Below are 83,252 nucleotides of genomic sequence, written 5' to 3'. Positions count from 1 at the left end.
GATCACGTTCTGATGGACGTGTCAGCAGCAATCGTCGCGAAGTCTGATCAGCTCAACGCGATCGACCTCGTAGGCCGTGATGTCACGGTCACCATCGTTGACGTGAAACCGGGGCCAGCAGATCAACCCGTGCACATCATCACCGATGCGTACGGACCATCACGCCCCTGGAAGCCATCGAAGACAGCACTCAGGGACATCGTTCAGGTGTGGGGGACAGAGGCGACCGTGTGGGTTGGTCGCCGGCTCACACTGTTCAACGATCCCGAGGTGCTGTGGGCTGGGCAACCAGTCGGAGGGATCAGGATTCGCGCCATGAGTCACATCGAGAAAGCATTCGAAGCGAAACACGTCATCACCCGCGGCAAGACCAAAAAGGTGATGATCCAACCACTCGGAGACGCACCTGCGCCGACACCATCGAACGGTGACGACATCACGCGTGCTCTCAACGCCATCGATACCGCGGCCGATGTCACCAAGCTCGACGCGATCGAGAAGCACGCAGCATCACTCGGCATCGACCAGACACCCGAGATTCAGGGTGCGCTCATCACCAAGCGTGCCGAACTCGAAGGCCCACTATGAGAGGGGGATCGACGTGCCGAAAGAATACGGCCAGCTCAGACACGACATCTGGTCCGACGACGACTGGCTGAACCTCACCGTACCCGCACAACACCTCTACATGGTGTTGCTGTCCGACCCCACGCTGAACTACTGCGGGGTCGCATCCTGGCATGTCGGAAGGATGGCACAAAGGTCGGCGGAGAACACGCCACAAGCGACCCTCCTCGCTGCTTCCGAACTCTCAGACGCCCACTTCATTGTGATCGACGAGATGACCGAAGAGGTGATGATCCGCTCCTACCTGAAGCACGACCCGATCCTCAAAAACCCTCGACTGTCGGTGACGATGGCGAAGGAATACGGGGTAATCGGGTCGCGAAAGATCAGGGCGGCACTCGTCTACGAACTCCAACGACTGCAGAAGTCTAACGACGACTGGCCGGCATGGGAGAAGCCGCAAGTGAAGACGATCCTGAAGCAGAACGCGATCAGCGCGAAGACGATGGAAACCGATCTTCCAATGGCGGGACAGGCGTACTTCCTCACCGATTTACCCAGTGGTTTACCCAGCGATTAACCCAGCGGTTTCGCCGAACCTACCCCAGCGGTTTACCAGCCGCCTACAACTAGCAACGTGCAACAAGCAACACGCAACCCGCTACGAATCTAAAGATTCTCTGCTCTTCGGAGCAAAGAGTTATCCACAGGCCACTACCTCCAAGCAGAACGGGTAGTGGCCTTTCCCATTAACGGAGACACCCATGAACGGACAATCCATGTGCAGGGAGGCCATGCCCAACGGTCACCGTTGCGGACTCCTGCACGGACACCACGGCCCCCACCAGTGCTGCAGCATCCACACGCCCCGGGGCCAGCGATGAGCCTCGACGCGTACATCCAGGCGTGTGAAGAACGATTCGCGGCCGACACGAAGTACCGGCGCCGGCTTCAACGGGAACTGTTCAACACCGACGCCCACCAGTCCATCCAACGCACGCTCGAGGCCGCACGCTTCGACGCCGCAATCAGGAGAACGGCATGAACGCTGACATCATCACCGACACCACCTACCCGCACGGGACGATCGAGGGCTTCAAGGGCGGGTGCACAACGAACCACTGCCCATCCGAAGTGTCCTGCGCCACCGTCCACACCCGATATGTGGGCGACTACGCATTCAACCGGCAGATGAAAGCCGGGATGACACCACTCGAGATCGTCACCATCGAACAGGAACGGGCACGGGAAGCCCTGGAAGCCGCACAGGAGGCCGCGAAACAAGCCAAAGCGACACGTACCGCCCAGACCCGCGAAGAGGCCCGCAAACGCCACAACGCCGCCCGCCGTGGACGCCGCGAACGAGCACGGTCCACCATCCGCAAAGGCGACGGCACACCCACCACCACACTGCAGGTCGAAATCCACCGCCTCCACGGCCAAGGACTCACCGACTCGCAGATAGCCGAACACATGGGGAAGACACGCACCCAGATCAAAGGTGTCAGACACTACCTGAACCTCACCCCCAACCCAGCCCCCGCAACCACGGGGGCTTCTTCATGAACACCGTCGCTGTTGATCACTTCGCAGGCGTCGGCTGGGGAGTCGCGGCGCACCGTCTGGACATCCGAGAGTACGGAGTAGACAACGCGGGAAGCCTGATCCGCATCCGGTCCGCGAACAGCATGAGAACGATCTACCGCGACGTCTGGTCCGGACTATTCCATCCCTGGCTTGTTCCCAACCATCGGCTCTACATCGCGTCCCCGCCGTGCCAGACGTTCAGTATGGCCGGGCACGGTGAGGGCAGGGCAGCTCTGGATGACGTGCTTACCGCGATCGACGAGGAGCGGTGGAAGGACGCAGCAAGCCTCCACGGGCTCACAGAACACATGGACCCACGTACCGCGCTAGTGCTGACCCCCCTCGCGCACATCTGGGCTCACCGCCCTGAACTCGTCGCACTGGAGCAGGTGCCCGAGGTGCTGCCGGTATGGCATGCCATTGCGCGAGTCCTCCGCACGTTCGGCTACTCCGTGTGGGCGGGCATCCTCCGCGCCGAACAGTACGGGGTGCCGCAGACCCGGAAGAGAGCGATTCTCATGGCACGACTTGACGGGAAGGTCTCACCACCCGCCCCGACACACTCCCGCTACTATTCCACCGAACCGACGATTCTCGACCCTGGCGTCAAGAAGTGGGTGTCGATGGCGGAAGCGCTCGGGTTCGATGGCGCGGGGCGCGTGTTGCGTTCGAACTACTCAGATGGATCGACAGGCGAGCTGGGAGAGCGTGACGGCGATGAGCCTTCGCCGACCCTGACGAGCAAGGCCGACCGGATGAAGTGGGTCGCACGCAAGGCAATGGGATCAGGGATGGTGAAGCGCCACGGCGAGCGGCCGGGAAGATCGCTCGATCAGCCTGCGTTCACGATCCGGGGCAACGCTGGCGGCATGGAGCCGGGCAGTTTCGTGTTTCGTGAGGAGCTTCGAGACTGGGAGTGGCTCGACGCTCCGGCGACAACGGTGGCGGGCGATCCGCGCATCACCGCCCGCGAGCACCACGAGCACGGCGAGCAATCGGGAACGTCGCTGCGACTGACCTACCTGGAGGCAGCCGCACTGCAGTCATTTCCGAACGACATGGCGTGGCCCGGAAACCAGGGAGAGAGGTTCCTCGCGATCGGCAACGCCGTTCCTCCGCTGCTTGCCCAAGCGGTGCTGTCAGCGCTCCTTGCGCCCGCAGGTGAGCGCGATGCCTGGGATCACGTATTTGCGGAGGTGGCCGGATGACCTGGACTCTCGAGCTCCCGTACGAACGCCCGCCCAAGGGGCTCCACGCGAACGACCGATGCCACTGGCGGGTGAAAGCCCGATCGGCACAGGAGGTCCGTGAACGCGTCGCTGTGCTGTGCAGGGTGGCGAAGATCCCGAAACTGCAACGCGTCTCGATCCAGGTCGTGTGGGTGGTCCCGACGCGTCACAAGCGGGACGAGGACGGCCCAGACCCGTTCTGCAAGGTCATCTACGACGCCATCGGAAGTGACCGTGGAGTGTCCGCCCGCATCGTCCATGACGACACCAGGGAGTTCATGGACAAACCCCGGCTCGTCATCGAACACCAACCCGGTGAACTCGCCCACTTTCGTGTCGAAATCACCGACATCTCCAACCCGTTCCGATCCGACGAACTGGATCAACTCACGAAGGAAAGACTCACATGAGCACCCAGAACTACCACCACGTCGAACTGAAGATCGAGAGCGGAGAACTGCACCGCGGGTTCACCTGCACCGCACCCGAAGACGCACCGTGCCGGAGCCGCCCCAAGGACACGCTGCTTGAGTCTTGGAGCAGCGAAGAGGCAACCGAGACCGGGCACCAGTGCTGGGCGGTCGAGTGGGTCGAGGCGGTTGGCATCGAGGACTCCATCCGCAGCTACCCGGACCGGATCCTCGCCAGCGTCGCCGTCGACATCTCGTACGAAGAGGGCGTCAACATCGAACCCATCACCCCTGACCTCACCCCGTCCGAACTTGCCGTGGTTACCCGGTTCGGTATCCACGAAGACCAGGAGGACAAATCATGACCGACAACACCGACCGGGAGAAACTGATCTGGGAAGCCGCGAAAGCGATGCACGGCGACGACATCGACAAGGGGCGTGCGGGCGACGACTATACGTCCATGAATCTGGAGACGCTGGACTGGTATCGAGACAACGCTCGTGCCGCTCTGGCCGTGTTCGAGAAGGCGCACACCCCAACCGACGACGAGCGGGAAGCATGGCGGGATGAAGCTATTCGCCGGTACCCGCACGCTGAGGTCGCGAAGTACATGCGTCAGGCGTTGCAGAACGCGTTCATCGAGGGAGCGAAGTTCGCTACTGGCTTCCGTCGTACCGAGGTACCAGAGCCGAGCACCGAGCCGGACGCGCTGTGCGGTGACTGGCCAGCGCCATGCAACTGCGATGATCCCGTGACGCACGATGGTTCGGTTCCCGCGTCGATTGTTCAGAGCGAACGGGCCGAACCGTCCGACGCGCAGGTGCAGGCGGCTTGTCGAGCATGGTCGGCCAACGCACACCTCCGCGCCGGGGAGGCCATGCGTGCCGCTCTGTCTGCTGCATCCTCCGTCACCAAGGGAGAGAACCGACATGGCTGAGCCCACGCTCTTTCATGAGATCGAGTACGTCATGTGCGCGTGCGGGCACGTCGCCCTCGATCACGCAGGCGAAGACCGTTCGCCACGCAACGGTGGGTGCTTCGCCACAGGATCAGGGTTCCCCTGGAGCCCAGTACCGAAGTGTGGGTGTACGCGAAATGCCAGTGACGTGCTCGCCACCCCACGCGAGAACCGAGAGGAACAGAACCGATGAAGCTCAGCGAAGTCCCCGACGAGATCGACATCGTGCGATGGAAGTCGGATGACCGTGAGCCCTGGCGCTATCACTACGCCGTACGCGTCCGCGAAGGCGCAGGAGTCTACTGGCATTCCACTGTGGGCGCGCAGCTCTATCGCGACCCGGAAACGGCGCTCCGTGTCACGTCCTACATTCGCAACACCTCGCCAGGTCACTCCGACGAGGTTGAGCCGCTTGTGTTGCTCCACGAGCTCCCCGATACGTGCTGCGGGGCATGCCCACGCATCCTGAACGGCGGATACGACTGCACCTGCGAGCACAACCCTCGTTGCCCGAAGTACGTGGCACCAGCACTACGGAAGCGGATCGCCCGTGCGCTGGACCGCTGGTTCGGCCTAGTCGAGCAGGAAGAGGAAGTAAACCGATGAGCGAACAGACGATGGTGGAGCGAATCAATGCACTAGGAGAGTACGACGGCACCGCCGACCCACGCGAGATCATCCGGGACGTGTGGAAGGTCGCATCAACACTCCTACGAGGTGAAGGCGGTGAATACTGCGCTTGTCAGACGTACCCGTGTGAGTGCGTCATGCGGTTCATGGACGACCTGGCCGAGTGTGTCACTACGCGACACCCAGGAAGCCGAGCAGATGCCGAAACCCCGATCGAGAAAGGGCAGGTAGGAGCGGTGAGCAAGCTTCGCACATGGATCGCTGACGAGATCTCGTCTATTCAGGTCGGGTCCGGCTATGAGTCGACGACGATCGGTATCACTGCGGCACTCGAAGCCGCTGATGCCCTGATCGCTGCTGGTGTCGTAACCGAAGAACCCGACTGGGAGTACGGGATATACGATCCCGCCACGAACGATGTCGACACTTGCGGAACTGATCGTGTGACACATGAGAGCTTCACGGGTGTGCGATGGGAAGAGACCGGTGAGTACATCGTGCGCCGCCGAGTCGCTGGACCATGGCTCCCAGTACAGCAGGAAGGAGAAAAGTGATGGCCCTCTGGAACTACGGGCACAAGCACGGCTGGTTCGCGTGGCACCCCGTTCGGACGTGCTGCGGCTGGATCTGGCTGCGAAAGGTTAGTCGCTACCGCGTGTACCTCGGGGCGTCGATGCCTGGGGCTGCTGAGTGGTGGGGCTACGACCACCCCGACTGCCACATCGAAGAGCGAATGGCCCGTGCGCTGTCCGGCGTACAGCAGGAAGGAAGAGAGGAATGAGGATCTCGAACCGACTCCGAGCAATCCGATCCGCCGACAAGCGGTACATAGAGGACATGCGCTACGGCGACGGCAACTCGATCAGCGCACGCGTCACCCGTCGACTGGTGATTGGACGCGGACCCTATGCCGCATGGCTACCAAGGAGGAAGCGATGACCGAGCTCAACGACGCAGTGGATGACCTGACCCTCCCGAAACCCGTGAAGGTGCAGACCGACGACGGACACACATGGGCGACCGAAGACGCGCTACTCGTGCAACTCCGCGAAGCCGTATCCTCGTCACTCAACTCAGGTTCAGGGGCAGGCGGACTGCCATCAACCCGCAACGTCCTCGATAGTGACGCACTGCAGAAGGCGGCGATCATCACCTCTCAGATCGGAGACTGGTGTCGCATGGCCGGCATGACCGGGGACCAGATCACTCGTGACGCCGTGACCGACCTCAGAGCCTGGCATGTCGCCTTCCTCACCCGCGACGAACCCGAAGAGTTCTACCTCGGGCAACTCCGGGCATGGGCGGCACAGATCAGGGCAATGGTCAACCCGCCCAAGGTTGTGGAGATCACCGCACCCTGCCCCGTCTGCGGGGAAGGATCCTACGTCAACGACATGGGGGAGAGGATCACCAACCCCCTCGCCCTCGCCTACCGTCCTGACAGCGACCACATGTGGAAGAACTCCCGCGTGATGTGCCGCGCGTGCGATGCTGTCTGGGTTGGAGGAGACGCGATGGAAGAGCTGCGGGACGAACTCAACGAGAGGGACACGGCATGACACGCCAGAATCGGACTACACGCATGTAGTTTCATCCTGTACGATTGGAGATGCCTTCCACCACTGTGTGAAAAATCAGCCCCTGACGCCTCTCGTCGGGGGTTTTCTTGTGCTCCCGGCACGTCGGTGACCATCAACCCGGCCAGCTCGGTGAGAAGCCGCTAGGCAAAGCGGCGACAGGCCCGCGTTCAAGGGGCCACCAACTGGAAAAGTGCTCGTAGACCGGAGACGCATACGGTCAATGCCTTCGTAGCTCAGAGGAAGAGCGCCCGCCTGTCGAGCGGGAGGCCGGGATTTCGAAACTCCTCGGAGGCGCACAAGACACCTGCCCCCACTGGTCCACGGACTACGCCGCAGGTTTTCCTTTCCTTCGACTCCACCCCCCACTACCAAGGGAGAGTGATCGTGGATGCTGTCACTGTCGATCGAGACGAATGCGATGCGTGCCCCGCTGAGGCGCACGTAAAGGCTTACGTCTTCGCCAAGATGCCCTCCGGGAGCACGCTCGCGTACTGCGGATCGCATGGAACTCGGTACTTCATCGAGCTCGCGCGACAGGCTGACACGCTAATCGACTTGCGATACACGCTCAGCGAATGAAAGCCATGAGAATCCTCATCGCGTTCATCGCCGGCGTCACCCTCATGATCCTCTGGCACATCCTCGGCTGGCCCTGGATCGGCTGGATGTTCACCCGCATCGAACCCGAAGACCCCACCGACCTCGTACCCAAGGCCCGGACCTGGATCAAAGGAGTGCTGCAACCGTGAGCGACATCAAGGACGTGCACAACGCCGTGCGCACCGACCTGCAGCGTCGCCGTGAACTCGCGGCCATGACCAAGCCCCAGCTCATCGACTACATCATCAACGTCGAGAACAACCTCGCCGCACTCGCCGCACGCATCGACGCATGGGCGGACTGATGAGCGCCTACGTCTGCGAGCTCTGCGGAATTGACCGTCACACCTACGCCGCCATGATGGCGTGCGAGATGGAATGCGAAGCCGAGAACGTCGCCGCCCGCAAGAACCACGTCAGCCCCCGAGTCATGCGCCCCATGCGCAACTGGGAAGACGACTGAGCGCGAGGTGAGGGACATGCCCACCCAGTCAGCCAACGCCAACGGGCACCGGAGGCGTGAACTGCGGGCACGGGTGCTCGCGGAAGAGACCCGGTGTGCGCTTTGCGGGGGGCACGTCGACAAGACCCTCAGCATGCGGCCAGGTGCCCACGGGCCACGCTGCAAAGGCAACTGCGCCGGATGCATACCGGACGACAACCGGGGAGAGGTCGACGAAGACCTACCCCGCGCAAGAGGAGGGTCACCCTACGATCGGAACAACACCCACCTCATGCACAGAGCCTGCAACAGACGCAAAGGAACGCTCACCATCGCAGAGTTCCACGCAAAGAACGCGCAACAACAGGCACCCAAGGTGACCACGAACCTCATCAAGTGGTAGGCGGACCAAAACGGCACGGGGCACCACCCCTCCCCCTCCCGTCCGAGGCCACCCCGAAGGTATAGGGCCGATCTATCTACCACGTTTTTCCACAACCCCAGCGCCGATGCTGGTGTGGCCCTGGGGAGCGCTAGGAGCGCGCCTGCGTGCCGATCCGTTGTGTCGGTAAGCGTTTGGGGATCATTTCGGCGCAGGGGAGATGCTGGTAGGCGCCCTGGCGGGCTACGGAAGAATCCCTGAAAACACGCGGATTATCCGTAACAGGTGCGCTAGACTAGAGACATGGATCAGAGGTGTGAGCAGTGTGGGGCGAATAACAACCTCTCTCGCGCTGGCGCGCGGTTCTGCTCTCCGAAATGCCGGGTCTACTGGCATCGGTCCACGAAGCGTCTCCCATCACGGATGACGAGCATCCCATGCTGGGTCCGCGCTGACGGTAAGCGTCCGATTCGCTGCGACGGTCGCGCCGCGTCGTCTACCGACCCGTCTACGTGGGCCTCCTTCGATGCGGTTCGACGTTCAAGCGCGGGCGACGGCATGGGCGTGATGCTCGGTGGCGGGCTTGGTTGCTATGACCTTGATCACGTGTCCGACGCGGACTTGCGGGACTTTGTGGCTGGCGTGGTCGAGCCGGTCGTGTTTATCGAGCGTTCGATGTCGGGTAATGGATTTCATGTATTCATTGAGGCTCCCGAGGAGCGCGGTTGGAAGCGCGGCAATGTGGAGCGTTACACGCGGGAGCGGTTCATTCGGGTGACGGGTGATTCTGTCCTGATCTGATCGGAGGTTGCGATGCCTTCTGCGCGCAAGAACCTCCGAGCGGTTGGGGAAGATGAGACGCCGCCAGCGAAGCTCACTGTCGCGCAGGCCGCGGCGAGCGGTGACCACCGATCGCTTCTTGTTTCAATGCGTGAGCGAATCGCCCTTACGGTGACGAACCCGGATTGCCCGCCGCGTGATCTTGCGGCGCTGACCCGACGCCTTCAGGACATCTCGAAAGAGATCGAGGCGCTGGATCTTCGGGCGAAGGAGGACGGCGCTGATGCCAACGACGTCGTCGAAGATGAGAGCTGGGACGCCGCGACTATCTGAACAGGCGAAGCACCTCGCGGTGCCGGCTGATATCGCATCCACGATGTGGCCCTCGGTCCTGAAGACGTGCATCGAGAAGCTCGGTGCCCAGTTCGATCCGTGGCAGGACGGCGCTGGAAGGGTCATCTTTGCCAAACGCGAGGATGGCACGCTGGCGGCGATGATCGATGGCGTGGGGATGAGCCTTCCGCGTCAAGTTGGCAAGACTCATCTCGTCGGGTACACAGTTTTCGCTCTGTGTGTGAACATGCCGGGCTTGCTGGTGATTTGGACTGCGCACCATTCCGCGACCTCGAGCGAGACGTTCCTTGCAATGCAGGGGATGGCTCAGCGGACAAAGGTCGCTCCGCATGTAGCTCAGGTGTTCAAGGGCTCGGGCGATGAGGAGATCCGCTTCCACAATGGTTCGAGGATCTTGTTTGGTGCCCGTGAACGCGGGTTTGGTCGAGGCATTCCTGGTGTTGATGTCCTGATCTTCGATGAGGCGCAGATCCTCTCAGACAAGGCGATGTCGAACATGCTCGCCACGATGAACACCTCGAGCTTCGGCTTACAGTTGTACATCGGGACGCCACCCAAGCCAGAAGATAACTCCGAGACCTTCAAGCGGATGCGTCGCGAAGCCCTGGCCGGCACGTTGGTGGATGGTGCGTGGATCGAGTTCGGCGCTGACGCGGACGCTAAGGATGATGACCGCTCGCAGTGGCGGAAGATGAACCCGTCCTATCCGAAGCGGACGCCTCAGCAGTCGCTTCTTCGGCTAAAGAGGAAGTTGACGCACGCAGACTGGCGCCGCGAGGGGATGGGTATCTGGGATGACGATGCCGAGGGTTCTCGTCGTTGGTCCGCCGACTTCTGGAGTGGCGAGCGGGTAACCCGAGCATCGGCCGTCGACGGCGTCCGATCGTTCGCGATTGCGTACTCGCAGGATGGCGAGCGGGTGTCTGTCTCCGGTGCCGTGAAGCACGACGAAGGAATCCATGTCGAGCTGATCGCTGCGCATTCGGGGGATACGTCAGATGGTGTTGAGAGCCTCGCTGACTGGCTTTCTGACCGTTGGCGCGAAGCTTCGATGATCGCAATCGTCGGCGCGGCTGGTTCCGCCTTGAAACAGGCGCTTCACGATCGCGGCGTGCCCGAGAAAGTGGTCCGGACGATGACGACTACCGACTACTTCCAGGCGAACACTATGGCTGAGGATGCCTTGAAGTCTGGCTCAGTCACGCATCCAATCGGCGTTGAAGGCGATCTGCTGGATGCGTCAGTCGCCGTATGTGATGCGAAGAAGCGCGGTTCAAGCGGTCAGTGGGGCTGGGTCTCCACCGTTCCTGATGGCGACGAGACGCCCGTGGAGAGTTTCTGTGCGGCCTATTGGGCCGCGCGTACGAGTAAGCGTGTTCCGGGTCGAAAGCAGGTGCTGATATGACGGCTTTCGTCGGAGTGTGGAATGCACCTACGTTCGTCGCGGGTGTTGATGAGGCGCAGCTTGACGCCATCCGCGGGTTGTTCGCTGTGTGGCAGGCGAAGTATCCGCGGAACCTGTTGCGGTCTCAATACCGGGATATGCGCGTCCGCATCAAGCCTTCGGGCAACATCCCGGCTGAGGCGATTGCGCGCGTTGAGGCGGTGTCGGAGTGGCCGGATAAGGCCGTCTCTGCACTGGCCGAGCGGAGCGTGTTCGAGGGGTTCGTTTCCCCCGGTGGGATGCAAGACCCGTTTGAGCTTGCAGGGATTCTTGACGCGAACCGGTTCGACCTCGAGCTTCCGCAGGCGATCACGTCGGCGTACACGCACTCGTGTTCGTTCATCACGACCGCGCTGGGTGATGTCGCTTCCGGCGAGCCTGAAGTGCTGATCATGGCGCGTGATGCGCTGTGGTCTGTCGCCCGGTGGGATACGCGTCGCCGCGTCGTCCGTGATGCTCTGACGATCACCGACACAGACGACCATGGCCAGCCGACAGCGATGGACGCGTGGTTCCCTGATGTGATTCTGTCATTGACCCGCCGACCGTCCGGTTCTTGGGTTGCGGTTTCCCGCCCAAACACTCTGAACGAGGTTCTGGTTGAGCCGCTGATGTATGACCCGCAGTTGGGTCGCCCTTTTGGTCGGTCGCGGATTTCTCGTGCGGTGATGAACATCACTGATCGGGCGCTGTTGACGATTATTCGGTCTGAGCTCGCGTCTGATTTCTATGCGGCGCCGCGTATGTACGCACTGGGGGTCGCCGAGGATGCGTTCTCTCGCGGGAAGTGGCAGGCGGCGATTGATCGTTGGTTTGCGATCTCGAAGGACGAGGACGGTGACACTCCGACTGTGGGGCAGTTCCCGCAGATGACGATGCAGCCGTTGACGGACATGTATCGGACGATTGCCACTCAGTTCTCTGGGGCAACGGGCGTTCCGGTGTCGAACCTTGGCATTGTGACGGACAATCCGCCGTCTGCGGAGGCGCTGTACGCGGACGACAGGCGAATCGTGAACACAGCCCGCACGCAGAACCGGATTATGGGTGGTTCGTTGAAGCGGGTCGGGCAGAGGGTTGTTCGGCTTCGGGATGGTCGGGATGTGTCGGACGAGTTGTCTCGCCTCGATACGTCGTGGGCAAACCCGTCGTTCACTTCACCTTCGACCTCTGCCGACGCGTTGGTGAAGCTGTCGAGCGTGTTCCCATGGCTGTCTGAGTCTGAGGTGGCGTTGGAGTTCGCGGGCTTCTCGCATGCTGAGATCACTCGCCTGCTCTCTGATAAGCGTCGGGCGCAAGGGGGTTCCGTGCTGAACCAGGTTCTTGCGCGACAGACGCCAGCGGTTCAGTCGGCGGTGCCGGATGACGTCGCGGGATGACCTTGACAGGTTGACGGCGGCGCAGCGGGAACTGGTGCGGATGGCTCAGAACGAGTTGTCCGGGTTCTTCGCAACAGCGGATCTTGCGTCACCTGAGCGCGTTCGGGATGCCCTGATCGAGATAGTGCCGTTGCTGACTCGTGAGTATGGCGAGTTGGCCGCGACAGTCGCGGCTGAATGGTTCGAACAGGTTCATCCCGGCGCGTTCCTGGCGCAAACCGCCCCGGACACTTTCCCGACTGCGGGCGTTGTGGAGAACGTTCGGTATCACGCCGGGTCGTTGTTCACCGACGACCCTTATCGGACGCTGGCGGGCCTGTCAGGGTCGCTACAGCGGTTCATCCTGTACAGCGGGCGCGAGACCGTCGCGCGGAACGTTGCCCGCGATCGGACGAAGCCCCGTTTTGGCAGGGTTCCGACCGGCGCGAAGACGTGCGCATGGTGCTCGATGCTCGCTTCACGGGGCTTCGTGTACCTCACACGGGAGACGGCTGGGCTCGTGTCGAGCGACTATCACGATGACTGTGATTGCCAGATCGTCCCTGAGTGGGAGTCGGGCAGTTCGCATATCGCGGGATATGACCCGGATCGACTTTACGCACAGTACCTGTCCGCACGTGAGGCGTCCGGCAGTGGCGACCCGAAGGTGATTGCTGCGGAGATGCGCCGGCAGTTCCCGGACGACTTCACAGACGGCGTTCACGACCACTGATCTTGCATGGAGTTTCTTCCGTGCCCGCACGGTGACGGTTTCACCGGCCATGGGCGGACGGCCCCTAAACGGAATGAGGCTCAGCATGGCTGAGGAAACGGCCCCCACCACGGGCACGGAAGAAACCAACGGGCAGAGCACGGAGGCCAAGGAGTTCCAGGCGATCACATCGCAGGAGGACTTCGACAAGGCCATCCAAGCTCGCATTGCTCGGGAGCGCGCGAAGTTCGCGAACTACGACGAGGGTCAGGCGGCTATCGCCAAGCTCGCGGAGTTCGAGGAGTCGCAGAAGACCGAAGCGCAGAAGGCTCAGGAGCGTCTGGATGCCGCTGAGAAGCGTGCAGCCGAGCTTGAACTGAAGGCCACTCGTGCTGAGGTCGCCGCCGCCAAGGGCGTCCCTGTCGAACTGCTTTCGGGCAGCACGCAGGAAGAGCTCGAGTCGTCGGCAGATGCGCTCATCGCTTTTCGGGGTGAGCAGGCACGAGGCCCGGTCATCCCCGGCCAGGGCGAATCGCCCAAGGTCGCGCCTCACTCGAAAGCTGCGGCTTTCGGGCAGGCACTTGGAATTGACTGAAAGGACTAGCCATGGCTGGTATTGATGTGAACCGCACCACAAGCGGTGTTCAGCTTCCCGCGGAGATTTCGAACGAGATTTGGTCGAACATGCAGGAGGCGTCGGCTGTTCAGCAGCTCGCGACTCAGATCGCCCTCCCCGGGCCGGGCGTGACGATTCCCATCGTCACGGGCGACCCTGCGGCTGACTGGGTGGCTGAGACGGATGAGAAGCCCGTTTCGCGTCCCACGTTCGGGTCGAAGGACATCACTCCGTACACGCTCGCAGTGATCGTTCCGTTCTCCAACCAGTTCCGTCGCGACGCGGCGGCACTGTACAACGAGTGTGTTCGTCGTCTTCCGGGCGTCCTCGCGAAGAAGTTCGACTCGACGGTGTTCGCGTCGACCGGTGCCCCTGGCTCCAACTTCGGGCAGCTCGGCGGCGCTTCCGCTGTCGCTCTCGGGCCGCACGCGACGGACGTGAAGAAGAACACCTACGCCGGTCTGGTGCAGGCGTACACCGAGATCGCGAATGGTGGCGGCACCCTCGACGGGTGGGCGCTGTCCAGCCAGGCGAAGGGCCTCCTTCTCGGACAGGTGGACACCACGGGCCGTCCGCTTCTGCTCGAGTCGATCCAGGCTGGTTCGTCTGTTCCCACGATCCTGGGTGAGCCCGTGTACTACACGCAGGGCGTTCAGGCGGCGGGAACCCCGAACACGATCGGTTTCGCCGGTGACTGGGACTCCGCATTCTGGGGCTCGGTCGAGGGTGTCTCGATCAGCATCTCGGACCAGGCTTCGATCACGGATGGCACGATCACCGTGGGCGAGGACGAAGTGCCGAACATCATCAACCTGTGGCAGCGCAACATGTTCGCTGTCCGCGCCGAGATCGAGATCGGTTTCCAGTACCGCGATATCGCGCGGTTCCGGAAGCTGACTGACGCGACTCGCGCCTAAACGAAGGGGAGGGTGCGCCATGACGTATGCAGAGGTATCCGATCTGGAAGATCGTTGGCGCACCCTCTCTGGTTCGGAGTACCAGCGAGCCAGCGTGCTGCTGGGGGATGCAGCCGTCCGGCTGGACGCGCTGTGTCCGCCTTCTGAGCCTCCCACCGCGCAGGAGCTTGAAGCACGGTTGATCGTTTCTTGCGAGATGGTGAAGCGAGCCATGGCAACACCCGGTGGTGTTGATGGGATCGGCGTCAACTCCGTGCAGGCTGGTGCTGGTCCTTTCCAACAGACACAGCAGTTCTCGAACCCAACAGGTGATCTGTATCTGACCAAGTCTGATCGTGCCCTCCTCGGGTGCGGGCAACAGGTCGCTTTCACGGTTCCGATGACCGACTGGGGCTTCGGTTTTGGCCCGAATCCTTGGGAGCCGATGCCGTGAAGGGCGTAGATCAGGTCACCAGGCTCAGGCGCGAAAAGACCGGGGTCGATCGCTACGGCAATGCCGTCTACGGGACGGTAGAGACACCGATCGACGAGCTCGCTCTGTTCGCCCCCAAGGACGTCATCCCAGCGCTCGAGGTGGGGCGTTCGGCGACCATCGTTGAACCGTCGTTGTACTGGCTCAACGCATTCCCTGACATTCGCGAGGACGATCGTGTCCGCGTCCGAGGGATTGAGTACGAGGTCTATTCCATCCCAGCAGAATGGCGAGGCCCGGGCATCGGGGGGCTCGTAGTGACGCTTCGAGATTCGAACGAAGGAGTCCCGTGATGCGCGTGACAAAGTTCGTTCTGAACAGGAAGGCGTTCCGGGATCAGATCCTCAAGGGTGCCGAAACTCAAGCGCTCCTCAGCGGGATCGTGGGTTCGGATGGGGTCGCTGAGGAAGCGCCATCACGCGCCCGAGCTCGCGTCTATGGAGATCTCGCCGATGAGGCACAGAACGGCACCCTTAGCCGCGTGATCGGCGGGTGGCGACTGTGACGATCCCTACCACGTCTCCCGATATGGAAGCCCTGTTGATAGCGGGTCTTTCGTCAGTTGAAGACACGTTCAACGTCAAACCAGATCGTCCGAATCCTTACCGGATGCTGGTGATCCGCGCTGACCTGCAGCAGAAGGTGACCCCGATTTCGCGGTACTGCCGCGTGGGTGTGTCCGCATGGTCTGTGCGACCCGATGGCACCTCTGATATCGGCGACGCTTTCGACCTCGCATCAGAGGCCAACGCCTGGCTCGAGTCGAACACTTCGGGAGTAATTCTGTCCGCCGATGTCGAGTCGGGTCCGTCGCGAACGACTGACTCGATCACCAAGCTCGAGTTCCTCTATTCGACCGTCCTCCTTGAGGTTGCGGTCTGACATTCGTGGCCCCGGTCACTTTCCTCGCCCTTGTCGCCGTGGGCATCTACCTACAGAAGGAGAAACGCTATGGCTAAGCCTGCGTACATGGAGACCGGGGTTGACGCTGATCTTGCCCGGCTGATCAAGGATGGGGCTATCTTCATCCGCGAGGTGGGGACTTCCGACGTCCCCACTGGAACGAGCTGGACGCCATCTGATGCCAGCACTCAGCTCGGGTACTACTCCGACGACGGGTATGTTCTCACCCCGGTTCCGGGCGATGAGACCAACCTCACCGGTCACAACGGAGACCCGCTGATCTCCGAAGCCGCCCCGGGGTGGTGGACGGTCGGTTTCTCGGGTCTCGAGGGCAATGAGCTGGCCACGGCTACGTATTTCGACGTGGAGGTGGATCCCTCTGATGGGTCTGTCACGGTCACGAAGGCGTCCGCTTCGAAGCGGTACGACGTGGTGACTGCCGGCCTGGATCAGAAGGATCGTTTGATCCTGGTCCATTACCCCAACGTCCAGCTCGACAACTCGTCTCGTGAAGCGATCACCTTCAATCGGACGACGCTGCTCGCGTACGGCATCACCTTCAAGACGTTCAAGGGTGGGGCTTCGGCGCCATACCACTTCAAGTCCTGGGGCTTCGTGGCGGAGACGGGATCTCTGGAGTGGACGTCGGAGATCACTGGAACCCCGACTGGTGGCACCTACACGCTCTCCGTTGATGGTGTCGCATCCGCTGCGATCGCGTACGACGCGAACGCTACGGCCGTGCAGAGCGCACTGAACGCGATCGCAGGCGTTACGGGCGCAACTGTCACCGGGACGACCACCAAGACGATCACGTTCACGTCTGCTCGGATGCTCACGGCGGACGGTTCCAGCCTGACGGGCGGCTCCTCGCCGGCCGTGGTCGTGACCCCGGCGTGACCCCATCTCCGGGGATGAGTGAGTGGCGACCCGCTCATCCCCGGTCTTCTCTTTTCTGGTCGCCATCCCAAGGAGGTCGCCATGTTCGAACTGGATCTTGAAAACGAAAACACGCCGATGATCGACTTCGGTCACGATGGGAAGGTTCTCTTCCAGCTGCCCGTTCTGGGGGTGAAGGGCGTTCCGATGGGAATCACATCGGCGTTCACCATCTTCTGGGATAAGTTCCAGGCTGGTCGGAAGCTCACAGAGTCCGAGGCCGCTCAGGCGTGGGGATTCTTCATCCAGACTCTGGCGGACACGTACCCGGACGCCACGCGCCAGCTCGCTCGGCTCGACGAAGACAACCTTTCGCATGTGCTCAAGCACTGGGTGTCCGTCTCCGGCGAGTACGGGTTCGACGCGGGAAAAGCCTGACCCTCACCGTTGCCCACTTCGCCCACCGTGGCCCGCTCGAGTTCGAGATGTGGTCGCGGTTCGGGTGGGGCTTCGATGAGGTTGTCAATGGACGGCGGGCATGGAACCTGGTGGCGATGCTTGTTGCTCAGATTGCTCGCGACACGTACTCACACCTCTTCGCCGCGTTCCAGGGCTGGGGTTACGCGCCGAACCCTATGGACTCGTTCTTCCTCGACTGGCTCGATGCGCAAGCGGTCATGCACCATCGCCCGGGCAAGGTCATGCCGTCGCCGGCGAAGCGTCCGTGGGAGGTCGCAGGCAGGAAGGCTGCCGTCCCGACGCACGACCCTGGTCGGTCCGAGCGTCGGAGGGTTTTGCAGGAGCGTCTAGGACTTCGAGGCGTTGTAGATCCCGACGACCAACCAAACGGGCAACCATAGGCCGAACGTCACGATCGACATGATCAGGTGGAACCCGTGGCTGGTCTTGTAGACCTTCCGCTGCTGGACGATCACCTGTTGCGGTGCGTACGGCTGTTGTGCGGCCACCATCTGGGGTTGCTGCTGGTCTGCGTAGTGGTGCGTCCACATGCTGCCGTCCCACCAACGCTGCCGCCCGGCTCCGTCGTCGTACCAGCCGGGCGCTGCGCTCTGCGCCATAGAAGTCATGCCCGCATCTTAACGGTCTACTGCCGCGTGCGGAAGTCCAGGTTCGCCCCGCAAGGGCAGGAAGGGGGCGTTCGTGGCTCAGGAAATCGGCGTCGCATACGTTTCCCTCCTCCCGTCAGGCAAGGGGTTCTCCAGGGCAGTCCAGGGTGAAGCGGAATCCGCCTTCAAGGGTGCTGAGAAGTCATCCAATGGGTTCTTCTCTGGCGTCACGAAGTGGGCAAAGCGAGGTGCGCTTGTCGTCGGCGGCATGGTTGCCACGGTCGGAGCGCTGGCAGTCGGGGGCGGAATCTCCCGCGCCCTGAACATCGAAGACGCGACCGCGAAGCTCAAGGGTCTCGGTCACGACACCAAGGCTGTCGAAGCGATCATGAAGGACGCCCTGGCATCTGTGAAGGGGACCGCCTTCGGTCTCGACGCAGCCGCTACAACAGCGGCCTCGGCGGTTGCGGCTGGCATCAAACCAGGACAGGAGCTTGAGCGTTACCTGCGGTTGACAGCCGACGCGGCGACCATCGCAGGAACCTCGATGGAGGAGATGGGTTCCATCATCAACCAGGTGACCTCTAAGGGTTACGCGGGGATGGAGAACCTGAACCGGCTCACTGAGCGCGGTATCCCGATCATGCAGTGGCTCCAGGAGGAGTACGGCGTCACCGCAGACGAGCTCCAGAAGATGGTCTCTCGCGGAGAGGTTGACGCAGCCACCTTCAGGAAGGCTATCGCGGAGAACATTGGCGGAGCGGCCCTCGAGTCCGGGAACACGACTCGCGGTGCGTTCGCGAACATGCGTGCAGCGCTTTCGCGTCTGGGCCTCGCGTTCGTGGGCGACGGGCTGAGTGGCGCGAAGACGTTTTTCAACGAGATCACCATCATCCTCGACGGCCTTGAGGAGCGCATCGGTCCGTTCGTTCAGCGAATCCAGGACAAGTTCGGTGGACTGTTTCAGATCGACGGTTTCGGAGAGAAGTTCCTTGCCGGCCTCGACACGTTCACCGCTAACTTCAGCTCTACCCCGTTCGGGGCATTGCTTGAAGCTCTGAAGCCGCTTGTGCCCGTCATTCGCGAGATCGGAACCAAGGTTGGGCCGGCGCTGGCAGATGCTTTGCGGCAGATCTTCGAGGCTGTGGCACCTCTCCTGCCGCTCGTTGGGGAGGCGCTGGTCGATGCGATCGTTGAGCTCGCACCGCCTCTCACGGACCTGATTGTCGCTCTGTTGCCCCTGATTCCACCTTTGGTGTCGCTGGTGCAGGTTCTCCTTCCGCCGCTCGCTGATCTTCTGACGCTGCTCGTCCCGATCGTCGCTGCAGTGGCGGAGGGGCTCGCAACCTTCCTCGAGGCCGCGATGATTCTGAGCGACTGGTACTACGGGGACACGACCTTCAGCGACATGCTCGAGCAGATCGGAGCCCTGACAGGCCCGATCGGCGACCTGGTGCAGTCCGTCGTGGCGATGCACCTCCAGATTTCGAACGTGTTGAACAATCTCGGTGCTTTCTGGCAGTCGAAGTGGTTCGAGATCACAGGGGCTGTGACCGGGGCTGCACGCAATATCGGCTCAGCCGCGGCCGGGCTGTGGTCCACCTTGTCGTCTCTGTTCTCAAGTGGCGTCTCGAGGGTGATATCTATCTTCTCGAACCTGCCACGCAGTATTCAGGCGCTGTTCGCTGGAGTCGGGTCGTGGCTGGTGAATTCCGGGCGTGCTCTGATGCAGGGGTTCATCAATGGCATTACGTCGATGATCGGAAGCGTCGGCGATGCGATCGGCGGCGTCCTCGACTGGGCGGCTGGGTTCTTCCCGCATTCCCCGGCACTTCGTGGACCATTCTCGGGTGCCGGGTGGGTTTCGGTGGCGGACGGTGGCGCATCGCTGATGGAGCAGTTCTCTACAGGTGCAGAGAACTACAGACCACAGTTCTCTTTCCAGGGGCTTACGAACCTCGCGGGGGCCGCTTCGGTCCGCACCGGCGACACCTACGTGCAGAACCCATTCACCGGCGGCTACCTGCTCGCCGTTATGGACGAGCGAGCCGCAGTGCAAGCGGCTGAGCGTGGCGGCGCGGTTTCGACTGCGCTCAGAGGAAGAAGGAGGGCAGACGGTTGAGCACTCTCACGCCCTTCGCGGATATGGCACCGGTCCCGCGGGTGCTCATCGACGTTCCTGTCGATGAGTTCCCCGCGGGATCGGTAACCGTGAGCGTTCAAAGGACGTGCGAGGGTCGCGTCATGGATGTTCGCGGAGGTATCCGCAAGCCTGCATCTTCTCCGCTCGTGGTGATTGACCCGGAGCCTGGGTTTCAGGTTCCGAACGACTACACCGTTATTGGACACGACATAGATGGAGAGATCGTAGGTTCATGGCCTGTCGGATCAACCACAGTTGATTTCAGCGGTTCAGTCATCCAGCAGCCGCTTGACCCTCGCCTATCCGTAGAAGTGGTCAGGCTGGTCACAATGGCAGCGGATATCGAGAGGGAGACGCCTGGGGATCTGGTGTTCCCACAGGGTGCAACCCTTCCGGGCATGGTCGGTCTTGGTCCACGGCAAGGCATCCAAGGCATGGCTGTCGATGTTCTGCTTTCTTCCGCTTCCGATGCAGATGCGTTGCAGTCGACGTTGGGTGGATACGCGACATCGCAGTTGCCGGTTTGGCTCATTCGAACTCCTCCAGATCAGAGGATTCCTCGAATCTTCTTCTGCCACGTCCCGAGGCTTCGGGAGTCGCGAGTAATTGGCGGCGGCGGGCATATTCGGTTCTCCGCCACCGTCTCTGAGGTGCGGCCTCCTGCTGTGGGTATCACGGCGACCGCGCTCACCCATTCGGACATGAAGGTGTTCTTCTCCACTCACACGGAGGTGAAGGCACAGTACTCGACCCATTCCGACGTCAAGCGGGATACGTCTCTGATCGGAGCTGCGGATGCGTGAGGTGTCTGAGAAGTGTCGCGACCTGCTCGCATCGGGTGTGTATTCGGTGGAGTGGGCTGCCGACTTGCTGTACGACAATGATCCGAAGGTGCAGAATCTTCGTGTCCTGGAGCCCGCGTTCAAGTGGGATCGTGGTGCGCAGGTTCAAGGGTCAGGGTCGTGTCAGATCCTGTGGGATGACGTGTTCGGTGAATCGATTGTTCCGCGGGACATCGGTGACCTGTTTTCCCCGTTCGGCGCGGAGCTCCAGGTCGACGTGATCGTGTCTGCCGGCGCTTTCCGTGAACGGATCTCGATGGGGAGGTTTGTTCTCGATTCGGTGCCCGATGGTGTCGAGTATGCGATCGAACGGGTGCATGGTGGCCTGCCGTTGGTGGCGGAGTCGCGAGTGTCCCTGTCCCTAGCGGACTACTTCATGCGGATCGCCCGGGACTCGTTCGCATTCCCGGCTTCGCCGCAGTCGACGTCGATGTGGGAGGAAGCGCAACGGTTGACGGGGCTGCCAGTGTTCCGGTCAATCGTTGACCGAGTGCTTCCCGCGAATATCACTTACGAGGAGGACCGTCTTGATGCGCTCGAGAAGGTGTTCGCTCCGTCGAATGCGTGGCCCCACCTGACGCCGAGCGGTGCGTTGACGGCGTTGCCGAAGGCGTGGGCGGACCCTGTGGGTGTGCTTGACCGTGCGTTGAGTGTGTCGTCGGAGATGCGGTCTGAGAACGTCTACAACCGGGTGGTGACCGAGGGGAAGAACCCGGATCCGAATGGTCCGCCGCTGATTGCATGGGCGGAGATTCGGGACGGGTTCCTTCGCACCCGCAACGAGGATGGTTCGCGGTCGCCGTTCGCTGGGAACACCTTCCAGTACCGCTCGGATTTCCTCGTTACGCAGGCTCAGTGCCAGGCGTACGCGGACGAGCTACTGCCGAAGGTGGCACGGCTGAGGTCCGTCACTCGGAGAGTGAAAGAGCCGTTCAACCCTCTCCGCGAAGTCGGGGACGTCCTCACTCTGGTTGATCCGACCAGGCAGGGGGAGCTGTCCACCGTGCGAGTGATCGAGGTGGCGTACTCGGGCGGTGAAACCGTTCTGAACGTGGAGGTGGCGGAATGATCGAAGAAGCCGCCATCATCCTCGAGGGACTCGGTGAGCGTGCCCCCGTTCGGGTGCGACGGGCGACGTTTGTAGAGGTGACGGAACAGGGCAGCGCCCGCGTCGATATGGGAAGTAGCCGATTCATCGCGGAGTTCGGAGGCGGGTACATTCCTTCCGCAGGAGAGACGGTAAACATCGTCTCGGTGGGGGAACGCCACCTTCTTTTGCCTGGCCGACCGCTTCCCGGAACCGGAACCATCTTGACGGTTTCCGGCAACTTGGCGAATGTGCAGACCGTGATCGGGGCATACTCGATGCCCTATGTGGGCACCGCTCCGTCGTCCGGTGACCTCGTTGGTATTTCATGGTCTGAGGTGCCGTACGTAGTAGGGAAGCTATCGGTTCAACCTGACGCGCCGGCTCCGCCGCCCGATCCGGGCTCAGGTGCTGTCCGCTCGGCCACGTTCAAAGTCACTGACACCGGATCCACGGACCGCACGCAAGCACGATGGTGGACGGGCCGACCGCAGGCGGGCAACACCTCCTATGGCGCTTGGTTCTACGGCACCCAGATCCGTGACACGATCCCCTCCGGCGCGACGCTCGTGAAGCTCGAGTTCTTCGTGTCGTATATCCAAAGGCAGGGTAGTGCGCCGCGTTTCACGTTGCACGACCGTGCCTCGAAGGGTTCGCTGCCAACCTTTGGGGCGTACACCGAGTGGGCTCCGGGCGGTGGCTGGCAGTCGCCGCCAATGGCTTCCGCATGGTTCAACGCCCTCAAGTCTGGAGGCGGTCAGTACGGAATCGGCCTGAACCAGGGCGGTTGGAACATCTTTTCTTCGCGCACTGACAACTCAATGTCTGGTGCGCTTCGTATCTCTTGGAGGCCATGACATGGGAAACACGAAGGACTCATTCGGGAAGCCGGTATATGACGACCTGTATTCGTTCCCCGAGGATTCTCAGGACGCGGTGGACTTCGCATACGAGTTCGCCTGGATTCGTGGAGGCACGTCAGAAGAACGTCAGGCGCTTCCGGCTGGGAAGCAGCGTAACGGCATGCTCTGGACCGAGACGGATACTGGTCGACTGTTCCGCACGAATGGAGCGGGTTCATGGACGCCTATCGATGACACGGGGTGGATTGCTGTCACCTTTCAGAACTCTTGGGTGAACGCGGCGGCGGGCGAGGAGTGTGAGATCCGGCGCATCCGGGGTGTGGTCTACATGAAGGGTCGTCCTGCTCTCGGTTCTGCGGGGGCGGCATTCACGCTGCCGGTGGGGTGGCGTCCGAAGTCGATCATTCGTGCGCTTCCTCCGACTGGTGCCGGGACGACGACCACGCAGGTGACGATCAACACGGGCGGCACCGTCGTTCTCGTTTCAGGTGGGCAACCGTATCTCGGTGCTATTGCCCCGTTCCCCGCGGACGGTTGATCATGGGCGGCTCAGGGAACCTTCTCATGCCGGTGCCTGCGACGAGCTTCGCTTCGTTCTCATCGCATACGCGCCGCAATCCGCCGTCTACAGAGCCAGGAACGGACATGTTCGTTCCGATCGGCACGCCGGTAATCGCGCCGGCAGATGGTCGGATCTACGGGTACGGAGACACGATCGGGCCGATGACTGGCCGGTGGGTCGGTATCGATTTTGACAACGGGATGCGGTGGCGGTCGATGCACCATTCGCGGCTCACGCTTTCCCGTGCCTTCATGGGCAGCCGTGGGTTTGTCCGTGCCGGTTCAACGGTCGCACTGTCCGGGGCGTCCGGATACGGCTACGAGGACTGGTCACGGCTCTCGACGATGCCTGGTGCTCACACCCACGTGACACTGTGGCCGACCCATGTCACCCGGTTCGGATACGACCGCAACGGGAAGCCGTATTCGATCGATTTCATGAACCATGTCGCCAAGTCGGGCGGCGCTGCAACCCCGATAACGGAGGAAGAAACCATGAGTATGCAGATCGCGAAGAACCAGGACGACTCTTCGAAGGTGAGTTCACGGTTCATCTGGGGCGACGGGAAGCAGCCGCAGATCATCAACGACAGCACCGCAGACATCTTCAAGGATGCAGGGGTGAAGGAGTCCCCGATGTCCCGCGATAGGTGGCTGTGGCTTCTTGAGTGGGCAAAGAACCGCGCCCGCTCCAATCCGTAAGGGGGTGGTCGAGCTGATGCGTGCGCTGAAGCGGGCATGGGGGAAGGTGACGAAACCCCGCCACGTGAAGGTCATCTACCTGGTGATCTACGCCCTGTCCGCGTTGATCGGTCTGGTCACCCTGCTGAATCCGCCACAGACGATCGCCGGCGAGGTTGGTCCGGTGCTGACGAACATCTGGGCGGGCCTGTTCATCGTCGGTGGTGTCGTCGGGACGATCACGGTGTTGCCGGGGTGGTGGTGGGCTGAACGTCTCCTCGGCATCGCACCGATCATGATCGGCCTCTCCATCTACCTGTCTGTGGTGGCGGTGCTGCACTGGCAGGCGCTCGAGACGGGTGGCTCACGGGCGACCCAGGTGGGCATCATCTTGCTTGCCGCGTCCCCGTTCATTCTGAGGTTCTTCTTCATCAAGGAGTACAGCTACGAACCACGCGCTCGGGGGTAACGATGGACGGTGCACAGGTCGTCTCCCTTCTCATCGCTCTGGGCGCTGGCGGCATCCTCCTCGAGCTCGTGAAGCGTCTCGTCGATGCCCTGTCTGGGCGTGGACGTAAGCGCCGTGACGAGGTGAATCGGGCGTGGGATCACGCCGACGAGGAGGCCCGCAAACGGCGCATCTCTGAGGAACACACATCGCAGGTGCGGCGGCTTCTGATCGAAGCGCCCTGCGTGGACAACAACGACATTCCCCCTTACCCGAACTACAAGGAGTAACAGCATGAAGCCTCTATTCGATTCTCTCGTCCGAACGTTCACCCCGATCATCGTGGGTGCCGTGCTCGGATGGTTCACCACGTCGGGCATCACGCTCGACCCCGAATTCGAGACGGCGCTCACTCTCGTCATCGGCGCCCTGTTCGCGGGCCTCTACTACCTCGGCGTTCGCCTGTTCGAGCTGTACGTTTCCCCGAAGTTCGGGTGGCTTCTCGGACTCGCCAAGCAGCCCGACTACTACAAGCGAGTGAAGGTCACCGAGGACGGTCAGACCTTCCAGATCCGAACGGAGAACTGATCATGGCTGTTCGTATCTCGAATGCTGCCCGGTCGGCTGCGGCCGACGCGATCGTGGACCTGATCGATGCGGGGTCTGGTGCGGGGACGCTCAAGATCTACACGGGCTCGCAGCCTGCCGGCCCTGCCACGGCACCGTCCGGGACGCTCCTGGGCACCCTCACGATGTCTGACCCGGCCTATGGTGCCGCGTCGAACGGTGTCGCGGCGGCGTCCGCGATCACGGGTGACACGTCTGCGGATGCCACGGGCACTGCAGGGTGGGCGCGGATCTCCGACTCGGACGGGACGGCGATCATCGACATGTCGGTGACGGCGACCGGTGGTGGCGGTGACCTCACCCTGGACTCTGTGAGCATCGTCGCTGGTGGTGCGATCAACGTCACTTCCCTGCCTGTCACGATGCCCGCTAGCTGACAACTGCACGTAAGGGGCTGACATGACGAAGACCCTGCTCTCATCGTTCACGGGTGGGGCGATCGGCACGAACCCCACGACCGCAACCGAAACGTGGGCGTCGTCTGCGGGTGGCACCGAAGCGAACATGACCTACCAGGCTGGTATCGCCGGCACGTCGGGACAGTCCGTTGAGGTGGCCGGCGCACGTGATCTCGTGTGGACGCCTTCCGGTTCGCATTGGCGTCTGGGTATGTGGATCAACCGCGCATCTGGGGCGCAGACGCTTGGGCAGGCGTGCATCCTGCTGCGCTCGTCGACGACGAACCGGGCCGACCTGTTCCTCCGCAACCAGAACGGGGGACAGTTCGCCCTCCGCGCCGGGTCCGGTGGAACAACGTACGCGGGTCAGTCGGCCACCACGATCGCGAACGGTGACGTGTGGTGGGTTGAGCTCGAGTACGACAACACGGATGTGACCGTGTACTTGTGGGAACCGGGGAACACCACGGGAACCCCCGATGACACGTTCACATCCACCACTGCCGCGGCGGTGGACAACGTGCGCCTGTTCAACCCGACCGGTTCCACCGGCCTGACGATGCGGTTCGGTGAACTGTGGACGTCGGACGGGGAACAGATCCGGTCGGGGTCAGGTGGCAGCGGTGCTCTCACCCTGCCCGCACTGACTGTCTCGGGAGCAGGGACGTTCGTGGGTCCGCCGACGCTGCACTACAACCTGGGTGGCGGACCTACCGCGGACGGGTTCACGGTCACTGCGCGCACGTCAGGCGCGTCGTCGTGTCGGATCAAGGCCTCAACGACATCGGATCTGCTCACGTCGCCGGTTTTCTCGGGTGCCGTGTCGCCGGACGCAGACGGATATGTGCACATCTCGATCTCGGGCCTCAGCTCCGGCACTAAGTTCTACTGGGGACTCGAGGTTGACGGCGAACTCGACACGTCTATGAACGGTGCGGTCTGGACGTTGACGCCCTCCGGGACGCCCACCTCTATCGTCTTCACGTCGACGTCATGTCACGACTGGACCGGATCGACTGTATTCGGTCTAGCTCTCACCAGGTTCGAGGCCATCGAATCACGGATCCACGTGATGCTCGGCGACCTCGGATACCCGTGGATCACATCGTCGGGGACGCCGGTCGCCCCCTCCGATGTCGCCCAACTGCGAGCGGCAAGGCTGAACGAGTTCGAGGCCGCGAACGTCATGGCGTTCTACCGGTCGCGTGCACTCTCGTACACCTATTCCGATGGGGACGGTGCGGGGGCCAACTCGGACGGCACGTGGCCGGGGTTCACCTCGAACGCCGTCCAGACTGCCTACCGTCAGCAAGTCCCACTGCCGGACATGCCCCTCGCCGATGTTCAGGCGCGGTCATGGGTAGACGGAAACTGGCGCTTCATCCAGACAGACGAACTCACCGTGGCCTCCGCACGGGGCGCCACAGACAACTCGTCGAAGACGAAGCTGGGCGCCGCGCAGAAGGCGTGGTTCAAGGCGGAGCTGCTCGCAGCGAAGGCCGCGCGACAGTCAGTGATCTGGCTGGGTGACGGCCCGTGGGGCGGATCACCTTCGGTGGGTGGCACGCTGCAGGAGTGGCGGGCATACAACACTGAGCGTGTCGAGCTCGGCAACTTCATCGCATCGAACGGCATGACGGACTACCTGATCCGGGTTCACGGAGATACGCACGCTCTCGCCGCCGACGACGGCACAAACAACCCGTATGGCGGGTTCGCGTTCATCTCGGCGGCTCCGTTCGGGACGGTCGCTCAAGTGTGGGGCAGTACGACCACCAACGGTCGGTGGCCGGACGTCTCAGGCTCTGCTCGGCAACATGGGGAGTACACGCTCACTGACACGGGGACAACACGCACGCTCGTGTTCTCGGGGGCGCGCGTGGGATGCGGGCACATCTTCCTACGTGGAACGCGTCACCATGACATTGGACCTCACCCCGCCGCCCGCAGTCGTTGGGGCCGGGACGCTCGGTCTTCCGGCGCTGAGCGTCACAGGTGAGGGCGTCACGACCGTCCCCGTGTTCACCGGTGCAGGCGCCCTGGGCCTCCCGGCCCTCAGCGTCACCGGAGAGGGCACAACAGCGGTCCCGGTGTACACGGGGGCCGGATCGGTCGATCTGCCCGCATTCAGCGTCTCAGGGGCCGGGAACAGCACGATCCCGGTCTACACCGGAGAAGGCGTGCTGGGACTGCCCGCACTGACCGTCACCGGTGTAGGGACTGTGGAGAACCCGCCAGGCGTCACCGGGTCCGGGGTGATCACGCTCCCCGCGCTGGACGTAACCGGCACGGGAGTGACCACGGTGCCGGTGTTCTCCGGCAGTGGGGCGATCCTGTTCCCACCGCTCGAGGCCACCGGCGTGGGGTCGGTCACTGTTCCGGCCGTGACCGGTGCGGGTGCACTCATGTTCCCGGCACTGGTTGTCACCGGTACCGGTGGGGAAGGTGTGATCGTCATCCCTGACGTTCGCACCCTCACCCCCGTGGATGTGCACCACACCCTCACCCCGGTGAGCTTCACTCGAACGTTGGAGGACGCATGATCGTCAAGGAGAATGACACCCACCCAGTCGAGTTCAAAGCCAACGCGGACCTCACCGGGGCGACCGTGCGACTCACCGCGAGAACCAGGACCGGTGAACCCATCGAACTCCCCTGCACGATCGTCGACGCAGAGGAGGGCTTGGTGCGGCATATCCTCACCGGCACGCTCCCTGTCGGCACCTACCGTGTCGAGCTCGAAACGACGATCAGCGGAGAGATCATCACGTTCCCCAACTCCGGGTACGCGACACTCACCGTCGATCGAGACCTCGACTGAACTGACCCCCACCATGCTTCCCCCCGGAGCATGGTGGGGGTCGTTCGTCGTTGGAGCGGCCCCACCCACACCGGAAGAACCAGGTCGTCGGACAGCGGGACCACCCGAACCCGACCATACCCGAGTGTCCCCGGTCAGCCGCATCATGGGAGACATGACCCAGTGGCACCCGATCTTCTGGACCGACGAACCCCAACCGGGCGTGTGGGTGATGCGCTCACCGGGCGACGTGGAATCGTTCGGGCGTATCGAGATCCGTCGCGTGTCAGGCGTCATCCGCTATAAGGTCACCCTGTACAGCGATGTCATTGGCTGGTCGAACACCCTTTCTCACGCTTGCGAACGGCTCTACGCCGCGTACAAGAAGCAACGGGACGACGTGTACAAGGGGCCACCGAACGGGCGACGATGAGACGTGTCAGGCTTCGACGAGATCCGCGCGCTCTGCAAGCGTCTGAATCGTCTGCCAGTCCGGCGTGTGACCCTTTGCCGCGTGGATCGCGGTTCGGATCGTGGAATCAGCGATAGCGGCGGCCTCGTCGAAAGTCTCCGCCACTGCATACACGGAGATCTCGACGATCTCTTCGATCGCAGATGCTGAAACGTCAGCGTCGCGGACGGAATCGCTCTCGAGTGCGAGAAGCTGCTCCATCACCTCGTCGGTGTGTGCGTCGAGGTCGTCGCAACCGTGAACTCGGAAGGCGCGCGTCAGATGTACGGCGATCATCGTTCCTCCTTGCGATAGCACGGCTGGCGTTCCAGCCACTTCCTCTTATTGAAAGCGTACCGCGGATTACTTGGCGTCAGGTGGATGGTTGTCATGTGCAATCCGGGGCACGAGCAGAGAGCCTTGTAGTACGTCGGTGGATCCTTGATTCTCCACCCCCTGCTCATGAAACAGCATCAGGAGAGCTTGCAGCTCCTTGTCGGAGTGCGTCTTCCAGTAGCCGTTCCGTTTCCCCACGGCGCACAGCATAGCGGTCCACATGTCCGACCCCCAGCGCATCATGTCCCCATGACCCCCACCGAACTCCTCGCCTTCGAAGCCCAACACCCCCAGCAGACGCCCGAGAAGACCTCCCGCATCCGCCACCAGCTCGGCATCACCGAAGTCCGGTACTACGTCCTCCTCGCCAGGGCCGCACGATCCGTCGAAGGGATCACTGCCGACCCCGTGACGGCACGGATGGTCAGGGAACGGGCGGAGCGAGCTGCAGACGATCGAGAGCGTCGAGCAGCCTGACCCGAATGTGTGCACCTCTGTGTGTACTGCGCCGCCTTCGTCGAGGTATGATGGCTAGAAATCAAGGGTTTGCGGGCGCAATTCGATCTACACCATTTCACTCGTAATGAAAAGGTCGTCAGTTCGATTCTGACAAGCGGCTCCGAAGGCCCCGTGATGCGAAGAACATCACGGGGCCTTTCCCGTCCCCCACGGCGTAACCTCGAAGTATGAGCAGAGCGCTTCTCATCGTCGATGTGCAGAACGACTTCACCGAGGGCGGTGCGCTCGAGGTCGTGGGCGGTGATGCGGTGGCCTCCGCCGTCACGGGCTACCTCGCCGCGCACGCCACGGACTACGAGGTGATCATCGCCTCCCGCGACTGGCATGACGCCGAGGGGGACAACGGCGGTCACTTCGCCGAGACGCCGGACTTCATCGACTCCTGGCCGGTGCACTGCGTCGCCGGGACCCCGGGGGCCGACTACGATCCGCTCCTGCTGACCGATTCCGTGACCCACCACGTCCGCAAGGGTCAGGGCAAGCCCGCCTATTCGATGTTCGAGGGGGAGACCGAAGCACAGGAGACCGTCGGTGAGGTACTGGCGGCGGCCGGGGTGCTCAGCGCGGATGTCGTCGGGATCGCGACGGATCACTGTGTCCGTGCGTCAGCGCTCGACGCGATCGCCCACGGTGTCCATGTCCGCATCCTGACCGACCTCGTCGCGGGGGTCGCTCCGGAGGCGAGTGAGACCGCGTTGGCCGAGCTCGTGCATGCCGGCGCGGAACTGGTCGTGAGCGCGGACGCGTGAGTCGTAGCGTCCTCCTGCTGCGGGCCGTGAACGTCAGCGGGCGCAACAGGGTTCCGATGGGGCGGCTGCGCGACGTGCTGGCAGCCGAGACGGACCTCGCCGATATCTCCACCTACATCGCCAGCGGGAACATCCTCTGCGCGACGCCACCGGATCCCGAGACCGCACGCGCTGCTGTCCGTTCCGTGATCCACCGCGAGTTCGGGGTGGACACGCCCGTGATCCATCGGACCCATGAGCAGCTGGTCTCGTCGGAGTCCGCGCAGCCCTTTCCCGAAGGGGATGTGACTTTCGTGCACGCGATGTTCCTGGAGGGGCGTCCTGCGAGTGGTGCGCTCGCAGCGTTGGAGGAACGCCTGCTCCCTGCAGAGCGCCTCGCTCTCGTCGACGACGACCTGTGGATCGACTACGGCGAAGGCGGCGTGCATTCCACGAAGCTGACGAAGGCGGTGCTCGACCGTGCGCTCGGCGTGGCGGGCACGGCCCGCAACCTCCGCACGATCCGTGCGCTCATCGAGCTGACCGCGTGATCGTCGACGTCTGAGCCTCAGCGCCCAGCACCACCGAGTTCCGCGCTCACCCCGACGGGTGGTGTGTGAGGGTGCGCCTGCAGGTCGACACGTCGGGATCCGCAGTCCGCACAGCGCACGTAGAGCACGACGCCCTCGCTCGTCGGGTGTCGGGATTCCACCCGCCAGCCGTGTTCATGGGTCGCGGTCTCCGGTCGGAGGCGGGGGATGGGGAGAGTGTTCGGCGAGGTCATGCATCCAGCGTGATGTAATGGTCTTATGCATCTCAACCCTTACGGCGAGTATGCGGTTCTGCTGGCCGCGTCGTTGGCGAACGACTGGCCCGAGGATCGCGCCGGCATCGAGGAGCGCACCCTCGCCCTCGGGATGACGCAGACATTCCCGCCGGCGCCCGAGGACCATGCGGAAGTCCGAGCGGTCATCGACGACTGGCTCGCGATCGTCGATGAGCCCGATGCCGACGCGAGGGCGCTGCTGCTGAACGCACAGCTCGCCGCCGCCGCCGCGTACCCACGGCTGACCAACCACGACGGCGAGGGCTGGCACCTGCACTACCGCGATGACGTGCCGTCGCTGCCCTACGTGCTCCGGGCGATCATCAGCCTCGGCACGTCGCTGCATCTCGTCACCCGGGGAATGAGCAGGCTCGGGCGCTGCCAGGCCGCGCCGTGCACGAATGTCGTGGCGGACGTGACGCGCAACGGTCGCCAGCGGTTCTGCTCCGTGCGCTGCGCCAACCGTGCGGCCGTCCGTCGGCATCGGGCTCGCCTCTGAGGCCGAGGTCTCGGCCTCAGAGGCGCGGAATCAGGCCGTCTGGCCCGCGTGCTTCCCCTCGCCGATCTCCTCGACGAGCTTCGCGTTGAAGGCCGGGAGATCATCGGGTGTGCGGCTGGAGACGAGTCCTTCGTCCACGATGACCTCTTCGTCGACCCAGGTCGCTCCTGCATTGCGGAGGTCGGTGGTCAGGCTCGGGTAGCTCGTGAGCGTCCGGCCGTCCACGACGTCCGCCTCGATGAGGATCCAGGCGCCGTGGCAGATCACGCCGACGGGCTTGTGCTGCTCGAAGAAGGCGCGGGCGAGCGCGATCGACGGCTTGTCGAGGCGCAGGTGGTCGGCGTTGACGACACCGCCGGGAAGGACGAGGGCGTCGAAGCTGTCGGCCGCCGCCTCGGAGGCGAGCAGGTCGACGGCTTGCTCGTGACCGTTCTTCCCTGTGATCGCCGCTCCCGCCGGGGCGATCAGTGTCGCGCTCGCGCCCGCGGCGGTGACCGCCTCCCACGGGCTGGTGAGCTCGCTGTCCTCGAATCCGTCGGTCGCCAGGAACGCCACTCGGTTGCCGGTGAGGGTCATCGTTCATCCTTTCGTGGGGAGTCGCCCGCGGATGCGGACGAGTCGACCCTCTCCCGGAACGAGCGAGGAGTGAAGGGGGTGGCCGGGGAGCGGGGCAGGATGCTAGAGGCGGAGTCGGGTGGTCGCGGAGCGCTCCCGTCGGATCGGAGTGGGGAGGCAGTAGCATCCAGCCATGCGCTTCCGTTCTGCCCTCGTCCTCGTGCCGGTGCTCGTGCTGCTCGCCGGCTGCGCTCCTGAGCCGGCGCCGAGCCCCTCGCCGACCGCGTCGACCGCCTCGCCTTCGCCGACGTCATCTCCGACCGACACGGCGACACCCGAGCCGACCGAGTCTGCGACGGCATTCGCAACCGCCCAACTGGTGGAACTGTGCACGCAGAAGACCCGGAGTCTCGCGCCGGATGCGACCTATTTCGCCGACATGGCGACCACGGAATGGCTCGGCGGGCAGTCGCTCTGGTTCGTCGTGATCCCGAAGACCCTGGACGGGCAGGACAGCGTCGCGGTGTGCGCGATCGGCGGCACCCCGGACGCTCCGGAGTTCGACCTCGAAGGCGAGACGCTGCCGAGCGGCGTGGCCGAGATCCGTGACGAGCTGCTGGCCGGAGTGCACGACGGCGAATCCTGAACGGGTTCGGTGCGCTCGTGCTGCGGTGGGCCCCGTGGGGCTCGAACCCACGACCCGCGGATTAAAAGTCCGATGCTCTGCCGACTGAGCTAGAGGCCCCTGCGTCAAGTCTAGTGCGCAAGAAGAAGGGCCGTCAGCGACATGACTCCGCTGACGGCCCTTCTCTCCTTCTCAGGATCCTCCCCCTACTCCCGAGAAGGGCGTGCGTCGGGTGTCCTCCCACCCGACAGCGCCCGGCTTAGGATGCCGGGGGCATCAGGACCGTGTCGATGAGGTACACGGTCGCGTTCGCGGTCTGGACTCCACCGCAGATGACCTTCGCGTCGTTGACCATCAGGTCGTCTCCGCTGCCCGTGACCTCGAGCTCGGCGCCCTGCACGGTCTTGTGCATGCCGTCGATGTCGGCCGGCTCGATCTGGCCGGGGACCACGTGGTAGGTCAGGATCGAGCTCAGCGTGGCGCTGTCGGTCTTGAGGGCCTCGATCGTGGCCGGGTCGATCTTCGCGAAGGCGTCATCCACCGGTGCGAACACGGTGAACTCGCCGCCGTTCAGGGTGTCGACCAGGTCGACGTCGGGGTTGAGCTGTCCGCTCACCGCCGAGACCAGCGTGGTCAGCAGCGGGTTGTTCGAGGCCGCGACCGCGACCGGGTCCTGGGCCATGCCCTCGACGGAGCCTGCGCCGTCCGGCACTGCGTCGGCGTATGCCGCGCAGCCGGGACCGACCAGGTTCGCCGCCGGGTCCATCTCCATCGGCGTCGACTCCGACGTCTCCGGTGCCTTCGGCTCGGACGACTCGTCCGTGGTGCTGCCGCTGCCCATGGAACAGGCCGAGAGCAGGAATGCGCTCGCCAGGCCGAGGGTGATTGCCGCGGTGACCTTCTTCTTGGTGCTGAACATGTCGAGCTCCTTCAGAACTGAGCCACGGCCTCTCCGTGGCGTCGAGTGCTGTTCGGAGCCCCTGCGGCATCGGATGGGAAGAATCTCAGAAATCTTTGAAATCGCTCCGGCAGCGGCCTCGTCTGCGCGAGACCGGAGCGGAGATACGGCATGCTTATAGGGATGGTCATCGATGGGTTCGACGTTCCCGAGGACGGAGCGACGCAGGATGCTGTCGCCGACCTCATCGTCCGCGTCGCGTCAGGTGATCAAGCTGCCTTCGCGACTCTCTACGATCTGCTCTCCTCTCGCGTGTTCGGCCTCATCCTCCGTGTGCTGGTCAACCGCTCGCAGAGCGAAGAAGTGCTCCAAGAGGTCTTTCTGGAGATCTGGCAATCCGCTTCGCGCTTCGCTCCGAACAGAGGTCAGGGACGAGCATGGATCATGACGATCGCTCATCGCCGGGCCGTTGATCGGGTGCGTGCATCGCAGTCGAGCGCCGACCGAGACGTACGAGCAGGATTCAAGGACATCGGCGTCGCGCACGACAGTGTCGCGGAGCAGGTCGAATTGGGGATAGAGGGAGGGAAGGTCGTCCAAGCGCTCTCGGGGCTTCCGGAAGCGCAGCGCGAAGCACTCGTCCTCGCGTATTACGGCGGTTACAGTCAAAACGAGATCGCGGCCCTCGTGGGCGCGCCACTGGGGACGATCAAGACACGGATGCGAGACGGGCTGACCCGTCTGCGCACGGCGATGGGGGTGACGGCATGAACGAGAAGGACTTCGCAGAGCTCGCGGCAGGTGCCGCGCTGCACTCGCTGTCTGCAGACGACGAGCATCGGTACCTCGCTGCCCTCGCGGAGCACCCGGAATGGGAGGACACCGTGGATGAGGATGCTGCCACCGCTGCGTCACTCGCGGACCCCGTCGAACCGGTCACTGCTCCCGCGCACATCCGATCCGCGCTGCTCGCACAGATCGCGGACCTGCCCCAGGACGGCGGAACGCGGTCCGATCCGGATGCCGCCTCGGCGGTCACGGACGCCCCCGTCGCCACCCAGGGCGACGCCATCGACACTCGTGCCGAGCAGAAGCCGAAGCAGCGCCGCTGGACGCGGAGCGTGTTCGCCCTGGCGGCGTGCCTGGCCGTGCTGGTCGGCGTCGGAATCGGTGCGGTCGCCCTCAACCAGCAACTGAATCCTCCCGCCAGCGTGGTCGCGCTGCAGGAGATCGAGGCCGCGGGAGACGCCGAGCAGGCGACCGTCGCCCTCGATGACGGGGGATCGGCGACCGCGCACTGGTCCGCCTCGGTCGGCAAGGCCGTGCTGGTCGCCGACGGCATCCCCACCCCTGCAGAGGGGGAGACGTACGAGCTCTGGTTCGTCCGCGGTGATGCCCCGGTCTCGGCGGGTGTGTTCGATGTGGACGGCGGCGACGCCACGGCGCTCCTGGCGGGCGAGATGCAGGCGGGCGACGCGATCGCCGTGACCGTCGAGCAGGCCGGTGGATCTCCGACAGGCCAGCCGACCACGGACCCGGTCATCGTCATCCCCACGGCCTGACCGTCGTCGATCGCGCGTACCCTGGAGGGATGCCCGAGCAGCACCACCGCCCCGTGCGTCGCCCCACCACCGCCTTCGACAACATTGTCGGTTCGCACGATCCCGCCGAGGAGACCCGCGTTGCGCACGCCACGGCTTCCGCGCTGCTGACCCGTGTACGCGCGGATGAGAGCGGTGCGAGCGCCGAGCGACTCGTGGCCTTCACGGCCGAGCACGGCATCGACGAGATCGCCGAGCTCTGGTCGAAGGCGCCGTCGCGCACGCTTCCCGGAGCACTGTGGCGTCTCTACGTGCTGCAATTGGCGATCCACGCCGACGCTCGCACGGCCGCACTGCTCTACGACCGGGGCCGTGTCGAACTGTCGTCGGCGGACACCGTGATCGCGGGTGCTCCGGTGCCGGCGGGGCCGGAGGAACTCGTCGCCCTCATCGACACCATCCTGCGCGGGGCCTTCCGTGGCGACTTCGCCGTGGCACTCGATCGCGCCGCCGCTTTCTGTCGTGTACAGGCGTCCGGTGCGACCCATACCGCCGACGACTACGAGCCGACGGAGCCTGCGCGCGCCAGCGAGCTCACGACGCGGGCACTCCGCTTGAGCAGCTACGCGCAGGATCTGGCAGCTTCGGCCGTGCTGTGGCGCACAGGAGCCCTCAGCTGAGCGGATCCTCACCGGGGGAGCGCTGGTGCTTCCGCAGCGTTCGGCGCCTGGACAAGAAAAGACCGGGCCGCAAGAACGCCTCTCGGCGGAAGGCCGCTCGTAGCGGCAAAAAATGGAGCCCGGGGTTATGCGGCCCGGCCATTCAATTGTAACGCGATGCAGCCGTGGGTATTCCCGCCCTCTAGGCTCGGATCATGACCGGGCGCTTCGCATTCATGATCGATCCCGTGGACATCGAGGAGCAGCGCTCCGACTATGCCGACACGTTCACCCAGGTGGATGCGGCGGCGCCGGCGCTCAGCGTCGGTGAACTCAGTACCCAGCGGGGTGACGGCGTCTTCGAGTCGATCGGCGTCGTCGACGGGCACGCGCAGGAAGTGGTCCCGCATCTGGAGAGGCTCGCGCACTCCGCGCGCCTGTGCGATCTCCCCGCACCGAACCTCGCGCAGTGGCATCAGGCCATCGACGAGGCGGCGGCGCAGCTCGGATCCGGTGAGTCCGTCATCAAGCTCATCCTCAGTCGTGGCGTCGAGCACGGGCCCACTCCCACGGCCTGGGTCACGGCTGCACCGGCGGCCGACTTCTCCGCCGTGCGGGAGAACGGGGTGCGCGTCGTGACTCTGGACCGTGGCTACGACCTCGGTGCGGCCGAGCGGGCACCGTGGTTGCTGCTGGGCGCCAAGACCCTGTCGTATGCCGTGAACATGGCGGCCCTGCGTGAGTCTCACCGCCGCGGCGCGGACGATGCGATCTTCCTTTCGAGCGACGGCTTCGTGCTCGAGGCACCGACGGCTTCGCTGATCCTGCGGTTCGGGGACCGCTTCGTGACCCCGGCGCCGAACGGGGGCATCCTGCACGGGACGACCCAGCTCAGCGTGTACGAGCACCTTGCGGCGCAGGGCTTCGAGACCGCCTACGACCGTATCCCGGCAGCGGATCTCCCGCGAGCGGATGCGGCGTGGCTGGTGTCGAGCGTCCGCCTCGCCGCAGCCATCACCGCGATCGACGGTGTCTCTCTCCCGGCGGACCCGAGCCTGACAGCCGATCTGAACCGCTACCTGCTCTCTCCCCGCGACTGAAGCCTCTCCTCGGTCCGGTTCGCTGGGCCAAAACGGAGAGCATCCGTCCGCACTGCGGTGTGCCCCACCAGACACGCCGTGACGTGCGCGAGACGTCTCTGTTTTGGCACGCCACGCCCCGTGTCGGCGGAGCCACGCAGTCGTCAGAGGAGCGCCGGGGCGAGGTGTGCTCCGCGTGCGAGAGCACCCCGGATCGCGGCCTCCACGAGCGGCCAGTCGTCGATGATGAGCTCATAGGTGAACCGGAGAGTCGTGTACCCGGCGGCAGCTGCCTCGGCATCGCGCCGGAGGTCTTTGCTCCGTTCTCTCTCGCGTGCATGGTTCTCCCGGCCGTCGGCTTCGAGGATGAGACGCTCACCGATCACGAAGTCGACCTCTCCCACGCGGCGGATATGCACCTGGGTGCGCACGTGGACGCCGATCCGGTGCAGCCGAAGCCGGATCAGCGACTCGAGCCCGCTGTCGGCGTCCGCGCGAGCGAAGGCCACGAGCCAGCGCATCGACGTCGGGAGGTGCCGGCGGAGCCACGCGAGAGCTCCCGGGGAGAGCAGTGACCGGCGCAGCGCGGACTCGAGCGCGACGAAGAAGGCGTCCTCGCCGCAACAGCTCGCGACCTGGAGGAGGGCGTTCGACACCGGCGCGGCCTCGCCGACGCGGACGCGGCCCTCATCCCAGTGCATCACGCAGTCCTCGCACGCCGACCGGGGGGTTCCCGCGTTCCCCATCCAGACGTGGTGGACGGACGGGAGCGCGAGGACCCAGAGACCGTGGGCCGCAGCGGCTTGCGCGCATCCGATCGTGCCGCCGTGAGAGGCCGCGTGCACCCAGGCCTCCGGAGTGTCCGGCAGCGCGTAGACGCCCTGACGAGGGCGGGTCAGCTCACCGGTCCGCACGCCGCGCGCGAGCTCAGCTCGGGTCACACCCCGCCGGCGGAGCTCGGACGTCCGCGCCATCCGCCCGAGTACGTGCAGGACGGACGCAGCACGCACGAAGGACATCGCTCGATAGTGCCCCGGGTGTGTAGGGGTGGGACGCCGCTGCCACGGGACCTGTGAACGAAGTCGCTGTGTTCCCTCCCGGTGCAGTCGTCGCCCACGACCCTCGGATATGCGAAAACCCAGACCATCGGGACTCAGAGCGGCGTGTCGCTGGGGGACACGCCGTCACGAGCGCGAATGGTCTGGGTTTTCGAAGTCCCCGCGCGAGGGGTCAGCCGAAGCGGCCGGAGACGTAGTCCTCCGTGGCCTGCACAGAGGGGGTGGTGAAGATCGACATGGTGTCGTCGTACTCGATGAGCTTGCCGGGCTTGCCGGTGCCGGCGATGTTGAAGAACGCCGTCTTGTCCGACACGCGCGAGGCCTGCTGCATGTTGTGCGTGACGATGACGATCGTGAACTCGTTCTTGAGTTCGCTGATGAGCTCTTCGATCGCGTAGGTCGAAATGGGGTCCAGGGCCGAACACGGCTCGTCCATCAGCAGGACCTGCGGCGACACGGCGATCGCGCGGGCGATGCACAGTCGCTGCTGCTGGCCGCCGGAGAGCCCGGAACCCGGCTTGTCGAGCCGGTCCTTGACCTCGTTCCACAGGTTCGCACCCGTGAGGGACTTCTCGACGAGGGCATCCTGGTCGCTCTTCGACATGCGGCTGTTGTTGAGCTTGACCCCGGCGAGCACGTTCTCCTTGATCGACATGGTGGGGAACGGATTCGGCCGCTGGAACACCATGCCCACCTGGCGGCGCACGAGCACCGGGTCGACTCCGGGGCCGTAGAGGTCTTTGCCGTCGAGCAGGACCTCGCCCTCGACGCGTGCGCGGGGGATGACCTCATGCATGCGGTTGAGGGTGCGAAGGAACGTCGACTTGCCACAGCCCGAGGGGCCGATGAAGGCTGTGACGCTGCGCGGTTGGATGTCGAGGGAGACGCCTTCGACGGCGAGGAAGTCGCCGTAGTAGACGTTGAGGTCGTTGACTTCGATGCTCTTGGACACGTGTTTCCTATTCCGGGTGGGCCGCCGCTCAGCGGCCGGCGAGCTTGGGTGCGAACAGCTTCGCGATGAGTCGGGCGAGCAGATTCAGCAGCATGACGATGAGGATGAGGGTGAGGGCCGCCGCCCAGGCGCGGGCGATCGCCGCGTCCGGGTTCGTGCCCTGGTTCATGTACTGGTTGTAGGCGAACACCGGCAGCGTCATCATCTGCCCGTTGAAGATGTTCGTGTTCAGGCTCTGGGTGAAGCCGGCAGTGAGCAGAAGCGGCGCCGTCTCTCCGATCACCCGCGAGATGGCCAGCATGATCGACGTCATGATGCCCGCGATCGACGTCGGCAGCACGACCTTCAGGATGGTGAGCCACTTCGGCACTCCGAGGGCGTAGGACGCCTCTCGCAGCTCGTTGGGGACGATGCGCAGCAACTCTTCGCTGCCTCGCACGACCACGGGGGTCATCAACACGGCAAGCGCGAGAGCTCCCATGAATCCCATCGAGATGCCCGGGCGCACCAGCAGCGAGAACACTGCGTAGATGAACAGACCCGCCACGATCGAGGGGATGCCGGTCATCACGTCGACGAAGAAGGTGATCGCCTTCGCGATCTTCCCGCGGCCGTACTCGACGAGGTAGATCGAGGTCATCAGGCCGATGGGCACGGAGATGACGGTGGCTGTCAGCGTGATGAGCACAGTGCCCCAGATGGCGTGGACGATTCCACCGCCTTCGCCGACGACGTTGCGCATCGAGTAAGAGAAGAACTCCAGGTCGAAGCGCTCGATGCCGTTGGCGACGACCGTCCAGAGCAACGAGATGAGGGGCAGGAGCGCGATGAGGAAGGCTGTCGCGACCAGTGCGGTCATGAGCCTGTCGATCGCCTTGCGGCGACTCTCCGCGATGGATGAGATCACGGTGATGATCACCATGTAGATCAGGATCCCGCAGATCACGGTACCGACGATGTTGAAGTCGGCGAGGCTGGAACCGGCCGCGGCCACGGCGAAGATCGCGGCCGAGATGGCGAAAGATGCCGCGAGCAGCGCCCACGGAGCCCACTTGGGGAGCTTGCCCGAGGTGAGCGACGCGGTGCTCGCGGGAGCGGCGGTCAGGACGGTCATGTCAGTTGGCTCCCGAGAACTCGGCGCGGCGGGCGACGATCCATCGCGCCAGCGCATTGACGGCGAAGGTCACGACGAAGAGGATGAGGCCGGTGGCGATCAGCGTGTTCACTCCGGTGTCGTGTGCCTCGGGGAAGGCCAGGGCGATGTTGGCCGGGATCGGCGTGGGGTTCGTCGCGGTGAGTACCAGGAAGGTGACCACTGCGGACGGGGAGAGCACCATGGTCACAGCCATGGTCTCGCCGAGTGCCCGGCCGAGGGCGAGCATCGCCGCCGAGACCATGCCGCCGCGAGCGAAGGGCAGGACGGCCATGCGCACCATCTCCCATCGGGTGGAACCGAGGGCGAGGGCTGCCTCCTCGTGGAGCTTCGGGGTCTGCAGGAAGACCTCGCGGCAGATGGCGGTCATGATCGGGATGCACATCACTGCCAGCACGAGAGCCGCGGTGAGGATCGTCTTCCCGGTCGACGACACCTGGCCCCCGAAGAAGGGGACCCAGGAGGCGTTCTCATTCAGCCAGGCGTAGATCGGCTGCAGGAGCGGGGCGAGCACGAGGCCGCCCCAGAGCCCGAAGACGACGGAGGGGACGGCGGCGAGCAGATCGATGATGTAGCCGAGGACCGCGGCGAGACGCCGGTGGGCGTAGTGGGAGATGAACAGCGCGATGCCGATCGCGATGGGAGCGGCGATGAGGAGCGCGATGAATGAGGCCCAGAGCGTTCCGAAGATGAGCGGCCACACGTACGACCAGAAGGACTCACCCTTGAGGATGTGGTTGTCGCTGGTGTCGAGCTCGAAGGCGGGGAGGCTCTGAATGAAGAGGAAGGCGGCGACGAGCGCGAGGACGACGAGGATGACGATCCCCGCCCCGAGCGCGGTGCCGGAGAAGACCCGGTCGCCAAGTCGCTGCTTCGCCTTGATAGGCGCAGGTGGCGCCTTGGTCGGCGTCGGTGTCGGCGCCTGGGCTGTCGTGCTCATGATCTCCCTGTTTCGGGCCGGGTCGATATGGATCGGATACTGACCGGGAGGTGCCCCCGCGCCCCGTCGGGACGCGGGGGCACCGTGTCAGCGTGTCGGCGTGATCAGCCGACCTGGATCAGGTCGATCGCGGCGAGGACCTGATCGCGCAGGCCGTCCGAGATCGGTGCGCTGCCGGCGTTCTCGGCCGCAGCGTCCTGGCCCTCAGCGCTCGCGATGTAGGTGAAGTACTCCTTCACGAGCTCCGCGACGTTGCTGTCCTCGTACTGCTCGCAGCCGATCAGGTAGCTGACCAGGGCGATCGGGTAGGCGCCGTCCGAAGCGGTGGCGGGGTCGACGTCGAAGACGAGGTCCCCTGCGCCGCGGCCTTCGACCAGCGGCGAGTTCTCGACGAGCTTGGCGGCAGCCTCGGCCGAGTAGGCGACGAAGTCGCCGCCCACGCCGACAGCGACCTGTCCGAGGCCCTCGGCCTGCGAAGCGTCGAGGAAGCCGATGGCGCCGTTGCCTGCCGTGATGGCCTGCTTCACACCGGAGGTGCCCTGCGCTGCCTCGCCACCCTGGATCGGCCACACGTCGGCCGGCTCGTAGGTCCAGACGTCACCCGCCGTGGCGTTGAGGTACTTGGTGAACGTCTCCTGCGTCCCCGAGGGGTCGGAGCGGTGCACGGGCGAGATGGCCAGGTCAGGCAGCTCGACGCCGTCGTTCAGCGCGGCGATCTCCGGGGCGTTCCAGTTGGAGATGGTGCCGGCGAAGATGCCCGCGATGGTCGCGGCGTCCAGGTTGAGGGAGTCGACGCCCTCGAGGTTGAACGCGACGGCGACCGGCGAGATGTAGAGCGGGACCTCGACGATGTCGTCGGTCGTGCAGGCGCCGAAGCCGCCGGCGGCCACCTCTTCGTCGTTGAACGCGCGGTCGGAGCCGATGAAGTTGCTGCCGCCTTCGAGGAAGTTCTCGCGACCCGTACCGGATCCGGTGGGCTCGTAGTTGACGGTCACGTCGGGGTTCGCGGTCTGGAACGCGGCGACCCAGGCTTCCTGAGCGGCCGCCTGCGAGGACGCGCCGGTGGCGTCGATCGTTCCGGAGAGTGTGGAATCGGTGGGAGCTTCGGTGGAACCGGAGCCGCCTTCGTTCGCGGCGCAACCGGCGAGGGCGAGAGCGGCGACGGCGCCGATGGCGCCGATTCGTGCGATTCGGGAGATCTTCACTGTGGATCCTTCGATCTTGGATGGGTGGGGCCCGGTGCAGGGCACACAGTGACGCTATGGGCGACGGTTAACGAGACTCTCCCGAGCAGGTGAACGGCAGGTGAACGACGGGCGACTCTCTGGGGTGCTCCCGCGTGATTCCGGCTGTGGTGTCCGGAATCCGTCGACTCGTCAGACCTTCGGGATGTGCGTCTCGATCGCGATGATGCCGGAACCGGGGTTCGTGGACGACAGGTGCACGACCGAGAACGCGGCAGGCTCGAGGTCGGCGGCGCTGCCGAGATACGACCCGGTGACGGTGCCGGTCGCGAGGGCGATCTCCGACAGCAGCCCGGGGAGCACGGGACCGTGACTGCACAGCACGGCCGGCTTTCCGGACCGCACTCGTCGTCCGACCACGGATCGAAGATCGGCCGCGCCGTCTTCCCAGGCGTCCTGGCTGATCTTCTCCGTCTGCACAGGCTTCCGGCCGAGGGCCTTCGCGAGCGGGGTGACGGTCGCGACGCAACGCACGGCATCACTCGTGACGATCTTGCGCACACCGAAGGCGCGGAGCGGCCCGACGATGGACTTCGCCTGGGTGCGGCCACGTTCGGTGAGCGGGCGTGCGGCGTCCGAGCGGTCCCAGTCCGAGCGCGAGAGCGCCTTCGCGTGGCGCAGCACGATCACGGGGAAGGTGCGCAGCACGCCGTCATCGACCAGGTTGGAGAAGAAGTCGAGGATCTCCAGGTCGACCGGGTAGCTCAGTCGGTTGCGTGCCTTCTTCACGCTGACCCATTCGAGCGCCGCGATCTCCCGATTGGGCACGAACGTGGACTCGCGGATCGCGTCCTCCGTCGCCTCGGCCGCCCAGTAGTGCACGACCTTCTGCTTGCGGGAGGCGAGGTGGTAGCGGCTCACTCCGATGGGAACACCGAGGGAGACGCGGATGCCGGTCTCCTCGTGCACCTCGCGCACGGCAGTCTCGGCGAGCATCTCTCCCGGATCCACCTTCCCCTTGGGCAGCGTGACGTCCCGGTACTTGGTGCGATGGATCAGGAGGATCCGCAACTTGCCGTCGATGATCCGCCAGACCACGGCGCCTGCGGCGTATACCGCCTTGTCGGCCCACTTCGACCCCGTCTCGGAGTCGGGCGGGAGCTGCAGCTGCCGCCGGATCATCGAACCGCCCGTGCGCGGCGGCGCCGCTGGATCAACCCCATGGTCTTATCCTGCAGGTCGATCAGGGGCTTTCCGTCGGCATCCACGGCGTGGCGCTCCCAGACGCCGTCGGCGCCGAGGTGCCATGACGAGGTGCCGTCGTTCATCGCCAGGTCGAAGAAGGTCCGGAGCTCCTTGAGATGGGCGGGGTCGGTCACGCGCACCAGTGCCTCGACGCGACGGTCGAGGTTGCGGTGCATCATGTCCGCGCTGCCGATGTACACCTGCGGGTCACCGGCGTTCTCGAACGCGAAGATCCGCGAGTGCTCGAGATAGCGGCCGAGGATGCTGCGCACCGTGATGTTGTCGCTGATGCCGTCCAGGTCGGTGCGCAGGCTGCAGATGCCACGCACCCAGACGTCGACCTTCACGCCCGCGGCGCTCGCGCGGTACAGCGCGTCGATGATCTCCTCGTCGACCATCGAGTTCACCTTGATGCGGATGTGGGCGGGGATCCCGGCCTCCGCGTTCTTGCGCTCGGCGTCGATCTGGCGGATCAGTCCCTTGCGGAGGTGGAGCGGGGCGACGAGGAGTCGTTTGAACTTCTTCTCGATGGCGTACCCGCTCAACTCGTTGAACAGGCGCGTCAGGTCCTTGCCGACCTGTGCGTCGGCGGTGAAGAGCCCGAAGTCCTCGTAGATGCGGCTGGTCTTGGGGTTGTAGTTGCCGGTCCCGACGTGGGAGTAGTGCCGCAGCATCCCTTCTTCCTCGCGGATGACCAGGGCGAGTTTGCAGTGTGTCTTGAGTCCCACGAGGCCGTACACGACGTGCACGCCGGCCTTCTCGAGCTTGCGCGCCCAGACGATGTTGTTGGCCTCGTCGAACCGGGCCTTCACCTCGACCAGCGCGAGGACCTGCTTGCCGGCCTCAGCGGCGTCGATCAGGGCCTGCACGACGGGGCTGTCTCCGGAGGTGCGGTACAGCGTCTGCTTGATGGCGAGCACATGCGGGTCACGGGCGGCCTGCTCGAGGAAGGCCTGCACGCTCGTGGTGAACGACTCGTACGGGTGGTGGACGAGCACGTCCGACTTGCGGATCGCCTTGAAGATGTCGGCCCGTGCGCTCGATCCCGCGGGCTGGAAGGCCACCGCCGTGGTGGGCAGGTGCGGCGGGTAGCGCAGATCGGGCCGGTCGATGCGCGAGAGGTCGAAGAGTCCGCGGAGGTCGAGAGGCCCGGGGAGGCGGTAGACCTCGAGATCCGTGATGTCGAGCTCGCGGACCAGCAGATCCATCGTGACGTCATCCATGTCATCGGTGATCTCGAGCCGGATCGGCGGACCGAACCGGCGGCGCAGGAGCTCGGCCTCCAGCGCCTGGATGAGGTTCTCGCTCTCGTCCTCCTCGATCTCCACATCTTCATTGCGGGTGAGGCGGAACGCATGGTGGTCGAGCACCTCCATGCCCGGGAACAGGTCGCCCAGGTGGTTGGCGATGAGTTCCTCCAGGCGCAGGAAGCGCTTGATCTCGCCGGCGCCGGGAACCTCCACGAAGCGGGGGAGCATCGGCGGGACCTTGATGCGCGCGAACTCCTGGCGCCCGGTGCGGGCGTTGCGGATGCGGATCGCGAGGTTCAGCGAGAGTCCGGAGATGTATGGGAACGGGTGCGCCGGGTCGACCGCGAGGGGCATCAGCACCGGGAACACCTGCGCCTGGAAGTAGTCGGACAGCGCGGAGCGCTCACCGTCCGTGAGCTCGGACCAGTCCGTGATCTCGATACCGGATTCGGCGAGGGCGGGGCGCACGAGCGAGTTCCACGCGTCCGCGTGGCGCAGCTGCAGTGCGTGTGCCTCACGGGAGATGTCGGCCAGCGCGTCGACCGGGGAGCGACCGATGTTCGTCGGCACTGCGAGACCGGTCATGATGCGCCGCTTGAGGCCTGCGACGCGCACCATGAAGAACTCGTCCAGGTTGCTGGCGAAGATGGCCAGGAAGTTCGCCCGCTCGAGTTCGGGGAGCGACGGGTCTTCCGCGAGCTCCAACACGCGCTGATTGAACGCGAGCCAGCTCAGCTCGCGATCCAGGTAGCGGTGGTCGGGCAGCAACGAGTCCGGGGACTCGATGGCGTCGAAGTCGTCGTCTTCGGCGTCACCGAGACCGGCGTCGGCGAGTGCGGGATCGATCATGGGGTACATCTAAGCACCGCCAGGTGACGCTCGTGTGAACGGTGTCGATCCTCAGTGGCCCGCGGCGACGCTCTCTTCTTCGTTGACGTTGAAGCGATAGCCGACGTTGCGCACCGTGCCGATGATCTGTTCCTGGTCGCCGAGCTTCGCCCGGAGGCGCCGCACGTGCACGTCGACCGTGCGGGTTCCGCCGAAGTAGTCGTAGCCCCACACCTCGCTGAGCAGCTGCTCCCGCGTGAAGACACGCGAAGGATGGGTGGCCAGGAAGTGCAGCAGCTGGAACTCCTTGTAGGTGAGGTCCAACGGCCTGCCGCGCAGCTTCGCCGAGTACGACTGCTCGTCGATCGTCACTCCGGAAGCCTGCACGCTCGCGGGCTCGGCGACCTCATCGCGTCGGGCCAGCGCGAGGCGGAGGCGCGCGTCGATCTCCGCCGGGCCCGCGGTCGCGAGCAGTACGTCGTCGATGCCCCAGTCGCCCGAGAGAGCGCTCATGCCGCCCTCCGTGACGACGAGGAGGAGGGGAGCGTCCTGACCTGTGGCGCGCAGCAGCCGGCACAGCGACTTCGCGGCGACCAGATCATGACGTCCGTCGACGATCACGACGTCGTACTCCGGAGCGTTGACCAGCTGTGCGGGTTCCGCAGGGATCTGGCGCGCTCTATGGCTCAGCAGCTCAAGGGCGGGCAGGACCTGCTCCGAGAGCGGAGCATTGGTCAGAACCAGGACCAGGGCCACGCGCACTCCTCACCGACGGGGGATCGACGTCGTGCCGCCATGATACCGGGGCGGATGCGCAACAATGGTTGTCATGACGGAACCAGCACTCGCACCACGCAACGCGTTCGTCGGTGTGATCGTCGTGTGGGCGGCGGCATTCGTCGCGACCGTCGCGATCGGGATCTTCGTGCCGGAGGAGTGGCGTGTCCCCTGGATGCTGGTGGGCTTCGGAGGCGTCGTCCTGCTCTCCTTCGCCGTGCAGCTCTGGTACGGCCGCACCCAGGGATTCATCTTCCGGGTGGCGAGCAGCGTGATCGGCGCCCTGATGCTGATGGGGCTCATCTCGGTCGGTTTCGGTCTCGCGGCGCTGATCCCGTCCTGACGACGGCGGGGCGCGGTAAGGTGGGGGACATGGACCTCATGGCGCTCGAAATCTTCTTCATCGGCCTGCTGGGCCTCGCGAGCCTCGCTATCGTCTTCGTCTCGGCAGTGGTGCTGCGCAACCTCTTCCGCGGCCAGCGCTGACGCGATCGTGATCGAACTGCCCGTCGACCTTCCGGCCGATCTCGTCCCCTTCGCGTGGCTGATCGGCGTCTGGGAGGGCACCGGTGTCATCGACTACCCGGTCGGCGATGAACGCCTGCAGGGTGAGTTCACCCATCGGGTCAGTTTCAGCCATGACGGCGGCCCGTTCCTGAACTACTCCGGCTCAGCCACCTTCCTCACCGACGAGGGTGCGCCGGCGGCGGCACTGCTCGCCGAGACGGGATTCTGGCGACTCGCGCGACCGGCGACGGACTCGGATCCCGGTCCCGCGCTGCTCCCGCCCACCGCGCCCGCCGTCGCACGCACGGTCGACGACGTGGAGGAGCTACGCGCGCCGAGCGGCGGATTCCCCATCGAGGTGTCGCTCGCGCACGCAGACGGTGCCCTCGAGCTGTACATCGGCGAGATCAACGGACCGCGCATCGACATCGGCTCCGACGCCGTCGTGCGCAGCGCCGGCGCCAAGGTGCACACCGCATCATCGCGCATGTACGGCCTCGTCGACGGACACCTGCTGTGGGCGTGGGACATCGCCGCGCTCGGCACCCCGCTGCGCTCCCACGCCTCCGCCCGGCTGGCCAAGGTCTGAGATGTCCGGTTTCGACCAGGTCGACGGTGCCGTCGCCGAGGGCGACCTGATCGCCCACTTCGGCGATGTGTTCCGAGAGCAGCGACGCCTCGCCGACGGCGCGGCTCTCGCCCCGCTCGGCGATCGCGCCGTGATCGAGGTCGCGGGTCCGGAGCGGTTGAGCTGGCTCGATTCGATCACGTCACAGGCCGTGGGACGCCTCGCCCCCGGTGACAGCACCGAGCTTCTGGTGCTCGACCCGCAGGGCCGGGTGGAGCACGCGGCCGGTGTCATCGACGACGGCGAATCCACGTGGCTCATCGCCGACGACGGAGACGCCGAGGCGCTTGCCGGCTGGTTGACGCGGATGAAGTTCCGCACACAGGCGACCGTCGACCTCCGCTCCGACCTCGTGCTGGTCGGATACATCGACGGCGGCGTCATCTCCGCGACGGCGACCGCCGCGGCGTTCGCCCCGAACGGCGCCGCACTCGTGTGGTCCGACCCGTGGCAGCGGATCAGCGTCGGCGGACACCAGTATTCCGAGGTCATCGAGCATCCGGCGGCCGACTACGCCTGGCGGGTGGCGATCCTCACCGCGGAGCAGGCCGACGCTCTCGCCGCTTCTCTCGACCGGGAGGCGTTCGCCGGCGTTCTCGCCGCAGAGGCTCTGCGGGTCGCGGCGTGGCGCCCGCGCTGGACGACCGAGGTCGACGAGCGCTCGCTTCCTCATGAGTCTGACTGGATCCGCAGCGCGGTGCACCTGAGCAAGGGCTGCTACCGCGGACAGGAGACCGTCGCCAAGGTCCACAACCTCGGGCACCCGCCGCGTCGTCTGGCCGCGCTCCACCTGGACGGCAGCGATGCGGTCCTGCCCGAGCCCGGTGCCGCGGTCTTCGCCGGCGATGACGAGGTCGGGCACCTGACCTCGGTGGCGCGTCATCACGAAGACGGTCCGATCGCCCTCGCGATCCTCTCCCGGCGCGCGCCCATCGGCGACCTGGTGGTTCGCGCCGACGGCATCGACATCGCCGCGTCGCAGCAGGTCATCGTCCCGGCTGATGCGGGGGCCACGGCAGACGTCCCGCGCCTGACCCGGCTGTCTCGGAGACCCACGGCGCCGGACCCGCGTGACGCCGTCCCCGGAACCGGAAGCTGAACTCAGCCGGGCAGCGGCGCGACCGCGGCCCACGGCAGTGTGAGCTCGCCGAGACGCCAGCGGGTGCGCCCGCCGAGCACCGGCCAGCCCTGATCCCGTAGTCCGGTCACCGCGGCGAGGAAGCGCTGCGTGGCGCCGAACGTCGACAGGGGAGCCGCGCGGTCCCACTCCCGGTCGAGATCGATGAGCAGATCGTGCACGCGCTCTCCGGCGACGTTGCGGTGGATCAGGGCCTTCGGCAAACGCTCGGCGACGACGCTCGGACGTTCGAGATCGGCGAGACGGAGCGAGATCGTGAAGCGCAGCGGTGTGGCCTGCGAATCGACGTCGATCCAACTCGACACGCGCCCGATCTCGTCGCAGGTCCCTTCGAAGAGCAGGCCGCCGGGGGACAGGCGTGCGGTCATGCGTGCCCAGGCATCCGGCACGTCTTCCTCGTCGTACTGGCGCAGGACGTTCATGGCCCGGATCGCCGCAGCACTGCGTCCTCGGGGGAGGGGGACCTCGAAGCCACCCCGCGCGAACGACACGGGGAGATCAGCGGCGAAAGGAGTCCGTCCGGCCCGCACCTCCGCGAGCTGAGCCTCGGCCGTGGCGACGCGGGCGGGGTCGATCTCGAGCCCGAGCACCTCGACATCGTCGCGGACGCGCACGAGACGTGTAGCGAGTTCGAACGCGGTGACTCCGCTGGCACCGTAGCCGAGGTCGACGACCAGGGGATCGTGCGCGCGGCGCAGCGCGTCGCTCTGCGCGATCCAACGGTCGTTGCGTCGGAGTCGGTTCGTCCCCGTCGTGCCGCGGGTCGGCCGGCCGAGGGGAGATGACGCCATGTCACCATCCTCCCAGGATCCGACTCGGCGGGACGTCCCAGGTGGATAAACTGGCGGCATGACTGCGACGCGTACCCTCATCCTGCTCCGCCATGGCCGAAGCGAGTGGAACGAACTGAACCTCTTCACCGGTTGGGTGGACGTCCGCCTCAACGCTCAGGGCGAGAAGGAGGCGCGTCGCGGCGGCGAGCTGCTCGCCGAGTCCGGCATCCTGCCGGACGTGCTGCACACCTCGCTGCTGAGCCGGGCGATCCAGACGGCGAACATCGCTCTGGACGCCGCCGACCGTCTGTGGATCCCCGTGACGCGCTCCTGGCGTCTGAACGAGCGTCACTACGGTGCGCTCCAGGGCAAGGACAAGGCCCAGACGCTCGAGGAGTTCGGTCCCGAGCAGTTCCAGTTGTGGCGCCGCTCGTTCGACGTGCCCCCGCCCGTGCTCGACGACGAGAGCGAGTTCAGCCAGGTGCACGATGTCCGCTACCAGGGCATCGACGGCGAGGTGCCCCGCACGGAGTCGCTCAAGCTCGTCATCGACCGTCTGCTGCCGTACTGGGAGAGCGCGATCGTCCCCGACCTCGAAGCCGGCAAGACGGTCCTCGTCACCGCGCACGGCAACTCGCTGCGCGGCTTGGTGAAGCACCTCGAGGGCATCAGCGACGAAGACATCGCCGAGCTGAACATCCCGACCGGCATCCCGCTGGTGTACGAGCTCGATGAGAACAACGTCCCGACCGGTCCCGGCCGCTACCTCGACCCCGAGGCTGCGGCTGCCGGCGCGGCCGCCGTCGCCGCGCAGGGCAAGAAGTAGGTCGAGACCCCCTCACACCGTCGGCGCCCCTCCTGATTCACGCGAATCAGGAGGGGCGCCGACGTGCAGAGGGGGTCTCGACCGAAATGTCCGGAGGAACCGGAGGGGGGAGAGGCGGAGAGACGGGTCAGGCGTGGCCGTGTTCCTGCTGCTCCAGTTCCTGCTGTTCGACGGCGAGGGGGATGTCCTCCTCCTCGACCGCCCAGTCGCCGGTCGAGAGGTAGACGACCTTCTTCGCGACGGCCACCGCGTGGTCGGCGAAACGCTCGTGGTAGCGGCTGGCGAGCGTGGCATCGACGGTCGCCGTGGCCTCGCCCTTCCAGTTGTCGCTGAGCACCTTCTCGAAGACGGTGGCGTGCAGTTCGTCGACATCGTCGTCCGCGTTGCGGATGGCGTCGGCGAAACGCAGGTCCTGTGTGCGCAGCAGCTCCGAGAGCGTGCGCGCGACCTCGACGTCGAGCTCGCCCATCTTCACGAACGTGCCCTTGAGGCCCTTCGGGATGGCGCGCTCGGGGAAGCGGAGGCGGGCGAGCTGGGCGATGTGCTCCGACATGTCGCCCATGCGCTCGAGCGAGGCGCTCACGCGCAGAGCCGTGACGACGATGCGCAGGTCGCGTGCGACCGGCTGCTGGCGGGCGAGGATCTCGATCGCCTGCTCGTCGAGGGCGACGGCCAGTTCGTCGATCTTCGCGTCGTCGGCGATGACCTCCTCGGCCAGTGCCACGTCGCTCGTGGCGAATGCCCGGGTGGCCTTGTCGATGGAGACGGTGACGAGGTCGGCGATCTCGACCAGGCGGTTCTGAAGATCCTCGAGGGACTGGTGGAACACTTCGCGCATGTTGGGGCGCAACCTTTCATTCGGATCTCGGCTGTGTCAGCGCGAGACGGCGGGTCGTCCGCACGAGAGCAGGTCTGTGCTCCCGCACAAGCCCGAAGCGATTGTCCGCTTCGAAGGTTAACGAACGGTGCCCAGCACGTGAATAGTACTTCCCCTGTTCCCGCCAGGGCGCGGAAACCCGCCGGACGGACGGTGAACGCACTCTACGCTTGTGACATGACCTTGCCGCAGCTCGCGCTGTCCTCGCTCGCCATCGGACTGGTGATCGGTGTCGGCCTCTCCCTGCTCGTGGCCTGGGCATACCGGGCACGCGCACGTGTGCAGGAGGAGACGTCGCTGGCCGTCCCGGCCGGTATCACCGACGTTCTGCACAGCATGGACGATGCAGCGGCGATCGTGGACACCTCCGGCATGGTTCTCGCCTCCTCGCAGGCCGCGACCCGCTTCGGTATCGAGGTCGGGGCGACGCTCGACAACCCGGAGCTCCGTCAGCTCGTACGTGTCGTGCGGGACACAGGAGGCTCCGTCACCGAGTCGATGCGCATCACGCGGGGAGGATTGAGCCTCGATCCGCGACTCGTGTCGGCGCGCGCGAGCGTGATCGGCACGCGCCTGGTGCTGCTGATCATCCGCGACGTCACCGAGCAGGAACGCCTCGATCAGATGCGCCGGGATTTCGTCGCCAACACGAGTCACGAGCTGAAGACACCGGTGGGCGCAGTGAGCCTTCTCGCCGAGGCCATCGAGTCGGCGGCCGACGATCCCGCGCAGGTGCGCATCTTCGCCGCCCGCATCGCGGCGGAGGCCGGGCGACTCGGACAGCTCACGGGCCGGATCATGAGCCTGTCCCGCCTCCAGGCCGAGGACGGTCTGACCAAGGTCGGTCCCGTGGCGATCGACGAGGTCATCGCGTCCTCGATAGAGGGCCACGTGGTACAGGCCGATTCCGCCGGCGTCGAGCTCGCCAGAGGCGGGGACCGCGGCGTCTGGGTGCGCGGTGACGCGCAGATCCTCATCGAGGCGGTCGGCAACCTGATCGCCAACGCCATCGTCTACTCGCCCCGGGGGTCCCGGGTGGGCGTCGGCGTGCGCGCCGAGGACGGAGTGGTCGAGATCGCGGTGTCGGACCAGGGCATCGGTATCGCGGAAGCGGACCGTGAGCGCATCTTCGAGCGGTTCTACCGAGCGGATGAGGCCCGTTCCCGACGCACGGGCGGCACGGGACTGGGGCTGTCGATCGTCAAGCACGCCACGCAGCGCCACGGTGGGGAGGTGCGGCTGTGGTCCCGCCCCGGACGCGGCTCCACCTTCACGATCCGGCTTCCTCGGATCGACGCCCCGGAGCACGGCGACTCGGGCAAGAAGAGCAAGAAGAAGCGTGCGCGCAAGGCCGCCAAGGCTGCGGCATCCGCGCGCGTTCGAAACGGAGAGAGAACATGACCCGAATCCTTCTCGTCGAGGACGAGCCCGACCTCGCCGACCCGCTCGCGTATCTGCTTCGCCGTGAAGGCTACGAGGTGGAGATCGCGGAGGACGGCCCCGGCGCGCTCTCCGCGTTCCGGGAGCGGGGCGCGGACATCGTGCTGCTCGACCTGATGCTGCCCGGGATGCCGGGCACCGAGGTGTGCCGTCAGATCCGCTCGACGTCGGCCGTGCCGATCATCATGCTCACGGCGAAGGACTCCGAGGTCGACATCGTGGTCGGGCTCGAGCTGGGCGCCGACGACTACATCACCAAGCCGTACTCGTCGCGTGAACTGCTCGCGCGGATGCGCGCCGTGCTGCGCCGGGTCGTGCAGGCCGACGGCGAGCTCGACGAACGCGTGCTCGACGGCGGCAGGGTCTCACTCGACATCGACCGGCACACCGTGTCCGTCGCGGGTGAGCAGATCAACATGCCGCTGAAGGAGTTCGAGCTCCTCGAGGTCCTGATGCGCAACTCCGGGCGCGTGCTCACCCGCGGTCAGCTCATCGACCGGGTCTGGGGGAGCGATTACTTCGGCGACACCAAGACGCTCGACGTGCACATCAAGCGCATCCGTTCGCGCATCGAGGAGAACCCGAGCGAACCGGTGATGCTCGTCACGGTGCGCGGCCTGGGCTACCGCTTCGAGGGCTGAACACAGAGGAGGCCGGCACCCCGTAAGGTGCCGGCCTCCTCTGTGTTCGACGCGGGGTCACTCCGAGGGAGCAGGCGCCGCCGTGTCGGTCGGCATCGGCGTCGGTGCCGATGTGCGCACCGACTCCGAGGGGACGAGGTCCGAGTAGTAGGGGAGAGAGCCGTCGAGCACGGGAACGTCGGCCTTGACGCCGGTGGAGTCTCCGGACTGGAAGTGCATCTCGACGGTCGCACCCGGCTTGGTGTCGAGTCCGACGATGCGCAGCGGCTCTTCGTCGGCGCCCAGGCTCTTCGTCTCGCCCGCAGGGACCGTGACCTTGAAATCGTTGCCGTCTCCGAGGGAGATCGTGAGTGTGGCGCTCTCTTCGGTGGGGTTCACGACGGCGGCGATGAAGTTGCCGATCGATCCGTCCTCCGTCGCGATCACGAGGGCGTTGCGCACGTCGATCGGGCCGTCGGCGTCGGAGATGTTCACACCGTCGGACGCCGGATACTCGATCTTCGTCGACTGCGGGGTGATGAACGTGCACCCGGTCGCGCCGAGCAGAACGAGGGCGCTGAGGGCTGCAGACGCAACAAGGCGCGATTTCACGGGTCCTCCTGAGGTCCGGCGGGATATCCGCATCCATTCTATGGGTAAGTCGTGAGCGACTCTGCGGCCCTGGGGCGCGAACCTTAGCGCATCTGCCCTGTGGTATCCTTGAGGTTGCCGAAAGGACACGTTTTTATGCTTTTTGAGGTTGGCGAAACCGTCGTCTATCCCCACCATGGCGCTGCGACCATCATCGAGGTCAAGGAGCGCATCATCAAGGGTGAGGCGAAGAAATATCTGAAGCTCAACGTCACCCAGGGCGATCTCATCATCGAGGTTCCTGCTGAGAATGTCGACCTGGTCGGCGTTCGCGATGTGATCGGGAAAGAGGGCCTCGACCACGTGTTCGAGGTGCTGCGCGCACCCTTCACGGAGGAGCCCACGAACTGGTCCCGCCGGTACAAGGCGAACCTCGAGAAGCTCGCCTCCGGCGATGTCATCAAGGTGAGCGAGGTCGTCCGCGACCTGTGGCGTCGCGATCAGGACCGCGGGTTGTCGGCGGGCGAGAAGCGGATGCTGGCGAAGGCTCGTCAGATCCTCATCTCCGAGCTCGCGCTCGCGGAGAAGACCGACGAGGACAAGGCGGGCGCACTGCTCGACGAGGTCCTCGCTTCCTGAGTTCTCGACGAAGGGGCGGATGCTGCGGCATCCGCCCCTTCGTCGTCCCTGCCACGCGGTAGCGTGAGAGGGTGACCCTGCTTCCTGTCCCCGACATCGCGATCATCGTCGTCGCCGCCGGCTCCGGCACTCGGCTGGAGGCGGGGGCGCCGAAGGCTCTCGTGGGGATCGACGCGCATTCGATCCTCCGGCATGCCCTGGACGGCGTGTTCGCAGCCCTGCCTGCGCAGGTGATCGTCGTCGCACCTGCCGGCCACGAGGGCGACGCGTTGGCGGAACTCGAAGCCGCCGCAGGAGACCGGCGAGACCTCGGTCGCGTCGTGACGGGCGGCGCGACGCGGCAGCAGTCCGTCGCCGCGGGGCTCGACGCTCTCTGGGGGGACGTGAAGACCGTGCTCGTGCACGACGCGGCCCGCGCCCTCACGCCGCCCTCCCAGATCGATGCGGTCGCGCGTGCCGTCACCGCGCAGGAAGGAGTCGTGCCCGCGCTCCCCGTGGTCGACACGCTCAAGAAGGTGGCGGAAGGTGCCGTGGTGGCCGCGGTAGACCGTTCCGAGCTCGCTGCGGCGCAGACGCCGCAGGGCTTTCCCCGCGCTGCGCTCGAAGCGGCCTACGCGGCAGCCGTCTCCGCGGGGGTCGAGTACACCGACGACGCGGCGTTGTTCGCCGCGGCCGGGAACACGGTGCGGCACATCGACGGTTCCGCTCGAGCGTTCAAGATCACCACCCCCGATGACCTCGAGCGCGCCCGGCACCTGCTCGGTGCGTCTGCACCGCCGGCGCACGCACCGCAGGAGGCGCCGATCACTCGTCCCGTCATCCCTCGAATCGGCATCGGCACCGATGTGCATGCGTTCGGCGGCGAGGGGAACCTCTGGCTCGCCGGCGTGGAATGGCCGGGGGAGCAGCCCCTCTCCGGACACTCCGACGGGGATGCGGTCGCACACGCGATCGTCGATGCTCTCCTCGGCGCCGCCGGCCTCGGGGACATCGGCGAGCACTTCGGCACCTCGCACCCGGAGTACGCGGGCGCACATGCGGAGGTCTTCCTCGCGCGCACCCGTGAGCTGCTGGCAGACGCGGGCTTCGAGATCGGCAACGTCTCCGTGCAGCTGCAGGGGAACCGGCCGCGCTTCAGCGTGCGTCGCCGCGAGGCGGAAGGTGTCTTGTCCTCCGTGCTGGGCGCTCCCGTGTCCGTCACGGCGACCACGACCGACCGGCTGGGTTTTCCCGGGCGGGGCGAGGGCATTGCGGTGACGGCGGTCGCGGTCGTGGTGGCCGTCGATCCGCGCGACGGGTGACGGTCCACCACGCTCAGAACATCACACGCCGCATGAATCGTCATCGCGGGGCGGTCGCTCAGCAGTCGCCGAGTAGGCTTGAGCGGTGACTCTCCGCCTCTACGACACCCGCGCTGCGGTGTTGCGCGACTTCGTGCCTCTCGATCCCGAGAACATCACGATGTACGTGTGCGGACCCACGGTGCAATCCGGACCCCACATCGGGCACGTCCGAGCGGCCCTGAGCTTCGATCTGCTGCGTCGCTGGTTGGCCCACCGCTATGGTCGGGTCACCTTCGTGCGCAACGTCACCGACATCGACGACAAGGTGCTCGCCAATGCGACGGATGCGGAGCCCTGGTGGGCACTGGCCTACCGCATGGAGCAGGAGTTCACGGCCGCGTATGCCGGTGTCGGCATCCTTCCTCCGACCTACGAGCCTCGCGCCACGGCATCCGTTCCTCAGATGCAGGAACTGATCGCTGGTCTGATCACCCGCGGACACGCCTACCCGGCCCCCGACGACTCGGGAGACGTGTACTTCGACGTGCGCTCCTGGCCGGAGTACGGCTCTCTCACGCATCAGTCCATCGACGCCATGGAGCCCGCGGAGGACGCCGACCCCCGAGGCAAGCGGAACCCGCAGGACTTCGCGCTCTGGAAAGGCGCCAAGCCGGAGGAACCGGCGGACGCGACGTGGACCTCGCCGTGGGGCGCCGGTCGTCCCGGGTGGCACATCGAGTGCTCCGCCATGGCGAAGCGCTACCTCGGCGCGGAGTTCGACATCCACGGCGGCGGGCTCGACCTGCGATTCCCTCATCACGAGAACGAGCTCGCGCAGTCGACGGCGGCGGGCGACGGTTTCGCCCGCTACTGGGTGCACAACGGACTCGTGACCGTGGCCGGGCAGAAGATGTCCAAGTCGCTGGGCAACTTCACCTTGGCGGCGGACGTGCTGTCGGCGCATGACCCTCGGGTGGTGCGCTATGCGCTCGCCGCCGCGCACTACCGATCGAGCCTCGACCTCAGCGAATCGTCCTGGGCGGAGGCCGAGGCCGCGTTGGCGCGCATCGACACTTTCGCCGCTCGCGTCCGCCGCGCCGTTCCCGGCATGACGGATGACGCTGAGGGCGATGCTGCTGTTCCGGATGCGTTCGCGGACGCGATGGACGACGACCTGGGGGTCCCTCAGGCGCTGGCCGTGCTGCACGACACCGTGCGCCGCGGCAACTCGGCACTCGACGCCGGGTCGAAGGAGGAGGCCTGGACCGCTTTCGTCCAGGTGGACGCGATGGTCCGCCTCCTCGGATTCGACGAACTCCCGTCCGGTGGGGCAGACCTCGCCGAGCACCGCACTCTGGACGCCCTCGTCCAGACGATGATCACCCAGCGCGCGCAGGCTCGCGCTGACAAGGACTGGGCGGCGGCGGATCGCATCCGAGACGCGATCGCCGCCGCAGGAATCACGCTGGAGGACACTCCGGCCGGAACTCATTGGAGTATCGATGGCTAAGCCACAGCGCCCCGGCGCGAGCAACGGTAAGAAGAAGGGCCCGACCAAGGGCACGGGCGGACTCGGGCGCAAGGCACTCGAGGGCCGCGGTCCGACCCCGAAGGCGGAGGACCGCGCCTGGCACCCCGCGGGCAAGCGCAAGGCAGCAGCTGAGCGCTATGCCGCCTCCGGGGGCAAGGGCAAGCCCGGTGGACAGCGCCAGACCTCGGGCGGCAATCCCAACCGCTCCGCGAGGGCGAAGGACAACACCACCGACACCGAGACGGTCACCGGGCGCAACTCGGTGCTCGAGGCGCTGCGCGCGAAGATCCCCGCGGCGGCCTTCTACATCGCGCAGCGCGTGGAGATGGACGACCGCGTCAAGGAGATGCTGTCGATCGCGACCCATCGCGGAATCCCCGTGATGGAGGTCACCCGGCAGGAGCTCGACCGCATGGCCGGCTTCGACGGCGTGCACCAGGGCGTCGCGCTCAAGGTGCCCCCGTACGAGTACGCCCACCCGCAGGACCTCCTCGAGAAGGTCATCGACCAGGGCGAGGTGCCGCTGTTCGTGGCGCTGGACGGTGTCACCGATCCCCGCAACCTCGGAGCGATCATCCGATCCGCTGCCGCTTTCGGAGGTCACGGCATCATCCTGCCGCAGCGCCGTTCCGCCGGGGTGAACTCCGCGGCCTGGAAGACCAGTGCGGGCGCCGCTGCGAGGATCCCGGTGGCACTCGCGACGAACCTCACGACGCAGCTCAAGGAGTTCAAGAAGCAGGGCGTGTTCGTGCTCGGACTCGACGGTGGCGGCGATGTGTCGCTTCCCGACCTGCAGCTCGCCGATCGTCCCGTGGTGATCGTCGTGGGTTCGGAGGGCAAGGGGCTGTCGCGGCTCGTCACCGAGACGTGCGACCAGATCGTCTCGATCCCGATCTCCGCCGCGACGGAGTCGCTGAACGCCGGTATCGCGACGTCGGTCGCGCTGTATCAGGTGGCGACGGTCCGCGCCGCGAAGCAGTCCTAGCCGCACGCCCAGAGAGAGGTCCACCATGGCTCGCATCATCGTCCTCGGAGGAACCGGGTACGCCGGTCGTCATATCGTCGCCGAGGCGGTGAGTCGAGGACATGCCGTGATCGCGATCTCGCGCTCGGAGGCGACTGATCCGGTAGCGGGCGCAGCCTACGTGCAGGGCTCGGCGCTGGAGCCGGCGTCGCTCGCGGACGCCTTCGTCGGTGCGGACGCCGTCGTCTCGGCGCTCTCACCGCGCGGGGACATGGCCGATCGGGCGTTGGAGGCGTTGACCAATGTCGTCTCTCAGCTCGCCGGTACGCCGACGCGTCTCGGTGTGGTCGGAGGAGCAGGTGGCAGCCTCGTCGCTCCGGGCGGACCGCGTCTGTTCGATCAGGACTTCCCCGAGGAGTACAAGCACGAAGCGCAGGTCGGCATCGATTCCCTCGCGCTCCTGGAGAGCACGGATGAGGATCTCGACTGGTTCTTCATCCACCCCGCAGAGGTCTTCGGTCCCTGGGCCGATGGTGAGCGCACCGGACACTACCGCGACGGCGGTGACGTGATCGTCCGCGATGCCGAGGGGAAGTCGTTCATCTCCGGTGCGGACTTCGCGATGGCCGTGGTCGACGAGATCGAACAGGGGAATCACCACCGCGAGCGCTTCACGGTCGGCTACTGACCGCGCGTATCGGGCGCGACCACGTCTCGGGCGGTCGACGCCCCCCTGCCGTGTCGAAACCCCCGGGCTCCGGCACCGTTCACCGGAGGTATCGACGATGAAGAGGGGTTTCGGCGCTCAGACCAGGTCCGCCGCTCAGACCAGGTCCCGCCAGTCGATGTCCTCGTCGTCGTCGGTGACGGGAGTCACCCCGGTGATGACGGGCAGGCTCATCGTCTCGGTGGGTGGACCCATGATGGTGGCCTCGTCACGGCGGTGGCGCAACACCTCGTTGATGTAGCTCGTCAGGACCTCCGCGAGGGGCACGGAACGCCCCTGCGCCTGTGACAGGTACCACCGGTGCTCCAGTACCTGGTGGAACACCTCCGCGGGCTCGAGTTTGGCGCGCAGTTCGTACGGGATCGCGCGGACGACGGGCTCGAAGACCCGCGTGAGCCACTCGTGCGCGTACATCTCCTCGTCGGACCACTGCTTCGTCGAACGGGCGCGGAACTCGTCGAGGTCGTTGAGCAGGCGCCGGGCCTGGTTCTCTTCGACGTCGAGCCCCGTCAGGCGGATCAGGCGGCGCTGATGGTGACCGGCGTCCACCACCTTCGGTTGGATCTCGACGACCGTGCCATCCGCCGTCGTCGACATGGACATCTCGTCGATGTCGAAGCCCAGAGCGTTGAGCCGCTCGACGCGTTCCGTGATGCGCCACGTCTCTGCGGCCGAGAACGACTCCTGGGCGGTCAGCTCCGCCCACAGGGACCGATACGAGGACACGATGCCGTCGGCGATCGCGATGGCATCCACACCGTGCTCCAGGCGGCCCCCGGCGGCGAGGTCCATGATCTCCCCGGCGATGTTCGTGCGGGCGAGGTCGAGGTCGTAGGCACGTTGGCCGTCGGTCAGCCCCTCCTCGTGCAGTTCCCCGGTCTCGGCGTCGACCAGATACGCCGCGAAGGCTCCGGCGTCGCGACGGAACAGCGTGTTCGACAGGGAGACATCGCCCCAGTAGAAGCCGACGTTGTGCAGGCGCACCAGGAGGAGCGCCAAGGCGTCCACGAGCCGGGTGGCCGTATCCGGACGGAGGACGCGGGTGAACAGCGCGCGATAGGGCATGGAGAAGCGCAGATGCGCTGTCACGAGGGCTGCCGGCAGCGGCTCCCCGTCGGCATCCGTACGTCCGGCGATCACGGCGACGCGGTCGACGCAGGGGACATCGAGCCGAGCGAGGTTGCCCAGCATCTCGTATTCGCGTTGGGCCATCTCGGCCGTGGTCTCCTTCACCGCGATGACGCGGCCGGAGAGGTCGGCGAAGCGCACGAGATGGCGGGAAAGACCCTTCGGGAGCGACACGATGTACTCCGAGGGCCACTTCGCGAGCGTGGTGGACCAGGGGAGGGCCAGGAGACCCGGATCGATCTTGCTCGCGGTGATCCGCAGTGAATCGTGCATGGTGCTCCCTGAACGCGGGGTGACGACGGAGACAGAAAGAGACGCGGCGCAGGCGACCGAAGTCAGCCTGCGCCGCGTCTGTGGATCCGATCAGACGGAGACGACCGGCTTGTCGTTCAGGCGGTCGCCGGACTCGATGTCGAACGCGTGCACGTGGCCCGGGTTCGCCGCGAGCGTGACCGTCTCGCCGGCGTTCGGGTGGTTGCGGCCGTCGACACGGGCGACGATGTCGCTGCGCTTGCCGTTGATCTCGGTGTGGCCGTAGAGGTAGCCGTCGGCGCCGAGCTCTTCGACCAGGTCGACGACGACGGGAAGACCCTTGCCGTCGGCCGGTCCGACCGTGATGTCCTCGGGGCGCACACCGACCGTGACCTGGCTGCCGTTGGCGCGGCCGACCGTGTCGCGATCGAGCGGGACGATCTCCGACCCGAAGCGGATGCCGCCGTCGGCGAGGTCAGCAGCGAACAGGTTCATCGCGGGCGAACCGATGAAGCCGGCCACGAAGACGTTGTTCGGCTTCTCGTACAGGTCGCGCGGGGAGCCCACCTGCTGGAGGAGGCCGTCCTTGAGGACCGCGATGCGGTCGCCCATGGTCAGAGCCTCGGTCTGGTCGTGGGTGACGTAGACCGTGGTGACACCGAGACGGCGCTGCAGCGAGGCGATCTGCGTACGCGTCTGCACGCGGAGCTTGGCGTCGAGGTTCGACAGCGGCTCGTCCATGAGGAACACCTGGGGCTGACGCACGATGGCGCGTCCCATGGCGACACGCTGACGCTGACCACCCGAGAGGGCCTTCGGCTTGCGGGTCAGGTAGGGCTCGAGGTCGAGCAGCTTGGCGGCTTCGAGTACGCGGGCCGCACGCTCTTCCTTGCCGACGCCCGCGATCTTCAGGGCGAAGCCCATGTTCTCGGCGACCGTCATGTGCGGGTAGAGCGCGTAGTTCTGGAAGACCATCGCGATGTCGCGGTCCTTCGGCGGGACGTCGGTCACGTCGCGGTCGCCGATGAGGATGCGGCCGGCGTTGACCTCTTCGAGGCCGGCCAGCATGCGGAGGGAGGTCGACTTACCGCACCCGGAAGGACCGACGAGGACGAGGAATTCGCCGTCACCGACCTCGAGGTTCAGCTTGTCGACAGCGGGACGGGTTCCGCCGGGGTACAGGCGGGTGGCCTCGTCGAAAGTCACAGATGCCATCGTTGTTTCTCCTTCACCGGCAGGTACGTGCCGGACGATCCGTAGTGATGAAGCGGCGGAGTGAACCCGCCGTGACCCGACTCTGGGTCGGAATCAGTATGGCACGAACCGGGGTACCTGGGTATTTCTCAGCCTGAATCGCTAGCATCGAACTCGGCCGCGCGCTGCGGCGATCGTCGCCGAGCGGCGGTCGGGGCCAACCCGGACCCCCCTGGAGACTTACAAGAGGAACGATGTCGAGCGACGAAACGCCGAACGTCCCCACGCCACGCAATTCCCGCGAGGTCGTGCGGGAGAAGGCTCAGAGAGTGCACGCCCAGCAGTCGCGGGCGCGCCTCATGCGACGGATCATCATCAGCGCTGTGGCGCTGGTCGCGGTGGGCGCGATCGGCACGGCGGTGACGCTGGCGGTGTCGTCGCAGGTGTCCAAGCCGCGGCTCACGCCGACCGGCATGGAATCGGACGGCGTCGTCGTCACCGACGTCGAGGCCTTCGCCGGATCCGCTGCGGTACCCACGACCCCCACGCCCGAGCCGAGCGACGCGGGCGCTTCCGAATCTCCGACGCCGGAGCCGACGGCGTCCGAGAAGGTCGACATCCACGTCTACGTCGACTACCTCTCGCCCGACGCCGGAATGTTCGAGCGTGCCAACGCCCGCCAGCTCGCCGGATGGATCAAGGAAGGCGCGGTCACCGTCAGCTACCACCCGGTGGCCCTGCTCACCGCGAGCTCGAACGGCACCAAGTTCTCGCTGCGTTCGGCTGCGGCCGCGGCGTGCGTCGCCACGCATTCGCCCGAGCAGTTCTACGCGTTCAACCACGAGCTGCTCGACGATCAGCCCGAGGTCGGCAGCGATGGTCTCTCCGACGAAGATCTCGCGAATCTTGCTCTCGCCGTCGGCGTCGACAACGGCAAGGCCGTCCGCTCGTGCATCGAGGACGGCGACTTCGTCAGCTGGGCCAAGGAAGCCACGACCCGGGCACTGGACGGCCCGCTCGCCGGTTCCGATGACCTGGTGCTGACCGCGACCCCGATGATCGTGGCGAACGGCGAGGCCTACGTCGGCGCCATGGACGATCCCGCCGAATTCTCGCAGTTCGTCCTCAGCGTCGCCAGCGACGCGTCGCGCGAAACGCCGACCCCGACACCGACCTCCACACCCGCCCCCTGATTCGGAGGGGGTCGATGTCATCGCTAAGCTGATGGCATCCGCCGACTTGGCGCAATTGGTAGCGCACCGTACTTGTAATACGGGGGTTACGGGTTCGAGTCCCGTAGTCGGCTCAGCACACGCAGTGAAAAGCCCCGATGGGAGGCCCCTCGTCGACACGACGAGGTCTTGTCGCCGAGGGGGCGATGCGCTACTTTGAGCGCCATCCAGTGCGCGGTGCTCGGATCGATCCGACCTTCGTCTCTGGCGGGAGTTCGGAGAAGTCGATGGTTGCTGGATCCGAAGGAGTTCGGCCGATTCGTTCGGCACCGTTGCCGCCTGCGAGGGTGCTGCCCTTTCCGCCGCCGCCATCGGGAAGCGTCGCGGGGCGCATCATGCAGGAATCGACGTATTCCCCGAAGCCTGTCGAGTCGCATCTTCCCTCGGACGCGCCGAACATCCTGATCGTTCTGATCGATGATGCAGGCCCCGCATTGCCGACGTCGCTCGGCGGCGAGGTGAGCACGCCGACTTTCGACCGGCTGCGTGACGAGGGAGTCGGCTACAACAGGTTCCACACGACGGCGATGTGCTCGCCCACGAGGGCGGCGTTGTTGACAGGGCGAAACCACCATCGGGTGGGGAACGGCCAGATCGCCGAGCTGGCGAACGACTGGGACGGCTACTCCGGCCACATTCCGAAGAGCACGGCGACCGTCGCGGAGGTGCTTCGCAACTACGGCTACTCCACCGCGGCGTGGGGGAAATGGCACAACACTCCCGCGGAGGAGACCACCGCTGCCGGTCCGTTCGACAGGTGGCCCACCGGATACGGGTTCGAGTACTTCTACGGCTTCCTCGCGGGGGAGGCGTCGCAGTATGAACCGAACTTGGTGCGCAACACGACGGTCGTGCTGCCGCCGAAGACGCCGGAGGAGGGCTATCACCTGAGCGAGGACATCGCCGATGATGCCATCGGCTGGCTCCGCGCGCACAAGGCGCTCGCGCCCGAGAAGCCGTTCCTGATGTATTGGGCGAGCGGAGCGATCCACGGTCCCCATCACGTCACCAAGGACTGGGCCGACAAGTACAAGGGCAAGTTCGACGACGGGTGGGATGCGTACCGTGAGCGCGTCCATGAACGGGCCAAGAGCGCAGGGTGGATTCCCGCCGATGCCGAGCTCACTCCCCGCCATCCCGAAATGGCCGCATGGGATGACATTCCCGATGACGAGAAGCCATTCCAACGTCGTCTGATGGAGGTCGCAGCCGGTTTCGCCGAGCACGTCGACGTGCAGGCGGGCAGGGTCATCGACGAGGTGGAACGACTCGGCTACGGAGAGAACACCATCGTCCTCTACCTGTGGGGCGACAACGGCTCGTCCGGCGAGGGGCAGAACGGCACCATCAGTGAGCTGCTCGCGCAGAACGGCATCCCGAGCAACGTCTCCGAGCACATCGCCGCACTCGAAGAGCTCGGAGGACTGGACGCGATCGGCACGCCCGCGACCGACAACCAGTATCACGCAGGCTGGGCCTGGGCGGGTTCCACTCCCTACCAAGGGATGAAGCTTCTGGCATCGCACCTCGGGGGCACTCGGAACCCGCTCATCGTGAAGTGGCCCGCGCGGCTCCAGCCCGATGCGACTCCGCGTACTCAGTTCCACCACGTCATCGACGTCGTGCCGACGATCTACGACATCCTCGGAATCAGCGAACCCGACGTGGTGAACGGGATCCCCCAGGAGCCCCTCGACGGCGTCAGCTTCGCGTACTCGCTCGCCGATGCGGAGGCGGAAGGACGCCGGCACACGCAGTACTTCGAGATCATGGGGAGCAGATCCATCTACTCGGATGGGTGGATGGCCTCCGCGATCGGGCCGCGTCTGCCCTGGGTGCAAGGCCTGCCTGCGGGTATCCGGACCTGGACCCCGGATGAGGACCTGTGGGAGCTCTACGATCTCGAGAACGACTGGAGCCAGGCCCACGACGTGGCGTCGGAGCACCCGGAGAAGCTCGCACAGCTCAAAGAACTCTTCGCCATGGAAGCGGCCAAGAACAAGGTGCTGCCCGTCGGGGGCGGGCTGTGGGTCGTCGCCCTCCATCCGGAACAGCGCATCGCGCCGCCGTACACGGAGTGGAGTTTCACGGGCGACACGTTCCGCATTCCGGAGTTCTGCGCTCCCGCTCTCAGTAACAAGCCGAACGTGGTCCGGTTGGGCGTCACCCTTCCGGAGCGGGCGAACGGGGTTCTGTACAAGCTCGGGGGCTCGGGAGGCGGGCTGACGTGCTTCCTCGATGACGGTGTCCTCACCTATGAGTACAACCTCTTCCTCATCCAACGAACCACCATCGCGACAGAGTCGCCTCTCGCCCCAGGGGAGTCGGTGATCGAAGTGGTGACGGACTATGTGGAACGTCGACCAGGCGGTCCGCTGAAGGTCGTGCTCCGGGCCGACGGCGTCGAGGTGGCGTCCGGGGTGGTGCCGGTCAGCGCGCCCTTGCTGTTCAGTGCGAACGACTGCCTCGACATCGGGCGCGCATACGGCGGCCCCGTCTCACGTCGGTATGCGGATCGGATGCCGTTTCCTTTCGACGGCCTCATCGACGACGTGCACATCGCCTATCTCTGATGGCGGCGGCGGGGTTCTGGTCGGGGTGGCGTCCACCCGGGTCAGATCTTGATCGGGAACGTGATCAACAGGGCGAGTCCGCACAGCACGATGACGCCGCTCAGGCCGAGGAACACCCGGCGTCGCCAGGGGACCGCCTGGTGCTGAGAGATCGCGGCGAAGAACAGGACGAGCGCGAACAGCACGGTGAGCAGGGAGTAGTTGTCGCCGCGCTGATTGTTGGTGAGCGCTTCGTCGAACTTCGCATCCGCTCGCGCGCTCAACTGCTCGGCTTCCCGTGTGCCGGGCGGCACGTATTCCTCCATCACGAACGGCCCGCGCGCGGCGCGCCCCTCTGCGGTCCATGCGTCGAAAGCCAACGCGAACTCCTCGGTGAAGCGTTCCTCGACGAAGCTCACCAGATCGTCCCGCCCGTCGGCTTCCGCGAGAACCCATTCCGTGTACAGCGTGAGGTCGTACTGTCGCGCAGCTTGGGCGGTGGACTGGGCGGAAGCCGCTTGAACGCGAGCGCTGGAGGCCTGGCTGAACGCGATGGACATCTCGCCGCCCCACTTCGAGGCCTCGAAGCCGCACCACGCCGTCACGACCGCGGTCACCGAGAGCAGGACGACCGTGACGATGTCCAGAACACGTGTCGTGGGGGTGGGCTCATCCGAGGCGCCTCTGTGCATGAGCCGATTCTGCGGCCCTCGACGCGGGCGCTGCCGTTCTTCTCACCCGGACGGGGTGACCGGCGGCACACTCACCCGATGGCACTCAGAACAGGGTCACCGTGCGAGAGCTCGTCGTCCCGTCCGTCGGGTCGCCTGTGGCTCGGACCTCCACGGTGATGCCTGAATGCAGCGGGCTCGAGCCGAGGATGCCGAAGGTGACGTGGGTCACGCCCTGACCGGCCACCGACCCTGCGAAGACGAGTGTGTAGGACACTGTGCCGTCGCCGTTGTCGACCGCGCCTCCGGCCGTCCACGTCGGGTCGGTCGCCGGCAGCGCACCCACGACGGGGCTGCCGCCGCCGGCGTTCGCGATGATGGCGGGTGCCACGGCGCCGACATCGATCGAGGCGAACGTCACCACGACGACGCCGCTGGTGATCGGCTCGACAGGCAGCGAGACGGCCTGTGTGTCGTCGTTGCGCAGCTGGATCGATGCCCCGTAGTACTCGGGATCGATCCAGGTGCCGCCCAACATCGACTCGATCACGAACCGCCCACGCGCACCCCCCGATGCGGCGGCGAGCGGTGTCGCGACAGCCGCAGCGATCACGGGAACCGACCATGCCGCACCAGCCAGGAGCGAGCGCCGTCTCACCTCGCCGTGTCGCTCCCTGGTCGCAGGATCCCCCGTGGGGAGGCCGTCGACGTGCTCTTCGCGCGGTGCCACGGTGTCACGCCTCTTGCGGCACGTCGAGCACCTCGTCGACGAGGCTGATTCCGCCCGTCGAGCTCGCGGAGTGCATCAGGTTCTGGATCCAGGTCGGATTCAGCTGCGGTGCCTCGGGTGCCTCGAAGGTGAAACGCAGCGGAATGGACGGGTGCAGCCAGATCGTCGAGCGTCCGGCGGGTTCGCCATCGGGATGACGCCAGGACAGGGTGAAGCTCTCGTTGCGGCGGAGCTTGGTCGCGATGACCACCTTCAGATGGGCGAGCGCGCGGTCCTCGATGTGGATCTCTTCGCCGTTGCCGTACTGGATCGTTCCCATCCCCGCACGATAGTCGCGATTCGCGCCTTTCGCCGATTTCGCGGCGTGATCTCGTATCCTGACATATCACCTTAGTGGGTGATATGTTACCCACGCCGATCCTCCGGTGCCCGATGGAGTCGTACCGGGGGAGACGGCGCAGGTGGCCGCCTCCCCGGTCCGGCCACCTGCGCCGCGGTGAGGCGCGGTGCGCTCGGATCGGCCGGTCGGGAAGGGACGTACCTCATGGGCGCATCGGACGTGGCCGCGGTCGCGACGGAGGGGCAGCACGGCGATCCGCCCACCGAGAAGCTCTCCGCGGCGGCATACGAACGGGAAAAGCGACTGCTCCAGATCGAACTCCTCAAACTCCAATCCCATGTCAAGAGCGCTTCCGAACGTGTGCTCGTCCTGTTCGAAGGGCGGGACGCGGCAGGCAAGGGAGGGGCGATCACGCGCTTCATGGAACACCTCAATCCGCGCGGGGCGCGGGTCGTCGCTCTCGACAAGCCCACGGATGCCGAGCGTACCCAGTGGTACTTCCAGCGCTATGTCGCACACCTGCCGTCCGGTGGGGAGATCGTGCTGATGGACCGCTCCTGGTACAACCGTGCCGGTGTCGAGCGGGTGATGGGCTACTGCTCGTCCGCCGACTACGAGGAGTTCCTGCAGACGGCTCCCTCGTTCGAGCGGATGCTCGTGGGATCGGGCATCCGTCTCGTCAAGCTCTGGTTCTCCGTCGGTGAGACGGAGCAGAGGCGGCGGTTCCAGCGACGCAGCGCAGATCCGGTTGCACAGTGGAAGCTGAGTCCGACGGATCTCGCCGGCGTCGATCGGTGGGCGGACTACACGGCGGCAGAGGAGGCGATGTTCATCCACACCGACACATCGGCCGCCCCGTGGATCGTCATCGCCTCGGACGACAAGAAGCGAGCGCGGCTCGAGGCCATGAGATGCGTTCTCGCCCGATTCGACTACCCCGGCAAGGACCCCCTGATCGCTCATGCTCCCGATCCGCGTCTCGTCGGGCGCCCGTCGCAGGTCCGGCTCGAGGAGGAGGCGAGCGGGAATGCGCAAGGCACCGCGGGCGGTTATGACCGACATGACTCGTATCGGCAGTAGTGATCTTGACGTGCTCCCGCTCTCGCTCGGCGGCAATGTGTTCGGCTGGACGGCCGACCGCGACACCTCCTTCGCGGTGCTCGACGCCTTCGTGGACGGGGGCGGCGACTTCATCGACACCGCCGACTCCTACAGCTCCTGGGTGGCGGGCAACGAGGGCGGGGAGAGCGAGACCATCGTCGGCGAATGGTTGGCCTCCCGCAAGCCCGCCGGTATCGTCGTCGCGACCAAGGTCAGCCAGCACCCGCAGTTCCGAGGGCTGTCCGCGGGCAACATCCGCAAGGCGGCCGAGGCATCGCTGATGCGCCTGGGCGTCGACGAGCTCGATCTGTATTACGCGCACTTCGATGACGAGACCGTCCCGCTGGAGGAGACCGTCGCCGCGTTCGGCCAGCTCGTCGCGGATGGCCTGGTGCGGCACGTCGCCGTCTCGAACTACTCAGCCGATCGGATCCGGGAATGGATCGAGATCGCCCGACGCACCGGAGCGGCCGTGCCGGTCGCCGTGCAGCCGCACTACAACCTCGTGCACCGCAACGAGGTCGAGGAGGCGATCATCCCGGTCGCCGAGGAGTTCGGGCTCGGGCTCGTCCCCTACTACTCTCTCGCGAGCGGATTCCTCACCGGCAAATACCGTTCGACGGATGCCGCGGGCCAGGCCTCTCCGCGCGCACAGGGCGCCGCGAAGTACGCCACCGAGGCCGGCCTGCGGATCATCGACGCGCTGGAGGAGATCGGCGATGCCCACGGCGAGTCGATCGCGGCGACCTCGCTCGCCTGGTTGCGTGCGCAGCCCACCGTCGTCGCACCGATCGCCAGCGCCCGCTCGGTCGAGCAGGTGCCGGACCTGCTCGCGGGAGCACGCCTCGAACTCTCCCCGGAAGAGGTGGCCGTGCTCGATCAGGTCTCGGAGTGGAGTCCCGCCCAGGCGTGATGCGAGGCGGCTAGTCGCCGACGAGGCCGAGTCGGTGGGCCAGGATCACCGCGTGGATGCGGTCGCGGGCGGCGAGCTTGGTCAGTACCCGGCCCACATGCGTCTTCACGGTGGACTCGCCCACGTAGAGCGTCTGGGCGATCTCGGCATTGGTGAGGCCGCGTCCGATCGCCAGGAACACATCGCGCTCTCGTTCGGTCAAGGAGGCGAGCGCGGCGCTCTCCGCCGCGTCGGGCGCCGGGGTCGCGGAGGGGCCCAGGTGCGGCGTCACGTGCTCGAGCAGCATCCGTGTGACGCGCGGTGAGAGGGCGGCATCTCCGCGGTGCACGGCGCGCACGGCAGAGATCATCTCCTGTCGCTGCGCATCCTTCAGCAGGAAGCCGCTCGCGCCCGCGCGGATGGCGCCGAAGGCGTATTCGTCGAGGTCGAAGGTGGTCAGCACGAGCACTTTCGTCTGCGGATGTTCGCGCACGATCGTCTCGGTGGCCGCGATGCCATCCAGTTCCGGCATGCGGATGTCCATCAGCACGAGGTCGGGGGCGAGGCTCCTGCTCTGCATGATCGCGGCTCTCCCGTCGGCGGCCTCACCGACCACGACGATGTCGCCCTCGGCTTCGAGAACCATGCGGAACCCGACTCGGATGAGCTCCTGATCGTCCACCAGGAGCACTCTGATCGCGTCTGTCATCTGTCGCCCTCCATCGACTCGCTCCCGGCGCCGGGAGCGCTTCCTCCTGTCGGTAGCACGGCCTGCAGCACCCACCGTCCTTCACCGGCCGGCCCCGATTGCAGCGTGCCGTGCACGTGGGCCGCACGTTCGGACAGTCCGCGGACACCGAAACCGGCGGTTCCGACCTCGCCCGTGACGCCGTCGTTCACGATCTCGATCGTCGCCGTCTCCGGTGCGTAGTCCAGGCGTACGGTGATCGCCGACGCGGTCGGTGCATGGCGCATCGCGTTGGTCACGCCCTCCTGGACGATGCGACCGATCGCGTGTGCGACCGCGGGGGAGACATCGGGCTGCCCCACCACGGTGAGCGTGGCCGGAAAGCCGGCGCGTTGCGCGGCTTCGACGGTGTCCCGGGGCGGTACCGGATGCAGCGGCGCGAGAGGCAGCGGTGAATCGTCGCCACGCAGGACGCCCAACATCGACCGCATCTCGGTGAGCGCGGCACGAGCGGTGTCCGCCGTCGAGAGCGCGGCCTTGCGCGCCTGCTCGCGGTCCGACGTCGCCGCGCCGCCCTCGGAGAGCGCCACGATCACGGTCAGCGAATGCGACACGATGTCATGCATCTCGCGTGCGATGCGTGCGCGCTCGGAGGCGGCCGCCAACTTGGCCTGCTGGTCGCGTTCGACGAGGAGCTGTCGGGAGCGATCGATGACGGCGGAGAGGTAGCGCTTGCGTCCTCCGACGTTGACGCCGATGAGCGTGCCGATCAAGCCGAGCACGATGTAGCTGAGGGCGGTGTCGATCCCGCTCTGGAGCACGACCCCGCCCGAGAGCATGAGCAGAGTGGTGAGGCCGACGAACCACGCGGCGCCGATTCCGTACCAGGTCCAGGCGGCGCGGGAGGAGCGGTAGACCGCCAGACCGTAGCAGGCGACGAGCAGAAGGATCAGCCCGCCGGACAACCCCGTGAACAGGCCCACGGTGCCCAGGACCACCGACGCGACGAAGGGGGCCAGCGGCGCCCGGCGCCGCCAGAGCAGGGTGCTGCAGGCGAGGACCACCATCGACAGCGTGGCGATGTTGATCGCGATGGCGGTCGCCTCGGGGATCGAATCGTCCAGGAGTCGCCCGGCGGGGACGAGCGAGAGGAGGAGACAGAGAAGCGCGAGCAGCACATCGGCGAGCACCGGGTGCCGCGCCCAGAAGCGCCGGAAGAGCCCGGGCGCACGCGGAAGCCGCAGCTCCTCGTCCTCACGGACCGAGTCGCTGCGGCTTCGCGTTCTCCTCACGGACCCGACTCTACGCGTCGCGGGTGCGCAGAACCGCCCAGGCCACGAGGGCGCCGCCGGCGACCCAGCAGGCCAGCGTCAGGAAGGCCACAGGAGTATCGAGCGGGGCGCCATCACTGGGCAGGATGGCGCTCTGCGCGGCTGCCACCGGGAGGTAGTTCGCGGCATCGACGAGCCATGCCCAGGTCTCGCCGGCGAAGGTGAAGAAGCTCGCCACGATCGGCAGTACGAACAGCACACCGACGGTCGCGGCGATTGCACCCGCGCCGGAGCGCAGGATGAATCCGAACGACACACCGATCAGGGCGAAGACCGCCATCGAGAGCGAGGCCACGACGATCGGGAGCAGCGACATCGATGGGTCTGACCAATCGATGCTCTGGTCGCGCGGTGCCACGACGAGAGAGACCGCGGCGGCCGCGAGGGCGAAGATGATCAGCGACGACAGGAACAGGAATACGGCGAGCACGATCGACTTCGCCGCCAGCACGGATCCGCGGATCGGGTTGGCCGTCAGGGTCGAGCGGATCATGCCGGTGGAGTACTCCCCGGTGACCGAGATCGCGCCGATGATGCCGGCGAGCAGCATGGTGAACTGGATCGGCATGATGACGGCCTGGATCGGCTCGAAGCCCGGCATGTCGACCGCCTGTGCGATGAGCACGGCGATCCCGATGGTGAGAGCCGCGGCGATCCCGATGGACCACCAGGTGGAGCGCAGGGTGGCGAGCTTGATCCACTCGCCGCGCAGCGCGCGTACGAACGTCAGGCGCCGACCGGTGTCGACGCGCGGCCGCGTGGGAGCGGGTGCCTGTGTCGTGGTCATGAGATCTCCTTGGTGCGGTACTCGACGGAGTCGCCGGTGAGGGCGAGGTACGCGTCTTCGAGCGAACCGGTGGTGGGGGTGAGTTCATGCAGCGGGATGCCACGATCGGCGGCCAGGTCGCCGATGCGTGCGGCGGGCAGTCCCACGATGTCGAGCAGATCAGGAGCGGAGCTCACGATCTCCACATCCGGGCCGCCCACGGCCGCGGCCAGGTCAGCCGGTCGGGGCGTGCGAACCCGCACGGTGTTCCTGGTCCAGGAACGCACGAGGTCGGCGAGGGCCGCATCCGCGAGCACCCGACCGCGACCCATGACGATGACGTGATCCGCCGTCTGCGCCATCTCGCTCATCAAGTGACTCGAGAGCAGCACGGTGCGCCCTTCGGAAGCTGCATGCCGGACGAACTGGCGCACCCAGCGGACACCCTCCGGGTCGAGGCCGTTGACGGGCTCGTCGAGGATCAGCGTGTGCGGGTCGCCGAGCAGCGCCGAGGCGATGCCGAGGCGCTGTCCCATCCCGAGGGAGAACTTGCCCGCCCGCTTGCGGGCGACGGAGCCGATGCCCGCGAGGTCGATCACCTCGTCCACCCGCGAGGAGGAGATGCCGTGGGTCGCCGCCATCGCGCGAAGGTGATTGCGCGCGGTGCGGCCGGTGTGCACGGCCTTCGCGTCGAGCAGCACGCCGACCTCGGTGAGGGGAGCGCGCAGCTTGCGGTACTCACGACCGGCGACGGCTGCGCGGCCGGAGGTCGGGCGATCCAGCCCGACGATCATCCGCATGGTGGTGGACTTGCCCGCGCCGTTCGGTCCGAGGAACCCGGTGACACTGCCCGGCTTGACGGTGAACGACACGTCGTCGACGGCGGTCTTGTCTCCGAACCTCTTCGTGAGGCCTTCTGCTGTGATCATGTCATCCACGCTACGGAGCATCCTCCGGACTCCGCATCCGCCCCAGGTACCGTCTTCTGCTCCGGACGTCCTCCCCGCGGAGGACATCCCGGGCGCGGGCCTCGCCTAGACCAGTTCGTTCACCAGCTGCTCGATGCGCGCGCGGATGTCGTCGCGGATCGGACGGACAGCATCGATGCCCTGGCCCGCCGGGTCGTCGAGCTTCCAGTCCTCGTAGCGCTTGCCGGGGAAGAACGGGCAGGCGTCGCCGCACCCCATCGTGATCACGACGTCGGACGCCTGTACGGCCTCGGTCGTCAGTACCTTGGGCTGCTCGGCGGTGATGTCGATGCCGAGTTCCTGCATCGCCTCGACCGCGGTCGGGTTGATCTGGTCGGCGGGCATGGAGCCGGCGGAGCGGACCTCGATGCGGTCGCCGGCGATGTCGCGGAGGAACCCGGCGGCCATCTGCGAGCGTCCGGCGTTGTGCACGCAGACGAAGAGGACGGAGGGCTTGGCGGTGGTCGTGTCAGTCATGGTTGCTCCTGGTGCGAGAGTGTGGTCAAGAGAGAAGATCGTCGACGAGCGCGCGCACGCGGGCGGCGATGTCGTCGCGGATGGCTTCGACGCCCTCCCGCGACGCGAGGGCGGGATCACCGACGGCCCAGTCGTCGTAGCGCACACCGGGGATGATCGGGCAGACGTCGCCACAGCCCATCGTGATGACGACGTCGGCGGCGCGGACGGCGTCGTCGGTGAGCGGCTTCGGGAAGCGCTCGTCAGCCCGGTCGCCTTCGATCTCGGCGAGGATCGAGCGGACGTGCGGGTGGACGATGTCCGCGGGAGCGGATCCTGCCGAGCGTGCGACGACCTTGCCGGCGGCGAGCGTGTTGACGAGCGCGGCGGCGAGCTGCGAGCGTCCGGCGTTGGCGACGCAGACGAAGAGCACCTGGGGGACGGACGCATCGCGGTCACGAGTGAGGTCCGCGAGTCGCTGACGCGCGAAGCGCTCGGTCAGAGGAACGAGGGCGGAAGTGACCCTGGCGGTGCGCGCGAGCGCGGTGTACGACTCTCGGACGATGGTGAGCACCACGTCGGGGTCGAGGTCGGGGATTTCCGCCGCGAGCTCGTCCGCGAGACGGGTCACGCGGGCGTCGAAGTCCGGTCGCGGGTGATCGTGGTCGCCGGTGACACCCCCGGGTGCGAGCGTCGCGGGCGCGAACGACTCCAGCAGAGCTGTGACCGCGCTGCGGCGGTTCGGGGTGATCCGATACCAGACCCAGGTTCCTCGCCGCTCGGAGGTGAGGACATCGACGTCCTTGAGCACCTTGAGGTGGTGAGAAACCGTCGGTTGCGAGACCTCTGCGAGCTCGGCGAGATCGCAGACACACGACTCCCCGCGCGGGTCGGACGCGATGGCCGACAGCATCCGCAGCCGCAGCGGATCCGACAGAGCCTTCAACGTCGCGGCAACGGAAGAGGCTGTTTCCCGCCCGATGGCGTGGGTGGCGACGGGGCCTTCTTGAATCGACATGTGTCTATATTGACGCCTGTCGATATCATGCGCAACCGGTGCCGGAAGAGTTCACCTGTTCGTCACCGTGGTGTTCAGATCACGAGGATCGCCCGTCGGCCGGTTCCACACGGATCCGGTCATTGATCGGAGCGGCAGCCGCGACGGCCGCGTTGATCAACTCCCCGGGTGCGTTCGGCGTCGTGAGCCATTCTTCGGCGAAACCCGGATTGATGAGCAAGGGCATCCGGTCGTGGATGTGCGCCAGATGCCCCGCAGCGGGCTGCATCACGATGCTGTAGCAGGTGTAGTCGACACCGTCGGCGGTGCGTCCGGGCCGAGTGACCGCTGCCAGCCCGAGGAGACCGTCATCGGGCGCGGTGAAGTGGTGCCAGATGCGGGACGGCTTGGCCATCTCTCGCCAGAACGAGACCGGCACGATCGCGCGATCGGGGAGTGCTCCCTTGGCAGTGGCGAGTCGTTCCGATCGGGTGTTGATCGACGCGAAGCTCGCGGGCGCACCGTTGACCAGATACCCCCACCAGGCAAGCTGCACAGTGGAGGGGTCGGTGATGATCGGGTTCAGGTTGCGCAGGTTCTTTCCCGTGGGGCGCAGAATCTCGCCGTCGTTGCCCGCTGCCCACGAGCGGAGCCCTTCGAGGACGTCGGCATCGAGCGCATCCCGATAGGCGTCGTCGGTGAACCGGGGATCGAGGCCATAGCTTGCGCACATGCCGTCAGCGTAGACCCGGGCTCCGACATCGCGCTGGCGACCGGGCGAGGCGGGCGTGCTCGGGTAGGGTCGATGGGTGCCAGAACCCCGCCGCCTCCCCGCTCCGCTGGCACTCGGCGGAGCTGTCGCGATCGGGGTCATGACAGCCGTACAGGCGCGGATCAACGGTGTGCTCGGGGTGCGCGTCGATGACGGCATCGTCGCGGGACTGCTTTCGTTCTCGGTGGGCCTGCTGGCCCTCGTCGCGGTGATCTCCTGCATCCCGTCGGCCCGCCGTGGTGTCGGGCGTCTGTGGCGCGGGATCCGTGAGAACACCATCCCGTTCTGGATGCTGCTGGGCGGCGCGTGCGGAGCGCTCACGGTTTCGACGCAGGGGCTGACGGCCGGCGTGCTGGGGGTCTCCCTGTTCAGCGTCGGCGTCGTCGCGGGCCAGACACTGCACGGACTCGTGCTCGATCGGATCGGCTTCGGGCCGGCCGGTGTCGTGGCGATCACGCCGGGGCGCGTCGCCGGTGGGGTGCTCGCGCTCGCCGCCGTCGGAATCTCCCTGTCCGGGGACGTGCTCGCGGCCGCTCCGCTGTGGATGCTGCTGCTGCCGTTCGCCGCGGGCGTGGGCATCGCATGGCAGGCGGCCACCAACGGACGCCTCGCCCAGCGCGTGCGCTCGCCGCTCGCGGCGACCCTGATGAGTTTCATCACGGGAACGGTCGTGCTGATGCTCGCGGCCGGAGCCAGCATCGCGTTCCGGGGGCTGCCCGATGCCCTCCCCACGGAGCCGTGGCTGTATCTGGGCGGGTTCCTCGGCGCCGGCTACATCCTCCTCGGGGCGTTCATCGTCGGGCACACCGGAGTGCTCCTGATGGGGCTGGGGTCCGTGCTCGGGCAGCTTCTGACCTCGGTCGTCATCGACCTGATCTGGCCGGCTGCGGCAGGGCCCGCCCTCTGGCAGGTCATCGCGATGGTCACCGTCGCGGTCGCATCGGTGCTCGTCGCGGTCCCGCGGCTGTGGCGCCGCTGACGCGTTACTTCTTCTTCTCGGCCTTCTTCTTCTTCTTCTTGCTCGGCTTCTTCGGGGAAGCCGACCCGGGCGCGGGCATGCGCGTGAGCAGCTTCCGCGCATCGACCATCTTGCGGCGTCCCGCCTTCTTGCCCTCCGGCTTGCCACCGACGTAGAGCCAGCCCAGAAGTGCTTCGTCCTTGCCGAGGCCGTGAGCCTTCGCCACTGCTTTGGCGCGGGTGTAGTGACCCGTGCGCCAGATCACGCCCCACCCGGCCTCATCGAGCAGCAGACTCAGCATGTGCGCGACGCCGGAGGCGACGGCCTCCTGCTCCCAGCGCGGCACCTTCTCGCTCTTGCGGTAGCTCGCGACGACGGCGATCAGCAGCGGAGCTCTCAGCGGCTTGGTGGAGGGGGAGGAGTCGCCCTGGGCTTTCGCGATGGCGGCGCCGAGGACTTCGCGGTCCGCGCCCCGGAGCTCGATGAGCCGCCACGGGCGCAACGAGGAATGATCGGCCACGCGACCGGCGGCGGCCACGAAGGTCAGCAACTCCTCGCGGCCGGGGGCCGTGTCTTCCACCTTCGACCAAGATTGACGCGCGCGAACGGCGTCCAGGGCGCTCACGAGGCGTCGGGGGTGAAGTTCATCGCGATCGAGTTCATGCAGTAGCGGTCGCCGGTCGGCGTGCCGAACCCGTCCGGGAACACGTGGCCGAGGTGCGAGCCGCAGTTGGCGCAGCGGACTTCGGTGCGCACCATGCCCAGGCTGTCGTCCTCGAGGAGCTCCACCGCATCGGGGCGGATCGACTCGTAGAAGCTCGGCCAGCCGCAGCCGGAGTCGAACTTGGTCCCGCTCTTGAACAGCTCGGCGTTGCAGGCTCCGCAGGTGTAGAGACCCGCGCGTTCCTCATCGAGAAGCTCTCCCGTCCACGCGCGCTCGGTGGCGGCCTTCCTCAGCACGGCGTATCGCTCATCACCGAGCTCCTCGCGCCATTCGTCTTCGGTCTTGTCCACGCTGTACGACATGTGTCCTCCTGAGTCGCCTCCATTCTCCCTCCTGCAACGGCCTCTCGGGTGCTTCGCGTCAGAATGGACGGATGACGGATGCTGTCCAGGAGCGGTATGCGCGCTTCGCTCGTGACGAGGCGCCGGGTCGCAGCGCCCTCTACGTCGAATGGGCGAGCGGCGTCGCGTCGGACGATGCGGTGCGGGCGGTCCTCCGCCGGATCCCGGAGACGAGGAGGCAGCCGCCGCTGGTGTTCGCCGTCACCCGGATGCTCGGCGCACCGCTGGCCGCATACCCGCAGTGGCGGCGCTTCGTGCTGCAGCACGCGGACGACATCGTCGTCGAGTGCGCCCGCCGGTCGCTGCAGACCAACGAGCCGCTTCGACTCGCCGCCCTCCTTCCCGTGCTCTCCGAGATACCCGGCCCGGTGGCATTGCTCGAGGTCGGCGCGGCAGCCGGGCTCTGTCTCTATCCGGATCGGTATTCGTACCGCGTCGCCGATGAGCACGGGGAGGTGCGTGTCGCACTGGATCCGGTGGACGGACCGTCCTCGGTCGTGCTGGAGACCCGGGTGTCCGGACCCCTGCCGCCCCTGCGGATACCGGAGGTGGTCTGGCGTGCCGGAATCGACCTGGCTCCGCTCGACGCGGGGGACGAGCGTGACCGTCGCTGGCTGCGGGGGCTCGTGTGGCCGGGCGAGACGGGACGCGATGAGCGCATCGCCGCTGCCCTCGACATCGTCGCGGCCGATCCTCCGAGGCTCGTCGCCGGAGATGCGCTGGCGTCCATCGAGGCGCTCGCCGCGTCCGCCCCGAACGACGCCACCCTCGTCATCACGACGCCGGGGGTGCTCGTGCACATCCCGTGGGCGTCCCGGAACGCGCTCGTCGCGACCATCGACGGCCTGGACGCGCGCTGGATCACGATCGATCCGCCGGGTGTGCTCGACGTCTGGGAGCCGCCGGTCGATGCAGACGACTGGCCGGGTTTCGTGGTCGCGCTGGACGGTCGAGTGCGCGCTGCTGCGGATCCGCTCGGGCGCTGGTGGGAGTGGCGAGCGGCTCTGCCTGCGAACGCGTCCTAACCTGTACCCATGATCGGAGACCTCACGGAGCGCGATCGCGCGATCCTCGCCCTGGAAGGGACCTGGCCCCGGCATGACGGGGCGAAAGAAGAGGTCATCCGCACGCAGCTGGGGATGAGCGCCGCGCGCTACTACCAGCTCCTCGGACGTCTGATCGATTCGGAGGTCGCGCTGGAATACGACCCGATGCTGGTGCGCAGGCTCCGTCGACTCCGCGATTCGCGAGCGGCACGGCGTCGCGCACGCACCCCCGGTTTCGTCGGCTGAGCGGTCCTGCCCGAATCGCGGGGGCGTCGTCGCCTCGCCGCAGAACCGATTGACAGGAACCTGCCGCTAGCATCGAGGGGTGTCAAAGCCCTCCCGCGATCGTTTCGATGACGTTCCCCGTTCCTCCGGACGTGTGGGAGCGCACCGCGCCGAAGCTCCCGGCATGAACGGCTGGGTCGTGCTGCTGTGGTCTTTCGTCGCCGCGCTCATCCTCATCATCGCCGGCATCTTCGGCTCGCTCGTCGTGATGGGGCGGGTCTCGCTGTTCCCCGAGGCCGCGCCGTCCGTGGTCCCGTCGCCGGTCGACACGGGGATCGTCGACCCGACCATCTCCGTGATGGTCCTGAACGGGACGCCGGATGAGGGTCTCGACACGCAGATGCGCGACACTCTGATCAACAACGGCTGGGCGGCCGACGACGTCTTCGCCGGCGACAGCTCCAGCCAGGATTTCGCCGAGACGACCGTCTTCTACGTCAACGAAGAGGATGAGGAGGCCGCGATCGGATTGGCCAACCTCCTCGGTGGTGCACAGGTCCAGCAGAGCGACTACTACTCCGGTCAGACCGAAGACGGGGAGAAGCAGTTCACCGTGGTGATCGGTCTCGATCGGTCGCCCTCCGCGCCGGAGACACCCGCCGACGAGCCCGCCTCCTGACCTCCGGAGGCGACCCGCGCCCGGCGGCTTGCACTCGAAGGTGTCGAGTGCCAGAATGGCGTTAGCACTCTCTCACTCTGAGTGCTAAACCCAACGTCTACGTCCAGGAGGGACGAAAAAACTCATGGCAAAGATCATTGCTTTCGATGAGGAGGCCCGCCGCGGCCTCGAGCGCGGCCTGAACATCCTCGCCGACGCGGTCAAGGTGACCCTCGGCCCGCGCGGTCGCAACGTCGTCCTCGAGAAGAAGTGGGGCGCCCCCACGATCACGAACGACGGTGTCTCCATCGCCAAGGAGATCGAGCTGGACGACCCGTACGAGAAGATCGGCGCGGAGCTCGTCAAGGAGGTCGCCAAGAAGACCGACGACGTCGCGGGTGACGGCACCACCACCGCCACGGTCCTCGCTCAGGCTCTGGTCCGTGAAGGTCTGCGCAACGTCGCGGCCGGCGCCGACCCCATCTCGCTCAAGCGCGGCATCGAGAAGGCCGTCGCAGCGATCACCGAGGAGCTGCTCTCGACCGCCAAGGAGATCGACTCGAAGGAGCAGATCGCGGCCACGGCTTCCATCTCCGCTGCGGACCCCGCGATCGGCGAGCTCATCGCCGAGGCGATCGACAAGGTCGGCAAGGAAGGCGTCGTCACCGTCGAGGAGTCGCAGACGTTCGGCACCGAGCTCGAGCTCACCGAGGGCATGCGCTTCGACAAGGGATACCTGAACCCGTACTTCGTCACGGACCCGGAGCGCCAGGAGGCTGTCTTCGAGGACCCGTACATCCTCATCGCGAACCAGAAGGTCTCCAACATCAAGGACCTCCTGCCCATCGTCGACAAGGTGATCCAGGACGGCAAGGAGCTCGTCATCATCGCCGAGGACGTCGAGGGCGAGGCTCTCGCGACGCTCGTGCTGAACAAGCTCAAGGGCATCTTCAAGTCGGTCGCCGTCAAGGCTCCCGGCTTCGGCGACCGTCGCAAGGCGCAGCTGCAGGACATCGCGATCCTCACCGGTGGTCAGGTCATCACCGAAGAGGTCGGCCTCAAGCTGGAGAACGCCACGCTCGACCTGCTGGGCCGTGCGCGCAAGGTCATCGTCACCAAGGACGAGACCACGATCGTCGAGGGTGCCGGCGAGGCCGACCAGATCGAGGGTCGCGTCACGCAGATCCGTCGCGAGATCGAGAACACCGACAGCGACTACGACCGCGAGAAGCTCCAGGAGCGCCTGGCCAAGCTCGCCGGTGGCGTCGCCGTCATCAAGGCGGGTGCAGCGACCGAGGTCGAGCTCAAGGAGCGCAAGCACCGCATCGAAGACGCCGTCCGCAACGCGAAGGCGGCCGTCGAGGAGGGCATCGTCCCCGGTGGTGGCGTCGCGCTGATCCAGTCCGGCACGAAGGCGCTCGACGCCCTCTCGCTCACGGGCGACGAGTCGACCGGCGCGAACATCGTCCGCGTCGCCATCCAGGCTCCGCTGAAGCAGATCGCGCTGAACGCCGGTCTCGAGGCCGGTGTCGTCGCCAACAAGGTCGCCGAGCTCCCCGCGGGCCAGGGCCTGAACGCGGCGACGGGCGAGTATGTCGACATGTTCGGCGCCGGCATCATCGACCCGGCCAAGGTCACCCGCTCGGCGCTGCAGAACGCGGCATCGATCGCGGCTCTGTTCCTCACGACCGAGGTCGTCGTGGCCGACAAGCCCGAGAAGGCAGCTGCTCCGATGGCTGACCCGTCGGGTGGCATGGACTTCTGATCCATCCTTCCTGACAGAACGCCCCCGGCTTCGGCCGGGGGCGTTCTGCATTCTCGGGAACCAGTCTCAGCGGAACAGGCTCGCCGAATACTGGTCGGCATCGGCGTACTGGGAGGCGGCCGATCCGAGCGAGGTGCCGATCGAGTCGAGGACCTGCTCCACATGCAGCTGGGCTCCCTGCCACTGCTCTGCACAGCCCTGGAATGCGTTGGAGGCGCTTCCGACCCAGGATGTCTGCAGCTGACGGAGCTGGGCCATGAGCGTCGCCGATTCACTCTGCAGGCGCTCGATGGTGGCTCTGACGGCGCCGTGGGCAGCGTGGACGGCTTCGGTGTCGACGGTGAAGACAGACATGGGAACTCCTTCTCGTTGGAGCTCCGACGCTAGGTGCGAGGCGGCACCGAGAATCACGTCCGTCACGGGAGGACTCGGCACCTGGGGGAAGCCGATCGATCCCGTGAGCCGTGCAGAACTCTCGGCGTCACGGATCGTCCCCTCGTCCGTGGCGGCTACGGGTCAGGGGAGGTCGAGCCGTTCCAACGGCTGCGTGTCCTCGAGCAGGTGTGCGGGGGTCGCGCGGGCCGGTGCGAGGGGGAGGGTGACCGTGAAGGTCGCTCCGCCGCCCGGGGTCTCCGACACCTCGACGCCCCCGTGCAGCGCCTTCATGATCGACGCGACGATCGCGAGGCCGAGGCCCGATCCCCCTGTTTCCCTCGCCCGTGAGGTGTCGGCGCGCCAGAATCGCTCGAAGATCTGCTCACGGATCTGCGGCGGGATGCCTTCGCCATGATCCACGACCGCGATGCTCCCGGTGCCGCGGACGCGGTCGGAGTCGACGATGAGTTCGATCGGCCCGTCCTCGGGGGAGAAGCGGCGGGCATTTCCCAGCAGGTTGGTGACGACCTGGCGCACCTTGTTCTCCTCCCCGAGCACGATCGGAGGCGTCCGCACGGGGATGTCCGGGATCTCGGTGAAGTCGATGGCCGGAGCCGGCTCGGGAGCACGGGGACGGCGACGCAGACGGGAGAGTGCTGTCCGGGAGAGTCCGCGGGGAGCCGGGGACGCGGCATCCTGCGGTTGCGGGGAAGGAGTGATGCGCAAAGGGGTCGTGGCCGGGGCGCCGACGGTCCGGTCGATCACGGTGACCGTCCGGCCAGGAGCGGCGGCGCGCAGGTCGAGTGCAGCGTCGCGTGCGATCGGACGCAGATCGAGCGGGACGATCTCCGGTTCCCGCTCCTCGTCCAGGCGTGCCAGCGCGAGGAGGTCCTCCACGAGGACGCCCATCCGGATCGCTTCCTTCTCGATGCGCTCCATGGCTCTGGCGGTGTCCTCCTCGCCCTTGATCGCGCCCATCCGATAGAGCTCCGCATACCCGCGAACGCTCACGAGGGGTGTGCGCAACTCATGGCTGGCGTCGCCGATGAAACGTCGCATGTGCTGCACGGTCCGGTCGCGCTGCGCGAGCGAGCGGTCGACACGATCGAGCATCGTGTTGATCGCCGCGTTCAGACGGCCGACCTCCGTCGTCGGCTCGAGATCGGTGAGGCGCTGCCGGAAGTCGCCGGCGGCGATCGACATGGCGGTCGCCTCGACCTGGCCGAGTCTGCGGAAGGTCAGGGTGACGAGGCCGCGAGTGAGCAGCGCGGCGACGAGGATCGTGATCAGGGCGATTGTGATGTAGATACCGAAGTACTGGCTGACGATACGATCCGCCGGTGCGAGCGGCAGGGCGACCAGCTGGATGCGGAGCGCGCCCCCGCTTCCCTCCGAGCCCACCACGGCGACCGCGGCGTGGAAGACCTCGCCATCGGGTCCTGCGAGCTCGATCGGGGTGCGTTCGGAATCGGCGGTCGCCTTGGCGAGCGAATACTCGGAGGGGAAGAGGGGCGACGGGCCGGAGGTGCCGCGCGCGGTGGCCCGCAGCACCCCGGTCGCATCGTAGATGGCGAAGGAGAAGTCCCGCGGCTGCTCTTCGCGCGGTGTGTAGGTGGTGGTTCCGTCCACCGTCGCGGTCTCGAAGTACCGTTCCACGAGATCACCGGAGACCAGCGCGGGAAGCTGCGCATCGATGTTCGCGACGAGGGCGTTGCGCAGGATCGGCACCGTTCCGATGCCTGCCACCAGTAGCCCGAGCGCCAGGACGGCCACCGTGACTCCGGTCACCTTCGCCCGGAGGCTGATGCGGCGCCACCAGCTGGTGACCGCATCGGGCTTGTGCGCCATGCGGTCCTCCTCGGTGCGGCGAACACGCCGCTGTGCGGCGTCGAGTGGTGGTGGCCCGGGGGTCAGGCCGACTTGCCGACCTTCAACATGTATCCGAAGCCGCGCTTCGTCTGGATCAGCGACTCCTCGGTGTGGGGATCGATCTTGCGGCGAAGGTACGAGATGTAGCTCTCGACGATGCCCGCGTCACCGTTGAAGTCGTACTCCCACACGTGGTCGAGGATCTGCGCCTTCGACAGCACACGGTTCGGGTTGA

The 83,252-nt window shown here is 66.0% G+C and carries 104 protein-coding genes and 3 tRNA genes (1 of these 107 only partly in view); 73 read left to right on the top strand and 34 right to left on the bottom strand.

The window, feature by feature from the left end; all coding sequences use genetic code 11:
• The 29 genes from FGL91_RS18815 to FGL91_RS18675 form a co-directional block, all read left to right on the top strand.
• Positions 1 to 588: hypothetical protein (locus FGL91_RS18815; RefSeq protein ID WP_227991761.1), on the top strand; the 588-nt coding region annotated here is incomplete at its 5' end.
• Positions 563 to 1,147: a hypothetical protein gene (locus FGL91_RS18810; RefSeq protein WP_153244633.1), complete on the top strand. Its 585-nt coding sequence runs from the start codon at positions 563 to 565 to the stop codon at positions 1,145 to 1,147. The genes FGL91_RS18815 and FGL91_RS18810, both read left to right, overlap by 26 nt.
• A 300-nt stretch (positions 1,148 to 1,447) precedes the next feature.
• Entirely contained in the window at positions 1,448 to 1,612 is a 165-nt protein-coding gene (locus FGL91_RS18805; RefSeq protein WP_153244632.1) for a hypothetical protein, read from the top strand.
• The gene (locus tag FGL91_RS18800) at positions 1,609 to 2,133 is read left to right on the top strand and encodes a hypothetical protein (RefSeq protein ID WP_153244631.1); all 525 of its coding nucleotides are present in this window, start codon (positions 1,609 to 1,611) and stop codon (positions 2,131 to 2,133) included. The genes FGL91_RS18805 and FGL91_RS18800 overlap by 4 nt, the downstream gene beginning before the upstream one ends.
• On the top strand, positions 2,130 to 3,362 hold the full coding sequence (locus FGL91_RS18795) for a DNA cytosine methyltransferase (protein WP_153244630.1): 1,233 nt from the start codon (positions 2,130 to 2,132) through the stop codon (positions 3,360 to 3,362). The genes FGL91_RS18800 and FGL91_RS18795 overlap by 4 nt, the downstream gene beginning before the upstream one ends.
• A complete protein-coding gene (locus FGL91_RS18790; RefSeq protein WP_153244629.1) occupies positions 3,359 to 3,793 on the top strand; it encodes a hypothetical protein in 435 nt (144 codons plus the stop codon). Before FGL91_RS18795 ends, FGL91_RS18790 begins: the two co-directional genes overlap by 4 nt.
• Entirely contained in the window at positions 3,790 to 4,158 is a 369-nt protein-coding gene (locus FGL91_RS18785) for a hypothetical protein (protein ID WP_153244628.1), read from the top strand. Before FGL91_RS18790 ends, FGL91_RS18785 begins: the two co-directional genes overlap by 4 nt.
• Entirely contained in the window at positions 4,155 to 4,733 is a 579-nt protein-coding gene (locus FGL91_RS18780) for a hypothetical protein (RefSeq protein WP_153244627.1), read from the top strand. Before FGL91_RS18785 ends, FGL91_RS18780 begins: the two co-directional genes overlap by 4 nt.
• A gap of 210 nt (positions 4,734 to 4,943) precedes the next feature.
• On the top strand, positions 4,944 to 5,360 hold the full coding sequence (locus FGL91_RS18775; RefSeq protein WP_153244626.1) for a hypothetical protein: 417 nt from the start codon (positions 4,944 to 4,946) through the stop codon (positions 5,358 to 5,360).
• Complete coding sequence (locus FGL91_RS18770) at positions 5,357 to 5,938, top strand: hypothetical protein (protein WP_153244625.1); 582 nt, start codon at positions 5,357 to 5,359, stop codon at positions 5,936 to 5,938. The genes FGL91_RS18775 and FGL91_RS18770 overlap by 4 nt, the downstream gene beginning before the upstream one ends.
• The gene (locus FGL91_RS18765) at positions 5,938 to 6,165 is read left to right on the top strand and encodes a hypothetical protein (protein WP_153244624.1); all 228 of its coding nucleotides are present in this window, start codon (positions 5,938 to 5,940) and stop codon (positions 6,163 to 6,165) included. Before FGL91_RS18770 ends, FGL91_RS18765 begins: the two co-directional genes overlap by 1 nt.
• Positions 6,166 to 6,319: 154 nt before the next feature.
• Positions 6,320 to 6,943, top strand: a complete 624-nt coding sequence (locus tag FGL91_RS18760) for a hypothetical protein (RefSeq protein WP_153244623.1) — start codon at positions 6,320 to 6,322, stop codon at positions 6,941 to 6,943.
• Positions 6,944 to 7,186: 243 nt separating this feature from the next.
• A tRNA-Asp gene (locus FGL91_RS18755) sits at positions 7,187 to 7,258 on the top strand.
• 281 nt (positions 7,259 to 7,539) lie between these two features.
• Positions 7,540 to 7,713, top strand: coding sequence for a hypothetical protein (locus FGL91_RS18750; protein ID WP_194239278.1), 174 nt, complete (start codon positions 7,540 to 7,542; stop codon positions 7,711 to 7,713).
• Entirely contained in the window at positions 7,710 to 7,868 is a 159-nt protein-coding gene (locus FGL91_RS18745; RefSeq protein ID WP_153244621.1) for a hypothetical protein, read from the top strand. The genes FGL91_RS18750 and FGL91_RS18745 overlap by 4 nt, the downstream gene beginning before the upstream one ends.
• A complete protein-coding gene (locus tag FGL91_RS18740; protein WP_153244620.1) occupies positions 7,868 to 8,026 on the top strand; it encodes a hypothetical protein in 159 nt (52 codons plus the stop codon). Before FGL91_RS18745 ends, FGL91_RS18740 begins: the two co-directional genes overlap by 1 nt.
• Positions 8,027 to 8,690: 664 nt before the next feature.
• Positions 8,691 to 9,188, top strand: a complete 498-nt coding sequence (locus FGL91_RS18735) for a bifunctional DNA primase/polymerase (RefSeq protein WP_322619400.1) — start codon at positions 8,691 to 8,693, stop codon at positions 9,186 to 9,188.
• 12 nt (positions 9,189 to 9,200) lie between these two features.
• Positions 9,201 to 9,500, top strand: coding sequence for a hypothetical protein (locus FGL91_RS18730; protein ID WP_153244618.1), 300 nt, complete (start codon positions 9,201 to 9,203; stop codon positions 9,498 to 9,500).
• Positions 9,451 to 10,926: a terminase gene (locus tag FGL91_RS18725; protein WP_194239277.1), complete on the top strand. Its 1,476-nt coding sequence runs from the start codon at positions 9,451 to 9,453 to the stop codon at positions 10,924 to 10,926. The genes FGL91_RS18730 and FGL91_RS18725 overlap by 50 nt, the downstream gene beginning before the upstream one ends.
• On the top strand, positions 10,923 to 12,344 hold the full coding sequence (locus FGL91_RS18720; protein ID WP_153244616.1) for a phage portal protein: 1,422 nt from the start codon (positions 10,923 to 10,925) through the stop codon (positions 12,342 to 12,344). Before FGL91_RS18725 ends, FGL91_RS18720 begins: the two co-directional genes overlap by 4 nt.
• Before the next feature lie 40 nt (positions 12,345 to 12,384).
• Positions 12,385 to 13,056 (top strand): hypothetical protein, encoded by a 672-nt coding sequence (locus FGL91_RS18715; RefSeq protein WP_153244615.1) that lies wholly within the window; start codon positions 12,385 to 12,387, stop codon positions 13,054 to 13,056.
• A gap of 85 nt (positions 13,057 to 13,141) precedes the next feature.
• A complete protein-coding gene (locus tag FGL91_RS18710) occupies positions 13,142 to 13,630 on the top strand; it encodes a capsid assembly scaffolding protein Gp46 family protein (protein ID WP_194239276.1) in 489 nt (162 codons plus the stop codon).
• A gap of 11 nt (positions 13,631 to 13,641) precedes the next feature.
• A complete protein-coding gene (locus FGL91_RS18705) occupies positions 13,642 to 14,568 on the top strand; it encodes a phage major capsid protein (RefSeq protein WP_153244613.1) in 927 nt (308 codons plus the stop codon).
• Between the two features lie 19 nt (positions 14,569 to 14,587).
• Positions 14,588 to 15,001 carry a hypothetical protein gene (locus FGL91_RS18700; protein WP_153244612.1) on the top strand — a complete coding sequence of 138 codons (414 nt, stop codon included), beginning with the start codon at positions 14,588 to 14,590 and terminating at the stop codon, positions 14,999 to 15,001.
• Positions 14,998 to 15,333 carry a hypothetical protein gene (locus tag FGL91_RS18695; RefSeq protein ID WP_153244611.1) on the top strand — a complete coding sequence of 112 codons (336 nt, stop codon included), beginning with the start codon at positions 14,998 to 15,000 and terminating at the stop codon, positions 15,331 to 15,333. Before FGL91_RS18700 ends, FGL91_RS18695 begins: the two co-directional genes overlap by 4 nt.
• A 5-nt stretch (positions 15,334 to 15,338) precedes the next feature.
• Complete coding sequence (locus tag FGL91_RS18690; protein ID WP_153244610.1) at positions 15,339 to 15,545, top strand: hypothetical protein; 207 nt, start codon at positions 15,339 to 15,341, stop codon at positions 15,543 to 15,545.
• A gap of 23 nt (positions 15,546 to 15,568) precedes the next feature.
• Positions 15,569 to 15,922, top strand: a complete 354-nt coding sequence (locus tag FGL91_RS18685; protein ID WP_153244609.1) for a hypothetical protein — start codon at positions 15,569 to 15,571, stop codon at positions 15,920 to 15,922.
• A gap of 69 nt (positions 15,923 to 15,991) precedes the next feature.
• Positions 15,992 to 16,843, top strand: coding sequence for a hypothetical protein (locus FGL91_RS18680; protein WP_153244608.1), 852 nt, complete (start codon positions 15,992 to 15,994; stop codon positions 16,841 to 16,843).
• Positions 16,844 to 16,924: 81 nt separating this feature from the next.
• The gene (locus FGL91_RS18675; RefSeq protein ID WP_153244607.1) at positions 16,925 to 17,260 is read left to right on the top strand and encodes a hypothetical protein; all 336 of its coding nucleotides are present in this window, start codon (positions 16,925 to 16,927) and stop codon (positions 17,258 to 17,260) included.
• 368 nt (positions 17,261 to 17,628) lie between these two features.
• On the opposite strand, the gene FGL91_RS18670 is transcribed toward FGL91_RS18675, so the two are convergent.
• Positions 17,629 to 17,910, bottom strand: coding sequence for a DUF2510 domain-containing protein (locus FGL91_RS18670; RefSeq protein WP_227991759.1), 282 nt, complete (start codon positions 17,908 to 17,910; stop codon positions 17,629 to 17,631).
• A gap of 73 nt (positions 17,911 to 17,983) precedes the next feature.
• Here FGL91_RS18670 and FGL91_RS18665 point away from each other — a divergent pair, with 73 nt between their 5' ends.
• The 14 genes from FGL91_RS18665 (at position 17,984) to FGL91_RS18600 (ending at position 28,772) form a co-directional block, all read left to right on the top strand.
• Complete coding sequence (locus tag FGL91_RS18665; protein ID WP_153244606.1) at positions 17,984 to 20,011, top strand: tape measure protein; 2,028 nt, start codon at positions 17,984 to 17,986, stop codon at positions 20,009 to 20,011.
• Positions 20,012 to 20,133: 122 nt separating this feature from the next.
• Positions 20,134 to 20,835, top strand: coding sequence for a hypothetical protein (locus FGL91_RS18660; RefSeq protein ID WP_227991754.1), 702 nt, complete (start codon positions 20,134 to 20,136; stop codon positions 20,833 to 20,835).
• Positions 20,828 to 21,943: a hypothetical protein gene (locus FGL91_RS18655; RefSeq protein ID WP_153244604.1), complete on the top strand. Its 1,116-nt coding sequence runs from the start codon at positions 20,828 to 20,830 to the stop codon at positions 21,941 to 21,943. Before FGL91_RS18660 ends, FGL91_RS18655 begins: the two co-directional genes overlap by 8 nt.
• Positions 21,940 to 22,818, top strand: a complete 879-nt coding sequence (locus FGL91_RS18650) for a hypothetical protein (protein WP_153244603.1) — start codon at positions 21,940 to 21,942, stop codon at positions 22,816 to 22,818. Before FGL91_RS18655 ends, FGL91_RS18650 begins: the two co-directional genes overlap by 4 nt.
• Before the next feature lies 1 nt (position 22,819).
• Positions 22,820 to 23,362 (top strand): hypothetical protein, encoded by a 543-nt coding sequence (locus FGL91_RS18645; RefSeq protein WP_153244602.1) that lies wholly within the window; start codon positions 22,820 to 22,822, stop codon positions 23,360 to 23,362.
• A 2-nt stretch (positions 23,363 to 23,364) separates the two neighbouring features.
• Complete coding sequence (locus FGL91_RS18640; protein ID WP_153244601.1) at positions 23,365 to 24,087, top strand: M23 family metallopeptidase; 723 nt, start codon at positions 23,365 to 23,367, stop codon at positions 24,085 to 24,087.
• A gap of 46 nt (positions 24,088 to 24,133) precedes the next feature.
• Positions 24,134 to 24,535 (top strand): hypothetical protein, encoded by a 402-nt coding sequence (locus FGL91_RS18635; protein WP_153244600.1) that lies wholly within the window; start codon positions 24,134 to 24,136, stop codon positions 24,533 to 24,535.
• A 2-nt stretch (positions 24,536 to 24,537) separates the two neighbouring features.
• On the top strand, positions 24,538 to 24,804 hold the full coding sequence (locus FGL91_RS18630) for a hypothetical protein (RefSeq protein ID WP_153244599.1): 267 nt from the start codon (positions 24,538 to 24,540) through the stop codon (positions 24,802 to 24,804).
• Between the two features lie 4 nt (positions 24,805 to 24,808).
• On the top strand, positions 24,809 to 25,102 hold the full coding sequence (locus tag FGL91_RS18625; protein ID WP_153244598.1) for a hypothetical protein: 294 nt from the start codon (positions 24,809 to 24,811) through the stop codon (positions 25,100 to 25,102).
• 2 nt (positions 25,103 to 25,104) lie between these two features.
• Entirely contained in the window at positions 25,105 to 25,518 is a 414-nt protein-coding gene (locus FGL91_RS18620) for a hypothetical protein (RefSeq protein WP_153244597.1), read from the top strand.
• A 22-nt stretch (positions 25,519 to 25,540) separates the two neighbouring features.
• On the top strand, positions 25,541 to 27,538 hold the full coding sequence (locus tag FGL91_RS18615) for a hypothetical protein (RefSeq protein ID WP_153244596.1): 1,998 nt from the start codon (positions 25,541 to 25,543) through the stop codon (positions 27,536 to 27,538).
• Positions 27,459 to 28,082, top strand: coding sequence for a hypothetical protein (locus FGL91_RS18610; protein ID WP_153244595.1), 624 nt, complete (start codon positions 27,459 to 27,461; stop codon positions 28,080 to 28,082). The genes FGL91_RS18615 and FGL91_RS18610 overlap by 80 nt, the downstream gene beginning before the upstream one ends.
• Positions 28,079 to 28,360: a hypothetical protein gene (locus FGL91_RS18605; RefSeq protein ID WP_153244594.1), complete on the top strand. Its 282-nt coding sequence runs from the start codon at positions 28,079 to 28,081 to the stop codon at positions 28,358 to 28,360. Before FGL91_RS18610 ends, FGL91_RS18605 begins: the two co-directional genes overlap by 4 nt.
• Before the next feature lie 154 nt (positions 28,361 to 28,514).
• Positions 28,515 to 28,772, top strand: coding sequence for a hypothetical protein (locus FGL91_RS18600; RefSeq protein WP_153244593.1), 258 nt, complete (start codon positions 28,515 to 28,517; stop codon positions 28,770 to 28,772).
• Positions 28,773 to 28,778: 6 nt separating this feature from the next.
• On the opposite strand, the gene FGL91_RS18595 is transcribed toward FGL91_RS18600, so the two are convergent.
• Positions 28,779 to 29,012 carry a hypothetical protein gene (locus FGL91_RS18595; protein WP_153244592.1) on the bottom strand — a complete coding sequence of 78 codons (234 nt, stop codon included), beginning with the start codon at positions 29,010 to 29,012 and terminating at the stop codon, positions 28,779 to 28,781.
• Between the two features lie 363 nt (positions 29,013 to 29,375).
• Between FGL91_RS18595 and FGL91_RS18985 the strand changes: the two genes are divergently transcribed.
• From FGL91_RS18985 to FGL91_RS18580, 3 genes are all read left to right on the top strand, one after another.
• Positions 29,376 to 29,603: a DUF3263 domain-containing protein gene (locus FGL91_RS18985; protein ID WP_194239274.1), complete on the top strand. Its 228-nt coding sequence runs from the start codon at positions 29,376 to 29,378 to the stop codon at positions 29,601 to 29,603.
• Positions 29,604 to 29,812: 209 nt separating this feature from the next.
• Positions 29,813 to 30,394, top strand: a complete 582-nt coding sequence (locus FGL91_RS18585; RefSeq protein WP_153244590.1) for an isochorismatase family protein — start codon at positions 29,813 to 29,815, stop codon at positions 30,392 to 30,394.
• Positions 30,391 to 30,924 carry a DUF1697 domain-containing protein gene (locus FGL91_RS18580; RefSeq protein ID WP_153244589.1) on the top strand — a complete coding sequence of 178 codons (534 nt, stop codon included), beginning with the start codon at positions 30,391 to 30,393 and terminating at the stop codon, positions 30,922 to 30,924. Before FGL91_RS18585 ends, FGL91_RS18580 begins: the two co-directional genes overlap by 4 nt.
• 17 nt (positions 30,925 to 30,941) lie before the next feature.
• Here FGL91_RS18580 and FGL91_RS18575 read toward each other — a convergent pair whose 3' ends face one another.
• Entirely contained in the window at positions 30,942 to 31,157 is a 216-nt protein-coding gene (locus FGL91_RS18575; protein ID WP_131491415.1) for a hypothetical protein, read from the bottom strand.
• Between the two features lie 25 nt (positions 31,158 to 31,182).
• Here FGL91_RS18575 and FGL91_RS18570 point away from each other — a divergent pair, with 25 nt between their 5' ends.
• Entirely contained in the window at positions 31,183 to 31,698 is a 516-nt protein-coding gene (locus tag FGL91_RS18570) for a CGNR zinc finger domain-containing protein (protein WP_047521568.1), read from the top strand.
• Between the two features lie 30 nt (positions 31,699 to 31,728).
• Here FGL91_RS18570 and FGL91_RS18565 read toward each other — a convergent pair whose 3' ends face one another.
• Positions 31,729 to 32,274 (bottom strand): type 1 glutamine amidotransferase domain-containing protein, encoded by a 546-nt coding sequence (locus FGL91_RS18565; RefSeq protein ID WP_153244588.1) that lies wholly within the window; start codon positions 32,272 to 32,274, stop codon positions 31,729 to 31,731.
• 172 nt (positions 32,275 to 32,446) lie between these two features.
• On the opposite strand from FGL91_RS18565, the gene FGL91_RS18560 reads away from it, so the two are divergent.
• Positions 32,447 to 32,899, top strand: coding sequence for a hypothetical protein (locus FGL91_RS18560; protein WP_153244587.1), 453 nt, complete (start codon positions 32,447 to 32,449; stop codon positions 32,897 to 32,899).
• A 26-nt stretch (positions 32,900 to 32,925) separates the two neighbouring features.
• On the opposite strand, the gene FGL91_RS18555 is transcribed toward FGL91_RS18560, so the two are convergent.
• Positions 32,926 to 32,998: transfer RNA gene (locus tag FGL91_RS18555), tRNA-Lys, on the bottom strand.
• A 139-nt stretch (positions 32,999 to 33,137) separates the two neighbouring features.
• Complete coding sequence (locus tag FGL91_RS18550) at positions 33,138 to 33,797, bottom strand: fasciclin domain-containing protein (RefSeq protein WP_047521562.1); 660 nt, start codon at positions 33,795 to 33,797, stop codon at positions 33,138 to 33,140.
• A 150-nt stretch (positions 33,798 to 33,947) separates the two neighbouring features.
• Between FGL91_RS18550 and sigK the strand changes: the two genes are divergently transcribed.
• The 4 genes from sigK to FGL91_RS18530 all read left to right on the top strand — a co-directional run bounded on the left by sigK (position 33,948) and on the right by FGL91_RS18530 (position 37,076).
• Positions 33,948 to 34,547, top strand: coding sequence for an ECF RNA polymerase sigma factor SigK (sigK, locus tag FGL91_RS18545; protein WP_194239273.1), 600 nt, complete (start codon positions 33,948 to 33,950; stop codon positions 34,545 to 34,547).
• Positions 34,544 to 35,338, top strand: coding sequence for an anti-sigma factor domain-containing protein (locus FGL91_RS18540; RefSeq protein WP_153244586.1), 795 nt, complete (start codon positions 34,544 to 34,546; stop codon positions 35,336 to 35,338). Before sigK ends, FGL91_RS18540 begins: the two co-directional genes overlap by 4 nt.
• Positions 35,339 to 35,367: 29 nt before the next feature.
• Positions 35,368 to 35,997: a hypothetical protein gene (locus FGL91_RS18535; RefSeq protein WP_047521556.1), complete on the top strand. Its 630-nt coding sequence runs from the start codon at positions 35,368 to 35,370 to the stop codon at positions 35,995 to 35,997.
• Between the two features lie 194 nt (positions 35,998 to 36,191).
• A complete protein-coding gene (locus FGL91_RS18530) occupies positions 36,192 to 37,076 on the top strand; it encodes an aminodeoxychorismate lyase (RefSeq protein ID WP_153244585.1) in 885 nt (294 codons plus the stop codon).
• A 143-nt stretch (positions 37,077 to 37,219) separates the two neighbouring features.
• On the opposite strand, the gene FGL91_RS18525 is transcribed toward FGL91_RS18530, so the two are convergent.
• From FGL91_RS18525 to FGL91_RS18490, 8 genes are all read right to left on the bottom strand, one after another.
• On the bottom strand, positions 37,220 to 38,074 hold the full coding sequence (locus FGL91_RS18525; RefSeq protein ID WP_227991740.1) for a type IV toxin-antitoxin system AbiEi family antitoxin domain-containing protein: 855 nt from the start codon (positions 38,072 to 38,074) through the stop codon (positions 37,220 to 37,222).
• Positions 38,075 to 38,285: 211 nt separating this feature from the next.
• A complete protein-coding gene (gene pstB / locus FGL91_RS18520) occupies positions 38,286 to 39,065 on the bottom strand; it encodes a phosphate ABC transporter ATP-binding protein PstB (RefSeq protein WP_047521552.1) in 780 nt (259 codons plus the stop codon).
• Between the two features lie 28 nt (positions 39,066 to 39,093).
• Positions 39,094 to 40,179: a phosphate ABC transporter permease PstA gene (gene pstA, locus FGL91_RS18515; RefSeq protein WP_047521550.1), complete on the bottom strand. Its 1,086-nt coding sequence runs from the start codon at positions 40,177 to 40,179 to the stop codon at positions 39,094 to 39,096.
• Position 40,180: 1 nt separating this feature from the next.
• Positions 40,181 to 41,158, bottom strand: a complete 978-nt coding sequence (gene pstC, locus FGL91_RS18510) for a phosphate ABC transporter permease subunit PstC (RefSeq protein WP_047521548.1) — start codon at positions 41,156 to 41,158, stop codon at positions 40,181 to 40,183.
• A 104-nt stretch (positions 41,159 to 41,262) separates the two neighbouring features.
• Positions 41,263 to 42,363: a phosphate ABC transporter substrate-binding protein PstS gene (locus tag FGL91_RS18505; protein ID WP_047521546.1), complete on the bottom strand. Its 1,101-nt coding sequence runs from the start codon at positions 42,361 to 42,363 to the stop codon at positions 41,263 to 41,265.
• 171 nt (positions 42,364 to 42,534) lie between these two features.
• Entirely contained in the window at positions 42,535 to 43,524 is a 990-nt protein-coding gene (locus FGL91_RS18500; RefSeq protein ID WP_131491420.1) for an NUDIX hydrolase, read from the bottom strand.
• A complete protein-coding gene (locus FGL91_RS18495) occupies positions 43,521 to 45,686 on the bottom strand; it encodes an RNA degradosome polyphosphate kinase (protein WP_047521544.1) in 2,166 nt (721 codons plus the stop codon). Before FGL91_RS18495 ends, FGL91_RS18500 begins: the two co-directional genes overlap by 4 nt.
• A gap of 51 nt (positions 45,687 to 45,737) precedes the next feature.
• Positions 45,738 to 46,421 carry a winged helix-turn-helix transcriptional regulator gene (locus FGL91_RS18490; RefSeq protein ID WP_047521542.1) on the bottom strand — a complete coding sequence of 228 codons (684 nt, stop codon included), beginning with the start codon at positions 46,419 to 46,421 and terminating at the stop codon, positions 45,738 to 45,740.
• A 73-nt stretch (positions 46,422 to 46,494) separates the two neighbouring features.
• Between FGL91_RS18490 and FGL91_RS18485 the strand changes: the two genes are divergently transcribed.
• The 3 genes from FGL91_RS18485 to FGL91_RS18475 all read left to right on the top strand — a co-directional run bounded on the left by FGL91_RS18485 (position 46,495) and on the right by FGL91_RS18475 (position 48,676).
• Positions 46,495 to 46,785: a hypothetical protein gene (locus FGL91_RS18485; RefSeq protein ID WP_047521540.1), complete on the top strand. Its 291-nt coding sequence runs from the start codon at positions 46,495 to 46,497 to the stop codon at positions 46,783 to 46,785.
• Between the two features lie 150 nt (positions 46,786 to 46,935).
• Positions 46,936 to 47,538, top strand: coding sequence for an FABP family protein (locus FGL91_RS18480; protein ID WP_047521538.1), 603 nt, complete (start codon positions 46,936 to 46,938; stop codon positions 47,536 to 47,538).
• Between the two features lies 1 nt (position 47,539).
• A complete protein-coding gene (locus FGL91_RS18475) occupies positions 47,540 to 48,676 on the top strand; it encodes a YgfZ/GcvT domain-containing protein (RefSeq protein ID WP_153244584.1) in 1,137 nt (378 codons plus the stop codon).
• A 2-nt stretch (positions 48,677 to 48,678) separates the two neighbouring features.
• Here the strand turns inward: FGL91_RS18475 and FGL91_RS18470 are convergent, their stop codons facing one another.
• Entirely contained in the window at positions 48,679 to 49,506 is an 828-nt protein-coding gene (locus FGL91_RS18470; RefSeq protein WP_047521535.1) for a class I SAM-dependent methyltransferase, read from the bottom strand.
• Positions 49,507 to 49,564: 58 nt separating this feature from the next.
• Here FGL91_RS18470 and FGL91_RS18465 point away from each other — a divergent pair, with 58 nt between their 5' ends.
• Positions 49,565 to 50,314, top strand: a complete 750-nt coding sequence (locus tag FGL91_RS18465; protein WP_047521533.1) for a phosphoglyceromutase — start codon at positions 49,565 to 49,567, stop codon at positions 50,312 to 50,314.
• Positions 50,315 to 50,441: 127 nt separating this feature from the next.
• Here the strand turns inward: FGL91_RS18465 and phoU are convergent, their stop codons facing one another.
• Positions 50,442 to 51,152 carry a phosphate signaling complex protein PhoU gene (phoU, locus tag FGL91_RS18460; RefSeq protein ID WP_047521531.1) on the bottom strand — a complete coding sequence of 237 codons (711 nt, stop codon included), beginning with the start codon at positions 51,150 to 51,152 and terminating at the stop codon, positions 50,442 to 50,444.
• A 216-nt stretch (positions 51,153 to 51,368) separates the two neighbouring features.
• Between phoU and FGL91_RS18455 the strand changes: the two genes are divergently transcribed.
• Positions 51,369 to 52,592: a sensor histidine kinase gene (locus FGL91_RS18455; RefSeq protein ID WP_153244583.1), complete on the top strand. Its 1,224-nt coding sequence runs from the start codon at positions 51,369 to 51,371 to the stop codon at positions 52,590 to 52,592.
• Positions 52,589 to 53,272, top strand: coding sequence for a response regulator transcription factor (locus tag FGL91_RS18450; RefSeq protein WP_047521528.1), 684 nt, complete (start codon positions 52,589 to 52,591; stop codon positions 53,270 to 53,272). The genes FGL91_RS18455 and FGL91_RS18450 overlap by 4 nt, the downstream gene beginning before the upstream one ends.
• Positions 53,273 to 53,329: 57 nt before the next feature.
• On the opposite strand, the gene FGL91_RS18445 is transcribed toward FGL91_RS18450, so the two are convergent.
• On the bottom strand, positions 53,330 to 53,863 hold the full coding sequence (locus tag FGL91_RS18445) for a DNA modification methylase (protein ID WP_047521526.1): 534 nt from the start codon (positions 53,861 to 53,863) through the stop codon (positions 53,330 to 53,332).
• A 135-nt stretch (positions 53,864 to 53,998) separates the two neighbouring features.
• On the opposite strand from FGL91_RS18445, the gene FGL91_RS18440 reads away from it, so the two are divergent.
• The 5 genes from FGL91_RS18440 (at position 53,999) to FGL91_RS18420 (ending at position 58,947) form a co-directional block, all read left to right on the top strand.
• On the top strand, positions 53,999 to 54,481 hold the full coding sequence (locus FGL91_RS18440; protein WP_017201416.1) for a CarD family transcriptional regulator: 483 nt from the start codon (positions 53,999 to 54,001) through the stop codon (positions 54,479 to 54,481).
• Between the two features lie 71 nt (positions 54,482 to 54,552).
• On the top strand, positions 54,553 to 55,782 hold the full coding sequence (gene ispD, locus FGL91_RS18435) for a 2-C-methyl-D-erythritol 4-phosphate cytidylyltransferase (RefSeq protein ID WP_153244582.1): 1,230 nt from the start codon (positions 54,553 to 54,555) through the stop codon (positions 55,780 to 55,782).
• An 85-nt stretch (positions 55,783 to 55,867) separates the two neighbouring features.
• Entirely contained in the window at positions 55,868 to 57,274 is a 1,407-nt protein-coding gene (gene cysS / locus FGL91_RS18430) for a cysteine--tRNA ligase (RefSeq protein WP_153244581.1), read from the top strand.
• A complete protein-coding gene (rlmB, locus tag FGL91_RS18425) occupies positions 57,267 to 58,280 on the top strand; it encodes a 23S rRNA (guanosine(2251)-2'-O)-methyltransferase RlmB (RefSeq protein ID WP_153244580.1) in 1,014 nt (337 codons plus the stop codon). Before cysS ends, rlmB begins: the two co-directional genes overlap by 8 nt.
• 25 nt (positions 58,281 to 58,305) lie before the next feature.
• On the top strand, positions 58,306 to 58,947 hold the full coding sequence (locus FGL91_RS18420; RefSeq protein ID WP_153244579.1) for an NAD(P)-dependent oxidoreductase: 642 nt from the start codon (positions 58,306 to 58,308) through the stop codon (positions 58,945 to 58,947).
• A gap of 135 nt (positions 58,948 to 59,082) precedes the next feature.
• On the opposite strand, the gene FGL91_RS18415 is transcribed toward FGL91_RS18420, so the two are convergent.
• Together FGL91_RS18415 and FGL91_RS18410 are read right to left on the bottom strand one after the other, a co-directional pair.
• Positions 59,083 to 60,387: a DUF4032 domain-containing protein gene (locus FGL91_RS18415; RefSeq protein ID WP_153244578.1), complete on the bottom strand. Its 1,305-nt coding sequence runs from the start codon at positions 60,385 to 60,387 to the stop codon at positions 59,083 to 59,085.
• A 90-nt stretch (positions 60,388 to 60,477) separates the two neighbouring features.
• Positions 60,478 to 61,581: an ABC transporter ATP-binding protein gene (locus tag FGL91_RS18410; protein ID WP_047521512.1), complete on the bottom strand. Its 1,104-nt coding sequence runs from the start codon at positions 61,579 to 61,581 to the stop codon at positions 60,478 to 60,480.
• Positions 61,582 to 61,814: 233 nt separating this feature from the next.
• On the opposite strand from FGL91_RS18410, the gene FGL91_RS18405 reads away from it, so the two are divergent.
• The 3 genes from FGL91_RS18405 to FGL91_RS18395 all read left to right on the top strand — a co-directional run bounded on the left by FGL91_RS18405 (position 61,815) and on the right by FGL91_RS18395 (position 65,365).
• A complete protein-coding gene (locus FGL91_RS18405) occupies positions 61,815 to 62,753 on the top strand; it encodes a DsbA family protein (RefSeq protein ID WP_153244577.1) in 939 nt (312 codons plus the stop codon).
• Between the two features lie 40 nt (positions 62,754 to 62,793).
• Positions 62,794 to 62,866, top strand: a tRNA-Thr gene (locus tag FGL91_RS18400).
• A gap of 261 nt (positions 62,867 to 63,127) precedes the next feature.
• The gene (locus FGL91_RS18395) at positions 63,128 to 65,365 is read left to right on the top strand and encodes an arylsulfatase (protein WP_153244576.1); all 2,238 of its coding nucleotides are present in this window, start codon (positions 63,128 to 63,130) and stop codon (positions 65,363 to 65,365) included.
• Positions 65,366 to 65,406: 41 nt separating this feature from the next.
• Here FGL91_RS18395 and FGL91_RS18390 read toward each other — a convergent pair whose 3' ends face one another.
• The 3 genes from FGL91_RS18390 to FGL91_RS18380 form a co-directional block, all read right to left on the bottom strand.
• Positions 65,407 to 66,036 (bottom strand): hypothetical protein, encoded by a 630-nt coding sequence (locus tag FGL91_RS18390; RefSeq protein ID WP_153244575.1) that lies wholly within the window; start codon positions 66,034 to 66,036, stop codon positions 65,407 to 65,409.
• A gap of 85 nt (positions 66,037 to 66,121) precedes the next feature.
• Positions 66,122 to 66,745: a hypothetical protein gene (locus FGL91_RS18385; protein ID WP_153244574.1), complete on the bottom strand. Its 624-nt coding sequence runs from the start codon at positions 66,743 to 66,745 to the stop codon at positions 66,122 to 66,124.
• A 4-nt stretch (positions 66,746 to 66,749) separates the two neighbouring features.
• Entirely contained in the window at positions 66,750 to 67,064 is a 315-nt protein-coding gene (locus FGL91_RS18380) for a hypothetical protein (RefSeq protein WP_047521504.1), read from the bottom strand.
• A gap of 225 nt (positions 67,065 to 67,289) precedes the next feature.
• Here FGL91_RS18380 and ppk2 point away from each other — a divergent pair, with 225 nt between their 5' ends.
• Entirely contained in the window at positions 67,290 to 68,165 is an 876-nt protein-coding gene (gene ppk2 / locus FGL91_RS18375) for a polyphosphate kinase 2 (RefSeq protein WP_131491482.1), read from the top strand.
• Entirely contained in the window at positions 68,146 to 69,099 is a 954-nt protein-coding gene (locus FGL91_RS18370; protein ID WP_131491483.1) for an aldo/keto reductase, read from the top strand. Before ppk2 ends, FGL91_RS18370 begins: the two co-directional genes overlap by 20 nt.
• A gap of 10 nt (positions 69,100 to 69,109) precedes the next feature.
• Here the strand turns inward: FGL91_RS18370 and FGL91_RS18365 are convergent, their stop codons facing one another.
• The 7 genes from FGL91_RS18365 to FGL91_RS18335 all read right to left on the bottom strand — a co-directional run bounded on the left by FGL91_RS18365 (position 69,110) and on the right by FGL91_RS18335 (position 75,017).
• Positions 69,110 to 69,787, bottom strand: coding sequence for a response regulator transcription factor (locus tag FGL91_RS18365; protein ID WP_131491484.1), 678 nt, complete (start codon positions 69,785 to 69,787; stop codon positions 69,110 to 69,112).
• On the bottom strand, positions 69,784 to 71,058 hold the full coding sequence (locus tag FGL91_RS18360) for a sensor histidine kinase (RefSeq protein WP_153244573.1): 1,275 nt from the start codon (positions 71,056 to 71,058) through the stop codon (positions 69,784 to 69,786). Before FGL91_RS18360 ends, FGL91_RS18365 begins: the two co-directional genes overlap by 4 nt.
• Before the next feature lie 10 nt (positions 71,059 to 71,068).
• Complete coding sequence (locus FGL91_RS18355) at positions 71,069 to 71,884, bottom strand: integral membrane transport protein (RefSeq protein WP_047521499.1); 816 nt, start codon at positions 71,882 to 71,884, stop codon at positions 71,069 to 71,071.
• On the bottom strand, positions 71,881 to 72,792 hold the full coding sequence (locus FGL91_RS18350; protein WP_131491487.1) for an ABC transporter ATP-binding protein: 912 nt from the start codon (positions 72,790 to 72,792) through the stop codon (positions 71,881 to 71,883). The genes FGL91_RS18355 and FGL91_RS18350 overlap by 4 nt, the downstream gene beginning before the upstream one ends.
• Before the next feature lie 105 nt (positions 72,793 to 72,897).
• Positions 72,898 to 73,308, bottom strand: coding sequence for an arsenate reductase ArsC (locus FGL91_RS18345; RefSeq protein ID WP_131491488.1), 411 nt, complete (start codon positions 73,306 to 73,308; stop codon positions 72,898 to 72,900).
• Positions 73,309 to 73,333: 25 nt separating this feature from the next.
• Positions 73,334 to 74,305 carry a metalloregulator ArsR/SmtB family transcription factor gene (locus FGL91_RS18340; RefSeq protein ID WP_153244572.1) on the bottom strand — a complete coding sequence of 324 codons (972 nt, stop codon included), beginning with the start codon at positions 74,303 to 74,305 and terminating at the stop codon, positions 73,334 to 73,336.
• A gap of 79 nt (positions 74,306 to 74,384) precedes the next feature.
• Positions 74,385 to 75,017, bottom strand: coding sequence for an SOS response-associated peptidase family protein (locus FGL91_RS18335; RefSeq protein WP_134351919.1), 633 nt, complete (start codon positions 75,015 to 75,017; stop codon positions 74,385 to 74,387).
• A 106-nt stretch (positions 75,018 to 75,123) separates the two neighbouring features.
• Here FGL91_RS18335 and FGL91_RS18330 point away from each other — a divergent pair, with 106 nt between their 5' ends.
• On the top strand, positions 75,124 to 76,035 hold the full coding sequence (locus FGL91_RS18330) for a DMT family transporter (RefSeq protein ID WP_153244791.1): 912 nt from the start codon (positions 75,124 to 75,126) through the stop codon (positions 76,033 to 76,035).
• Positions 76,036 to 76,039: 4 nt separating this feature from the next.
• Here FGL91_RS18330 and FGL91_RS18325 read toward each other — a convergent pair whose 3' ends face one another.
• Both FGL91_RS18325 and msrB read right to left on the bottom strand, forming a co-directional pair.
• Positions 76,040 to 76,639: a nitroreductase family protein gene (locus tag FGL91_RS18325; protein WP_153244571.1), complete on the bottom strand. Its 600-nt coding sequence runs from the start codon at positions 76,637 to 76,639 to the stop codon at positions 76,040 to 76,042.
• Positions 76,636 to 77,040, bottom strand: a complete 405-nt coding sequence (msrB, locus tag FGL91_RS18320; RefSeq protein WP_047521486.1) for a peptide-methionine (R)-S-oxide reductase MsrB — start codon at positions 77,038 to 77,040, stop codon at positions 76,636 to 76,638. Before msrB ends, FGL91_RS18325 begins: the two co-directional genes overlap by 4 nt.
• Positions 77,041 to 77,111: 71 nt before the next feature.
• On the opposite strand from msrB, the gene FGL91_RS18315 reads away from it, so the two are divergent.
• From FGL91_RS18315 to groL, 4 genes are all read left to right on the top strand, one after another.
• On the top strand, positions 77,112 to 78,104 hold the full coding sequence (locus FGL91_RS18315; RefSeq protein ID WP_153244570.1) for a DUF2332 domain-containing protein: 993 nt from the start codon (positions 77,112 to 77,114) through the stop codon (positions 78,102 to 78,104).
• A 9-nt stretch (positions 78,105 to 78,113) separates the two neighbouring features.
• Positions 78,114 to 78,371, top strand: a complete 258-nt coding sequence (locus FGL91_RS18310; protein WP_047521479.1) for a DUF3263 domain-containing protein — start codon at positions 78,114 to 78,116, stop codon at positions 78,369 to 78,371.
• A gap of 79 nt (positions 78,372 to 78,450) precedes the next feature.
• The gene (locus FGL91_RS18305) at positions 78,451 to 79,029 is read left to right on the top strand and encodes a LytR C-terminal domain-containing protein (protein ID WP_227991732.1); all 579 of its coding nucleotides are present in this window, start codon (positions 78,451 to 78,453) and stop codon (positions 79,027 to 79,029) included.
• Positions 79,030 to 79,153: 124 nt separating this feature from the next.
• Positions 79,154 to 80,773: a chaperonin GroEL gene (gene groL / locus FGL91_RS18300; protein WP_047521477.1), complete on the top strand. Its 1,620-nt coding sequence runs from the start codon at positions 79,154 to 79,156 to the stop codon at positions 80,771 to 80,773.
• A gap of 66 nt (positions 80,774 to 80,839) precedes the next feature.
• Here groL and FGL91_RS18295 read toward each other — a convergent pair whose 3' ends face one another.
• The 3 genes from FGL91_RS18295 to FGL91_RS18285 all read right to left on the bottom strand — a co-directional run.
• A complete protein-coding gene (locus FGL91_RS18295; protein WP_131491493.1) occupies positions 80,840 to 81,127 on the bottom strand; it encodes a WXG100 family type VII secretion target in 288 nt (95 codons plus the stop codon).
• Positions 81,128 to 81,289: 162 nt separating this feature from the next.
• Positions 81,290 to 82,996, bottom strand: a complete 1,707-nt coding sequence (locus FGL91_RS18290) for a sensor histidine kinase (protein ID WP_131491494.1) — start codon at positions 82,994 to 82,996, stop codon at positions 81,290 to 81,292.
• 62 nt (positions 82,997 to 83,058) lie between these two features.
• On the bottom strand, positions 83,059 to 83,252 hold the 3' portion of the coding sequence (locus FGL91_RS18285; protein ID WP_047522533.1) for a response regulator transcription factor. 499 nt of this gene lie beyond the right edge of the window; 194 of the gene's 693 nt are visible here — the last part of the coding sequence; its start codon lies off the right edge, out of view; the stop codon is at positions 83,059 to 83,061.

Source organism: Microbacterium sp. CBA3102, assembly GCF_007954505.1.
GTDB classification, from domain to species: domain Bacteria; phylum Actinomycetota; class Actinomycetes; order Actinomycetales; family Microbacteriaceae; genus Microbacterium; species Microbacterium aurugineum.
The sequence above is the reverse complement of the archived record's forward strand: the minus strand, read 5'-3'. Positions and strand labels throughout refer to the sequence as shown.

Excerpts from the sequence above, each read along its gene's own strand:
- FGL91_RS18805 (WP_153244632.1), top strand. The coding sequence starts at position 1,448 with ATGAGCCTCGACGCGTACATCCAGGCGTGTGAAGAACGATTCGCGGCC.
- FGL91_RS18800 (WP_153244631.1), top strand. The coding sequence starts at position 1,609 with ATGAACGCTGACATCATCACCGACACCACCTACCCGCACGGGACGATC.
- FGL91_RS18795 (WP_153244630.1), top strand. The coding sequence starts at position 2,130 with ATGAACACCGTCGCTGTTGATCACTTCGCAGGCGTCGGCTGGGGAGTC.
- FGL91_RS18790 (WP_153244629.1), top strand. The coding sequence starts at position 3,359 with ATGACCTGGACTCTCGAGCTCCCGTACGAACGCCCGCCCAAGGGGCTC.
- FGL91_RS18785 (WP_153244628.1), top strand. The coding sequence starts at position 3,790 with ATGAGCACCCAGAACTACCACCACGTCGAACTGAAGATCGAGAGCGGA.
- FGL91_RS18780 (WP_153244627.1), top strand. The coding sequence starts at position 4,155 with ATGACCGACAACACCGACCGGGAGAAACTGATCTGGGAAGCCGCGAAA.
- FGL91_RS18775 (WP_153244626.1), top strand. The coding sequence starts at position 4,944 with ATGAAGCTCAGCGAAGTCCCCGACGAGATCGACATCGTGCGATGGAAG.
- FGL91_RS18770 (WP_153244625.1), top strand. The coding sequence starts at position 5,357 with ATGAGCGAACAGACGATGGTGGAGCGAATCAATGCACTAGGAGAGTAC.
- FGL91_RS18765 (WP_153244624.1), top strand. The coding sequence starts at position 5,938 with ATGGCCCTCTGGAACTACGGGCACAAGCACGGCTGGTTCGCGTGGCAC.
- FGL91_RS18760 (WP_153244623.1), top strand. The coding sequence starts at position 6,320 with ATGACCGAGCTCAACGACGCAGTGGATGACCTGACCCTCCCGAAACCC.
- FGL91_RS18750 (WP_194239278.1), top strand. The coding sequence starts at position 7,540 with ATGAAAGCCATGAGAATCCTCATCGCGTTCATCGCCGGCGTCACCCTC.
- FGL91_RS18740 (WP_153244620.1), top strand. The coding sequence starts at position 7,868 with ATGAGCGCCTACGTCTGCGAGCTCTGCGGAATTGACCGTCACACCTAC.
- FGL91_RS18735 (WP_322619400.1), top strand. The coding sequence starts at position 8,691 with ATGGATCAGAGGTGTGAGCAGTGTGGGGCGAATAACAACCTCTCTCGC.
- FGL91_RS18730 (WP_153244618.1), top strand. The coding sequence starts at position 9,201 with ATGCCTTCTGCGCGCAAGAACCTCCGAGCGGTTGGGGAAGATGAGACG.
- FGL91_RS18725 (WP_194239277.1), top strand. The coding sequence starts at position 9,451 with ATGCCAACGACGTCGTCGAAGATGAGAGCTGGGACGCCGCGACTATCT.
- FGL91_RS18720 (WP_153244616.1), top strand. The coding sequence starts at position 10,923 with ATGACGGCTTTCGTCGGAGTGTGGAATGCACCTACGTTCGTCGCGGGT.
- FGL91_RS18715 (WP_153244615.1), top strand. The coding sequence starts at position 12,385 with ATGGCTCAGAACGAGTTGTCCGGGTTCTTCGCAACAGCGGATCTTGCG.
- FGL91_RS18710 (WP_194239276.1), top strand. The coding sequence starts at position 13,142 with ATGGCTGAGGAAACGGCCCCCACCACGGGCACGGAAGAAACCAACGGG.
- FGL91_RS18705 (WP_153244613.1), top strand. The coding sequence starts at position 13,642 with ATGGCTGGTATTGATGTGAACCGCACCACAAGCGGTGTTCAGCTTCCC.
- FGL91_RS18700 (WP_153244612.1), top strand. The coding sequence starts at position 14,588 with ATGACGTATGCAGAGGTATCCGATCTGGAAGATCGTTGGCGCACCCTC.
- FGL91_RS18685 (WP_153244609.1), top strand. The coding sequence starts at position 15,569 with ATGGAAGCCCTGTTGATAGCGGGTCTTTCGTCAGTTGAAGACACGTTC.
- FGL91_RS18680 (WP_153244608.1), top strand. The coding sequence starts at position 15,992 with ATGGCTAAGCCTGCGTACATGGAGACCGGGGTTGACGCTGATCTTGCC.
- FGL91_RS18675 (WP_153244607.1), top strand. The coding sequence starts at position 16,925 with ATGTTCGAACTGGATCTTGAAAACGAAAACACGCCGATGATCGACTTC.
- FGL91_RS18670 (WP_227991759.1), bottom strand. The coding sequence starts at position 17,910 with ATGACTTCTATGGCGCAGAGCGCAGCGCCCGGCTGGTACGACGACGGA.
- FGL91_RS18660 (WP_227991754.1), top strand. The coding sequence starts at position 20,134 with ATGGATGTTCGCGGAGGTATCCGCAAGCCTGCATCTTCTCCGCTCGTG.
- FGL91_RS18655 (WP_153244604.1), top strand. The coding sequence starts at position 20,828 with ATGCGTGAGGTGTCTGAGAAGTGTCGCGACCTGCTCGCATCGGGTGTG.
- FGL91_RS18650 (WP_153244603.1), top strand. The coding sequence starts at position 21,940 with ATGATCGAAGAAGCCGCCATCATCCTCGAGGGACTCGGTGAGCGTGCC.
- FGL91_RS18645 (WP_153244602.1), top strand. The coding sequence starts at position 22,820 with ATGGGAAACACGAAGGACTCATTCGGGAAGCCGGTATATGACGACCTG.
- FGL91_RS18640 (WP_153244601.1), top strand. The coding sequence starts at position 23,365 with ATGGGCGGCTCAGGGAACCTTCTCATGCCGGTGCCTGCGACGAGCTTC.
- FGL91_RS18630 (WP_153244599.1), top strand. The coding sequence starts at position 24,538 with ATGGACGGTGCACAGGTCGTCTCCCTTCTCATCGCTCTGGGCGCTGGC.
- FGL91_RS18625 (WP_153244598.1), top strand. The coding sequence starts at position 24,809 with ATGAAGCCTCTATTCGATTCTCTCGTCCGAACGTTCACCCCGATCATC.
- FGL91_RS18620 (WP_153244597.1), top strand. The coding sequence starts at position 25,105 with ATGGCTGTTCGTATCTCGAATGCTGCCCGGTCGGCTGCGGCCGACGCG.
- FGL91_RS18615 (WP_153244596.1), top strand. The coding sequence starts at position 25,541 with ATGACGAAGACCCTGCTCTCATCGTTCACGGGTGGGGCGATCGGCACG.
- FGL91_RS18610 (WP_153244595.1), top strand. The coding sequence starts at position 27,459 with ATGACATTGGACCTCACCCCGCCGCCCGCAGTCGTTGGGGCCGGGACG.
- FGL91_RS18605 (WP_153244594.1), top strand. The coding sequence starts at position 28,079 with ATGATCGTCAAGGAGAATGACACCCACCCAGTCGAGTTCAAAGCCAAC.
- FGL91_RS18600 (WP_153244593.1), top strand. The coding sequence starts at position 28,515 with ATGACCCAGTGGCACCCGATCTTCTGGACCGACGAACCCCAACCGGGC.
- FGL91_RS18595 (WP_153244592.1), bottom strand. The coding sequence starts at position 29,012 with ATGGAGCAGCTTCTCGCACTCGAGAGCGATTCCGTCCGCGACGCTGAC.
- FGL91_RS18985 (WP_194239274.1), top strand. The coding sequence starts at position 29,376 with ATGACCCCCACCGAACTCCTCGCCTTCGAAGCCCAACACCCCCAGCAG.
- FGL91_RS18585 (WP_153244590.1), top strand. The coding sequence starts at position 29,813 with ATGAGCAGAGCGCTTCTCATCGTCGATGTGCAGAACGACTTCACCGAG.
- FGL91_RS18575 (WP_131491415.1), bottom strand. The coding sequence starts at position 31,157 with ATGACCTCGCCGAACACTCTCCCCATCCCCCGCCTCCGACCGGAGACC.
- FGL91_RS18570 (WP_047521568.1), top strand. The coding sequence starts at position 31,183 with ATGCATCTCAACCCTTACGGCGAGTATGCGGTTCTGCTGGCCGCGTCG.
- FGL91_RS18565 (WP_153244588.1), bottom strand. The coding sequence starts at position 32,274 with ATGACCCTCACCGGCAACCGAGTGGCGTTCCTGGCGACCGACGGATTC.
- FGL91_RS18560 (WP_153244587.1), top strand. The coding sequence starts at position 32,447 with ATGCGCTTCCGTTCTGCCCTCGTCCTCGTGCCGGTGCTCGTGCTGCTC.
- FGL91_RS18550 (WP_047521562.1), bottom strand. The coding sequence starts at position 33,797 with ATGTTCAGCACCAAGAAGAAGGTCACCGCGGCAATCACCCTCGGCCTG.
- sigK (WP_194239273.1), top strand. The coding sequence starts at position 33,948 with ATGCTTATAGGGATGGTCATCGATGGGTTCGACGTTCCCGAGGACGGA.
- FGL91_RS18540 (WP_153244586.1), top strand. The coding sequence starts at position 34,544 with ATGAACGAGAAGGACTTCGCAGAGCTCGCGGCAGGTGCCGCGCTGCAC.
- FGL91_RS18535 (WP_047521556.1), top strand. The coding sequence starts at position 35,368 with ATGCCCGAGCAGCACCACCGCCCCGTGCGTCGCCCCACCACCGCCTTC.
- FGL91_RS18530 (WP_153244585.1), top strand. The coding sequence starts at position 36,192 with ATGACCGGGCGCTTCGCATTCATGATCGATCCCGTGGACATCGAGGAG.
- FGL91_RS18525 (WP_227991740.1), bottom strand. The coding sequence starts at position 38,074 with ATGTCCTTCGTGCGTGCTGCGTCCGTCCTGCACGTACTCGGGCGGATG.
- pstA (WP_047521550.1), bottom strand. The coding sequence starts at position 40,179 with ATGACCGTCCTGACCGCCGCTCCCGCGAGCACCGCGTCGCTCACCTCG.
- pstC (WP_047521548.1), bottom strand. The coding sequence starts at position 41,158 with ATGAGCACGACAGCCCAGGCGCCGACACCGACGCCGACCAAGGCGCCA.
- FGL91_RS18500 (WP_131491420.1), bottom strand. The coding sequence starts at position 43,524 with ATGATCCGGCGGCAGCTGCAGCTCCCGCCCGACTCCGAGACGGGGTCG.
- FGL91_RS18495 (WP_047521544.1), bottom strand. The coding sequence starts at position 45,686 with ATGATCGATCCCGCACTCGCCGACGCCGGTCTCGGTGACGCCGAAGAC.
- FGL91_RS18485 (WP_047521540.1), top strand. The coding sequence starts at position 46,495 with ATGACGGAACCAGCACTCGCACCACGCAACGCGTTCGTCGGTGTGATC.
- FGL91_RS18475 (WP_153244584.1), top strand. The coding sequence starts at position 47,540 with ATGTCCGGTTTCGACCAGGTCGACGGTGCCGTCGCCGAGGGCGACCTG.
- FGL91_RS18470 (WP_047521535.1), bottom strand. The coding sequence starts at position 49,506 with ATGGCGTCATCTCCCCTCGGCCGGCCGACCCGCGGCACGACGGGGACG.
- FGL91_RS18465 (WP_047521533.1), top strand. The coding sequence starts at position 49,565 with ATGACTGCGACGCGTACCCTCATCCTGCTCCGCCATGGCCGAAGCGAG.
- phoU (WP_047521531.1), bottom strand. The coding sequence starts at position 51,152 with ATGCGCGAAGTGTTCCACCAGTCCCTCGAGGATCTTCAGAACCGCCTG.
- FGL91_RS18455 (WP_153244583.1), top strand. The coding sequence starts at position 51,369 with ATGACCTTGCCGCAGCTCGCGCTGTCCTCGCTCGCCATCGGACTGGTG.
- FGL91_RS18450 (WP_047521528.1), top strand. The coding sequence starts at position 52,589 with ATGACCCGAATCCTTCTCGTCGAGGACGAGCCCGACCTCGCCGACCCG.
- FGL91_RS18440 (WP_017201416.1), top strand. The coding sequence starts at position 53,999 with ATGCTTTTTGAGGTTGGCGAAACCGTCGTCTATCCCCACCATGGCGCT.
- rlmB (WP_153244580.1), top strand. The coding sequence starts at position 57,267 with ATGGCTAAGCCACAGCGCCCCGGCGCGAGCAACGGTAAGAAGAAGGGC.
- FGL91_RS18420 (WP_153244579.1), top strand. The coding sequence starts at position 58,306 with ATGGCTCGCATCATCGTCCTCGGAGGAACCGGGTACGCCGGTCGTCAT.
- FGL91_RS18415 (WP_153244578.1), bottom strand. The coding sequence starts at position 60,387 with ATGCACGATTCACTGCGGATCACCGCGAGCAAGATCGATCCGGGTCTC.
- FGL91_RS18410 (WP_047521512.1), bottom strand. The coding sequence starts at position 61,581 with ATGGCATCTGTGACTTTCGACGAGGCCACCCGCCTGTACCCCGGCGGA.
- FGL91_RS18405 (WP_153244577.1), top strand. The coding sequence starts at position 61,815 with ATGTCGAGCGACGAAACGCCGAACGTCCCCACGCCACGCAATTCCCGC.
- FGL91_RS18395 (WP_153244576.1), top strand. The coding sequence starts at position 63,128 with ATGCAGGAATCGACGTATTCCCCGAAGCCTGTCGAGTCGCATCTTCCC.
- FGL91_RS18390 (WP_153244575.1), bottom strand. The coding sequence starts at position 66,036 with ATGCACAGAGGCGCCTCGGATGAGCCCACCCCCACGACACGTGTTCTG.
- FGL91_RS18380 (WP_047521504.1), bottom strand. The coding sequence starts at position 67,064 with ATGGGAACGATCCAGTACGGCAACGGCGAAGAGATCCACATCGAGGAC.
- ppk2 (WP_131491482.1), top strand. The coding sequence starts at position 67,290 with ATGGGCGCATCGGACGTGGCCGCGGTCGCGACGGAGGGGCAGCACGGC.
- FGL91_RS18370 (WP_131491483.1), top strand. The coding sequence starts at position 68,146 with ATGACTCGTATCGGCAGTAGTGATCTTGACGTGCTCCCGCTCTCGCTC.
- FGL91_RS18365 (WP_131491484.1), bottom strand. The coding sequence starts at position 69,787 with ATGACAGACGCGATCAGAGTGCTCCTGGTGGACGATCAGGAGCTCATC.
- FGL91_RS18355 (WP_047521499.1), bottom strand. The coding sequence starts at position 71,884 with ATGACCACGACACAGGCACCCGCTCCCACGCGGCCGCGCGTCGACACC.
- FGL91_RS18350 (WP_131491487.1), bottom strand. The coding sequence starts at position 72,792 with ATGATCACAGCAGAAGGCCTCACGAAGAGGTTCGGAGACAAGACCGCC.
- FGL91_RS18345 (WP_131491488.1), bottom strand. The coding sequence starts at position 73,308 with ATGACTGACACGACCACCGCCAAGCCCTCCGTCCTCTTCGTCTGCGTG.
- FGL91_RS18340 (WP_153244572.1), bottom strand. The coding sequence starts at position 74,305 with ATGTCGATTCAAGAAGGCCCCGTCGCCACCCACGCCATCGGGCGGGAA.
- FGL91_RS18335 (WP_134351919.1), bottom strand. The coding sequence starts at position 75,017 with ATGTGCGCAAGCTATGGCCTCGATCCCCGGTTCACCGACGACGCCTAT.
- msrB (WP_047521486.1), bottom strand. The coding sequence starts at position 77,040 with ATGTCGTACAGCGTGGACAAGACCGAAGACGAATGGCGCGAGGAGCTC.
- FGL91_RS18315 (WP_153244570.1), top strand. The coding sequence starts at position 77,112 with ATGACGGATGCTGTCCAGGAGCGGTATGCGCGCTTCGCTCGTGACGAG.
- FGL91_RS18310 (WP_047521479.1), top strand. The coding sequence starts at position 78,114 with ATGATCGGAGACCTCACGGAGCGCGATCGCGCGATCCTCGCCCTGGAA.
- groL (WP_047521477.1), top strand. The coding sequence starts at position 79,154 with ATGGCAAAGATCATTGCTTTCGATGAGGAGGCCCGCCGCGGCCTCGAG.
- FGL91_RS18295 (WP_131491493.1), bottom strand. The coding sequence starts at position 81,127 with ATGTCTGTCTTCACCGTCGACACCGAAGCCGTCCACGCTGCCCACGGC.
- FGL91_RS18290 (WP_131491494.1), bottom strand. The coding sequence starts at position 82,996 with ATGGCGCACAAGCCCGATGCGGTCACCAGCTGGTGGCGCCGCATCAGC.